The organism is Streptomyces sp. NPDC088707, assembly GCF_044752725.1.
Taxonomy (GTDB): domain Bacteria; phylum Actinomycetota; class Actinomycetes; order Streptomycetales; family Streptomycetaceae; genus Streptomyces.
On sequence record NZ_JBIVLV010000014.1, the window covers coordinates 1 to 113,913 of the forward strand.

The 113,913-nt window shown below is 71.4% G+C and carries 106 protein-coding genes and 5 tRNA genes (1 of these 111 only partly in view); 80 read left to right on the plus strand and 31 right to left on the minus strand.

From position 1 onward, the window contains the following. The first annotated feature begins 164 nt into the window (after positions 1 to 164). Entirely contained in the window at positions 165 to 401 is a 237-nt protein-coding gene (locus ACIP84_RS33105) for a hypothetical protein (protein ID WP_355969392.1), read from the plus strand. On the opposite strand, the gene ACIP84_RS33110 is transcribed toward ACIP84_RS33105, so the two are convergent. Beyond that, the gene (locus tag ACIP84_RS33110; RefSeq protein WP_401803012.1) at positions 391 to 1,284 is read right to left on the minus strand and encodes an alpha/beta fold hydrolase; all 894 of its coding nucleotides are present in this window, start codon (positions 1,282 to 1,284) and stop codon (positions 391 to 393) included. The genes ACIP84_RS33105 and ACIP84_RS33110 overlap by 11 nt on opposite strands. 111 nt (positions 1,285 to 1,395) lie before the next feature. Between ACIP84_RS33110 and ACIP84_RS33115 the strand changes: the two genes are divergently transcribed. After that, on the plus strand, positions 1,396 to 1,932 hold the full coding sequence (locus ACIP84_RS33115; RefSeq protein ID WP_401803015.1) for a GNAT family N-acetyltransferase: 537 nt from the start codon (positions 1,396 to 1,398) through the stop codon (positions 1,930 to 1,932). A gap of 7 nt (positions 1,933 to 1,939) precedes the next feature. Here the strand turns inward: ACIP84_RS33115 and ACIP84_RS33120 are convergent, their stop codons facing one another. From ACIP84_RS33120 to ACIP84_RS33130, 3 genes are read right to left on the minus strand one after another with little or no spacing between them, the layout of a single operon-like run. Continuing rightward, positions 1,940 to 2,683 carry a hypothetical protein gene (locus ACIP84_RS33120; RefSeq protein WP_401803017.1) on the minus strand — a complete coding sequence of 248 codons (744 nt, stop codon included), beginning with the start codon at positions 2,681 to 2,683 and terminating at the stop codon, positions 1,940 to 1,942. Further along, positions 2,680 to 3,021 carry a PadR family transcriptional regulator gene (locus tag ACIP84_RS33125; RefSeq protein ID WP_030320291.1) on the minus strand — a complete coding sequence of 114 codons (342 nt, stop codon included), beginning with the start codon at positions 3,019 to 3,021 and terminating at the stop codon, positions 2,680 to 2,682. The genes ACIP84_RS33120 and ACIP84_RS33125 overlap by 4 nt, the downstream gene beginning before the upstream one ends. 55 nt (positions 3,022 to 3,076) lie before the next feature. Next, positions 3,077 to 4,081 (minus strand): zinc-binding dehydrogenase, encoded by a 1,005-nt coding sequence (locus ACIP84_RS33130; RefSeq protein WP_401803019.1) that lies wholly within the window; start codon positions 4,079 to 4,081, stop codon positions 3,077 to 3,079. 101 nt (positions 4,082 to 4,182) lie between these two features. Here ACIP84_RS33130 and ACIP84_RS33135 point away from each other — a divergent pair, with 101 nt between their 5' ends. The 4 genes from ACIP84_RS33135 (at position 4,183) to ACIP84_RS33150 (ending at position 7,924) form a co-directional block, all read left to right on the plus strand. After that, a complete protein-coding gene (locus ACIP84_RS33135; RefSeq protein WP_401803020.1) occupies positions 4,183 to 5,082 on the plus strand; it encodes a LysR family transcriptional regulator in 900 nt (299 codons plus the stop codon). Between the two features lie 240 nt (positions 5,083 to 5,322). Next, a complete protein-coding gene (locus ACIP84_RS33140) occupies positions 5,323 to 5,454 on the plus strand; it encodes a hypothetical protein (protein WP_260461862.1) in 132 nt (43 codons plus the stop codon). An 80-nt stretch (positions 5,455 to 5,534) separates the two neighbouring features. Beyond that, the gene (locus ACIP84_RS33145; RefSeq protein WP_355969374.1) at positions 5,535 to 6,575 is read left to right on the plus strand and encodes a 3-isopropylmalate dehydrogenase; all 1,041 of its coding nucleotides are present in this window, start codon (positions 5,535 to 5,537) and stop codon (positions 6,573 to 6,575) included. A 260-nt stretch (positions 6,576 to 6,835) separates the two neighbouring features. Then, positions 6,836 to 7,924 carry a branched-chain amino acid aminotransferase gene (locus ACIP84_RS33150; protein ID WP_355969371.1) on the plus strand — a complete coding sequence of 363 codons (1,089 nt, stop codon included), beginning with the start codon at positions 6,836 to 6,838 and terminating at the stop codon, positions 7,922 to 7,924. A gap of 3 nt (positions 7,925 to 7,927) precedes the next feature. Here ACIP84_RS33150 and ACIP84_RS33155 read toward each other — a convergent pair whose 3' ends face one another. Next, the gene (locus ACIP84_RS33155) at positions 7,928 to 9,349 is read right to left on the minus strand and encodes a cytosine permease (protein ID WP_401803024.1); all 1,422 of its coding nucleotides are present in this window, start codon (positions 9,347 to 9,349) and stop codon (positions 7,928 to 7,930) included. A 197-nt stretch (positions 9,350 to 9,546) separates the two neighbouring features. Between ACIP84_RS33155 and ACIP84_RS33160 the strand changes: the two genes are divergently transcribed. From ACIP84_RS33160 to ACIP84_RS33190, 7 genes are all read left to right on the plus strand, one after another. Further along, complete coding sequence (locus tag ACIP84_RS33160) at positions 9,547 to 10,563, plus strand: agmatine/peptidylarginine deiminase (RefSeq protein ID WP_401803026.1); 1,017 nt, start codon at positions 9,547 to 9,549, stop codon at positions 10,561 to 10,563. A 146-nt stretch (positions 10,564 to 10,709) separates the two neighbouring features. Further along, entirely contained in the window at positions 10,710 to 11,255 is a 546-nt protein-coding gene (locus ACIP84_RS33165; protein ID WP_229312696.1) for a TetR/AcrR family transcriptional regulator, read from the plus strand. Positions 11,256 to 11,386: 131 nt separating this feature from the next. Continuing rightward, positions 11,387 to 12,736, plus strand: a complete 1,350-nt coding sequence (locus tag ACIP84_RS33170; protein WP_401803028.1) for an MFS transporter — start codon at positions 11,387 to 11,389, stop codon at positions 12,734 to 12,736. 398 nt (positions 12,737 to 13,134) lie between these two features. After that, entirely contained in the window at positions 13,135 to 14,751 is a 1,617-nt protein-coding gene (gene cimA / locus ACIP84_RS33175) for a citramalate synthase (RefSeq protein WP_401803030.1), read from the plus strand. Positions 14,752 to 14,792: 41 nt separating this feature from the next. After that, positions 14,793 to 16,148 (plus strand): hypothetical protein, encoded by a 1,356-nt coding sequence (locus ACIP84_RS33180; RefSeq protein WP_401803031.1) that lies wholly within the window; start codon positions 14,793 to 14,795, stop codon positions 16,146 to 16,148. Between the two features lie 137 nt (positions 16,149 to 16,285). Beyond that, positions 16,286 to 17,167 carry a zinc-binding dehydrogenase gene (locus ACIP84_RS33185; RefSeq protein WP_401803033.1) on the plus strand — a complete coding sequence of 294 codons (882 nt, stop codon included), beginning with the start codon at positions 16,286 to 16,288 and terminating at the stop codon, positions 17,165 to 17,167. Between the two features lie 72 nt (positions 17,168 to 17,239). Continuing rightward, on the plus strand, positions 17,240 to 18,079 hold the full coding sequence (locus tag ACIP84_RS33190) for a DUF1932 domain-containing protein (RefSeq protein WP_401803036.1): 840 nt from the start codon (positions 17,240 to 17,242) through the stop codon (positions 18,077 to 18,079). A 33-nt stretch (positions 18,080 to 18,112) separates the two neighbouring features. Here ACIP84_RS33190 and ACIP84_RS33195 read toward each other — a convergent pair whose 3' ends face one another. The 4 genes from ACIP84_RS33195 to dnaN form a co-directional block, all read right to left on the minus strand. Beyond that, entirely contained in the window at positions 18,113 to 19,639 is a 1,527-nt protein-coding gene (locus ACIP84_RS33195) for a hypothetical protein (protein WP_401803039.1), read from the minus strand. A 63-nt stretch (positions 19,640 to 19,702) separates the two neighbouring features. Continuing rightward, entirely contained in the window at positions 19,703 to 20,329 is a 627-nt protein-coding gene (locus ACIP84_RS33200; protein WP_401803041.1) for a guanylate kinase, read from the minus strand. Continuing rightward, a complete protein-coding gene (locus tag ACIP84_RS33205; protein ID WP_401803043.1) occupies positions 20,326 to 20,952 on the minus strand; it encodes an AAA family ATPase in 627 nt (208 codons plus the stop codon). The genes ACIP84_RS33200 and ACIP84_RS33205 overlap by 4 nt, the downstream gene beginning before the upstream one ends. A 115-nt stretch (positions 20,953 to 21,067) precedes the next feature. Then, positions 21,068 to 22,168 carry a DNA polymerase III subunit beta gene (gene dnaN, locus ACIP84_RS33210; RefSeq protein ID WP_401803045.1) on the minus strand — a complete coding sequence of 367 codons (1,101 nt, stop codon included), beginning with the start codon at positions 22,166 to 22,168 and terminating at the stop codon, positions 21,068 to 21,070. A 139-nt stretch (positions 22,169 to 22,307) separates the two neighbouring features. Here dnaN and ACIP84_RS33215 point away from each other — a divergent pair, with 139 nt between their 5' ends. Continuing rightward, positions 22,308 to 23,513, plus strand: a complete 1,206-nt coding sequence (locus ACIP84_RS33215; RefSeq protein ID WP_401803047.1) for a serine hydrolase domain-containing protein — start codon at positions 22,308 to 22,310, stop codon at positions 23,511 to 23,513. 354 nt (positions 23,514 to 23,867) lie between these two features. Here the strand turns inward: ACIP84_RS33215 and ACIP84_RS33220 are convergent, their stop codons facing one another. Further along, on the minus strand, positions 23,868 to 24,479 hold the full coding sequence (locus ACIP84_RS33220; protein WP_401803049.1) for a YceI family protein: 612 nt from the start codon (positions 24,477 to 24,479) through the stop codon (positions 23,868 to 23,870). Positions 24,480 to 24,730: 251 nt separating this feature from the next. On the opposite strand from ACIP84_RS33220, the gene ACIP84_RS33225 reads away from it, so the two are divergent. The 4 genes from ACIP84_RS33225 (at position 24,731) to ACIP84_RS33240 (ending at position 31,369) form a co-directional block, all read left to right on the plus strand. Further along, complete coding sequence (locus tag ACIP84_RS33225) at positions 24,731 to 25,240, plus strand: hypothetical protein (RefSeq protein ID WP_187623079.1); 510 nt, start codon at positions 24,731 to 24,733, stop codon at positions 25,238 to 25,240. 131 nt (positions 25,241 to 25,371) lie between these two features. Further along, entirely contained in the window at positions 25,372 to 29,283 is a 3,912-nt protein-coding gene (locus ACIP84_RS33230) for an endo-alpha-N-acetylgalactosaminidase family protein (RefSeq protein ID WP_401803052.1), read from the plus strand. Between the two features lie 284 nt (positions 29,284 to 29,567). Continuing rightward, entirely contained in the window at positions 29,568 to 31,151 is a 1,584-nt protein-coding gene (locus ACIP84_RS33235; protein ID WP_401803055.1) for an acyl-CoA carboxylase subunit beta, read from the plus strand. Between the two features lie 14 nt (positions 31,152 to 31,165). Then, the gene (locus tag ACIP84_RS33240; RefSeq protein ID WP_030320260.1) at positions 31,166 to 31,369 is read left to right on the plus strand and encodes an acyl-CoA carboxylase subunit epsilon; all 204 of its coding nucleotides are present in this window, start codon (positions 31,166 to 31,168) and stop codon (positions 31,367 to 31,369) included. 284 nt (positions 31,370 to 31,653) lie between these two features. Here the strand turns inward: ACIP84_RS33240 and ACIP84_RS33245 are convergent, their stop codons facing one another. The 8 genes from ACIP84_RS33245 to ACIP84_RS33280 form a co-directional block, all read right to left on the minus strand. Then, entirely contained in the window at positions 31,654 to 32,235 is a 582-nt protein-coding gene (locus tag ACIP84_RS33245) for an ATP/GTP-binding protein (RefSeq protein WP_073912790.1), read from the minus strand. Beyond that, positions 32,216 to 32,770, minus strand: coding sequence for a DUF742 domain-containing protein (locus ACIP84_RS33250; protein ID WP_355960385.1), 555 nt, complete (start codon positions 32,768 to 32,770; stop codon positions 32,216 to 32,218). Before ACIP84_RS33250 ends, ACIP84_RS33245 begins: the two co-directional genes overlap by 20 nt. A 92-nt stretch (positions 32,771 to 32,862) precedes the next feature. Then, positions 32,863 to 33,276 (minus strand): roadblock/LC7 domain-containing protein, encoded by a 414-nt coding sequence (locus tag ACIP84_RS33255; protein WP_026057603.1) that lies wholly within the window; start codon positions 33,274 to 33,276, stop codon positions 32,863 to 32,865. Between the two features lie 7 nt (positions 33,277 to 33,283). Further along, positions 33,284 to 36,565: a nitrate- and nitrite sensing domain-containing protein gene (locus ACIP84_RS33260; RefSeq protein WP_401803058.1), complete on the minus strand. Its 3,282-nt coding sequence runs from the start codon at positions 36,563 to 36,565 to the stop codon at positions 33,284 to 33,286. A gap of 339 nt (positions 36,566 to 36,904) precedes the next feature. Beyond that, a complete protein-coding gene (locus ACIP84_RS33265) occupies positions 36,905 to 37,486 on the minus strand; it encodes an ATP/GTP-binding protein (RefSeq protein WP_073912799.1) in 582 nt (193 codons plus the stop codon). After that, positions 37,467 to 37,871 carry a DUF742 domain-containing protein gene (locus ACIP84_RS33270; RefSeq protein ID WP_017235980.1) on the minus strand — a complete coding sequence of 135 codons (405 nt, stop codon included), beginning with the start codon at positions 37,869 to 37,871 and terminating at the stop codon, positions 37,467 to 37,469. Before ACIP84_RS33270 ends, ACIP84_RS33265 begins: the two co-directional genes overlap by 20 nt. Before the next feature lie 159 nt (positions 37,872 to 38,030). Then, entirely contained in the window at positions 38,031 to 38,444 is a 414-nt protein-coding gene (locus tag ACIP84_RS33275) for a roadblock/LC7 domain-containing protein (RefSeq protein WP_030325548.1), read from the minus strand. 9 nt (positions 38,445 to 38,453) lie between these two features. Then, complete coding sequence (locus ACIP84_RS33280) at positions 38,454 to 42,269, minus strand: nitrate- and nitrite sensing domain-containing protein (protein WP_401803061.1); 3,816 nt, start codon at positions 42,267 to 42,269, stop codon at positions 38,454 to 38,456. A gap of 571 nt (positions 42,270 to 42,840) precedes the next feature. Here ACIP84_RS33280 and ACIP84_RS33285 point away from each other — a divergent pair. The 9 genes from ACIP84_RS33285 (at position 42,841) to ACIP84_RS33325 (ending at position 46,858) form a co-directional block, all read left to right on the plus strand. After that, positions 42,841 to 43,044: a hypothetical protein gene (locus ACIP84_RS33285; protein WP_355960395.1), complete on the plus strand. Its 204-nt coding sequence runs from the start codon at positions 42,841 to 42,843 to the stop codon at positions 43,042 to 43,044. A gap of 128 nt (positions 43,045 to 43,172) precedes the next feature. Continuing rightward, positions 43,173 to 43,967 carry a fumarylacetoacetate hydrolase family protein gene (locus ACIP84_RS33290; protein WP_319319738.1) on the plus strand — a complete coding sequence of 265 codons (795 nt, stop codon included), beginning with the start codon at positions 43,173 to 43,175 and terminating at the stop codon, positions 43,965 to 43,967. Then, complete coding sequence (gltX, locus tag ACIP84_RS33295; protein WP_401803065.1) at positions 43,960 to 45,474, plus strand: glutamate--tRNA ligase; 1,515 nt, start codon at positions 43,960 to 43,962, stop codon at positions 45,472 to 45,474. The genes ACIP84_RS33290 and gltX overlap by 8 nt, the downstream gene beginning before the upstream one ends. A 26-nt stretch (positions 45,475 to 45,500) precedes the next feature. Beyond that, positions 45,501 to 46,223 (plus strand): HAD family hydrolase, encoded by a 723-nt coding sequence (locus ACIP84_RS33300; protein ID WP_355960403.1) that lies wholly within the window; start codon positions 45,501 to 45,503, stop codon positions 46,221 to 46,223. 93 nt (positions 46,224 to 46,316) lie between these two features. Beyond that, positions 46,317 to 46,388, plus strand: a tRNA-Gln gene (locus tag ACIP84_RS33305). Between the two features lie 42 nt (positions 46,389 to 46,430). Beyond that, positions 46,431 to 46,503, plus strand: a tRNA-Glu gene (locus ACIP84_RS33310). A gap of 84 nt (positions 46,504 to 46,587) precedes the next feature. After that, positions 46,588 to 46,660: transfer RNA gene (locus ACIP84_RS33315), tRNA-Glu, on the plus strand. A 14-nt stretch (positions 46,661 to 46,674) separates the two neighbouring features. Further along, positions 46,675 to 46,746 (plus strand) — tRNA-Gln (locus ACIP84_RS33320). A 39-nt stretch (positions 46,747 to 46,785) separates the two neighbouring features. Then, positions 46,786 to 46,858: transfer RNA gene (locus ACIP84_RS33325), tRNA-Glu, on the plus strand. Between the two features lie 130 nt (positions 46,859 to 46,988). On the opposite strand, the gene ndgR is transcribed toward ACIP84_RS33325, so the two are convergent. Beyond that, positions 46,989 to 47,705, minus strand: coding sequence for an IclR family transcriptional regulator NdgR (ndgR, locus tag ACIP84_RS33330; RefSeq protein ID WP_015036427.1), 717 nt, complete (start codon positions 47,703 to 47,705; stop codon positions 46,989 to 46,991). Between the two features lie 140 nt (positions 47,706 to 47,845). On the opposite strand from ndgR, the gene leuC reads away from it, so the two are divergent. The 4 genes from leuC to ACIP84_RS33350 all read left to right on the plus strand — a co-directional run bounded on the left by leuC (position 47,846) and on the right by ACIP84_RS33350 (position 51,047). Then, positions 47,846 to 49,270, plus strand: coding sequence for a 3-isopropylmalate dehydratase large subunit (gene leuC / locus ACIP84_RS33335; RefSeq protein WP_401803068.1), 1,425 nt, complete (start codon positions 47,846 to 47,848; stop codon positions 49,268 to 49,270). Positions 49,271 to 49,276: 6 nt separating this feature from the next. Next, positions 49,277 to 49,870, plus strand: coding sequence for a 3-isopropylmalate dehydratase small subunit (gene leuD, locus ACIP84_RS33340; RefSeq protein WP_355960410.1), 594 nt, complete (start codon positions 49,277 to 49,279; stop codon positions 49,868 to 49,870). 104 nt (positions 49,871 to 49,974) lie between these two features. Next, positions 49,975 to 50,202: a hypothetical protein gene (locus ACIP84_RS33345; protein ID WP_030325570.1), complete on the plus strand. Its 228-nt coding sequence runs from the start codon at positions 49,975 to 49,977 to the stop codon at positions 50,200 to 50,202. A gap of 143 nt (positions 50,203 to 50,345) precedes the next feature. Continuing rightward, positions 50,346 to 51,047 (plus strand): HU family DNA-binding protein, encoded by a 702-nt coding sequence (locus ACIP84_RS33350; protein ID WP_355960413.1) that lies wholly within the window; start codon positions 50,346 to 50,348, stop codon positions 51,045 to 51,047. A 90-nt stretch (positions 51,048 to 51,137) separates the two neighbouring features. Here ACIP84_RS33350 and ACIP84_RS33355 read toward each other — a convergent pair whose 3' ends face one another. Beyond that, the gene (locus tag ACIP84_RS33355; RefSeq protein ID WP_187623067.1) at positions 51,138 to 51,347 is read right to left on the minus strand and encodes a hypothetical protein; all 210 of its coding nucleotides are present in this window, start codon (positions 51,345 to 51,347) and stop codon (positions 51,138 to 51,140) included. Positions 51,348 to 51,357: 10 nt separating this feature from the next. Continuing rightward, positions 51,358 to 52,005: a 2-phospho-L-lactate guanylyltransferase gene (cofC, locus tag ACIP84_RS33360; RefSeq protein ID WP_401803072.1), complete on the minus strand. Its 648-nt coding sequence runs from the start codon at positions 52,003 to 52,005 to the stop codon at positions 51,358 to 51,360. Between the two features lie 127 nt (positions 52,006 to 52,132). Here cofC and ACIP84_RS33365 point away from each other — a divergent pair, with 127 nt between their 5' ends. From ACIP84_RS33365 to ACIP84_RS33375, 3 genes are all read left to right on the plus strand, one after another. Beyond that, on the plus strand, positions 52,133 to 52,885 hold the full coding sequence (locus ACIP84_RS33365; RefSeq protein WP_355960420.1) for a lysophospholipid acyltransferase family protein: 753 nt from the start codon (positions 52,133 to 52,135) through the stop codon (positions 52,883 to 52,885). Continuing rightward, entirely contained in the window at positions 52,882 to 53,883 is a 1,002-nt protein-coding gene (locus tag ACIP84_RS33370) for an NAD(P)H-dependent glycerol-3-phosphate dehydrogenase (RefSeq protein WP_401803075.1), read from the plus strand. Before ACIP84_RS33365 ends, ACIP84_RS33370 begins: the two co-directional genes overlap by 4 nt. A gap of 120 nt (positions 53,884 to 54,003) precedes the next feature. After that, positions 54,004 to 55,143: a D-alanine--D-alanine ligase family protein gene (locus ACIP84_RS33375; protein WP_355960425.1), complete on the plus strand. Its 1,140-nt coding sequence runs from the start codon at positions 54,004 to 54,006 to the stop codon at positions 55,141 to 55,143. Positions 55,144 to 55,188: 45 nt separating this feature from the next. Here the strand turns inward: ACIP84_RS33375 and ACIP84_RS33380 are convergent, their stop codons facing one another. Together ACIP84_RS33380 and ACIP84_RS33385 are read right to left on the minus strand one after the other, a co-directional pair. Beyond that, the gene (locus ACIP84_RS33380) at positions 55,189 to 55,671 is read right to left on the minus strand and encodes a DUF3515 domain-containing protein (RefSeq protein WP_355960428.1); all 483 of its coding nucleotides are present in this window, start codon (positions 55,669 to 55,671) and stop codon (positions 55,189 to 55,191) included. Between the two features lie 21 nt (positions 55,672 to 55,692). Further along, positions 55,693 to 55,926, minus strand: coding sequence for an Lrp/AsnC family transcriptional regulator (locus ACIP84_RS33385; protein WP_015036438.1), 234 nt, complete (start codon positions 55,924 to 55,926; stop codon positions 55,693 to 55,695). Positions 55,927 to 56,159: 233 nt separating this feature from the next. Between ACIP84_RS33385 and ACIP84_RS33390 the strand changes: the two genes are divergently transcribed. Both ACIP84_RS33390 and thiD read left to right on the plus strand, forming a co-directional pair. Further along, positions 56,160 to 57,122: a thiamine-phosphate kinase gene (locus ACIP84_RS33390; RefSeq protein ID WP_055598471.1), complete on the plus strand. Its 963-nt coding sequence runs from the start codon at positions 56,160 to 56,162 to the stop codon at positions 57,120 to 57,122. Beyond that, positions 57,119 to 57,919 (plus strand): bifunctional hydroxymethylpyrimidine kinase/phosphomethylpyrimidine kinase, encoded by an 801-nt coding sequence (thiD, locus tag ACIP84_RS33395; RefSeq protein ID WP_401803079.1) that lies wholly within the window; start codon positions 57,119 to 57,121, stop codon positions 57,917 to 57,919. Before ACIP84_RS33390 ends, thiD begins: the two co-directional genes overlap by 4 nt. Positions 57,920 to 58,097: 178 nt before the next feature. Here the strand turns inward: thiD and rpmB are convergent, their stop codons facing one another. Then, on the minus strand, positions 58,098 to 58,283 hold the full coding sequence (gene rpmB, locus ACIP84_RS33400; RefSeq protein ID WP_015036441.1) for a 50S ribosomal protein L28: 186 nt from the start codon (positions 58,281 to 58,283) through the stop codon (positions 58,098 to 58,100). A gap of 275 nt (positions 58,284 to 58,558) precedes the next feature. Between rpmB and ACIP84_RS33405 the strand changes: the two genes are divergently transcribed. The 9 genes from ACIP84_RS33405 to mutM all read left to right on the plus strand — a co-directional run bounded on the left by ACIP84_RS33405 (position 58,559) and on the right by mutM (position 68,635). Then, complete coding sequence (locus tag ACIP84_RS33405; protein WP_401803081.1) at positions 58,559 to 60,175, plus strand: DAK2 domain-containing protein; 1,617 nt, start codon at positions 58,559 to 58,561, stop codon at positions 60,173 to 60,175. A gap of 59 nt (positions 60,176 to 60,234) precedes the next feature. After that, positions 60,235 to 63,441 carry a helicase-related protein gene (locus ACIP84_RS33410; RefSeq protein WP_401803084.1) on the plus strand — a complete coding sequence of 1,069 codons (3,207 nt, stop codon included), beginning with the start codon at positions 60,235 to 60,237 and terminating at the stop codon, positions 63,439 to 63,441. 67 nt (positions 63,442 to 63,508) lie between these two features. Then, positions 63,509 to 64,093: a 16S rRNA (guanine(966)-N(2))-methyltransferase RsmD gene (gene rsmD / locus ACIP84_RS33415; RefSeq protein WP_401803086.1), complete on the plus strand. Its 585-nt coding sequence runs from the start codon at positions 63,509 to 63,511 to the stop codon at positions 64,091 to 64,093. A gap of 26 nt (positions 64,094 to 64,119) precedes the next feature. Next, on the plus strand, positions 64,120 to 64,599 hold the full coding sequence (gene coaD / locus ACIP84_RS33420; protein WP_181399519.1) for a pantetheine-phosphate adenylyltransferase: 480 nt from the start codon (positions 64,120 to 64,122) through the stop codon (positions 64,597 to 64,599). 110 nt (positions 64,600 to 64,709) lie between these two features. Beyond that, positions 64,710 to 65,768, plus strand: a complete 1,059-nt coding sequence (locus tag ACIP84_RS33425; RefSeq protein ID WP_401803088.1) for a cell division initiation protein — start codon at positions 64,710 to 64,712, stop codon at positions 65,766 to 65,768. A gap of 150 nt (positions 65,769 to 65,918) precedes the next feature. Further along, complete coding sequence (locus ACIP84_RS33430) at positions 65,919 to 66,572, plus strand: YceD family protein (protein WP_030325598.1); 654 nt, start codon at positions 65,919 to 65,921, stop codon at positions 66,570 to 66,572. Between the two features lie 2 nt (positions 66,573 to 66,574). Further along, entirely contained in the window at positions 66,575 to 66,748 is a 174-nt protein-coding gene (rpmF, locus tag ACIP84_RS33435) for a 50S ribosomal protein L32 (RefSeq protein ID WP_015036448.1), read from the plus strand. Positions 66,749 to 66,768: 20 nt separating this feature from the next. Further along, positions 66,769 to 67,581: a ribonuclease III gene (gene rnc / locus ACIP84_RS33440; protein WP_318207691.1), complete on the plus strand. Its 813-nt coding sequence runs from the start codon at positions 66,769 to 66,771 to the stop codon at positions 67,579 to 67,581. Positions 67,582 to 67,750: 169 nt separating this feature from the next. Then, on the plus strand, positions 67,751 to 68,635 hold the full coding sequence (mutM, locus tag ACIP84_RS33445) for a bifunctional DNA-formamidopyrimidine glycosylase/DNA-(apurinic or apyrimidinic site) lyase (protein ID WP_401803091.1): 885 nt from the start codon (positions 67,751 to 67,753) through the stop codon (positions 68,633 to 68,635). Between the two features lie 133 nt (positions 68,636 to 68,768). Here the strand turns inward: mutM and ACIP84_RS33450 are convergent, their stop codons facing one another. Next, positions 68,769 to 69,155 (minus strand): winged helix-turn-helix transcriptional regulator, encoded by a 387-nt coding sequence (locus ACIP84_RS33450; RefSeq protein ID WP_401803093.1) that lies wholly within the window; start codon positions 69,153 to 69,155, stop codon positions 68,769 to 68,771. A gap of 152 nt (positions 69,156 to 69,307) precedes the next feature. On the opposite strand from ACIP84_RS33450, the gene ACIP84_RS33455 reads away from it, so the two are divergent. Continuing rightward, positions 69,308 to 69,892 (plus strand): flavodoxin family protein, encoded by a 585-nt coding sequence (locus ACIP84_RS33455; protein WP_355960450.1) that lies wholly within the window; start codon positions 69,308 to 69,310, stop codon positions 69,890 to 69,892. 87 nt (positions 69,893 to 69,979) lie between these two features. On the opposite strand, the gene ACIP84_RS33460 is transcribed toward ACIP84_RS33455, so the two are convergent. Then, the gene (locus tag ACIP84_RS33460; RefSeq protein ID WP_401803095.1) at positions 69,980 to 70,936 is read right to left on the minus strand and encodes a CAP domain-containing protein; all 957 of its coding nucleotides are present in this window, start codon (positions 70,934 to 70,936) and stop codon (positions 69,980 to 69,982) included. A 203-nt stretch (positions 70,937 to 71,139) separates the two neighbouring features. Here ACIP84_RS33460 and ACIP84_RS33465 point away from each other — a divergent pair, with 203 nt between their 5' ends. The 4 genes from ACIP84_RS33465 to ACIP84_RS33480 all read left to right on the plus strand — a co-directional run bounded on the left by ACIP84_RS33465 (position 71,140) and on the right by ACIP84_RS33480 (position 77,497). Next, positions 71,140 to 71,421, plus strand: coding sequence for an acylphosphatase (locus ACIP84_RS33465; RefSeq protein ID WP_187623050.1), 282 nt, complete (start codon positions 71,140 to 71,142; stop codon positions 71,419 to 71,421). 390 nt (positions 71,422 to 71,811) lie between these two features. Continuing rightward, positions 71,812 to 72,030: a hypothetical protein gene (locus ACIP84_RS33470; RefSeq protein ID WP_015036455.1), complete on the plus strand. Its 219-nt coding sequence runs from the start codon at positions 71,812 to 71,814 to the stop codon at positions 72,028 to 72,030. 238 nt (positions 72,031 to 72,268) lie between these two features. Continuing rightward, the gene (smc, locus tag ACIP84_RS33475; protein ID WP_401803097.1) at positions 72,269 to 75,871 is read left to right on the plus strand and encodes a chromosome segregation protein SMC; all 3,603 of its coding nucleotides are present in this window, start codon (positions 72,269 to 72,271) and stop codon (positions 75,869 to 75,871) included. 192 nt (positions 75,872 to 76,063) lie between these two features. Continuing rightward, positions 76,064 to 77,497 (plus strand): sugar porter family MFS transporter, encoded by a 1,434-nt coding sequence (locus ACIP84_RS33480; protein WP_355960462.1) that lies wholly within the window; start codon positions 76,064 to 76,066, stop codon positions 77,495 to 77,497. A gap of 131 nt (positions 77,498 to 77,628) precedes the next feature. On the opposite strand, the gene ACIP84_RS33485 is transcribed toward ACIP84_RS33480, so the two are convergent. Together ACIP84_RS33485 and ACIP84_RS33490 are read right to left on the minus strand one after the other, a co-directional pair. Further along, positions 77,629 to 78,600, minus strand: coding sequence for an LLM class flavin-dependent oxidoreductase (locus ACIP84_RS33485; protein ID WP_355960465.1), 972 nt, complete (start codon positions 78,598 to 78,600; stop codon positions 77,629 to 77,631). Positions 78,601 to 78,658: 58 nt separating this feature from the next. Continuing rightward, positions 78,659 to 80,125 (minus strand): cytosine permease, encoded by a 1,467-nt coding sequence (locus ACIP84_RS33490; RefSeq protein WP_401803101.1) that lies wholly within the window; start codon positions 80,123 to 80,125, stop codon positions 78,659 to 78,661. 272 nt (positions 80,126 to 80,397) lie between these two features. Here ACIP84_RS33490 and ftsY point away from each other — a divergent pair, with 272 nt between their 5' ends. Then, positions 80,398 to 81,621 (plus strand): signal recognition particle-docking protein FtsY, encoded by a 1,224-nt coding sequence (gene ftsY, locus ACIP84_RS33495; RefSeq protein ID WP_401803104.1) that lies wholly within the window; start codon positions 80,398 to 80,400, stop codon positions 81,619 to 81,621. Between the two features lie 63 nt (positions 81,622 to 81,684). Here ftsY and ACIP84_RS33500 read toward each other — a convergent pair whose 3' ends face one another. Further along, positions 81,685 to 82,338 carry a bifunctional DNA primase/polymerase gene (locus ACIP84_RS33500; protein ID WP_401803107.1) on the minus strand — a complete coding sequence of 218 codons (654 nt, stop codon included), beginning with the start codon at positions 82,336 to 82,338 and terminating at the stop codon, positions 81,685 to 81,687. 425 nt (positions 82,339 to 82,763) lie between these two features. Here ACIP84_RS33500 and ACIP84_RS33505 point away from each other — a divergent pair, with 425 nt between their 5' ends. The 6 genes from ACIP84_RS33505 (at position 82,764) to ftsH (ending at position 92,906) form a co-directional block, all read left to right on the plus strand. Continuing rightward, positions 82,764 to 84,239 carry a hypothetical protein gene (locus ACIP84_RS33505; protein ID WP_030325624.1) on the plus strand — a complete coding sequence of 492 codons (1,476 nt, stop codon included), beginning with the start codon at positions 82,764 to 82,766 and terminating at the stop codon, positions 84,237 to 84,239. A 582-nt stretch (positions 84,240 to 84,821) separates the two neighbouring features. Beyond that, entirely contained in the window at positions 84,822 to 86,168 is a 1,347-nt protein-coding gene (locus tag ACIP84_RS33510) for an ammonium transporter (protein ID WP_355960475.1), read from the plus strand. Further along, positions 86,165 to 86,503 carry a P-II family nitrogen regulator gene (locus tag ACIP84_RS33515; RefSeq protein ID WP_015036464.1) on the plus strand — a complete coding sequence of 113 codons (339 nt, stop codon included), beginning with the start codon at positions 86,165 to 86,167 and terminating at the stop codon, positions 86,501 to 86,503. The genes ACIP84_RS33510 and ACIP84_RS33515 overlap by 4 nt, the downstream gene beginning before the upstream one ends. A gap of 41 nt (positions 86,504 to 86,544) precedes the next feature. Further along, on the plus strand, positions 86,545 to 89,013 hold the full coding sequence (locus ACIP84_RS33520) for a [protein-PII] uridylyltransferase (RefSeq protein ID WP_401803110.1): 2,469 nt from the start codon (positions 86,545 to 86,547) through the stop codon (positions 89,011 to 89,013). A gap of 224 nt (positions 89,014 to 89,237) precedes the next feature. Continuing rightward, positions 89,238 to 90,791: a signal recognition particle protein gene (ffh, locus tag ACIP84_RS33525; protein ID WP_401803112.1), complete on the plus strand. Its 1,554-nt coding sequence runs from the start codon at positions 89,238 to 89,240 to the stop codon at positions 90,789 to 90,791. Between the two features lie 189 nt (positions 90,792 to 90,980). Next, complete coding sequence (gene ftsH / locus ACIP84_RS33530; RefSeq protein WP_401803115.1) at positions 90,981 to 92,906, plus strand: ATP-dependent zinc metalloprotease FtsH; 1,926 nt, start codon at positions 90,981 to 90,983, stop codon at positions 92,904 to 92,906. A 62-nt stretch (positions 92,907 to 92,968) separates the two neighbouring features. On the opposite strand, the gene ACIP84_RS33535 is transcribed toward ftsH, so the two are convergent. Beyond that, positions 92,969 to 93,694, minus strand: a complete 726-nt coding sequence (locus ACIP84_RS33535; protein ID WP_355960488.1) for a methyltransferase domain-containing protein — start codon at positions 93,692 to 93,694, stop codon at positions 92,969 to 92,971. A 361-nt stretch (positions 93,695 to 94,055) separates the two neighbouring features. Here ACIP84_RS33535 and ACIP84_RS33540 point away from each other — a divergent pair, with 361 nt between their 5' ends. The 17 genes from ACIP84_RS33540 to ACIP84_RS33620 all read left to right on the plus strand — a co-directional run bounded on the left by ACIP84_RS33540 (position 94,056) and on the right by ACIP84_RS33620 (position 107,324). Then, positions 94,056 to 94,649, plus strand: coding sequence for a hypothetical protein (locus tag ACIP84_RS33540; RefSeq protein WP_024755886.1), 594 nt, complete (start codon positions 94,056 to 94,058; stop codon positions 94,647 to 94,649). Positions 94,650 to 94,804: 155 nt separating this feature from the next. Next, positions 94,805 to 95,248: a 30S ribosomal protein S16 gene (gene rpsP, locus ACIP84_RS33545; protein ID WP_355960493.1), complete on the plus strand. Its 444-nt coding sequence runs from the start codon at positions 94,805 to 94,807 to the stop codon at positions 95,246 to 95,248. A 2-nt stretch (positions 95,249 to 95,250) separates the two neighbouring features. After that, positions 95,251 to 95,490 (plus strand): RNA-binding protein, encoded by a 240-nt coding sequence (locus tag ACIP84_RS33550; protein ID WP_003980229.1) that lies wholly within the window; start codon positions 95,251 to 95,253, stop codon positions 95,488 to 95,490. 116 nt (positions 95,491 to 95,606) lie between these two features. Then, positions 95,607 to 96,188 (plus strand): ribosome maturation factor RimM, encoded by a 582-nt coding sequence (gene rimM, locus ACIP84_RS33555; protein WP_401803119.1) that lies wholly within the window; start codon positions 95,607 to 95,609, stop codon positions 96,186 to 96,188. Further along, a complete protein-coding gene (trmD, locus tag ACIP84_RS33560) occupies positions 96,185 to 97,006 on the plus strand; it encodes a tRNA (guanosine(37)-N1)-methyltransferase TrmD (RefSeq protein WP_401803122.1) in 822 nt (273 codons plus the stop codon). The genes rimM and trmD overlap by 4 nt, the downstream gene beginning before the upstream one ends. Positions 97,007 to 97,134: 128 nt before the next feature. Next, entirely contained in the window at positions 97,135 to 97,485 is a 351-nt protein-coding gene (gene rplS, locus ACIP84_RS33565) for a 50S ribosomal protein L19 (protein WP_015036473.1), read from the plus strand. 69 nt (positions 97,486 to 97,554) lie between these two features. Continuing rightward, positions 97,555 to 98,460, plus strand: coding sequence for a signal peptidase I (lepB, locus tag ACIP84_RS33570; protein WP_401803124.1), 906 nt, complete (start codon positions 97,555 to 97,557; stop codon positions 98,458 to 98,460). Then, a complete protein-coding gene (gene lepB, locus ACIP84_RS33575; protein WP_355960505.1) occupies positions 98,453 to 99,448 on the plus strand; it encodes a signal peptidase I in 996 nt (331 codons plus the stop codon). The genes lepB (ACIP84_RS33570) and lepB (ACIP84_RS33575) overlap by 8 nt, the downstream gene beginning before the upstream one ends. Continuing rightward, the gene (gene lepB, locus ACIP84_RS33580) at positions 99,417 to 100,364 is read left to right on the plus strand and encodes a signal peptidase I (protein ID WP_355960631.1); all 948 of its coding nucleotides are present in this window, start codon (positions 99,417 to 99,419) and stop codon (positions 100,362 to 100,364) included. Before lepB (ACIP84_RS33575) ends, lepB (ACIP84_RS33580) begins: the two co-directional genes overlap by 32 nt. Before the next feature lie 74 nt (positions 100,365 to 100,438). Beyond that, a complete protein-coding gene (gene lepB, locus ACIP84_RS33585) occupies positions 100,439 to 101,215 on the plus strand; it encodes a signal peptidase I (protein ID WP_401803127.1) in 777 nt (258 codons plus the stop codon). Positions 101,216 to 101,376: 161 nt separating this feature from the next. Next, entirely contained in the window at positions 101,377 to 101,865 is a 489-nt protein-coding gene (locus tag ACIP84_RS33590) for an NUDIX hydrolase (protein ID WP_355960509.1), read from the plus strand. A gap of 55 nt (positions 101,866 to 101,920) precedes the next feature. Next, positions 101,921 to 102,229 carry a DUF2469 domain-containing protein gene (locus ACIP84_RS33595; protein WP_005311352.1) on the plus strand — a complete coding sequence of 103 codons (309 nt, stop codon included), beginning with the start codon at positions 101,921 to 101,923 and terminating at the stop codon, positions 102,227 to 102,229. Positions 102,230 to 102,408: 179 nt separating this feature from the next. Beyond that, positions 102,409 to 102,774 carry a YraN family protein gene (locus ACIP84_RS33600; protein WP_401803129.1) on the plus strand — a complete coding sequence of 122 codons (366 nt, stop codon included), beginning with the start codon at positions 102,409 to 102,411 and terminating at the stop codon, positions 102,772 to 102,774. A 1-nt stretch (position 102,775) separates the two neighbouring features. Next, positions 102,776 to 104,398, plus strand: coding sequence for a YifB family Mg chelatase-like AAA ATPase (locus ACIP84_RS33605; RefSeq protein ID WP_355960512.1), 1,623 nt, complete (start codon positions 102,776 to 102,778; stop codon positions 104,396 to 104,398). After that, positions 104,395 to 105,627: a DNA-processing protein DprA gene (dprA, locus tag ACIP84_RS33610; RefSeq protein ID WP_401803131.1), complete on the plus strand. Its 1,233-nt coding sequence runs from the start codon at positions 104,395 to 104,397 to the stop codon at positions 105,625 to 105,627. The genes ACIP84_RS33605 and dprA overlap by 4 nt, the downstream gene beginning before the upstream one ends. A gap of 239 nt (positions 105,628 to 105,866) precedes the next feature. Next, entirely contained in the window at positions 105,867 to 106,703 is an 837-nt protein-coding gene (gene whiG, locus ACIP84_RS33615; protein ID WP_187623028.1) for an RNA polymerase sigma factor WhiG, read from the plus strand. Positions 106,704 to 106,775: 72 nt separating this feature from the next. Then, positions 106,776 to 107,324 (plus strand): helix-turn-helix domain-containing protein, encoded by a 549-nt coding sequence (locus ACIP84_RS33620; protein ID WP_355960636.1) that lies wholly within the window; start codon positions 106,776 to 106,778, stop codon positions 107,322 to 107,324. On the opposite strand, the gene ACIP84_RS33625 is transcribed toward ACIP84_RS33620, so the two are convergent. Next, positions 107,305 to 107,772, minus strand: coding sequence for a M23 family metallopeptidase (locus tag ACIP84_RS33625; protein ID WP_355960515.1), 468 nt, complete (start codon positions 107,770 to 107,772; stop codon positions 107,305 to 107,307). The genes ACIP84_RS33620 and ACIP84_RS33625 overlap by 20 nt on opposite strands. A gap of 255 nt (positions 107,773 to 108,027) precedes the next feature. Here ACIP84_RS33625 and rpsB point away from each other — a divergent pair, with 255 nt between their 5' ends. The 6 genes from rpsB to ACIP84_RS33655 form a co-directional block, all read left to right on the plus strand. Then, on the plus strand, positions 108,028 to 108,963 hold the full coding sequence (gene rpsB / locus ACIP84_RS33630; RefSeq protein WP_355960517.1) for a 30S ribosomal protein S2: 936 nt from the start codon (positions 108,028 to 108,030) through the stop codon (positions 108,961 to 108,963). Positions 108,964 to 109,065: 102 nt separating this feature from the next. After that, the gene (gene tsf, locus ACIP84_RS33635) at positions 109,066 to 109,902 is read left to right on the plus strand and encodes a translation elongation factor Ts (protein WP_148006367.1); all 837 of its coding nucleotides are present in this window, start codon (positions 109,066 to 109,068) and stop codon (positions 109,900 to 109,902) included. Between the two features lie 163 nt (positions 109,903 to 110,065). Beyond that, positions 110,066 to 110,830, plus strand: coding sequence for a UMP kinase (gene pyrH / locus ACIP84_RS33640; protein WP_355960519.1), 765 nt, complete (start codon positions 110,066 to 110,068; stop codon positions 110,828 to 110,830). 94 nt (positions 110,831 to 110,924) lie between these two features. Next, positions 110,925 to 111,482: a ribosome recycling factor gene (gene frr / locus ACIP84_RS33645; protein WP_030322321.1), complete on the plus strand. Its 558-nt coding sequence runs from the start codon at positions 110,925 to 110,927 to the stop codon at positions 111,480 to 111,482. Continuing rightward, complete coding sequence (locus ACIP84_RS33650) at positions 111,482 to 112,585, plus strand: phosphatidate cytidylyltransferase (protein WP_401803136.1); 1,104 nt, start codon at positions 111,482 to 111,484, stop codon at positions 112,583 to 112,585. Before frr ends, ACIP84_RS33650 begins: the two co-directional genes overlap by 1 nt. Before the next feature lie 155 nt (positions 112,586 to 112,740). Continuing rightward, a protein-coding gene (locus ACIP84_RS33655) for an MFS transporter (protein ID WP_401803139.1) crosses the window boundary here: on the plus strand, positions 112,741 to 113,913 show its 5' portion. Its footprint extends 444 nt past the window's final position; only the first 1,173 of its 1,617 coding nucleotides appear in the window; its start codon is at positions 112,741 to 112,743; its stop codon lies beyond the right edge, outside the window.

Below are 113,913 nucleotides of genomic sequence, written 5' to 3' on the forward strand. Positions count from 1 at the left end.
ACTGGAGCCCCGAAGACCTGCGGGCCCGCCCCGCAGACGTCGTCCCGCTCCGCTGAATGGGCCCCTCTGCCCCTTTAGGAGCACTGTCCCCCAACCGAGGACGGGGGCGGTTCTCATGCGGGGGGCTTACGCTGCTGGGAGGGGGATCGGTGAGGAGGCACGACATGCCCGGTTCGACGACACTCGGCCCCGGGCACGGGGTCGACGCGATCGAGCACCTCGACGCGCTGCGGATGATGTCCCTGATGAAGGAGCTGCACCGGCTGCTGACCGGGCCGGGACCCGACCGGCTCACGGACGCACAGGTGGCGCTCCTGCTCCAGGGTGACGGCCGCCATCGGGAGGGCTTCACCGACTGGGTGGAGCGCATGGCCCGCGATCTGGAGAAGGCTACGGCCTGACCGGAACGCGCCGCGCGAGGAAGTCGCCGATCAGGGCGGCGATCGCCGGCGCGTGGGTCTCCAGGGCGAAGTGGCCCGTGGGGAGCAGGTGGATCTCGGCGTCCGGGAGGTCGCGGCGGAAGGCCTCGGCACCCGCCGGGACGAAGACCTGGTCGCCTTCGCCCCAGACCGCGAGGAGCGGGACCCGGCTGGTGCGGAAGTACTCCTGGAAGGCCGGGTAGAGGGCGAAGTTGGAGCCGTAGTCGGCGATCAGGCCGAGCTGGATCCCGTCCTGGCCCTCGCGGGCCATCAGGGCGGCGTCGTGGTGCCAGGCGCCGGGGTCGAGAAGGTCGCGGTATTCGGCCGGTACGCCCGTCTCGTACTGCCAGCGGATGCCGTCGAGGGAGCGGATGGCGCGCACCGGCTCCTCCGTCTCGGGGGTGCGCTCCTCGATCAGGGCGAGGACCGGCGCCCAGGCCTCGGCGCCGAGGCCCTCCTCGTACGCGTTGCCGTTCTGGCTGATGATCGCGGTGATCCGCTCCGGGTGGGCGAGGGCGAGGCGCAGGCCGATGGGGGAGCCGTAGTCCTGGATGTAGAGCGCGAACCGGTCCAGGCCCAGTGCCTCCGTGAACTCGGCGGTGAGCGCGGCTAGTTCGGCGAAGGTGTAGTCGAAGTCGGCGGCGTCGGGAGCGGCGCTGCGGCCGAAGCCCAGATGGTCGGGGGCGATCAGGCGGTAGGAGTCGGCGAGCCGCGGGATCAGGTCGCGGAACATGTGCGAGCTGGTGGGGAAGCCGTGCAGCAGCAGGAGGACGGGGGCGTCGGCCGGGCCCGCCTCGCGGTAGGCGATCTCGTGGCCGCGGACCGTGACGGTGCGGTGGTGGGTCGGCAGTACGGTGCTCGTCATCTCTAACCCCTTAAGTGCGCGTCAGTGGTTACGAAACGACTCAAGCAGGCGCGGGCTAACCTGTCAATGGATGTACAAAGGTTAGAAGTGGGGGTGTGCGAGTCTGGGCGCATGACCGTGAGGACCGCGCCCACCCATGCACTCGGGGCCGACCGGCTCCGCTCCGTACGCGAGTTGCTCGACACCGCCTTCGACGGCGACTTCTCCGACGACGACTGGGACCACACGCTCGGCGGCGTCCACGCCTGGATCGAGGACGAGGGGGGCATCGCCGCCCACGGCGCCGTCGTCATGCGCCGGGCTCTCCACCGCGGGCGTTCGCACCGCGTCGGGTACGTCGAAGGCGTCGCCGTCCGCGCCGACCTCAGGCGCCGGGGGCTCGGCGGGGCCGTCATGGCCGAGCTTGAGCGGGTCATCGACGGGGCGTACGTCTTCGGGGCGCTCGGCGCCTCGGACGCCGGCGCCGCGCTCTACCGGGCGCGTGGCTGGCAGGTCTGGGAAGGCCGCCTCGAAGCCGTCGGGCCCGAAGGGATCGTCCACCTCCCGGAGGAGGAGGGGTACGTCTTCCTGCGTCCGGCGGCCGGCCGGGCGCTGCCCGATCCGGCCGCGGCGCTCGTCTTCGACTGGCGGGACGGCGACGTGATGTGAGGAAGGGTCAGGACGACGTCGCGCGGTCCCGGTCCACCTGCCCCTTGGCCGTCTCCAGCTGGGAGGTGACCAGGGCGAAGACCATGGAGGCGAGGGCGATGGTGATCGCGAGCCCGCCCGTGCCGAGCGTCCCGACGAAGGCCGCCGCCATCGCGCCGCCGACCACCACGAGCCACACCGCGAGCAGCGCCTTGCCCCGGCGGCTCAGGAACAGGTGCCGGAGCGGGGCGGCCGGCCGGGCGTCCAGGGCGCCCGCCGGGCCCGCCGTCGCCGCGCGCGGCCGCTTGAAGTAGCCGTACACCAGCCACTCGCCGCACAGCTCCCAGCCCTCGGGCTCCAGCTCGGCCAGGACCTTGGCGCGGCGCCGGGCGCCGATGATCTCGCGGCGGTACTCCCAGCGCAGCGCCGCCGTCGCGGAGCGGCGGCAGACGAACCGGCCGAGGGAGTCCAGGGACTCCACCTCCCAGCCCTGGTCACCGTGGACGGCGAGCATCCGGCGGTCGTTGAAGAGGTCCGCCGTCCAGGTCCAGCTCTCCGCCCTCCCGCCCGGCTCGCCCGGCAGCGGCGCGAGCCCGCCGAGCTGAGCGGCGAAGGCGGCGGCCGGCCCGAACTCCTCCTCCGGGCGCGTCCCGGTCCCGGAGAGGTGTCCGCGCAGGTCCTCGACGGTGGCGGCGATCTGCTCCGCCGGCACGCCCGTGGTGCGCAGCGCGTCGGCGAGCTCGGTGAAGTAGCGGTCGGATTCCGTGGTCATGCGGTGGTTCCCCCTGGGTGGAGCGTGGTCTCGACGGCGCGGTGGAAGCGCAGCCAGTCGCGGCTTTCGGTGGCGAGGTGCTCGCGCCCCCGCTCGGTGAGCCGGTAGTAGCGGCGTCCCGGGCCGCGCTCGGCGGCGCGGAACTCGGCCTCCACCAGACCGGCTTCCTCCAAGCGGTTCAGTACGGGATAGAGCGTCCCGCCCTTGATCTCGCCGAGGCCCGCCTCGGCGAGCGCCTTGGCGATCTCGTACCCGTAGCTCTCGCCGTCGGTCAGGCGGGAGAGGACGAGCAGGTCGAGGACGCCCTTGAGCCAGCTGGATCTGCGGTCTGCGGCCATGGGTGTATTGCAGCACCAGCTAGGTAGGAACGCAAACTAGATAGGGAGGTCGATCTCACCGCGCGACCAGCATCTTCCCCAGGTTCTCGCCGCGCAGCATCCCCAGGAACGCGCTCACGATGTGCTCGAAGCCCTCTACCACCGTCACGTCCAGGGGCAGCGAACCCTCGCGCAGGCGCGGGACGGCCAGGTCGTACAGCTCGTCGAGGGCGTCCGCGTGGTCGCGGACCAGGAAGCCCTCCAGCCGGATGCTCTTGCCGACCACGTCGAAGAGGTTGCGCGGGGCCGGCGGGGGAGCCGAGAGCGAGTGGTACTGGCTCACCGCGCCGACCCAGGCGATCCGCCCGAACGGGCGCAGCGCGCCGATCGCCGCCTCCAGATGGCCGCCTCCCACCCCGTCGAGCACCGCGTCGAGCCCCTCCGGCGCCGCCTTCGCGAGCAGCTCGGGAACCGGGCCACCGTGGTAGTCGAAGGCCGCGTCGAAGCCGATCTCCTCCGTCAGGTACGCCACCTTCCGCGCCGAACCCGCGCTGCCCACCAGCCGTCCCGCGCCCAGCAGCCGGGCGAGCCGGCCCGCCGCCGTGCCCACCCCGCCCGCCGCCGCCGACACGAACAGGTCCTCGCCCGGCTGGAGCCGCGCGATCCGGGTCAGGCCCACGAAGGCCGACAGGCCCGTACCGCCGAGCAGGCTCAGATGCGCGGCGAGCGGGACGCCGGGGCCGAGGTCCGGGACCTTGCGGGCCTCGGCCGGGGACACCACGGCGTGGGTCCGCCAGCCCCGGCGGTGCAGGACCAGGTCGCCCGGCCGCAGCGCGGGGTCGCGGGAGTCGAGGACCCGGCCCAGGGTGCGGCCCTCCATGGGGGAGTCCAGGGTCCAGATCTCGTCGGAGTCCATCGCCTCGCGGTGGTACGGGTCGACCGACCACAGGAGGTTCTCGACGAGGGCGGTGCCGGGCTCCGGCGCGGGGACCGGGGACTCGACGAAGGCGAACAGGTCGGGGGTGGGGAAACCGGTCGGACGGGCGGTCTGCCGGACGGTGATCATGGTGTCGTTCGTCATGCCGCAGACCGTAGGGAGGAATCCGGCGGGCGGGCAGGGGGTAGCGTCGATGGTCGCGGCTCATCCATGAAAGTCGCTCATAGACACAGGTGGGAGCCCTCATGGCCGATCTCGCGCCGCGCGAGCTGCGTGTCCTCGTCGCCGTCGCGAGCGAGGGCGGCTTCTCGGCCGCCGCCGTCGCGCTCGGGATGACGCAGTCCGCCGTCTCCCACTCGGTGCGGGGGAGCGAACGCAGGCTGGGCGCGGTCCTCTTCGACCGTGGGCGGTCCGGCGCCACCCCGACACCAGCCGGGGAGCGGGCCCTCGGGTACGCGCGGCGGGTCCTGCGGCTCCTGGACGTGATGGGCTCCGAGGTGCGTGGCGCGGCGGCGGGGGCGGGCGCCGGATGCGGCGCGGAGGCCGGGGTCCTCGCGGGGCCGCTGCGGATCGCGGCCTTCCGCAGCGCGGCGCTCCACCTGCTGCCCCGCGCCCTGGGACGCCTGACGGAACGGCATCCGGGGATCGTGCCCGAGGTGCGGATCGTACGGGAGGTGGGGCGCGGCACGGCCGGTGAGGTGCTGGACGGGCGGGCCGACCTCGGGATCGCCACGCTCGGCACGAGCTCACCTGTCCCGCCCGAGCTGGTCGGCGGCGTCCTGGTGGAGGAGGGGTACGCGCTGGTGCACCCGGCGGGGCATCCGGCGCCCCGGTCGCTCCCGCTCATCGACTGGACGGAGAACTGCACCTCGTACACGCGTGAGTGGTGGGCCGGACAGGAGTGGCTGCCGCCGGCGACGGTCCAGGCCGAGGACGACGGAGCGGTGCTCTCGATGGTGAGCACCGGTTTCGGGATGGCGGTCATGCCGGAGCTGTCCCTGGTCGGAGCACCGCCCTCGGTCGAGATCACCGATCTCGGCCCGGAGCGCCCGACCCGTTCGGTCGGCTATGTCACCACCCCGGAACTGGCCGCCTCCCTCGCCGTACGGGCCCTGATCCGGGAGCTGCGGGCCATCGCGGGCTGACGCGCTGTCCCACGCCGTCTCAGATAGTAGGAAGTCCGAGTAATTGTGGAGACAGATGAGAGGACCTGCCCTAGCTTTGTAGAAGCCGAACGTCTCGCTTCATCAGCGAATGGCGGTCGAGAGCGCGACGCCCCTGAGCAGGCAACCCCTGCGGCGGCGCTCCCCGCCCCTGCCGGCACCTTCGATCACCACTGATCTCCGCACTTCGGATCACCACTGATCTCAAGGAGTCGATCCCTCATGGCAACTCAGACCGCCCGCCGCGTCCGCCACTCGGCCAACCGTCCCAGCGACGAGGCCCGCCAGAACGCCGCCGCCGCCCTCCAGCGCGCCCTCGACCGCCGTGACAACGGCGGCTCCACCGGCCACTGACACGCCGTCACCCGGATGGCGGTTCGTCCACATGATGGACGTGACGTGTCAGACGATGGGACGGAGAGTAGGGTGCCGACATGTCTCACAGCATCAATCTCGCAGTCATTCCCGGCGACGGCATCGGCCAGGAGGTCGTGGCCCAGGGCCTCAAGATCCTCGCGGCCGTCCTTCCCCAGGACGTGAAGCTGGAGACCGAGGAGTACGACTTCGGCGCCACGCGCTACCACGCCACCGGTGAGACCCTCACCGACGCCGACCTCGACTCCCTCAAGAAGCACGACGCCATCCTGCTCGGCGCCATCGGCGACCCGTCGGTGCCCTCCGGCGTCCTGGAGCGCGGCTTCCTCCTGAAGCTCCGCTTCGCCTTCGACCACCACGTGAACCTGCGTCCCTCGAAGCTGCTCCCCGGCGTCGCCACCCCGCTCGCCGGGCAGCCCGAGATCGACTTCGTCGTGGTCCGCGAGGGCACCGAGGGCCCGTACACCGGCAACGGCGGCACCATCCGCAAGGGCACCCCGCACGAGGTCGCCACCGAGGTCTCGGTCAACACCGCCTTCGGTGTCGAGCGGGTCGTCCGTGACGCCTTCGCCCGTGCCCAGGCCCGCCCGCGCAAGAAGCTCACGCTGGTCCACAAGAACAACGTGCTGACCTTCGCCGGTCACCTCTGGACGGACACCTTCAACAAGGTCGCCGCCGAGTTCCCCGAGGTCACCACCGACTACCTGCACGTCGACGCCGCGACGATCTTCCTCGTCACCGACCCGGCCCGCTTCGACGTGATCGTCACCGACAACCTCTTCGGCGACATCATCACCGACCTCGCCGCGGCCGTCTCCGGCGGCATCGGCGTGGCCGCCTCGGGCAACATCAACCCGAGCGGCGCGTTCCCGTCCATGTTCGAGCCGGTCCACGGCTCCGCGCCGGACATCGCGGGTCAGGGCAAGGCCGACCCCACGGCCACCGTCCTCTCCGTCGCGCTCCTGCTGCGCCACCTCGGCTACGAGACCGAGGCCGCCCGGGTCGAGGAGGCCGTCGCGGCCGACCTCACCGAGCGCGGCGACAGCGTCCGCACGACGGACGAGATCGGCGACGCGCTCGCCGCGCGAGTAGCCAGCTGACCCGGCCGGACTGACATCCCTCAGCAGCCGCCGGGTCGCCACAGCGCCCGGCGGCTGACCTCTGCGCGGCCCCGGGTGCCCCCATCGAACCCAGGACCGCGTTCACCCGTTTCCCGCACCGGTCCCCGCGAGCGATAATCGGACGTGGGGCCGTGCCATGCGGGCATGCTCGGACGTCCACCTCGTCAGGGACGAAGCAGTCTCCGACAGTGGCGTGCGCGCGCGGTCCTACCCACACAACCGGTGAAGGACACGCACTCATGACGACGCCCACGATCGAGCTCAAGCCCTCCTCCAGCCCGCTGTCCGCCGCGGAGCGCGAGGCGATCCTGGCCAACCCGGGATTCGGCCGCCACTTCACCGACCACATGGTCACCATCCGGTGGACCGAGGGCCGGGGCTGGCACGACGCCCAGCTCGTGCCGTACGGTCCGCTCTCCCTGGACCCGGCGACCAACGTCCTGCACTACGCGCAGGAGATCTTCGAGGGCCTGAAGGCCTACCGCCGTCCCGACGGCTCGGTCGCCAGCTTCCGCCCCGACGCCAACGCCCGCCGCTTCCAGGCCTCCGCCCGCCGGCTCGCCATGCCCGAGCTGCCCGTCGAGACCTTCGTCGAGGCCTGTGACGTCCTCGTCCAGCAGGACAAGGCGTGGGTCCCGGCACACGGCGGCGAGGCCTCGCTCTACCTGCGCCCGTTCATGATCGCGACCGAGGTCGGCCTGGGCGTCCGCCCGGCCAACGAGTACCTCTTCGTCGTCATCGCCTCCCCGGCCGGCCCGTACTTCCCCGGCGGCGTGAAGCCCGTCTCCATCTGGCTCTCGGAGAACCGCGTCCGCGCCGTCCCCGGCGGCGTCGGCGACGCCAAGACCGGCGGCAACTACGCGGCCTCGCTGCTCGCGCAGGCCGAGGCCGCCGCGAAGGGCTGCGACCAGGTCGCCTACCTCGACGCGGTGGAGCACAAGTGGGTCGAGGAACTCGGCGGCATGAACCTGTACTTCGTGTACGGCAACAAGCTCGTCACCCCCACCCTCACCGGTTCGCTCCTCGCCGGCATCACCCGTGACTCGCTGCTCAAGCTGGCGGCGGACCTCGGTCTGGAGCCGGAGGAGGGCCGCGTCTCCATCGACCAGTGGCAGGCCGACAGCGCGAACGGCACCCTGACCGAGGTCTTCGCCTGCGGCACCGCCGCCGTGATCACCCCGGTCGGCACGGTCAAGTCCGAGCGGGGCGAGTGGCGGCAGTCCGGCGGCGAGCCCGGCGAGGTCACGATGAAGCTGCGCGACGCGCTGCTCGCCGTCCAGACCGGCAGGGCCGAGGACGTCCACGGCTGGATGCACGAGCTGGGCTAGTACCTACTCCGCCTGTGCCAGGGCTTCCGGGGCCGCCACGGTCCCGGGAGCCCTGTTCGGCGTCAGGACCGCGTACAGCGTGCCGCCCACGAGCCCCGACAGCACGAAGCTGCAGTCGATCCCGCCCGTCAGGGCCAGCAGCGGTCCCTCGTACATCGGCGTCGACACGGCGGCGAGGCCGACCGCGGCGCCGATCGCCCAGGAGGCGGTGGCGCGCGGATGCCAGCCCGCCGAGAACCAGTAGATCCCGCCGCGCGAGCGCCGGTTGTAGACCTGGAGTGCCTCCGGGTCGTACGAGCCCCGGCAGCGGACATGGCCGATCAGGGTGATCACCGCCCAGGGTGTGCCGATCGCCGTGAGGAGCAGCACGAACGAGGTCATCGCCGACTGGGCGTCCGAGGCGAAGTGGCCGAGGAAGACGAAGGCCGTCGCCACCGCCGCGACCACGAGCGTGGCGCGGGCCCGGGTGGCGCGGGGCAGGATCGCGTCCAGGTCGAGGCCCATCGAGTACAGCATCAGGCCGGCGTTGCCGACGGAGCCGGCGGTGGCCGCGACGAGCAGCGGGACCAGGTACCAGACGGGCGAGGCGGCGACCAGCGGTCCCGCGTAGTCCAGCCCGCCGCGGGCGGCGAGCGCCGTGAACGTGCCGAAGAGCTGGGGGACCAGCAGTCCGACGACCAGGCCGAGACAGGTGGCCCGCCAGACGGAGCGGGAGCTGTGCCGCTCCGGCGAGACGTACCGGGTGTAGTCGCCGAGCAGGGTGATGAAGGCGACCGGTCCGCTGAGCCCCGCCGCCACCGCCGAGAGCAGCCAGGTCGGCCAGAACGAGCCGAGCAGGTACGGGGTGTCCGGCACCGCCGCCGTCGTGAAGTCCCCGGCGTACGCGAGGAGTCCGAGGGCCAGCAGCACGGTCATGACGACGGCGAGCGCCTTGCTCAGCTTGAGCAGCAGCCGGTAGCCGTACACCGCGGCGACCGCGGTGCCGGCGGCGAGCAGCGCGTAGACGACGGCGTGTGTGGCACCGCCGGTCGGCAGTCCGACCAGCCGGGCGAGCGTCCCCACCATGACGTCGCCGCCGATCCACAGGGTCAGCGCGGTGTACCCGAGGGAGAGCAGCAGCCCGACCACCGAGCCGACCAGCCGGCCCCGTACGCCGAAGAAGGCGCCGGAGGAGGTGGAGAGGTTGGTGGCGGTACGGAGCGACACCAGGGCCAGCGGGGCGGTGACCGCGACGCCGACGAGGGTGCCGGTGACGACGGAGGTCACCGAGGCCCAGAGCCCGAGTCCGAAGGAGACCGGGAGCCAGCCGAAGACGATCACCCCCAGGCAGAGGTTGGACCCGAGGAGGATCGCGACGAGGTCCCGGGGACCGCTGGTGCGTTCGGCCTCGGGGACGGTGTCGACTCCGCGCTGTTCTATCGGCATGGGGACTCCTGGGGGACGGGAGCGGCGGGCTGCGGCGAGCACTTTTAGAGTGACGCTCAATGTGGCCTGTGCCTGTACCCCGAGTCAATGCTTGGAAGAAAGACACTCAACATTTAGAGTGTTACTCAAACAGCGGGTGTCCCGCGCCTCGACCCCTCCCGTTCCGCGAGTTCCTCCAGTTCCTAGGACCTGTCACCATGACCTACCGCATGCCCGCCGAGTGGATGCCGCACGAGCGCACCTGGATGGCCTGGCCCAGCCCCAACCCCACCTTCACCAACGCCGACGAGCTGGCCGAGGCCCGCACGGCCTGGGCGTCCGTGGCCCGCGCCGTACGCCGCTTCGAGCCGGTCACGATGGTGGTGGCGCCCGGCGACACCGAGTCCGCCCGCGCCCTCGTCGGCGAGGACGTCGATCTGGTCGAGCGGGACCTCGACGACGCGTGGATGCGGGACATCGGCCCGACCTTCGTCACCAACGGCACCGAACTGGCCGCCGTGGACTGGGTGTTCAACGGCTGGGGCGGCCAGGACTGGGCCCGCTGGGAGCACGACTCGAAGATCGCCCGCCATGTCGCGGACGCGGCGGGCGTCCCCGTCCTCTCCTCGCCCCTGGTGAACGAGGGCGGCGCGATCCACGTCGACGGCGAGGGCACGGTCCTGCTGACCGACACCGTCCAGCTCGGCTCCGGCCGCAACCCCGGCTGGACCCGCGAGCAGGTCGAGGCCGAGATCCACGCCAGGCTCGGCACGACGAAGGCGATCTGGCTCCCGCACGGCCTCAGCGGCGACTACGGCCTCTACGGCACCCAGGGCCACGTCGACATCGTCGCCGCCTTCGCCCGCCCCGGCACGGTCCTCGTCCACAGCCAGCAGGACCCGGCCCACCCCGACTACGAGCGCTCCCGGATGTACGTGAACATCCTGCGCGGCCAGACCGACGCCCAGGGCCGCCCCCTGGAGGTCGTCGAGATCCCGGCCCCGACCGTCCTCAAGGACGAGGAGGGCGACTGGGTCGACTACTCGTACATCAACCACTACCTGTGCAACGACGGCGTGGTCCTCTGCGCCTTCGACGACCCGCACGACGAACTGGCGGCCGAGATCTTCCGCCGCCTCTTCCCGGAACGCGAGGTCGTACTGGTCGACGCGCGCACGATCTTCGCAGGTGGGGGCGGCATCCACTGCATCACCCAGCAGCAGCCGAGGGTCTGAGGCGGGGAGGGATGAGGTAGAACGTACGAGTGACCCGTATGGACCCCTCCGACCCCTCCCGCCCCTCCGGCTCCCTCGCCCCGGCCCCCCCGCCCCGCCGGCGCAACCAGGCCGCTCCTCCCCGCGAGGAGCTGCTCGCCGCCGCCATGGGGACCATCGCCGAGCGGGGGCTCGACGGCCTGACCATGGCCGGCCTCGGGCGGCAGGTCGGGATGAGCAGCGGGCACCTGCTCTACTACTTCCGCACCAAGGACGAGCTGCTGCTGCAGACCCTGGAGTGGAGCGAGGGGCGCCTCGGCGCCGAGCGGAGCGCGCTGCTGTCCCGGCCCGGGACCGCGCGCGAGCGGCTCGACGGATATGTCGACGTGTACGTGCCCGACGGCCCGCGCGATCCGCACTGGATCCTGTGGCTGGAGGTCTGGAACCGGTCCCAGAACGCCGACGCCGACGCCCGGATCCGCCAGGCCGCCATCGAGGGCGCCTGGCACCGGGACCTGGTCGCGATCCTGGCCGAGGGCGTCTCGCGCGGGGAGTTCCGGGCCGTCGACCCGGACCGCTTCGCCACCCGCACGAGGGCGCTCCTGGACGGCTTCAGCGTGCACGTCGCGGTGGGTGTGCCCGGCACCGGCCGGGAGCAAGTCCTGGCACACGTACGCGAGTTCATCGAGCAGGACCTGCTGGCGCGACCGTAGCCGCACACGGGCGGTCCCGGTGCCGGACCCGCGCCCGCCCCGTGCCGTGACCGCAACGCACGTAAGTACACGGGATCGTTGTCCGCTACGCCCTTGTTGCCCCGGCGTCACCTCCGGCACGGTTCCGGTCCATGGGACGAGAGCACTGGAAGAAGATCTGGGTCGGCTCCGCCGGCAACATGGTCGAGTGGTTCGACTGGTTCGTGTACGCGAGCTTCGCCACCTACTTCGCGGGGGCCTTCTTCCCCGAGGGCAACGACACCGCCAAACTCATGAACACCGCCGGCATCTTCGCCGTCGGCTTCTTCATGCGGCCCGTCGGCGGCTGGCTCCTCGGCCGGGTCGGCGACCGCAAGGGCCGCAAGGCGGCCCTCACCCTCACCGTCACCCTGATGTCCGCCTCCGCGCTCCTCATCGCGGTCGCGCCCACCTATGCGGTCGCCGGTTACGGCGGCGCCGCCGTCCTCCTGATCGCCCGCCTCCTCCAGGGGCTCTCCGTCGGCGGCGAGTACGCCGCGAGCGCCACCTACCTCACCGAGGCCTCCGCCCCGGAGCACCGCGGCTTCGCCTCCAGCTTCCAGTACGTGTCGATGACCGCGGGCCAGATCCTCGGCCTCGGCCTGCTGCTCGTCCTCCAGCACACCCTGTCCAGCGAGGCCCTGCACAGCTGGGGCTGGCGCATCCCGTTCGTCCTCGGCGCCCTCGGCGCGGCCGTCGTCTTCTACCTGCGCCGCACGATGCTGGAGACGGAGGTGTACGAGACCACCGCCGACGACGGGGTCGCGAGCGAGCAGAAGGGCACCCTCAAGGCCCTGTGGGCGCACCGGCGCGAGGCCTTCCTCGTCGTCGCGCTCACCATGGGCGGGACCGTGGCGTACTACACGTACACCACCTACCTCACCAAGTACCTCTCCAACTCCGCCGGCCTCCCCAAGCAGACCGCGACCCTGGTCTCCTTCTGCGCCCTCATCGTCTTCGCCTGCCTCCAGCCGCTGGCCGGCCGGCTCTCCGACCGCATCGGCCGCCGCCCGCTGCTGATCACCTTCGCGGTGGGGTCCACGGTCCTCACCGTGCCGATCCTGACGATGCTGAAGCACGCGGGCTCCTTCTGGCCGGCCCTCGGGCTCTCCCTGCTGGCGCTCGTCGTCATCACCGGCTACACCTCCATCAACGCCTGTGTGAAGGCCGAGCTCTTCCCCACCGGCATCCGTGCCCTCGGCGTCGCCCTGCCGTACGCCATCGCCAACGCGCTCTTCGGCGGCACCGCCGAGTACGTGGCCCTCTGGTTCAAGGACGCGGGCGTCGAGTCGGGCTTCTACTGGTACGTGGCGGGCTGTGCGGCCGTCTCCCTGGTCGTCTACCTCACGATGCGGGAGACCAGGGACATCGACCTGGGCCGGGTCGGGACGGACGGCGCCGCAGTGCCCGGCCAGAAGCGCGGGCAGGCGGGCGGCTCTCCGGAGCGGCTGCCGGTGTACTGAGGGCGGGGCGGGTCTCCCGGGCGGCGGCGCCTGTCGGGCGGGCGGGCCGGGGCGCCGCACGGCCCGGCCGGTGCCGCGCGGCCGGCCGGGGCGCCGCACCGCTGCCCGTATCGTGAGACCCCCGTCCCGCCGGGCCGTCACCTGTGTCAGACTTCCGGCGTGCTTGCTACCACGATGATTATCGGCAGCAGCGCGCCGGTCCGCAGTGGCCACTGAATCGCGGCACGACCCCCGCGGCAGTGGACACCGTGCCTCAGACCCGCGCGCAGACCTCTCGCACCCGCGAGGGGTTTTTTCGTTTTCCGGCCCCACCCACGCCGGAAGCGGACGTCGCGTGAGAATGGGGGCAAGTGGATCCAGACCTTCCGGAGCCACATCCGACAGGAGCCATCACAGTCATGACCACGGAGAACGCCGAGAGCCAGCGCCTCGACGACAGCTTCCATGTCTTCGACACGACGCTGCGCGACGGGGCGCAGCGTGAAGGCATCAACCTCACCGTCGCGGACAAGCTGACCATCGCCCGGCACCTCGACGAGTTCGGCGTCGGCTTCATCGAGGGCGGCTGGCCCGGAGCCAACCCGCGCGACACGGAGTTCTTCGCCCGCGCCCGCCAGGAGATCGCGTTCAAGAACGCGCAGCTCGTCGCCTTCGGCGCCACCCGCAGACCGGGCGGCGACGCCGCCGCCGACCCGCAGGTCAAGGCCCTCCTCGACTCCGGCGCCCCGGTCGTCACGCTCGTCGCCAAGTCGCACGACCGGCACGTCGAGCTCGCGCTGCGCACCACCCTCGACGAGAACCTGGCGATGGTCCGCGACACCGTCTCCCACCTGGTCTCCCAGGGCCGCCGCGTCTTCGTCGACTGCGAGCACTTCTTCGACGGCTACAAGGCCAACCCCGACTACGCCAAGGCCGTCGTCCGCGCCGCGTACGAGGCCGGCGCCGACGTCGTCATCCTCTGCGACACCAACGGCGGCATGCTCCCCGCCCAGATCCAGGCCGTCGTCGCCACCGTCCTCGCCGACACCGGCGCCCGCCTCGGCATCCACGCCCAGGACGACACCGGCTGCGCCGTCGCCAACACGCTGGCCGCCGTCGACGCCGGTGCCACCCACGTCCAGTGCACCGCCAACGGCTACGGCGAGCGGGTCGGCAACGCCAACCTCTTCCCCGTCGTCGCGGCCCTGGAGCTCAAGTACGGCAAGAAGGTGCTGCCCGACGGCGCCCTCGCCGAGATGACCCGGATCTCGCACGCCATCGCCGAGGTCGTCAACCTCACCCCCTCCACCCACCAGCCGTACGTCGGCGTCTCCGCCTTCGCGCACAAGGCCGGGCTCCACGCCTCCGCGATCAAGGTCGACCCCGACCTCTACCAGCACATCGACCCCGAGCTGGTCGGCAACACCATGCGGATGCTGGTCTCCGACATGGCCGGCCGGGCCTCCATCGAGCTCAAGGGCAAGGAGCTCGGCGTCGACCTGGGCGACGACCGCGCGCTGGTGGCCCGGGTCGTCGAGCGGGTCAAGGAGCGCGAGCTCCAGGGCTACACCTACGAGGCCGCCGACGCCTCCTTCGAGCTGCTCCTCCGGGAGGAGGTCGAGGGACGGGCCCGCCGCTACTTCCGTACGGAGTCCTGGCGCGCGATCGTCGAGGACCGTCCCGACGGCACCCACGCCAACGAGGCGACCGTGAAGCTCTGGGCCAAGGGCGAGCGGATCGTCGCCACCGCCGAGGGCAACGGCCCCGTCAACGCCCTCGACCGCGCGATGCGCCTCGCTTTGGAGCGGATCTACCCGCAGCTCGCCAAGTTCGAGCTGGTCGACTACAAGGTCCGCATCCTGGAGGGCCGCCACGGCACCGAGTCCACCACCCGCGTCCTGATCACCACCAGCGACGGCAACGGCGAGTGGTCGACGGTCGGCGTCGGCGAGAACGTCATCGCCGCCTCCTGGCAGGCCCTGGAGGACGCCTTCACCTACGGAGTGCTGCGGGCCGGGATCGACCCCGCCGAATAGCCTCTATGTCTTGTTTGTCGTGCTTCGGGTAGCGTCGAACCATGAGGACCAGGCCGCTTCCCCTCCTGTCGGCCCTCGGCGGGCTGATACTGCTGCTGCTCCTGTCCCTGGCCCCCTCCGCGGGCGCCAGGGCCACGGGGATCCCCGACGCGGCCGCCGCCCTGAAACAGGGCCCGGTGTACGTCGACCCGGGCGCCGCCGACCAGCTGTCGAAGTCCGAGGCGGACGCCCTCGCCCAGAAGATCAAGGACGCGGACAAGCCGCTCTTCGTGGCGGTCCTGCCCGCGAACGCGCAGTTCCCGCCGAAGGACCTCCTCGCGAACCTGCGGACCCAGACCGGCATCACCGGCCTGTACGCGGTCCGCCTCGGCGACGGCTTCGACGCGGGCGCCGACCGCGCCGTCATGTCCGGACAGGCCGTACGGAACCTCGTCACCTCCGTACGCCAGCCGGGCGTCGACGCGGCCACCGAGCTCGACAACTTCGTCGACCAGGCCCTGCCCACCCTGCGCGGCTCCGCCCCCGCGAGCTGGGGCTCCGCCGGCACCGACGACGGCGTGCCGGTCGCCGGCCTCGTGACCCTCGGCGCCGTGGTGGCCGCCGGAGGCGCGGGCGCCTACGCCGTCGTCCGCCGCAACCGGCTCCGCAAGGAGGCAGAGGAGCGCGCCGCCCTCGACAAGCTCCGGGTCGTCGTCGACGAGGACATCACCGCCTTCGGCGAGGAACTCGAACGCCTCGACTTCCACCCCGCCGAAGCGGGCGCCGACGACGCCATGCGCGGCGACTACGAACGCTCCCTCGACTCGTACGACAAGGCGAAGTCCCTGATGGCCTCCGCCGGCCGGCCCCATGACGTCCGCGCGGTCACCGAGGCCCTGGAGGACGGCCGCTACTCGCTCGCCGTCCTGGCCGCCCGCCGCGAGTCCCGGCCCCTCCCCGAGCGCCGCGCCCCCTGCTTCTTCGACCCGCGCCACGGCCCCTCCACCGAGGACCGCACCTGGACCCCGACCGGCGGCACCGCCCGTCAGGTCCCGGTCTGCGCCGCCGACGCGTCCCGCCTCGACGACGGCCTGGACCCGATGGCCCGCACGGTCGACGCGGACGGCGTCCGCCGCCCCTACTGGGAGGCAGGCCCGGCTTACGGCCCCTGGGCCGGCGGCTACTTCGGCGGCGGCATCCTCCCCGGCCTCCTCCTGGGCACCGTCCTCGGCTCGATGCTCTCCACCCCGGCCTACGCGGCCGAGTACGGCGGCGGCGACTTCCAGGGCGGCGACTTCTCCGGCGCCGACTTCGACTCCGGCGACTTCGGCGGCAGCGGCTTCGGCGACGGAGGCGGCGGCTTCGGAGGCGGCGACTTCGGCGGGGGCGGCGGCTTCGACGGCGGGGGCGGGTTCTGATCTGACCGGACCGCGACGGCAGGCACGCCGGTAGGCTCCCTGTGACAATGCCGCTCAACGGGGGAGGGGGCCGTGTGTCCGCTTACAGAGCACATCGGCTGACGGCACCGCGGACGTTCGAGCCGGTCGTTCTTCGGGTGCCCGGAGCACAGGACATCGGAGCCGGCAACGCCCTGGTGCGGCTGGAGGCCGGGGTCGTCTGCGGCAGTGACATCCCGCGCTGGGACGGCTCGGAGTGGTCCGGCTTCCCGGCCGGTCCCGGGTTCCCACTCCACGAGGCGGTGGGGCGGGTGGTGCTGAGCCGCAGCGACCGCCTGCCGGTCGGCAGCAGGATCGTCGGCATTCCGCAGGACGACAGGGGCGTCCAGGAGATGTTCGTCGCGTCGGACGAGGCGGCTGTCGTCGTCCCGGACCGCGTACCGCCGGCCGTCGCCGCGATCGTGCAGCCACTCTCCACCGTGATCTACGCCGTCGAACGCCTCGGTGACCTATCCGGCAAGTCGGTCCTGATCATCGGCTTCGGAGCCTTGGGACACCTGACGGCCTGGCTGCTGAGGCTGCGGGGCGCCGATGTGTCCACCGTCGATCCCGTCCCCGAGACCGAGGCCGGTGCCTGGGGCTCGGAGCGCCATTTCGACATCGCATCGGCCGGGCTGGCCGCCGCCGATCTAGGCGAGGCCCCGGACATCGTGGTCGAGATCGTGGGCCACGGTCAGGACACCGTCACCGACGCGATCCGGCTCGTCCGGCCCAGGGGCACCGTTCTGGTCATGGGCGTGCCGGGGCCGGGGACGGTGCTGCCGCTGGAGGAGGCGTTCCGCCGGAACGTCGCGCTCGTGGGCTCGGTCGGACCGCCGTGGCGGGAGTACCTCACCAAGGCGAAGGCCCTCGTCGAGCTCCACACGGATTTCCTGGCCGGGCTGATCACGCACACCGTCCCGTTCGACGCTGCCCCCGACGCGTACGAGCTCTACGCCCGACGTGTTCCCGGAAGACTCAAGGTCGCTGTGGTCGTCTGACCGGCGGCAGGCCTCGGCACGGCCCGCCCCGATCCGGCCCGCGACGGCACCTTCGTACCCTGGAGAGATCTCATGGCTCCCGTCGTCACACTTCTGCACCCCGGCAGCATGGGAGCCGCCGTCGGCGCTCAACTCCGTGCGCGGGGCGTCACCGTCCTCTGGTGTCCCGAGGGACGGAGCGGCGCCACGCGCCGCCGGGCGGACGAGGCAGGCCTGGAAGGAGCACCGCTCGGGGAGGCGGTGCGCCGGTCCGACATCGTCCTGTCCCTCTGCGCACCGGGCGGTGCGGAGGAGGTCGCGGAACGCGTCATGGCCCATGGCCTCGCGGAGGGGGCTGTGTTCGTCGAGGCGAACCCCCTCGCACCCGAACGGGTGGCGGCCATCGCGGCCAGGATGAGGCCCGCGACGGTGGTGGACGGCGCCGTCGTGGGCTCCCCGCCCGTGGGCGGCAAGTCACCGCTGCTGTACCTGTCGGGTCCGAGTACGGCGGCCGGGCACGTCGCCGGACTCTTCGAGGGGACCGATGTCGAGGCCCGAGTGGTGGGTGAGGAGATCGGCCAGGCCTCCGTACTCAAGTTGATCTACTCGGCCTACCAGAAGACCTCCCGGGTGGTCGCCGCACTGGCGTACGGCGCCGCCGACGCCTACGGAGTCACGGACGAACTCCTCGACGTGGCCGGCCGGCGCACGCGCAGCTACCTCGTGGAGACCGACTACATTCCGAAGACCGCGGCCCGCGCGTGGCGATGGGCCCCCGACCTGGCGGATGCCGCCGACCTCCTGACCTCCGTGGGCCTGCCCGCCGACACCGTGCGCGCGGCGGCGGAGACCCTCGAGCGGTGGTCGCCGGAGGGCGAACGGCCGCTCGACGTCACCGAGGCACTGAGGGCTCTGAGGGACGCCGGGACCTGAGGGCGCCGATGGCGATGGCGATCGGGAGGGCGACTACCGGACCAGCTTCCGGATCACGATGCCGACCGTCAGCGTCGTGAAGACGATCCCGCCGATCGTGAAGCACACGGCCACCGCCGTCCAGTCGTACGTCTTCGCCTCCGACGGGGCTCCCACGCCGACGTTGAGCCACAGGGCACAGGCGAACACCAGCGACTTGCCCGCAGCGGACAGATCCGTCAGCCGCTGCGAGCCCAGGCCGGGCGGCGCCCCCGAAAGACGCAGGGCGACTGCGGTCGCCAGGATGCCGCACACCAGGGCGCGGGCCGGGTTCCGGGCCCGGACGCCCCAGCCGAAGACGCCCCCCAGCAGGCCGTGGCCGACCAGCCGTCGCAGCCATGGGGTCTGGGAGGCCTCACGCTGCCGGATCCGGTAGTACAGCTCGTCCGCCTCGGCCGTACGGCGCTGCCGGGCCAGCGTGGTACGAACCGCCTCCAGGGAGTTGGCCGTCACCCGGGTGAACACCCTTTCCAGGAAGCCGTTCACCTGGGAGGAGCGGCGGAACACCGCATTCCCCAGATCCACTTCCTGAACCGTCGAGTCGCCAGCGAGACGGAACCGCGCTGGTCCCGAAGGCATCGACAGCGCTTCGGTCACCACCGAATTGTCCAGGCCGACGACCAGCGGTGCGTCGTCCTCCGCCGTCACCCGGACGCGGCGCACCGTGGACGAGCGCAGGGTCAGTTCCAACGGTTCGGGAGGGGCCATGGAGCCGGCAGGAGGCGGGGGGCCGGGAGCCGTCCTTGCCGCGGCTCCCGCGGGTCGCTGCCGCGGCACCGCCGCCACGATCCGGCGCACCCCCTTGACCTCGACGACGCCCTGGACGTCGCTCTCTTCCAGACAGCCCGCCTCGCCCGGTACGACCATGCCGTTGATCCGGAGGAAGTCCCTGCAGTGCACCCCGACGCCCGTCAGCGGGGAGTCCAGGCGCACCCGCCGCAGCTCCACCGAGGTGGCGTCGATGTCCCGGAGGGTGAGCGAGGCGAGCCAGAGGTCGTCGAAGACGAGGGACTCGGTGACCCGGACGTGCTCCAGATGCACATCGGGACGCCCGCGCCGACCGGACGTGGCCTGGCTGCGCACGGCCAGCGCCGCCGTCCGCAGCCCCTTGAGCCGCACGCCCCCGCGGACGGCGGCGATCTGCATCGATTCGCCGACGCGGACGTTGGTGACCTTGAGGGGGCCGCAGGAGTGCACGTCGATCACGGACGCTGTCGATTCGGTGATCGAGATCTCGCAGTTCACCGGCGCGTTGCGGACCGTCAGCCGGCCGATCCTCGAGTTGGTGACGAGGATGGCATCCGCCGAGCAGTGGTCGAGGACCAGTTCCTCGATCACGCAGGAACGGACGGCGACGATCCCCGCCGCGTCGACGTGCACGAGTTCGAGCCGGTCGGCCGAGACCCGGTCGAGGTGCAGCGGTCCTTCGACGTCCCGCTGTCGTACGAGCAGGTCCCGGCCGTCCCCCGCGGTGGCACCCATACCCACCGCGTCCGCCAGCGCTCTGAGGTTGTTGATCACGCGATTCCCCCCCGGGACCCGTTCGCACACCATCCGCTCCGTCAATGCAGTCCGCAGCGAGGGTCAGTGGCCGTGCGACGCCTGCTCGCGGAGGAACGCGACGAGTTCCCGCCCGGACCTCGGCCGCTCTGCCCCAGCAGCGACGGCCTCCGTCACGGCCGCGGCCGTCTCTTCGGGGGACCGCAGGTCGGTGCGGAGCAGGAGGTGGAAAAGTGCCTCGTCCGGGTCGGCGGCCGCCAGGTCCTCAAGCGTCGCGTCCCAGACACCCAGGCGCTCTTCCGTGTCGCGGTCGCCGCGTCCCGCGGACCTGAGGGCGCATTCCTCGCGGGGGAGCCAGAGCAGTACCCGGAGCCATGGATCGCCCACCGAACGCAGGAAGGAGCGCAGATGCGCGAGGCTGCCCACGTGCACCACCGGGAACCCGCCCGCCGCCCTCATCTCGTCCAGATCCGCGCGGTCCACGGCGTACGTGTTGCCGTAGCGCTCCGTCTCCAGGACGATCCGTCCGGCCGCCCGCAGCGAGCCGAGTTCTTCCTCCGTGGCCATGCGGTACCCGGCGGTCCGGCCGGAGCCCACCTTCACCTTCACCAGTTGCGCGAACCGGTTGTCGAGCGCGTTCAGCGCGGCGCTGACGGTGTCCTTTCCGGCCGCGGGGGGACCGAAGAGCACCACTCCACGGGCCCCGGTCACGCCGTCACCGTTCCGAAGCGGGACACCAGATCGTGCGCGGCGCTCTCCACCTGCTCCGCCAGCGGGGTGGCGGCGGTCATGCGGTTGTCGATGAGGAGGTGATCCCGCACCGGACGCTGGTCCAGGGAGATCGTGGTCAGGTACTCGCGCCAGTTGGCCAGCTTCCAGGTGTCCCGGCGTGCGTTGCGCGCGGTGAGCCGTTCCTGCATCGACGATTCGTCACTGTCGACCCACAGGACCTCGGCGCCGGCGCCGGTCCGGTCGCAGCGACGGAGCAGCCGGGCGAGCCACTGCGCGTCCGCGACCTCCTTGAGGAACGGGGCGACCGCGATGACGGGCACCCCGTGCTCCACGTTCTCCCAGCAGGTCTTCATCAGGCAGTCGTACTCGAGCGGTCGCACCCGCTCCCCGTAAAGCGGGCTCTGCCGGTCGTCAGGGTCCCCACCGAGTGCGGTGAGAAGGGATTCCGTGAGCGGGCGCGTCAGGGTGTCCTTGTCGAGGAGTGACCAGCCGGTGGCCAGTGAGAGCAGCTTGCCCGCCTCCGACTTGCCCGATCCGGCGAATCCTGCGACCAGGACGAGCGGAACGCGCTCGGTCGTCGAGGTCGCCACATGCGTCGACAAATGATCCCCCTGGCAATGTCGGCGAGCTGCACGCACCTGTGGTGCGGCGCTCAGAATAGCCCCAACCCTCCGTCATGACACGTTTGTTGAGCGGCGTATGCGGCGCCCGGAAGCCTCAGACCAGGGGCTTCACCGACATCAGCAGGTGGTGGTGGGTCGGGTTCGGGCCGTCGGTGAGGAGGGCCCGTTGGCCCGGGCCCAGGAGGTGGAAGTGGACCTTCGGGGTGTCCAGGGCGGTCAGGGCGTCCAGGAGGTAGCCGGGGTTGAAGGCGACCGTGAGGGTGTCCGGGCCCGTGAGGGTGGCCGGGAGGCGCTGGGAGGCCACGTCGTCCTCGTAGCCCGCCTGGAGGTGGATCGACGTGGGGGTGAAGGTCAGCTGGACCGGGCTGTCGCCCTCGGCGACGACCGCGACCCGCTTCACGGCCTCGGTCAGCGGCGTCCGGTCGGTGGCGGCCAGGGCGTGGTCGCCGAGTGCGAAGAGCTTGTCGTGGCGGGGGAGACGGCCGTCCAGGAGGCGGGTGGTGGTGCGCAGGCCGTCGCTCTCGAAGCCGATCGAGCCGCTGTCCAGGGCGAGCCGGGCCGGGCCCGCGCCCGCCAGGGAGCGGGCGATCTCGGTGAGCCGCTTGGCCGGGACGACCACGTCGGCCGGTTCGCCGCCGTCCGCCTCAGGCTTCCACTCCAGGGTCCGGACCGCGTAGCGGTAGCGGTCGGTGGCCGCGAGCGTCATGGTCGTGCCGTCCAGCGCGAGCCGTATCCCGGTGAGGACCGGCAGCGAGTCGTCCCGGCCCGCCGCCACGGCCACCTGGCCGACCGCCGCGGCGAACGCGCCCCCGTCCACCAGGCCGCGGACCTCGGGCAGCGCGGGCGGGGCCGGATAGTCGTCCAGGGGCAGCAGGGAGAGGCCGAAGCGGGCGTCGCCCGAGGTGACCGAGAGGCGGGCGCCCTCCACGGAGAGCTCCGTGACGCCCCGGGGGAGCACCTTGCAGATGTCGAGCAGCCGGCGGCCCAGGACCAGGGCCCGGCCCTCGACGTCCGTGTCGGCCTCGACCTCGACCCGCGCCGAGGCCTCGTGGTCGAGTCCTGAGACCCGCAGACGGCCGTCCGCCGCCTCCAGGAGCAGACCGCCGAGGACGGGCATGGGGGAGCGGGCCGGCAGGACGCGCGCGGCCCAGGTCACGGCATCGGTCAACACGCCGCTGTCGATACGGAATTCCATGCCGCCGACGCTAGACGCCCCCACTGACAACGGCTTCGACCTGCGTGTTCGGCCGTCGTCGGTGGGGGCGGGAAGGGAATCGCTCCTCTGCTCGTTGCAGTCGGCGAACAAGTCGATGACCTTCAGGGGGAGTGGCGCGATGATCGACGGTCAGGTCCAGGTACAGGCCCAGGTCCACGGCACGGTGGAGCCCGGATTCGAGTCCGTGCGGGAGGAGTTCGCCACCGTCGTGGCGAACGAGGCGCGCGACGGCGGAGCCCAGCTCGCCGTCCATCACCACGGCCGGCTCGTCGTGGACCTCTGGGGCGGCGACGGGGTCGACGGGGACTCGCTCCTCGGCCTCTACTCCTCGTCCAAGGGCGCGATGGCCCTGGTCACCGCCCTGCTCGTCCAGGACGGCGTGCTCGATCTCGACCGGGAAGTCGCCTCCTGGTGGCCCGAGTTCGCCGCCGAGGGCAAGGAGAAGCTGACCCTGCGGGAGCTGCTCGCCCACCGGTCCGGCGTGATCGGCGCCGACGGCGGCCTCAGCCTGGAGGAACTCGCCGACGACCGGGCCGTCGCCGCACGCCTCGCGGGCCAGCGCCCCTTCTGGGAGCCCGGCACCGCCCACGGGTACCACGCCCTCGTGATCGGCGCCCTCGTCGGAGAGGTCGTCGTGCGGGCCACCGGCCGGACGGTCCAGGAGCTGTTCGAGGAGCGGATCCGCGCCCCGTACGGGCTCGACTACTACCTGGGCCTGCCCGAGGAGCTGGAACCCCGCTTCCGTACGGCCCTGCCGATGCGGCCGACACCCGCCGAGCAGGCCCTCCTCGCGGAGAACCCGATCGCCCCGGACAGCCTCATGGCCGTCGCGTTCAACTTCCACGCGGACCCGCCGTTCGACATCGTCGGATACGCCAACTCCCGGACCGTACGGGCTCAGGCGCCGATGTCCGGCGGCGGCGTCGGCTCCGCGCGCGGCCTGTCCCGGATGTACGCGGCGGTCGCAGGCGAGCTCGACGGCCGTGCCCCGCTCCTGAAGCCGGACACCCTGGCCGAGGTCTCCCGGGTCCACTCCTCGGGCCAGGACCTGGTGACCGGCTCGACGAACGCCTTCGGCCTCGGCTTCGTCCCGCTGGCCACCCGCCACCCGGTGCTCAGCCCGGTCGCCGTCGGCCACAGCGGCGCCCCCGGCTCCCAGGCCTTCGCCGACCCGGCCACCGGCCTCGCCTACAGCTACGCCCGCCGCCGCTTCGGCTTCGCCGCAGGCCCCGGCGCCGTCGAGAACGACCGCCTGATCCCGGCGGTGGTCGCGGCGGCCACGCGCCGGAACGGGATCGCCGGCACGGCCGAAGGAGCCGTTTGACGAGAAGGGCCGGCGCATCGAGAGGATGACGGTGCGCTCTCGCCGCCGCGTTCCGGGAGGTCGAGAAGGCCGGCGGCCGGGGCGGGACGCGGGTACCCCACAGGATGCTGGAACCCTACGGGCGCCCAACCCCACGGCCGCCTCACCCCGCAGGGCGCCGAACCCCGCCCGACACCGAGCGGTGCGCAACGCCGAGCGCCCGCCTTCCGCTGCTGCGGAGGGCGGGCGCGCTCGTGTGACGTCGGGTCGGGCCGGGTAGGGATCAGCGGGATCGGCTCAGGCCCAGTCCGGCTCGGACCTCAGGCCTCGGGCCTCATGCCGCGGGTCTCGGACCTCGGGCCTCATGCCGCAAGATCAGGCGGCGTTCTTGATCGCGGAGATGTCGAAGTTCAGCTTGACCTTGTCGCTGACCATCACGCCACCGGTCTCCAGGGCCGCGTTCCAGGTCAGGCCCCAGTCGGAGCGCAGGATCTCGGCGGATCCCTCGAAGCCGACGCGCTCGTTGCCGTACACGTCCGTCGCGGAGCCGTTGAACTCCAGGTCGATCGCGAGCGGCTTCGTGACGTCCTTGATGGTCAGGTCGCCGGTGATCCGGTACTTGTCGCCGCCCAGCTGCTGGGCGTGCAGGGAGCGGAACGTCATGAGCGGGAACTGCTCGGCGTCGAAGAAGTCGCCGCTGCGCAGGTGGCCGTCGCGGTCGGCGATGCCCGTGTCGATCGAGGCGATCTTGACGTCGATCGAGGCGGTGGAGGCGTCCGGGTTCGCGCCGTCCAGCTTCAGGACGCCCTCGTGCTCGGCGAAGGTGCCGCGGACGTTGGTGACCATGGCGTGACGGACGGTGAAACCGATGCTGCTGTGCGCCGGGTCGATGGCGTAGTCGCCGGTCAGAGCGGTCAGGGCCGGGTCCACGGGGAGGGTGGCGACGGCGACGGCGGACTCGGTGCTCTTGCGGTTGAAGATACCCATGACTGACAGCTCCTTGATCGGGATGTGCGATGACCGGTTCTTGTTGAACCTTCAACGAGAATGACTGTAGACGCATTCCGTTCAACTTTCAACATCTCTGGAAGATGTTCACCCGAACGGCGCCACAAGGGCACGGACGCCCTCTGGCGGACGCGCGTAGAACTGCGGCACCATCTCCCTGCGCGCAGCGCGCCAGAGCACCACCTGCACCACCGTCCCCACCGCCACGGTCACCAGCAGGAGGCAACCCCATGAAGCTCCGCTCCGTCCTCACCGCCCTCGCCCTCGTCCTCGGCGCGCTCTTCGCGCCGGGTGTCGGCGTCCTCACCGCCGCGGGCGAGGCCCACGCCGTCACGAAGATCAGCCACGCCACCGCGACCTCGATGTTCCGGTCCTCCGGGATCACCTGGTCCTCGTCCGGCGGCTGCTCCAACCGCAACGTCGCCACCTGCACGTCCTTCGACCAGCTCAACCTGGCCACCGCCCAGGGCGCCCAGACCCTGAGGAGCGCCAGCGGCTGCGCCCTCAACATCACCGGCGGCACCGAGACCGGCCACGCGAGCGGCACGTACTCCCACTGGAACGGCTACAAGCTCGACTTCGGCAAGGCCACCTGCGTCACCAACTACGTGAAGAACACGTTCACGTACATCGGCGTACGCGGTGACGGCGCCCCGCAGTGGAAGTCCGGCGCGGGCAACGTCTACGCCGACGAGGGCAACCACTGGGACGTGACCTTCTACAACTGCGGCGGCTGCTGACCGGCGGTTCCGGTCCGAAAGAGCCCTCTTCGGCGGTCACTTGGACTAACCGAAGGGGGTTCTTGGACTGGAGGGGCCCACGCGCCGCGATCTCGTTGACGGTGCCGCCGGGGCGGGGCCAACTAGAGCGCATGTCCCTCCCCCCTTCGCGAAGAATCCGTGCGGCCTGTGCGCTCGCCGTCGCTTCCTCCGCCGTGTTCGCCCTGGCCGGGCCCGCCCTGGCCGAGGGAGCCACGGCCGGGGGCGCGGCAGCCGTCCCGGCGTCCGCCGACGAGGCGGCAGCCGGCACCGCGGCCACCGACGGCCCCGTCATCGCCTCCCGCCGGCTCTCCGTGGCCGTCGCCGAGGACTTCCCCCGCGTCCTCTCGTACACCGACCGCGCGAGCGGCGCCCGGCTCCTCGGCAGTACGGCCGCGGTCACGCAGATCGTCCTCAACGGCACCGCCCGTACCGTCCGGGCCAAGGCCGCCCCCGTCCTGACCGGGTCCTCCGCCTCGTACACCCTCGCCTTCCCCGACCTGCCCGGCGTCGAGATCGACGCGCGGCTGAGCGTCGACGGGCGGGCCACCACGTTCCGGGTGACCGCCGTCCGCGACACCGAGGGCTTCCGGGTCGGCACCCTCGACATACCGGGCCACGACCTGGTCTCCGTCGGTTCCTCGGACGCCGGCGCCGCGACCGCCTTCACCCGGCTCGACCCGGACTCCACCCGTACCGCCGACGTCTTCGCCCAGGTCACCGACGCGACCGCCGCCGAGACCACCCCGGTGGGCGCGAGCTACGCGATCGTCAGCACCGGGCGGCTCGCCGCGGCCGTCGAGTCCAACTCCAGCTACGACAAGCCCACCGGGGCCTCCGCCCGCGACGGCGCCCGCTTCTGGCACCAGGCCCGCAAGCAGGCCACCGCCACCGGCACCGAGACCCGCGTCGGCGTGTGGTCCGGCCAGTGGACCTACCGCGGCGAGGGCGCCCCGCAGCCCGCGAGCGGCGACGGCCTGCCCTGGGCCAAGGTCGTCGTCACCCCCGACGCCAACGCCGACGGCACCACCGACTGGCAGGACGGCGCCGTCGCCTTCCGGACGATCGGGATCCGGGCGCCGGGCAGCGAGGACACCCCCGACCGGGTCGTCGCCCACATCCCGTTCAACTTCGCCTCGCAGGCCACCCACCCCTTCCTGCGCACCCTCGACGACGTCAAGCGGATCTCGCTCTCCACCGACGGGCTCGGCCAGTTCGCGCTGCTCAAGGGGTACGGCTCCGAGGGCCACGACTCCGCCCACCCGGACTACGGCGGCAACTACAACAAGCGGGCCGGCGGCCTCGCCGACCTCAACGTCCTCCTCAAGGAGGGCCGGAAGTGGGGCGCGGACTTCGGCGTCCACGTCAACGCCACCGAGTCGTACCCCGAGGCGAAGAACTTCAGCGAGACCCTCGTCGACAGGACGAAGCCCGGCTGGAACTGGCTCAACCAGAGCTACTACATCGACCAGCGGCGCGACATCAACAGCGGTGACCTCGCCCGCCGCTTCAAGCAGCTGCGCGACGAGACCGACCGCAACCTCTCCACCCTCTACATCGACGTCTACTACACCCACGGCTGGATCGCCGACGAGACGATGAGGGCCGTCCAGGCTCAGGGCTGGAACGTCGCCACCGAGTGGTCCGAGAAGTTCGAGCGGGCCTCCCTCTGGTCCCACTGGGCCAACGACCTCGACTACGGCGGCGCCACCAACAAGGGCCTCAACTCGCAGATCGTCCGCTTCATCCGCAACGGCGAGAAGGACGTCTGGAACAACCACCCGGTCCTCGGCCAGACCGCCCTCGTCGACTTCGAGGGCTGGACCGGCGAGACCGACTGGAACGACTTCACGGCCAACATCTGGCAGCGGAACCTCCCCGCCAAGTACCTCCAGCAGCAGCGGATCACCCGCTGGAACGGCAACGACGTCACCTTCACCGGCGGGGTCCGCGGCACCGTCGAGGACGGCCGCCGCACCTTCTACCAGGACGGCCGCAAGGTCCTCGACGGCGAGAACTACCTGCTGCCCTGGTCCGACGGGAAGGACGGCGGAACGAAGCTCTACCACTACAACAAGACCGGCGGCACGACCAGTTGGTCCGTCCCGGCCGGCACCCGCTCGTACACGGTGTACAAGCTCACCGACAACGGGCGCGTGAGGACCGCCACCGTGCGGCCCGTCGACGGGAGGATCACCCTCGACGCCGTCGCCGGACAGCCCTACGTCCTCCACCCCGACCGCGCCCCCGCGCAGCCCGACCCGAAGTGGGGCCAGGGCACCCCGGTGAAGGACCCCGGCTTCAACGACGCGAAGCTCGGCTCCTGGACCAGGACCGGCACCGTCGCCCGGGACACCGACGAGCAGGGCCGCAACAGCGCGAAGCTCTCCGGCACCGCCGCCGCCTCGGTCGGCCAGCGGATCACCGGCCTCACCCCGGGCCGGCGGTACACCGCCTCCGCCCTGATCGAGGTCCAGTCCGGCGCCACCCGGCCCACCACCCTCTCCGCGGGTGGACAGTCCGTCACCGTCGAACGGTCCTCGCTCCAGGACCGGGTCGCCGCCTCCGACTGGAACGGCACCCGCTTCCAGCGCGCCAAGGTCACCTTCACCGCCCCGCGCCACGGCAGCACCGCCCTGAGCGTCCGGGCCGCGAGCGGCAGCGCCGCCACCGTCCGGATCGACGACGTCCGGATCGTCGCCAACGACCCCGCCACCAGGGCCGGGACCGTGGTGTACGAGGACTTCGAGGCCGTCGACCAGGGCTGGGGCCCCTTCCTCAAGGGCGACGCGGGCGGGACGACCGACCCGCGCACCCACATCGCCCAGCTGCACGCCCCCTACACCCAGGCCGGCTGGAACGGGAAGCTGATCGACGACGTCATCGGCGGCGCCGAGTCCCTCAAGTCCCACGACGAGAACAGCGGACTCGTCTACCGGACCGCGCCCTGGACCGTCCCCATGAAGGACGGCCGCACCTACCGCGTCGAGTACGACTACCGGTCGAGCCACGCGGGCGCGTACGAGTGGATCACCGGCTACGACCGGACGAACGGGACCTCCGTGGAGACCCGCCGCACCCCGATCGGACAGCAGAGGGACAGCGGGCACTTCTCCGAGACGGTCACCGCCGGCTGCGGCGACACCTGGACCGGACTGCGCAAGCGCGGGGACGCCCCCGACGGCGCCGACTTCGTCCTCGACGCCTTCACCGTCACCGACCTCGGCCCGGCCGCCGAGCGCGCCGCCTGCGGCACGCTCGCCGTCACCGCGCCCGAGACCCTGGAACCCGGCCGCCCGAACCAGGTCACGGCCACCTTCGGCAACGACGAGGCCACCGAGGTCTCCGGCGCCCGGGCCGAGCTCACCCTGCCGGCGGGCTGGACGGCCGAACCGGCCGCGCCCGTCACCCTGGGCACGGTCGCGCCGGGCGGGAAGGCCACCGCCACCTGGCAGGTGACGCCCCCGGTGGACGCGGCCTACCGGCCGTACACCCTGGACGCCTCCGTCACGTACGCCCTCGGGGGAGGGGAGCGGAAGCTCACCGCCGCCACCACCGTCCGTACGCTGCCCCCGCCGCCCACCGCCGACAGCTGGGCCAGCGACCTCGACTGGACCTCGGCCACCAACGGCTGGGGCCCCGTCGAGCGCGACCTCTCCAACGGTGAGACCGGCACCGGCGACGGCTCCCCGTTGCGGATCGGGGGAGTGACGTACGCCAAGGGCCTGGGCAGCCACGCGCCCGCGAAGGTCCGCTACTACCTGGGCGGCCGCTGCACCTCCCTCACGGCCGAGGTCGGGGTGGACGACGTCCAGACCAGCCGGGGCTCCGTCCAGTTCAGCGTCCTCGCCGACGGCGCCGAGCGGGTGAAGTCCCCGGTCCTCAGGGCCGCCGACACCGCCTGGCCGCTCACCGCCGACGTGACCGGCGTCACCTGGGTCGATCTGGTGGTCTCCGACAGCGGCGACGGCAACGGGAACGACCACGCCGACTGGGGCGGCGCCCGCTTCCACTGCGGAGGCTGACCGCGGGGCGAGCCACAGGGGGCCCGCGACCCTTCCCGGGTCGCGGGCCCTTCGGCGCCATGGACTACCTTGTGGGCGACGCGGAGCCGGCACCGGTCCGACGAAGGCCCGACGGTTCCGGGCCCACCGAGGTCTATGTCGAACCCCTACAAACACGAGGGGTACCTGACTGTTGACTCGTGCTGAACAGTTCGTCGTTCTGTCCAGCCCCACCAGGAATCGACACGGGAGACTGTACGGAGTCGACGGCGGGGTTTTCTTGTCCGACTTCGTAGGGTCGGTACATGACCGTTGTGGACCAGATCCCGAGCGAGCCCGCTGACGCCCGTGGCCGAGTGGCCGAGCTGCACGTCCTGCGCGAGCAGGCCCTCCGCGGCCCGAGCGACCGCGCGACCGAGGCCCAGCACGCGAAGGGCAAGCTGACGGCGCGCGAACGCATCGAGCTGCTGCTCGATCCTGGTTCCTTCAGCGAGGTCGAGCAGCTCCGCCGGCACCGCGCCCAGGGCTTCGGCCTGGAGGCCAAGAAGCCGTACACCGACGGTGTGATCACCGGATGGGGCTCGGTCGAGGGCCGCACGGTCTTCGTCTACGCGCACGACTTCCGGATCTTCGGCGGCGCGCTGGGCGAGGCCCACGCGACGAAGATCCACAAGATCATGGACATGGCCATCGCGGCCGGCGCGCCGCTGGTCTCCCTGAACGACGGCGCGGGCGCCCGTATCCAGGAGGGCGTCTCGGCGCTCGCCGGCTACGGCGGCATCTTCCAGCGCAACACCCGCGCGAGCGGTGTCATCCCGCAGATCTCGGTGATGCTCGGCCCGTGCGCCGGCGGCGCGGCCTACAGCCCGGCGCTGACGGACTTCGTCTTCATGGTCCGCGAGACCTCGCAGATGTTCATCACCGGACCGGACGTCGTGAAGGCGGTCACCGGCGAGGAGATCACCCAGAACGGCCTCGGCGGCGCCGACGTCCACGCGGGTGTCTCCGGTGTCTCCCACTTCGCGTACGACGACGAGGAGACCTGCATCGCGGAGGTCCGCTACCTCCTGTCGATGCTCCCGCAGAACAACCGCGAGAACCCGCCGACCGTCGCCTCCGAGGACCCGGCGGACCGCCGCTCCGAGGTGCTGCTCGACCTGGTCCCGGCCGACGGCAACCGTCCGTACGACATGCACAAGGTCATCGAGGAGCTCGTCGACGACGGCGACTACCTGGAGATCCACGAGCGCTGGGCCCGCAACATCATCTGCGCGCTGGCCCGCCTCGACGGCCAGGTCGTCGGACTCGTCGCCAACCAGCCGCAGACGCTGGCCGGTGTCCTCGACATCGAGGCCTCCGAGAAGGCCGCCCGCTTCGTGCAGATGTGCGACGCCTTCAACATCCCGATCATCACCCTTCTGGACGTACCCGGCTTCCTGCCGGGCGTCGATCAGGAGCACGGTGGAATCATCCGCCACGGCGCGAAGCTGCTGTACGCGTACTGCAACGCGACCGTGCCCCGGATCAGCCTGATCCTGCGCAAGGCCTACGGCGGCGCGTACATCGTCATGGACTCCCAGTCCATCGGCGCCGACCTGACGTACGCCTGGCCCACCAACGAAATCGCGGTCATGGGCGCCGAGGGCGCCGCCAACGTGATCTTCCGCAAGCAGATCGCGGAGGCCGAGGACCCCGAGGCCATGCGAGCCCGCATGGTCAAGGAGTACAAGGCCGAGCTGATGCACCCGTACTACGCGGCGGAGCGCGGCCTGGTCGACGACGTCATCGACCCCGCCGACACCCGCCAGGTGCTCATCAGGTCCCTCGCGATGCTCCGCACCAAGCACGCCGACCTGCCGTCCCGCAAGCACGGCAACCCGCCTCAGTAAGAGGAGTCATCCACGTGACAACCCCCGCCAACCTTCTCCGTGTCGAGAAGGGCCACGCCGATCCCGAGGAGCTGGCGGCCATCACGGCCGTCCTGCTCGCCCGTGCCGCCGCCCGGTCCGACGAGGACACCGCCGCGGGCCACCGCGGCCGCACCACGGCCGGCTGGCGCCGCCTGGAGCGCGAGCACGGCTTCCGCGCACCGCACAGCTGGCGCTGAGCGACCGAAAGAGGGCCTGAACCCGGCCATACCGGGTTCAGGCCCTCTTTCGCGCTCACAGGCCCCTCACGCGCCGTTCACGGCCCCTCACACGCCGTCCCGGCCCCCTCACCCGGCGTTCCCGCGCCCTGACGCGCCGTACGGGCCCCGACGCGCCGTACCGGCCTCGCCGCGGCACGACAGGGGCCTTGGCCGGTACGCCGGAGAGGGGAAGTCCCCGGACATGCCGAAGGCCGCGTCCCCGAGGGGAACGCGGCCTTTCGGTACGGGTCGCCGGGGGACAGCTACCGCAGGCGGGCCATGAGGGCGTGCTCGACCAGGGTGATGAGCGCGCTCTTGGCGTCGGCGCGGTGCCGGGCGTCCGTGGTGATGATGGGGGTGTCCGGGCCGATCTGGAGGGCCTCGCGGACCTCCTCCGGCTGGTACGGCTGGGCGCCGTCGAAGCCGTTGAGGGCGATGACGAACGGCAGGCCGCTGTTCTCGAAGTAGTCGACGGCCGGGAAGCAGTCGGCGAGGCGGCGGGTGTCGACGAGGACGACGGCGCCGATGGCGCCGCGGACCAGGTCGTCCCACATGAACCAGAAGCGGTCCTGACCGGGCGTACCGAAGAGGTACAGGATCAGGTCCTGGTCCAGGGTGATGCGGCCGAAGTCCATGGCGACGGTCGTCGTCTTCTTGTCGCCGGTGTGCGTGAGGTCGTCGATGCCCGCGGACGCAGACGTCATGACGGCTTCGGTACGCAGCGGGTTGATCTCAGAGACGGCGCCGACGAACGTGGTCTTGCCCACGCCGAAGCCACCCGCCACCACGATCTTCGCGCTGGTGGTTGAACGGGCCGCGCCGCCGCTAGAGCTTGCGAAGTCCACTGAGCACCCTTTCGAGCAGTGTCACGTCTGGCTGACCGCCGGCGGCCTCGTCGCCGCCCGGCTGGTGGATGGCGACGAGCCCGGCCTCTGCCAGGTCGGCCACGAGGATTCGGGCGACGCCGAGGGGGATGGAGAGAAGGGCCGAGATCTCGGCGACCGACTTGATCTCGAAGCACAGCCGGCAGATCCGCTGGTGCTCGGGCAACTGCCCCTGCAGCCGGGACGGATCGGCCGTCGTGCTGACCAGCGCCTCGATGGCGAGCTGGTAGCGCGGCCGGGTCCGGCCGCCGGTCATCGCGTACGGACGCACCAGCGGGTTGTGCGAGCCGCCCGAGCTGCTGGAGCCTGCGGCGGAGTGGGCGCGTGAGGAGCCCTGCGCACCCGCGGGCTGGGCGTGAGGCTGCCGATAGGGCTGCGATACGCCCTGTCTGCTCGGGGTGGAGGGAAAGTTGAACCGGTTCTGCGCGGTGTCGCCGAGCGGCGCCTGGTGCGCGTCATAACCGTTGTAGGGGCTTGAGCCCGGTGGTGTTCCCACGTCTCCTCCTCCGACTGCCTCGCGGTCCATGTCCCTTGGAACCGCGCCACCGCACCTTACGGGGCGGTGGCGCGAAACGCACTGTCTGTCTGTTAGTTGAGAAGACTTCCCTGAAGCTCCGCCCGGAGGTCGGGAGTCAGGACGGTGCCCGCCCGGTCCACGAGCAGTGCCATCTCGTAGCCCACGAGACCGATGTCGGCCTCGGGGTGGGCGAGCACGGCCAGCGAGGAGCCGTCCGAGATCGACATGATGAAGAGGAAGCCGCGCTCCATCTCCACCACGGTCTGATTGACCGCACCACCCTCGAAGATCCGGGACGCGCCCGCGGTCAGCGAGGTCAGTCCGGAGGCGACGGCCGCCAGCTGGTCGGCGCGGTCGCGGGGGAAGCCCTCGGACATCGCCAGCAGGAGTCCGTCGGCGGAGACCACCACCGTGTGCGACACCCCGGGGGTGTTGTCCACGAAGTTGGTGATCAACCAGTTCAGATTCTGCGCCGCCTGGCTCATGCTCACACTAACGCTCCTGGTTGTAGGTACTGCCCGGGCCGAGGCCCGATCCGTTCGTGTCCGTTCCCGCGCTGCGTCCCTGCTGGACACCGCGGCGCAGGTTGCTCAACCTGCCCCGCACGTCCTCGGGTGCGCGGGAGACCTGGGGGCCGCCCTGCGGGGTCTGCTCAGCCGTGCCCTCGACCAGGTTGGCCTTCGGGACCCGGCGGGGAAGGCCGGACGAGGTGACCCCGCCCGCCTTCGGGTCCTTGAGCTTCCCGGCCCGCTGCCAGCGCTCGTCGTTGGTCGAGCGCCATTCGTCCGTGGGGTCGGCGTCGTTCTGCTGCGGCTCCTGCGCCGGCTGCGCGGGCTTCGCCTGCTGCGGTGCCTGCTGCTGCGGCGCCTGCTGGGTCGGCGAGGCGACGCTGCCGCGGCGCGGCAGTCCGGCGTCGGTCAGCGCGTGACCGGCGTCCGGGGCGGCACTCGGGGTCGGACCCGGACGGTCGAAGCCTACGCGGTCGGGGGCCTGTTCGGGAGCGCTCGGAGCAGATTCCGATTCCGCTCCGAACGGCTGCTGGTAGCCGCCCTGGTAGGCGCCCTGATCCTGCCAGTCGCCCTGGTGGGACTGGGTATCGAACGCATTGCCGTACTGCTGGTGTTCGGTTCCCGGGGTCTCGTACGAAGCTTCCGCATAGCCCTGCTGCGGGTAGGCCTCGTAGCCCTGCTGCGGGTACGCGTAGCCGTCCTGCTGCTGCGGGAACCCGGCCGCGTACTCCTGGCCGTACCCCTGCGACTGCTGAGACTGCTGCTGCCCGTACTCCTGCGCCGGGGCGTACTGCTCGGCCGGGTACTCCTGACCCTGCTGCTGCCCGTACTCCTGACCCTGGCCGTACTCCTGGCCCTGCTGCCCGTACTCGTCCGGCTGCTCCGCCTCGTCGCGGAAGAGCGGCCGGTCGCCACCCTGCGTCTGGGCCTCCAGGGCGGCACGGCGCCCTTCGCGCTTCAGCGAGCGGTCGACCGGGTCGAGCGGACGCTCCTCCTCGGCCGGCTGCTCGTAGCGGGAGTCGTCGAAGCCGAGGTCGGCGGCGGTCAGCATCGGCTGCTGCTGCGGCGGGGCGCTCTCGAAGGCGCTCGGCTGCTGCTGCTGCGGAATGATCTGCGAGACCGTGAAGTCGTCCTGGAGCGGCTGCTCGCCACCGCCACCGTGGGTGATCGCGTCCGGCAGCATGACCAGCGACGTCGTACCGGCCTGCTCGCCCGAGGGGCGCAGCTGGACCCGGATGCCGTGGCGGTCGGCGAGCCGGCCGACCACGAAGAGGCCCATGCGCTGCGAGACGGCCGCGTCCACGGTCGGCGGGTTGGCCAGCTTGTGGTTGATGTCCGCGAAGTCCTCGGCGGTGAGGCCGATGCCCTTGTCGTGGATCTCGACCATCACACGGCCGTCGGGGAGACGGGTCGCGGTGACGCGGACCTTGGTCTGCGGGGAGGAGAACGTGGTGGCGTTCTCCAGGAGCTCGGCGAGCAGGTGCACGAGGTCGGTCACGGCCTGGCCGTGGATCTCGGCCTCCGGCACGCCCGCGAGCTCGATGCGCTCGTACTGCTCCACCTCGGAGGAGGCGGCGCGCATGACGTCGACCAGCGGGACCGGCTGGTCCCAGCGGCGGCCCGGCTCCTCGCCGGCGAGGACGAGGAGGTTCTCGCCGTTGCGGCGCATGCGGGTCGCCAGGTGGTCCAGGCGGAAGAGGTTCTCCAGCTGGTCCGGGTCGGCCTCGTTGTTCTCCAGGTCGGTGATGAGGGTCAGCTGGCCCTCGATCAGCGACTGGTTGCGGCGCGAGAGGTTGGTGAAGATCGCGTTGACGTTGCCCCGGAGCATGGCCTGCTCGGCGGCGAGCCGGACGGCCTCGCGGTGGACCTGGTCGAAGGCGCGGGCGACCTCGCCGATCTCGTCCTGCGTGTCGATCGGGATCGGCTGCACGCGGGTGTCGACGCGGCCGGGCTCGGTACGGGACAGCTGGTCGACCAGCATCGGAAGGCGCTGCTCGGCGATGCTGAAGGCGGCGGTACGCAGCTGCTGCATCGCGCGGCTCATCTGGCGGGCCATCATCCCGGCGAGGACGAAGGCGGCGAGCAGGGCGATGACGACGATGCCGCCGTTGACCCAGGCGTCCGTCTTGGCCTCGTCGGAGATCTTGATCGCCTCGGCCACGGCCTTGTCGACCAGGGCCTTCTCGACCTCGGAGTAGCCCTCGAACTTGGCGGTGGCGATCGCCACCCAGGTCTCGGCCGTGATGCCCTTGGCCTTGAGCGACGCGAGGCCCTCGGGGTCCTTGGCGGTGCCGATCGCGGTGGCCGCGCCCGAGTAGACGGAGCCGTCCTTGCCCTTGGGGAGGTCGAGGCCGGCGGCCTGCATCTGCTTGGCGCCCTCGGCGGCCTTGCCCGCCATGACCTTCTTCAGCATCTCGACGTCCTCGGGCATACCACCGGAGGAGAACTCGCCGAGGGCGATCTGCTCCAGGTAGTTGTACGAGTTGAACGCCACGGACTGCTGGGCGAAGACGGCTTCGGTGCGGCTGGGCCGGACCAGGAGCTGGGTGCCTATGGAGCGCTGGAGGGACTCGGCGCCCTTGGCCAGCTGGATGGCGTAGACGCTGCGGCCGTAGGCCGTGACGTTGCCGGTGCCGAGGCCGAGCTCGTTGGAGAACTCGGTGAGGTAGTGCTGGACGCCGGTGTACTGGAGCTGGGTGTTCACCGGGTCGAGGGAGCGGGTGTACGCGGCCTTGCGCAGCGCCTCCAGCTTCGGCTCCTCCTCGCGGAAGAGGTTCAGCCGGCGTTCCAGGCCCTGGCCCGAGGGCAGGTCCTGGGCGGCCTGGTCGAACTTCACCTTGGCGGCGTCGGTCGCGGCGTACGCCTTCGTGACCTCGTCGCTCTTGCGGTCCTCGGCGGTCTTGGCCGCCAGCAGGGGGGCCGCGGTGAGGTCGCGCTCGTTGAGGAGAGCGGTGCTGTACTCGGAGGCGGCGCGCACGATGAGCGCCGTCTTCTCGGCGTCCTGCGCCTCCTGCCAGGTGTCGATCGACCCCTTGACCTGGAAGCCGCCCATGACGAGGCCGACCAGCACGGGTATGCAGAGGATCGCGTTCAGCCTGGTGGGCACCCGCCAGTTGCGGGGCGAGAGCTTGCTGGAGCTGCCCGGTGCGGGGGCCACGGCGGGCTGCGTCACGGGCACGTCCGCGGGCGACATCGCCGTGCGCGACGGCGGGGTGAAGTTGCCCCGTGTCTCCTGCTCCGCGGAGCTTTCCTTGCTGCGCCTCACTCGACCAACAACCTCTCGGCGTCGGCACCTACGTTGTGCCGGTGTTTCGTTCAGGGCCGTACTACTCGGGAGTTCATGAATTGCAGCACGTGAAGGGGGTCGGTTCCAAACAGTGGGACGCGGCCGGTTTCACGGGCTTACGCCTCGTATAAAACGGGCATAAAGAGCGAGCCCCGTCAAAAGACGGGGCTCAGGTGAGCGCAGCGACACCGATCGGATGCGTCGGGTGTCCGAGGCGCCCCAATTCTCTGTCGAAATGTTATGAACGCGCGGGCGGCCGTGTCGAACGACACAGACCGCCCCTCGCGGTGGCATATGACAACCGCCCTGGTCGTCCGACTACTTGAGCCGGGCCATGAGGGCGTGCTCGACCAGGGTGATGAGCGCGCTCTTGGCGTCGGCGCGGTGCCGGGCGTCCGTGGTGATGATGGGGGTGCCGGGGCCGATCTGGAGGGCCTCGCGGACCTCCTCCGGCTGGTACGGCTGGGCGCCGTCGAAGCCGTTGAGGGCGATGACGAACGGCAGGCCGCTGTTCTCGAAGTAGTCGACCGCGGGGAAGCAGTCGGCGAGGCGGCGGGTGTCGACGAGGACGACGGCGCCGATGGCGCCGCGGACCAGGTCGTCCCACATGAACCAGAAGCGGTCCTGACCGGGCGTACCGAAGAGGTACAGGATCAGGTCCTGGTCCAGGGTGATGCGGCCGAAGTCCATGGCGACGGTCGTCGTCGTCTTGCCACCGGTGTGCGTGAGGTCGTCGATACCCGCCGAGGCGGACGTCATGACGGCTTCGGTACGCAGCGGGTTGATCTCAGAGACGGCGCCGACGAACGTGGTCTTGCCCACGCCGAAGCCACCCGCCACCACGATCTTCGCGCTGGTGGTCGAACGGGCCGCACCGCCGCTAGAGCTTGCGAAGTCCACTGAGCACCCTTTCGAGCAGAGTCACGTCCGGCGTGCCGCCGGTCTCTCCGTTGCCCGGCTGGTGGATCGCCACCATGCCGGCCTCCGCCAGGTCGGCGACGAGGATGCGGGCGACACCGAGGGGCATCGACAGCAGTGCCGACACCTCGGCCACCGACTTGACCTCACGGCACAGGTGGCAGATCCGCTGGTGTTCCGGGAGGAGCGTGGCGAGGTGCGCCGGGTCGGCCGTGGTGCTGACCAGTGCCTCGATGGCGAGCTGGTAGCGCGGCCGGGTCCGGCCGCCGGTCATCGCGTACGGACGCACCAGCGGCTGGTCGCCCTCATGTCCGTACTCGTCGACTGAGGCGCCGTACGGATCGTGAGAGGCGGGGGGCGGGGTCATGAATCCTCCGGGCGTGACAGCAAACCTTCTGCCGTCTGATGGGGCCGGTGGGGGGCCGGGTGGGGCGGCCGGACGGATAACGGTGCCAGGGCGGTACGGAGGGGCGTACCGCCCTGTCGATCGGTCGTGCGGTGGGGTTCTGACCGGGAGTCGAACCGGCTAGTGGAGCAGGCTTCCCTGGAGCTCCGCGCGGAGATCCGGGGTGAGGACACTGCCGGCCCGGTCCACCAGCAGCGTCATCTCGTAGCCGACGAGGCCGATGTCGCACTCGGGGTGCGCGAGCACGGCCAGCGAGGAACCGTCGGAGACCGACATGAGGAAGAGGAAGCCGCGCTCCATCTCCACCACGGTCTGCGCGACGGGGCCCCCCTCGAAGATCCGGGACGCACCCGCGGTCAGCGAGGTCAGTCCGGACGCGACCGCCGCCAGCTGGTCGGCACGGTCGCGGGGGAATCCTTCGGACATGGCCAGCAGGAGTCCGTCGGCGGAGACCACCACCGTGTGGGACACCCCAGGGGTGTTGTCCACGAAGTTGGTGATCAACCAGTTCAGATTCTGCGCCGCCTGGCTCATCGCGTTCAACTAACGCTCCTGCTGATGGTTCGGACCGAGGTGGTGATTACCCGTGGTCGAGTTACCTGCCTGCCGGCCCTGCTGGATACCGCGGCGCAGATTGGTCAGCCGGCCGCGGACGTCGTCGGGTGCACGCGAGACCTGGGGGCCGGCCGTGTGGGCCTGCTCCTGTGCGGTCCCGGGTACGAGGTTGGCCTTCGGCACACGCCGGGGAAGACCAGAGGTGGTGACACCGCCGGCGGCGGGCTTGCGCACCCGCTCGGCCTGGCGCACCAACTCGTCGTTGGGCGAGGTCCGCCAGGCGGCCCCGCCGTTCTGGCGGCCGTCGGCCGGGTCACCGGCCGGACGCTGCGCCGGAGCGGACGGCTGCGGCGCGGCCGGGGCCTGCGCCTGCTGCTGTGCCTGCTGCTGGGCCTGCTCCTGGTTGAACCAGTTGGTCTCCAGCGTGTCGTACAGCGGCGTACGGCCGTCGCCCGCGCCCGCCGGCGGCAGTGCCTCCGGACGGCGCGGCTGCTGGAGCTGCGGCTGCTGGCCCTGCGGCTGACGCTGCTGCGGCTGGACCGGCTCCGGGCGCTGGGCGCCGAAGTCGCCGCCGGTGCGCTGACGCGGGGCCGGCGGCTGCGGTGCCTGCTGCTGCGCCTGCGGTACGTAGGGCTGCCGGCCGAACTGCTGCTGCTGGCCGCCCTGGTAGCCCTGCTGCTGCGGGGCCTGCTGCGGGCTGGTGAAGTCGGGCCGCGCGAACTGGCCGGTGGAGCCGGGGCCCTGCGGGGCACCGAAGTCGGGGCGCGGGAACTGCGCCGTCGACGCCGGGTCCTGGACACCGCCCTGGTACACCTGCGGTGCCTGCTGCTGCGGGGCCTGCTGCGGGCGGCCCTGGGACTGGGGCGCACCGAAGTCGGGACGCGGGAACTGGCCCGTGGAACCGGGGCCCTGGGGCGCCGGGGCCGCGAACGAGCCGGTCGTCTCCGGGTCCTCGTGACCGCGCGGCGCGTCCAGCGGGGACATCTCCTGCTGCGGGCGGCGGACCGGCTGCTGTGCCTGGTCGTTGCCCCAGCTCGCCCCCTGCGGGCGCTGCGCCTGGGGGTTGCCGCCCGGCAGCTCGGCGCGCGGGAACTCGTACCCGCCGGTCTGCTGGGCACCGGGCGCCTGGCCCTGGCCCTGGCCGCCCTGCGGGGCGTGCTGCGGAGCACCGGGTCCGGCCTGCGGGGAGCCCTGGCTGCCCCACACGTCCGTACGGGACGGGATGGCGCTCGCGGCGCCGCCGATGAGACCGCCGCCACCCGGGCCCGGGCGCAGCGGATCGCCGCTCTGCGGAGCCTGGGGGGCCTGCGGCGCCTGACCGGTCCGGTCGAGCGAGGCGTTCTGCGGCTGCGGGGTCCGGGACTGCGGGGCGCCCTGCGGGCCACCGGCGAGCGGCGCACCGTCACGGGCGGGCAGCGCGGCCCGGGGACCGCTCGTACCGACCTGGCCGCGCGGAGCGCCGCCGCCGAGCAGGCCGCCCGAGGGCGCACCGCCCTGGCCCGGGCGTCCGCCGGGGCCACCGGCCGCGCCGGGACCGGCGGGGAGCCGGCCGCCCGGGGCGGAGGCGCCGGGCGGCATCGCGCCCTGGCCACCGGCACCCGGCTTGGGCATCGGCTTCTTGTTGCCCTGGGCGACGTCGACCGGCAGCATGACGAGCGCGGTGGTGCCGCCCGAGTCGGAGGGGCGCAGCTGGATGCGGATGCCGTGTCGCAGGGACAGGCGGCCGACCACGAAGAGACCCATGCGGCGGGAGACGGAGACGTCCACGGTGGGCGGCGACGCGAGCCGCTCGTTGATCGCGGCGAGGTCCTCGGGGGAGAGGCCGATGCCGGTGTCGTGGATCTCGACGAGCACCCGGCCGTCGGGCAGCGCGTGACCGGTGACCCGGACCTTCGTCTGCGGCGAGGAGAACGAGGTGGCGTTCTCGAGCAGCTCGGCGAGGAGGTGGACGAGGTCGTTGACGACCCGGCCGGCGACCTCGGTCGCGGGGACCGAGGCGAGTTCGATGCGCTCGTACTGCTCCACCTCGGAGGCGGCGGCACGGAGCACGTCGACCAGCGGGACCGGGCGGGTCCAGCGGCGGCCGGGCTCCTCACCGGCGAGGACGAGGAGGTTCTCACCGTTACGGCGCATACGCGTCGCGAGGTGGTCGAGCTTGAAGAGCGAGGACAGCTGGTCCGGGTCGGCCTCGCGCGACTCCAGTTCGGAGATGAGCGAGAGCTGACGCTGGATGAGGCCCTGGGAACGGCGCGAGAGGTTGGTGAACATCGCGTTGACGTTGCCCCGGAGGAGGGCCTGCTCGGCGGCGAGACGGACGGCCTCGCGGTGCACGTCGTCGAAGGCCGCGGCCACCTGGCCGATCTCGTCCCGGGAGTGCACACCGACGGACTCGACGGAGGTGTCGACGTCCTGCGGGTCGGACTCGGAGAGCTGCTTGACGAGCTCGGGCAGGCGTTCCTGGGCGACCTTGGTCGCGGTGTCCTGGAGCCGGCGCAGCGAGCGGATCATGGACCGGGCCACGACGAAGGCGCCGATGAGCGAGACGCCGAGGACGAGGAGGATCAGCGCACCGTTGACGATGGCGTCCCGCTGCGACTCCTGGCGGAGCTCACGGGCCAGGCTCTCCATGTCGCCGAGCAGACCGCGCTCGATGCGGTTCATGGTGGCGATCTTGGTGCCGTACTCGTCGGTGAAGTTGAGGTGGCCGCGCGGGTCGCCCTTCTTCATCGCGCCGTCCATGTTGAGGACGCGCTCGGCGTACTTCTCGGCGGCGGTGATCGAGGGGTTGCCGGTGTTCAGGGACGCGAGCCGCTCGGTGGCGTCGCCACCGGTCGACTCGTAGATCGCCTGGAAGGACTGGAGTTCGCGGCCCTCGGAGTTGAGCGCGGCCTCGCCGTAGAGACGGTCACCCTGCTGGATGTCGCCGTTGGTCCGGTCGCTCGGCGGCAGCGCCGCGGCGATGATCGCCTGCTGGATGGAGGCGTACTCCTTGGCGGACGAGAACGCGGCGAGCGCGCGGGTCCGCTTGATCATCTCGGGGTTGCTGGTCGCCTGCGCCATGTCCTGGGACAGGCTGAGCAGCGAGCGGATGAGACGGCTGTACGCCTCGACCGTCACCGAGTGGGAGACGTCCTTCTCGTACGCGTTGCTCCGGATCGTGTGCAGACCGCTGACCTGCGAGGCGATCTGGTTGACGTTCTGCCGGATGCTGCGCAGCGCCTCGTCGCCCTCGGTGGCCGGGATGGCCTCCGTGGCCTGCAGGAAGGCCTTGTACTCGAGGTCCGTCTTCCGGCGCGGGTTGGCGACCTGGTAGTCGCTGACCGGGCGGCTGTTGGAGAGCGGACCCGCGGAGAGGTCGCGCTCGGACTGGAGGGCCTGCGCGAGGTCGGTGGCCTCTCGGGTCAGCTTGGTGAGCAGCTGCATGTGGTCGAGCTGCTCCATGTCCTGGAGCGACTCGCTGATGCGGATGCCGCCCAGGGTGGTCGCGGCGACCACGGGGAGGGTCAGGAGCGCGACCAGGCGCGTGGAGATGCGCCAGTTGCGCAGGGCTATTCGAGGACCGACCTCGTTCTCGGCCCGGACCTTGGGGGGTGCGTCGGACGGCTCGGCGGACGCGGCCGCGGCGCTCGTGCGCCTGCCGCCGTCACCGCCCTCGCCGGACGGGCCCTGACCCTGGTTCGGGGTGTGCGAGGCCGAGGGACCGCGGTCGGTCCCGGCACGCGGTTCCTGCTCCGCCGGAGCATCCGCTCGGCCCTGACGGGCCTGGGGAGACCCCGAGCCATCCCTCTTGAAACGTCCCTGCACTAGCGTCGCAACCTCTGGACCAGGCGTCCTTCCGGATGAACGGAGAGGACGGTGTCGGCGTCAATCGGGGTGCGTGGAGGGCACCCCAGGTGGTCGTCGGTGACCGGCGCAGTTCCCCCTTCCCCGCCACTAGGCCGGCGCTGCGTTGCGCCCCCTGCGCGCCGGCTTGAAACCCGCGGCGGTGCGTGGAATTCCAGCACAGTGCCGGACCTCCAACAAGGGCCGCGTGTCGCGTCGGGAGGGTCATGACAACCCGTGCCCGTAACGTCACCCCATGTAGAAGATGATCACGGAGGATTCGGACTTTTCCGGTCCAATGGCTGCGCGTACCCGTGTGTCCCAGTCGACATGATCAGGAGCGGAATAGAGCATTCAGTGGCGTAATGTCCCTTTCCGTGGCGACAGGCGACGGTCCGTAATGCCCGGAATATGGCGCCCGTGGTGAGCAAACTCACACGATGATCGATGTCTTAGCCATGCATTCGAAGGGAATCGCATGTTTAGCCTGACGCTTTACACCCCCTCGCGCCCGAACGCGGCGCCCGTTCCGGAACAAGGTCAGATCACCGCGATGAAGACGACGACGCCCGGCACCACGGCCAACCCCCGCCGTTCCACCCTCGTCCACCTCTCGGACGCCGCAGAGCTCGGCCGGGTCGCCCTGCCCGAGTACGCGATCGCGCTGCCGGCGAAGACGGCCAACCCGCGCCGCACGGTCCTCATGCAGCCCCCGGCCCCGTACCAGCCCCAGCCGTACGCCTCCGCGTCCCGCTGACACCCCCCCCGGAACCGCCCGCGTCATCCTTGTCACCACCCCGGTGACATCGCCGGTCGGCCGCCCCGCGCCGCGTTAGCCTGGAGCGTCAGACTCCAGCCAGCACCAAGTGAGGGGCGACAGCACTCGTGCGCATCGCCAGATTCTCCATCGACGGCAATGTGGCCTTCGGCGCCGTCGAGGGCGAGGGACCTGCCGAGTCCGGCGGCCTCGTCCTCGACATCATCAAGGGCATCCCGTACACCGACTTCGAGCTCAGCGGCACCAAGGTCCCGCTGAGCAAGGTACGGCTCCTGCCGCCCGTGCTCCCCAACAAGGTCGTGGCCATCGGCCGCAACTACGCGGAGCACGCCGCCGAACTCGGCAACGAGGTCCCCGACGTCCCCGTCGCCTTCTTCAAGCCCACCACCTCGGTGATCGGCCCCGGCGACGCCATCGAGTACCCCTCCTTCTCCAACGAGCTGCACCACGAGGCCGAACTGGCCGTGGTCATCGGCCGTATGTGCCGCGAGGTGCCCCGCGAGCGCGTGAAGGACGTCATCTTCGGCTACACCTGCGCCAACGACGTCACCGCCCGCGACGCCCAGCAGCGCGAGAAGCAGTGGGCCCGCGCCAAGGGCTTCGACACCTCCTGCCCGCTGGGACCCTGGGTCGAGACGGACCTGAGCATCGCTGCCGCGAGCGACCTGACCATCCAGGCCACGGTCAACGGCGAACAGCGCCAGCTGGGTCGGACGAGCGACATGATCCGCTCCATCGAGGACCTGGTCGTCCACATCACCGAGGCCATGACGCTGCTCCCCGGAGACGTCATCCTCACCGGCACCCCCGCCGGGGTCGGCCCCCTCAACGTCGGCGACGAGGTCGCCGTCACCATCGAAGGCATCGGCACTCTCACCAATAGGGTGATCAAGCGTGGCTAACCCGAACTCCCCCAAGCTCTCGGCTTCGCTCGAGCAGGGGGGACCCCCTCGCGTCCGTTTCTGTCCCTCGCCGACCGGCAACCCCCACGTGGGCCTGGTCCGCACCGCCCTCTTCAACTGGGCCTTCGCCCGGCACAACGAGGGCACCATGGTCTTCCGCATCGAGGACACCGACGCTGCGCGCGACTCCGAGGAGTCGTACAACCAGCTGCTCGACTCGCTGCGCTGGCTCGGCCTCGACTGGGACGAGGGCCCGGAGATCGGCGGCCCGCACGCGCCGTACCGCCAGTCGCAGCGGATGGACATCTACAAGGACGTCGCCGAGAAGCTGCTCGCCGGCGGCTACGCGTACCCCTGCTACTGCACCACCGAGGAGCTCGACGAGCGCCGCGAGGCCGCCCGCGCCGCCGGCCGCCCCTCCGGCTACGACGGCCACTGCCGCGACCTCACCGACGAGCAGAAGGCCGCGTACGAGGCCGAGGGCCGCGCGTCGATCGTCCGCTTCCGGATGCCCGACGAGCCGATCACCTTCACCGACCTGGTCCGCGGCGAGCTCACCTTCACCCCGGAGAACGTGCCGGACTACGGCATCCTCCGGGCCAACGGCGCCCCGCTCTACACCCTGGTCAACCCGGTCGACGACGCCCTGATGGAGATCACCCACGTCCTGCGCGGCGAGGACCTGCTCTCCTCCACCCCCCGCCAGGTCGCGCTCTACAAGGCGCTCATCGAGCTGGGCGTCGCCAAGGAGATCCCCTCCTTCGGGCACCTGCCCTACGTCATGGGCGAGGGCAACAAGAAGCTCTCCAAGCGCGACCCGCAGGCCTCCCTCAACCTCTACCGGGAGCGCGGTTTCCTCCCCGAGGGCCTGCTGAACTACCTCTCGCTCCTCGGCTGGTCCTTCTCCGCCGACCAGGACATCTTCACCATCCCCGAGATGGTGGCGAAGTTCGACATCGCCGACGTCAACGCCAACCCGGCGCGCTTCGACCTCAAGAAGGCCGAGTCGATCAACGCCGACCACATCCGCATGCTGGACGTGAAGGCGTTCGCCGAGGCCTGTGAGCCCTGGCTGCGGGCCCCCTTCGCCAACTGGGCTCCCGAGGACTTCGACCGGACCGCCTGGGAGGCCATCGCGCCGCACGCCCAGACCCGCGTCACCGTCCTCTCGGACATCACGGCCAACGTGGACTTCCTCTTCCTGCCGGAGCCGGTCTTCGACCAGCCCTCGTGGGACAAGGCGATGAAGGGCGAGCCCGCGGCCCTCCTCACCACCGCCCGCGAGAAGCTCGAAGGGGCCGACTGGAGCGACCCCGAGTCCCTCAAGAATGCCGTGCTGGCCGCCGGCGAGGCCCACGGCCTCAAGCTGGGCAAGGCGCAGGCCCCGGTCCGCGTGGCCGTCACCGGCCGGACGGTCGGCCTGCCGCTCTTCGAGTCCCTGGAGATCCTGGGCAAGGAGAAGACCCTGACCCGCATCGACGCGGCTCTGGCGAAGCTCGCCGCCTGACCCCTCCCGCGCGGTACGGTCGGTCCATGACCATCCGCGCGGTGCTGTGGGACGTCGACGACACGATCTTCGACTACGCCCGTGCCGACCACGCCGGCATGAGCGCGCACCTGACGGCCGAGGGCCTGGTGGACGGATACGCATCCGTCGACCAGGCCCTCGGTCGCTGGCGGGAGCTGACCGCGCTCCACTGGCGGCGCTTCGAGGCCGGCGGGGTCGACTTCCAGGAGCAGCGCCGGGAGCGCGTGCGGGACTTCCTGGCGCTGCCCGGTCTGACCGCCGCCGAGGCGGACGGCTGGTTCGAGCGGTACGTCTCCCACTACGAGGCGGCCTGGGAACTCTTCCCTGACACGCTCCCCGTTCTGGACCTGCTGGCCGATGACTATCGTCACGGGATCCTGTCCAACTCCAGCCTCCACAACCAGGACCGGAAGCTGCGGGTCCTCGGCGTGCGGGACCGCTTCCAAGCTGTCCTGTGCGCCGCGGAGCTCGGGGTGGCCAAGCCGGCCCCGGAGGCCTTCCACGCCGCCTGTACCGCCCTTGACCTGCGCCCGAGCGAGGTGGCGTACGTGGGGGACCAGCCGGACATCGACGCCAGGGGCGCCGTGGAGGCGGGGCTGCGGGGCATCTGGCTGGACCGGGCGGACATCGGCGGGCGCCCCGAACTGAAGCGGATCACGAGCCTCCGTGAGCTTCCGGCCCTGCTGGGAGGGCATACCCGTTTTGGAGCACCGTCCACCTTCGGGTAATGTTCTTCCTGCGCCGAGGGGAACAAGCCGAAAGGCAAGAACCCGGAAAGCGCAAGCCGAGCAAGATCCTCCCTGGTGGGGACATTGCCCCGGTGGCCTATGGTGTAATTGGCAGCACGACGGTTTCTGGTTCCGTTAGTCTTGGTTCGAGTCCAGGTAGGCCAGCTCGCAGAGCTTTATCTGCAACCTGTGGATGGCATCCACAAAGCCCCCGTTGTGTAGCGGCCTAGCACGCCGCCCTCTCAAGGCGGTAGCGCCGGTTCGAATCCGGTCGGGGGTACTGATCCATCCTGTAGATCACTTGGGTAGCTCCCGGTGGATCTACGGTGACATCACCCGGTTTCGGCCGGGTGGGATCGCTAGGGCCCCCGTTGTGTAGCGGCCTAGCACGCCGCCCTCTCAAGGCGGTAGCGCCGGTTCGAATCCGGTCGGGGGTACGGTGCAACCACCATGGCCTATGGTGTAATTGGCAACACTACGGTTTCTGGTACCGTCATTCTAGGTTCGAGTCCTGGTAGGCCAGCTCGCAGAGCTTATCTGCACCGCGGATCTGATCCGCAGGGCCCCCGTTGTGTAGCGGCCTAGCACGCCGCCCTCTCAAGGCGGTAGCGCCGGTTCGAATCCGGTCGGGGGTACAAGACGAAGAAGCCCTTCCCTTCGGGGGAGGGCTTCTTCGCTGTCCGGTGCCATACGTATGGACAACTCCGGCCCACCGCTGCGGCGTTGAAGCGGTGGGCCGGTACGAACAGAAGACGGGCCGGAGGGTCAGCCGGTGCGGCGGAGCGCCTCGGAGAGACGGGCCGCGGCGTCGATGACCGCCTGGGCGTGCATACGGCCCGGGTGGCGCGTCAGACGCTCGATCGGACCGGACACCGAGACGGCGGCCACCACGCGGTTCGACGGGCCGCGTACGGGCGCGGAGACGGACGCGACACCCGGCTCCCGCTCACCGATCGACTGGGCCCAGCCGCGGCGCCGTACGCCCGACAGGGCCGTCGCCGTGAAGCGGGCGCCCTGGAGGCCGCGGTGGAGCCGCTCGGGCTCTTCCCAGGCCATCAGGATCTGCGCCGAGGAGCCGGCCTTCATCGTCAGCGTCGAGCCGACCGGGACGGTGTCCCGCAGGCCCGAGAGCCGCTCGGCGGCCGCCACGCAGATGCGCATGTCGCCCTGCCGGCGGTAGAGCTGGGCGCTCTCGCCGGTGACATCGCGCAGATGCGTCAGAACCGGGCCCGCGGTCGCGAGCAGGCGGTCCTCGCCGGCCGCGGCGGCGAGCTCCGCGAGGCGCGGTCCGAGGATGAACCGGCCCTGCATGTCACGCGCCACCATCCGGTGGTGTTCCAGTGCCACGGCCAGTCGGTGTGCCGTGGGTCGTGCGAGTCCCGTCGCCGCGACCAGTCCTGCGAGGGTGGCCGGACCGGACTCCAGGGCGCTCAGGACAAGGGCTGCCTTGTCGAGAACGCCTACGCCGCTAGAGTTGTCCATGCAACGATATTCGCGTCTCACTCTGTGAAACGCAAGTTCAATTTCCTGCGGAACTTGTCACTCTGGTGAGGCGGCCGCACAACGGCCCGCGAAACGGGTCTCTAGTTGTGCCGGCGTAGACGTCGGCCGGAGGGAAAGCGATGGGTAGGACACTCGCGGAGAAGGTCTGGGACGACCACGTCGTCCGGCGCGCCGAGGGCGAGCCCGACCTCCTCTTCATCGATCTGCACCTGCTGCACGAGGTGACCAGCCCCCAGGCCTTCGACGGCCTGCGCCAGAACGGCCGGCAGGTGCGGCGCCTCGACCTCACCATCGCCACCGAGGACCACAACACCCCGACCCTCGACATCGACAAGCCGATCGCCGACCCGGTCTCCCGCGCGCAGCTGGAGACCCTCCGCAAGAACTGTGCCGAGTTCGGCGTCCGGCTGCATCCGCTGGGCGACATCGAGCAGGGCGTCGTCCACGTGGTGGGACCGCAGCTGGGCCTGACCCAGCCGGGTACCACCGTCGTCTGCGGCGACTCGCACACCTCCACGCACGGCGCCTTCGGCGCGCTGGCGTTCGGCATCGGCACCAGCCAGGTCGAGCACGTGCTCGCCACCCAGACGCTGCCGCTGGCCCGCCCCCGCACCATGGCGATCACGGTCGACGGCGAGCTGCCCGAGGACGTCACCGCCAAGGACCTGATCCTGGCGATCATCGCCAAGATCGGCACCGGCGGCGGCCAGGGCTACATCCTGGAGTACCGCGGCTCCGCCATCGAGAAGCTCTCGATGGAGGCCCGGATGACCATCTGCAACATGTCGATCGAGGCCGGCGCCCGCGCGGGCATGATCGCCCCCGACGAGACCACCTTCGCCTATCTGAAGGGCCGCGCCCACGCCCCCGAGGGCGAGGACTGGGACGCCGCCGTCGCGTACTGGAAGACCCTGAGGTCCGACGAGGACGCGGTCTTCGACGCCGAGGTCGTCATCGACGCCGCCTCCCTGGCGCCGTTCGTCACCTGGGGCACCAACCCGGGCCAGGGCGCGCCGCTTTCGGCGAGCGTCCCCGACCCGGCTTCGTACGAAGACGCTTCGGAGCGCCTGGCCGCCGAAAAGGCCCTGGAGTACATGGGGTTGACCGCCGGGCAGCCGCTGCGCGACATCAAGGTCGACACCGTCTTCGTAGGCTCCTGCACCAACGGCCGCATCGAGGACCTGCGCAACGCCGCCGCCCTGCTGGAGGGCCGCAAGGTCGCCGACGGCGTCCGCATGCTGGTCGTTCCCGGCTCGGTGCGCGTCGCCCTGCAGGCAGTCGAGGAGGGCCTGGACAAGGTCTTCAAGGAGTCCGGCGCCGAATGGCGGCACGCGGGCTGCTCGATGTGCCTCGGCATGAACCCCGACCAACTGGCTCCCGGTGAGCGCTCCGCGTCCACCTCGAACCGCAACTTCGAGGGCCGGCAGGGCAAGGGCGGCCGGACCCACCTGGTCTCGCCCCAGGTCGCCGCCGCCACCGCCGTCCTGGGCCATCTGGCCTCCCCGGCCGATCTGTCCGACGTCGCCACCACCGCGGGGGTCTGAGGAACCATGGAAGCTTTCACCACGCACACCGGCCGGGCCGTCCCGCTGCGCCGCAGCAACGTCGACACCGACCAGATCATCCCGGCGCACTGGCTCAAGAAGGTCACCCGCGACGGCTTCGAGGACGGCCTCTTCGAGGCCTGGCGCAAGGACGAGCAGTTCGTGCTCAACCTCCCTGAGCGGCAGGGCGCCTCGGTCCTGGTCGCCGGCCCCGACTTCGGCACCGGCTCCTCCCGCGAGCACGCCGTCTGGGCGCTCCAGAACTACGGCTTCCAGGCCGTCATCTCCGCCCGCTTCGCCGACATCTTCCGCGGCAACTCGCTGAAGAACGGCCTGCTCACCGTGGTCCTGCCGCAGGAGACGGTCGACGCGATCTGGGAGCTGACCGAGGCCGACCCGACCGCCGAGGTCACCGTCGACCTGGAGCGGCGCAAGGTCCTGGCCGCCGGGATCGACGCCGACTTCGAGCTCGACGAGAACGCCCGCTGGCGGCTCCTGAACGGTCTCGACGACATCAGCCTCACCCTTCAGAACGAAGCCGACATCGCGGCATATGAGGCGTCACGACCGGCCTTCAAGCCCCGTACAATTACCGCCTGAGCAGCGCTTTTCCAAGACTGCGCCCCCCACCGCCCGGTGGGGGGCGCAGTCGCTTGTTGAGACCCTGTCGGGCGACAACTCGCCCTAGATGGCACAATCGGTGCATGGAACGCGACAGCCAACTCGAGCTCTACGAGTCAGTCGCCGCCCGATTGAAGGAAGCGCACACAAGAGTGCGCTCACTGCAAGTCCCGGAGGGCGTAAGGATGGCGCTGTCCCGGAAGCTGCTGGTCGTGACGGCCGCGGCGAAGCACGATCTCAAGGACGCGGCGACGCGTCTGGACCGGTTGATGAAGGACCTCGACGAGGGCCGATTCCCAGAGGACGACTGACACCAAGAACTCCGCAGCGGATCTTCCGCGTTGCGGCACTAGGGTGATTAGCCCGTTTCGTGTTTGATTTGCGGTATATACATGCCTAACGTGCGAAAAAGCTTGAACACTTTCGTTCTGGCAATGTCTCCGAAGGGGAAGACGTGAACAAGGCGCAGCTCGTAGAAGCGATTGCCGACAAGATGGGCGGTCGCCAGCAGGCCGCCGAAGCCGTCGACCACGTGCTCGACGCCATCGTGCGTGCCGTGGTCGGGGGCGACCGGGTCTCGGTGACGGGTTTCGGCTCGTTCGAGAAGGTCGACCGTCCGGCCCGCTACGCCCGCAACCCGCAGACGGGTGAGCGCGTGCGGGTCAAGAAGACCTCGGTCCCGCGCTTCCGTGCAGGTCAGGGCTTCAAGGACCTGGTCAGCGGCTCCAAGAAGCTCCCCAAGGGCGGCGAGGTCTCCGTCAAGAAGGCCCCCAAGGGCAGCCTGAGCGGTGGCGCCTCCGCCACCGTGAAGAAGGCCGCCGCCAAGAGGGCGACCACAGCCAAGAAGGCCGCCGCGAAGAAGGCGACCCCGGCGAAGAAGGCCACGGCGACCGCCGTGAAGAAGGCGACCCCCGCGAAGAAGACCACCACGGCCGCCAAGAAGGCGACCCCGGCCAAGAAGGCCACCACGGCCACGGCGAAGAAGACCTCCGCCGCCGCCAAGAAGACCACCACGGCCGCCGCGAAGAAGACGACCAAGGCCACGGCCAAGAAGACCGCGCCGGCCGCGAAGAAGGCCACGGCGACGAAGGCGCCCGCCAAGAAGACGACGGCGCGCAAGACGACGACCGCCAAGAAGACCGCCGCCAAGAAGTAGGACGAGCGGTAGACACCCGCCGGGCCGGGCTCCCCCCAGGGAGCCCGGCCCGCGGCGCGTCCGGGCCCCCGCCTGCGGGGACCGGGCGCGTCAGAACGTCTGGAGCGTCACCAGGGTGATCCGCAGGCCGGCCCCCGACGTGCCCGGCTCCGCCTCGATCCGGACCCGCTGCCCCGGCCGCAGCAGCCGCAGCCCGCCCGCCTCGAAGGCCTCCGCCCCGAACTCCACGGGGGTGCCGTCGTCGAGCAGCACACTGCCGCTGCGGGTCTCGGAGTCGTACGTGAACGCGGTCGCCTGCATGGACCGCAGCCTATCCGGCCGCCGGCAGCCACCGGGCGGCCGTCCGCGGGCCGAGCCCCAGCGCCCCGGCCGCCGCCAGGTCCTCACCCGTGTCCACGTCCCGGCGCACCGAATCGACGCCCGCGAGCAGGATTTCCACCGCACCCGAAGACAAATGCCGGAGCCGCGACGCACCTCCGAATGCCGGTTCCAATTCCACCCCCGGACCCGCCGAGAGGAATGTCGTACCTATTTCGGCGGCATCCGCGAGAAAAGACCTCGGAAATCCTCCGGCCACGTCCAGGACCCGGGTCAGCTCCTCGGACCGCAGCGCCGGCAGGTCCGCGTTGAGCGCCGCCACCCGCGCGGACGGCCGCCGGGTCCGCACGGCACGGACCCCGTGCGCGAGCGCCGCGTTGAGCCCCGCCGCCGGGCTGTCCGGGACGATCCGCGCACCCAGGGCGGCGAGCGCCCGGCCGGCCGCCGGATCGTCCGTGACGACCACCACATCCCGTACCCGCGGGCAGTTCAGCACCGCCCCCACGGTGTCCTCGGCGAACGCGAGCGCCAGTCGCGGGCGCAGCCGGGACCCGGCGGCCGCGGCCAGTCTGCTCTTCGCCAGGGCAAGGGGCTTCAGGGGTACGACCAGGGACCAGCCGTCGTCCGCATGCGTGTTCATCGCGGCCCATTCTGTCCCGCCCACGCGGTCCCCAGGAGGGCCCGGGGCGTACGGTGTCACTCGACAGAGCAGGAGCATGGGGCGACACTTGACCCCCTGCCAGCCAGTCCCGGAGAAAGGTGTACGAGTGCCCCGCCGCAGAATCGGCTTCTGGTACCGCCTCGCGGCGGTCATCGCCAAACCCCCCCTGGTGGTTCTGTTCAAGCGGGACTGGCGCGGTATGGAGCACATTCCGGCCGACGGCGGTTTCATCACCGCGGTCAACCACAACTCCTACCTGGACCCGCTGTCCTACGCGCACTACCAGTACAACACCGGCCGGGTCCCGCGCCTCCTCGCCAAGGCGGGCCTCTTCAAGGCCCCCTTCGTCGGGATGATGCTGCGCGGCACCGGACAGATCCCGGTCTACCGGGAGACGACCAACGCGCTCGACGCGTTCCGCGCCGCCGTCGACGCCATCGAGCGCGGCGAGTGCGTCGCCTTCTACCCCGAGGGCACCCTCACCCGGGACCCCGACATGTGGCCCATGGCGGGCAAGACCGGGGCCGCGCGCGTCGCGCTGCTCACCCGGGCCCCCGTCATCCCGGTGGCCCAGTGGGGTGCCAACCTGGCGATGCCGCCGTACGCCAAGGAGAACAAGCTCAGCCTGTTCCCGCGCAAGACGCTGACCGTGCAGGCAGGTCCGCCCGTCGACCTCTCCCGCTTCTACGGACTCGAGCCCACGCCCGAGGTGCTCCGCGAGGCGACCGAGGTCATCATGGCCGCCATCACCGCGCTCCTGGAGCAGATCCGCGGCGAGCAGGCGCCCGCCGAACCGTACGACCACCGCAAGGCGCGCCTGGAGCAGCGGCGCAAGGCCGCTGAAGGGAACACCAAGTGACCAAGGCAGCCGTCTTCGGAAACGGATCCTGGGGTACCGCGTTCGCGATGATCCTCGCCGACGCGGGCTGCGAGGTGAGCCTCTGGGGCCGCCGCGCCGAACTCGCCAAGGAGATCAACGCCTCCCGGGTCAACCCGGACTACCTGCCGGGTGTCGAACTCCCCGCGGCGATCACGGCCACCGCCGACCCGGCCGAGGCGGCCCACGACGCCGACTTCACCGTCCTCGTCGTCCCCTCCCAGACCCTCCGCGGCAACCTCGCCACCTGGGCGCCGGTGCTGGCGCCCGACACCGTCCTCGTCTCCCTCATGAAGGGCGTCGAACTCGGCACCGCCAAGCGGATGAGCGAGGTCATCACCGAGGTCGCCGACGTGCCCGCCGAGCGCGTGGCCGTCCTCACCGGCCCCAACCTGGCCAAGGAGATCGCCGCCCGGCAGCCCGCCGCCGCCGTCGTCGCCTGCGTCGACGAGACGGTCGCCCAGCGCCTCCAGTCCGCCTGCATCACCCCGTACTTCCGCCCGTACACCAACACCGACGTGGTGGGCTGCGAGCTCGGCGGGGCCGTGAAGAACGTCATCGGCCTCGCCGTCGGCATCGCCAACGGCATGGGCCTCGGCGACAACTCCAAGGCCACGCTCATCACCCGCGGCCTCGCCGAGACCACCCGCCTCGGTCTCGCCATGGGCGCCGACCCGCTCACCTTCTCCGGCCTCGCGGGCCTCGGCGACCTCGTCGCCACCTGCTCCTCGCCGCTCTCCCGGAACAACACCTTCGGCACCAACCTCGGCCGCGGGATGACCCTCCAGGAGACCATCGCGGCCACCAAGCAGACCGCCGAGGGCGTCAAGTCCTGCGAGTCGGTGCTCGATCTGGGCCGCCGCCACGGCGTCGACATGCCCATCACCGAGACGGTCGTGTCGATCGTCCACGACGGCAAGCCGCCGGTCGTCGCCCTCAAGGAACTGATGTCGCGCAGCGCGAAGGCCGAGCGCCGGTAGCCGCCACCGCGCGGTGCCGTCCCCGGCCCCCACGGGCGCCGGGGCGGAGCTGAGCCGGACGCGCGCGAGCGGCCGGGGTCGCAAGGTCGTTCGGGACGCGCAGGGTACGCTCATCGCGATATGAGCGAGAACACCCAGAGCCCCCGCAAGCCGCGCGTGGCCGTCGTCTTCGGCGGACGCAGCTCCGAGCACGCCATCTCCGTCGTCACGGCGGGCGCCGTCCTGAGCGCCATCGACCGGGACAAGTACGACGTGCTGCCCATCGGCATCACGACGGACGGGCGCTGGGCGCTCACCGCCGACGCCCCCGAGCGCATGGCCATCGCCGACCGCGCCCTGCCGAACGTCGCCGACCTTGCCGAGTCCACCGAGGGCGGCGTCGTCCTCTCCGTCGACCCCGCCAACCGCGAGGTCGTCCTCACCGAACCCGGCGCCGTGCCGAGGGCCCTCGGCGAGGTCGACGTGGTCTTCCCGATGCTCCACGGCCCTTACGGCGAGGACGGCACCCTCCAGGGCCTCCTGGAGCTCTCCGGCGTCCCCTACGTCGGCGCGGGCGTCCTCGCCTCCGCCGTCGGCCAGGACAAGGAGTACATGAAGCGGGTCTTCGTCTCCTTCGGCCTCCCGGTCGGCCCGTACGAGGTCATCCGGCCACGCGAGTGGGACCAGAACCCCGCCGCCGCCCGCAAGAAGATCGTCGAGTTCGCCGCCGAGCACGGCTGGCCGCTCTTCGTGAAGCCGGCCCGTGGCGGCTCGTCCATGGGCATCACCAAGGTCGACGACCTCTCCGGCCTGGACGAGGCCATCGAGGAGGCCCGGCGCCACGACCCCAAGATCCTCGTCGAGTCGCTGCTGCGCGGCCGTGAGATCGAGTGCGGCGTCCTGGAGTTCGAGGACGGGCCGCGCGCCAGCGTGCCGGCCGAGATCCCGCCGGTCACGGACCACGACTTCTACGACTTCGAGGCCAAGTACATCGACTCGGCCTCCGGCATCGTGCCCGCCCCCATCGGGGACGAGGCCACCGCCGAGATCCAGCGTCTCGCCGTCGCCGCCTACGAGGCGGTCTCCTGCGAGGGCCTGGTCCGCGCCGACTTCTTCCTCACCGAGGACGGCGAGTTCGTCATCAACGAGATCAACACCATGCCGGGCTTCACGCCGATCTCCATGTACCCGCGCATGTGGCAGGAGAGCGGCGTGAGCTACCCCGAGCTCGTCGACCGGCTCATCCAGGCCGCGCTGACCCGCTCCACGGGCCTGCGCTGACCCCTGGGGCCCGGCCCAGCACCCCGGACGACCGTGCCGCCGACCTCAGAGGCCGGACGGCACGGTCTTCCGTACGGGATCGGCGAGATCCGCGAGCGGCGTCATGTCGTGCGTGTACTGCTCGCCGAGCGTGACCTCGACGTACGTCTTCCGGTACGTCGTGGTGAAACGGGGCCCGCTGCCCTCAGGACGTTCCAGCATCCAGCCGACGCCGTTCGCCTCGACGCCCTGCGCCTTGGGATCGCTCATCTTTTCGGGCCGGGGCACCCCGCAGCGCAGTACGATCGCACCGTCACCCCAGCCGGCGGTCAACTCGGAGCCGGGCTCCGGGTCACTCCGTTCCAGCCCCGCCACGGCGCCGGGAAGCTCCTTCGCCAGGTCCTGGCAGAGGGCGGCCTCCGCCGCCGGGGGGCTGGGAACCTCGACGGACGCCGCGGCGTCCGGCGAGGAACAGCCGGCGGCGGCCAGCAGCAGTACGGCTGCCGTGACGGCGGCGGGCAGGCCGAAGGGCCGGTGGGAAGACTTCACCGGCCAAGCGTAGACGGGGGGCTACAGATGAACGACCGGGCAGGTGAGGGTGCGCGTGATGCCGTCCACTTGCTGGACCTTCGCGACCACCATGCGGCCCAGCTCGTCGACCGTGTCCGCCTGCGCACGCACGATGACGTCGTACGGACCGGTCACGTCTTCCGCCTGGAGCACCCCCGGGATCTTGGAGATGGTGTCGGCGACGGTCGACGCCTTGCCCACCTCGGTCTGGATGAGGATGTACGCCTGAACCACGGAACCTCCAGGGCGACCACGAGGATCTTGTGGGAGAAAGGGACGCCACGGTACCGCGTCGCCGCGGGCCGCGGGGAGACCCGCGCCTCCCGAGGCGCTCGCGGGGTGGCCTACGCAGGACAGAAGTTGACGGTCTACTTGACGGTACCCAGCACGGTGACGGCCCGCGACCCGCGGCGCGAACAGACGCGCCTCCGCCCGCCGGCCGGCACGAAGACACGAGGTGAGGCGCGGTGAAGGGCACAGTCGGAGAGCTGGGCGAGTTCGGGCTCATCAAGGAGCTCACGTCCCGGCTCACCTCCACCCCGGCGGTACGGATCGGGCCGGGCGACGACGCCGCGGTCGTCTCCGCGCCCGACCGGCGCGTGGTGGCCAGCACGGACATCCTCCTCGAAGGACGTCACTTCCGCCGCGACTGGTCGACGGCGTACGACGTCGGCCGCAAGGCCGCCGCACAGAACCTCGCCGACATCGCCGCCATGGGCGCGGTCCCCACCGCGCTCCTCCTCGGCCTGGTCGTCCCCGCCGAACTCCCCGTCACCTGGCCCACCGAACTCATGGACGGCCTGCGCGACGAATGTCAGGTCGCGGGCGCCGCGGTCGTCGGCGGCGACGTCGTCCGGGGCGACACGATCATGGTCTCCATCACCGCGCTCGGCGATCTGCGCAACCACGACCCGGTCACCCGGGGCGGCGCCCAGCCCGGCGACGTGGTCGCCTACACGGGCTGGCTCGGCTGGTCGGCCGCCGGCTACGCGGTGCTCTCCCGCGGCTTCCGCTCGCCGCGCGCCTTCGTCGAGGCCCACCGCAGGCCCGAACCGCCGTACCACGCCGGTCCCGCGGCCGCCGGTCTCGGCGCCACCGCCATGTGCGACGTGAGCGACGGCCTCATCGCCGACCTCGGCCACATCGCCGAGGCCAGCAAGGTCCGCATCGACCTGCGCTCCGGGCTCATCGACATCCCGACCCAGATGAACGACATCGGCCAGGCCGTCGGCGTCGACCCCATGCAGTGGGTGCTCACCGGGGGAGAGGACCACGCGATCGTGGCCACCTTCCCGCCCGACGTGAAGCTGCCCGCCCGCTGGAAGGTCATCGGCGAGGTCCTCAACCCCTCCGCGCTGCCGCAGGTCACCGTGGACGGCGCCCCTTGGCACAGCGTGGGCGGCTGGGACCACTTCGGGGAGACCGAGTGACCTCCCCGCCCCCGCTGGTGCTGACCGTCGCCGGATCCGACTCCGGCGGCGGCGCCGGAATCCAGGCCGACCTGAAGGCGATGCTCGCGCTCGGCGTCCACGGCATGAGCGTGCTCACCGCCGTCACCGCCCAGAACTCGCGGGGTGTCCAGGGCGTCTGGGAGCTGCCCGTGGAGGCCGTACGCGCCCAGTACCGGGCCGTCGTCGACGACATCGGGGTCCAGGCCGTGAAGACCGGCATGCTCGCCTCGGCGGCCCTCGTGGAGACCGTCGCCGAACTGCTCGGCGACACCGGCGCCCCGGTCGTCGTCGACCCGGTCGGCGTCTCCAAGCACGGGGACTCCCTGCTCGCCGAGAGCGCGCTCGACTCCGTCCGCACGAAGCTGCTGCCCCGGGCCACCGTCGCCACCCCGAACCTGGACGAGGTGACACAGCTCACGGGCGTCCACGTCGTGCACGAGCTCGACATGAGGGTCGCGGCCGAGGCGATCCTGTCCTACGGGCCGGAGTGGGTCCTGATCAAGGGCGGGCACCTGCCCACCGGCCGGGAGGCCGTGGACCTGCTCACGGACGGCTCCGAGGAGCACTGGCTGCGCGCCCCGCGCCACGACAACCGGCACACCCACGGGACGGGCTGCACGCTCGCCTCCGCGGTGGCGTCCGGGCTCGCCAAGGGACTCCCGGTGCCGGAGGCGGTGCGGGAGGCCAAGGAGTACGTCACGGGGGCCATCGGCGCCGGGTTCGCGCTGGGCGCGGGCATCGGGCCGGTCGATCACGGCTGGCGGTTCAGGGCCTGAGAGCCCCGCCGGCGGTCACACCGGCGGGCCGTCCGGCTCCGGCTTCCGCCTCGGGCTTCCGGCTTCCGGCCTCCCCCACCGGCTTCCGTTTCCGGGCAAGGCAAAAGGCCGGTCCACCTAGGTGAACCGGCCTTTCAAGGCAACCGCAGGGGCTGCGCTACGACGGAACACGCCGCGATTAGCGCGAGACCTTGCCGGCCTTGATGCACGAGGTGCAGACGTTGAGCCGCTTCGGCGTCCGACCGACCACGGCACGCACGCGCTGGATGTTCGGGTTCCAGCGACGGGGCGTACGGCGGTGCGAGTGCGAAATGTTGTTGCCGAAGCCCGGCCCCTTGCCGCAGACGTCGCAGTTGGCAGCCACGGGTCACTCCAAAGACTTCAGATTTACAGTGAAATCCGGCGCACCGGAATCAGGAGTCTGAAGTGGCTTGCCGGGGGATGGCCCGGTGTGAACCAGGCAACCGAAACAGCATACAACGGCTGGCTCGGTGGAACGAAACTACCACGGTCTCGGCGGACCACGCCCCAGGCCCAGGTCACCGGGGGTCCCCCCTGCCCGAGCGAAGCCGAGAGCTTGGGGGAGGGACACCTCGGGTCTACCCTGCGGTGAGCTCACCGCCGAAGGAGGACCCCCCGTTGTCGCGAGCCCTTCACCCCTTCGAGGAGCTCGTCGAGCTCGACGCCGAAGCGGTCAGGTCCTGGTGCGCGCGGTCCCTGGACGCGCTCGGCCGGGAGCGCGAGGAGATCGACGCGATCAACGTCTACCCCGTGGCGGACGGGGACACCGGCACCAATCTGTACCTGACGGCGGAGGCCGCCCACCAGGCCGTCGAGGCCGTCTTCGCCGCCTCCGCGCCCACCCCCGACACCGCCGAGACCGTACGGGCCATGGCGCACGGCGCGCTCCTCGGGGCCCGCGGGAACTCCGGCACCATCCTGTCCCAGCTCCTCCGCGGCATGGCGGGCGTCCTCGCCGACGGCTGTGACGGTGATCACCTCGCCCGCGCCCTCGACGAGGCCGCGCGCGCGGCCCGCCGGGCCGTCGCCCACCCCGTCGAGGGCACCATCCTCACCGTGGCGAGCGCCGCGGCCGCAGCCTGCGCGGCCGGCGGCGGCCTCGTCGACGTGGCCAGGAACGCCCACGACGGGGCCAGGACCGCCCTCGCCGCCACCTCGGGGCAGCTCGACGTCCTCGAACGCGCCGGAGTCGTCGACGCGGGCGGCAGGGGCCTCGTGACGGTCCTCGGCGCACTCCTGGAGACCGTGACAGGACAGGCACCGCCGCCGGCGGCCGAGACGCGGACCACGCCCGCGCCCCCGGAGGACTGCCCGGCCGAGGACGGGCCCGCCTACGAGGTGATCTACCTCCTGGAGGCCGGCGACGAGGCCGTGGAACTGCTCAGGTCCCGGCTGGACGCCCTGGGGGAGTCCCTCGTCGTCGTCGGCGGGGACGGGCTGTGGAACGTCCACGTGCACGTCGACGACGCGGGCGCCGCCGTGGAGGCCGGCGTCGAGGCCGGACGCCCGCACCGCATCCGGATCACCCACTTCGCCGCCGACTCGGCCGCCGCCTCCGCGCGCGGGGAGCGCGCCCAGCGCGCGGTCGTCGCCGTCGTCCCCGGCGAGGGCCTCGCCGGGCTCTGCGCCGAGGCGGGCGCCACGACCGTACGGACCCTGCCCGGCGAACAGCCCGCCGGCGACGAACTCCTCGACGCGATCCGGCGGGCCCACGCGCGCGAGGTGGTCCTCCTGCCCAACGACAGCGACCTGCGGCAGACCGCTGTGGCCGCCGCCGAGCGCGCCAGGGCCGAGGGCATCCGCGTCGCCCTCATCCCGACCCGGGCCGCCGTCCAGGGCATCGCCGCCCTCGCCGTCCACGAACCCGGCCGGCGCTTCGACGAGGACGTCGTCGCCATGACGGCCGCCGCCGGAGCCACCCGCTACGCCGAACTCGCCGTCGCCGAACGGCAGTCCTTCACCTCGGCGGGCGTCTGCCAGGCCGGCGACATCCTCGGCCTCATCGAGGGCGACGTCGCCGTCATCGGCGACGACCTCACCGAGACCGCCCGCACCGTCCTGGACCGGATGCTCTCGGCCGGCGGCGAACTCGTCACCCTCGTCGTGGCCGACGACACCCCGCCCGGGCTCGCCCCCGACCTGGAGGCCCACGTCCGGCGCGGCTACCTGGCCGTCGACACCACCACGTACCACGCGGGCGCGGGCGCTCCACCGCTGCTCATCGGGGTGGAATAGCGGCTTTTCCCGGTCGTCGTCCACAGCCTCCGGGACGACTGTCGGTCGCGTGGTGTGCAATGGAACGCGTGCCCGCGCTCGACGAACCACTCAAGAAGTCCCTCGGCCCCGCCACCGCCAAGGTCATGGCCGAGGCGCTCGACCTGCACACGGTCGGTGACCTCCTCCACCACTACCCTCGCCGGTACGCCGAGCGGGGGGAGCTGACGACCCTCGCCGACCTGCCGCTCGACGAACACGTCACGGTGGTCGCGCAGGTCGCGGACGCCCGTGTGCACACCTTCAACGGCTCCAAGGGGCGCGGCCAGCGCCTCGAAGTGACCATCACCGACGGCAGCGGCCGCCTCCAGCTGGTCTTCTTCGGCAAGGGCGTGCACAAGCCGCACCACGACCTGCTGCCCGGCACCCGCGCGATGTTCGCCGGCAAGGTCTCGCTCTTCAACCGGCGCCTCCAGCTCGCCCATCCGTCGTACGAACTCCTCCGCGGCGACAGCGAGGAGGCCGTGGACGTCTGGGCCGGGGCCCTCATCCCGATCTACCCGGCCACCACCAAGCTGGAGTCCTGGAAGATCGCCAAGGCCGTGGACGCCGTGCTGCCCAGCGCCGTCGACGCCGTCGACCCGCTCCCCGACGCCCTGCGCGAGGGCCGCGGGCTCGCCGAGCTCCCCGACGCCCTCCGGCTCATCCACCGGCCGCGCACCAAGGACGACATCGCCCTCGCGCGCGAGCGCCTCAAGTGGGACGAGGCCTTCGTCCTCCAGGTCGCCCTCGCCCGCCGCCGGCATGCCGACACCCAACTCCCCGCCGTCGCCCGCAGGCCCGTACCCGAGGGCATCCTCGACGCCTTCGATGCCAAGCTCCCCTTCACCCTCACCGACGGCCAGCGGAAGGTCTCCAGGGAGATCTTCGACGACCTCGCCACCGACCACCCCATGCACCGCCTCCTCCAGGGCGAGGTCGGATCGGGCAAGGCGCAGCCCCTGGACTCCCTCGTGTTGACCTCTGTGGGATTCCGACGGATGGGCGACATGCGGGTCGGGGACGAGGTGATCGTGCCCACGGGGGAGACCGCGGTCGTCGACGGAGTCTTTCCGCAAGGGGAGCGCGAGGTGTGGCGGATCCTCCTCTCGGACGGAACCGCCGTGGAGTGCGACGACGAGCATGTGTGGATCGTGGGAACGAGCTGTGCATGGGACCGCGGCCAGGCCCCCAAGGTGCTGACCACAAGGGAGATCCGGCATGACCTCTTGGAGGCGAACGGCTCTTCGAAGTGGTACATCCCCGCCGCCGCCCCGGTCGACCTGGGAGACGGGTCCACACTGCCGCTCGATCCGTATCTGCTCGGTGTGCTCCTGGGCGACGGCTCGTTCCGGCACACCTTGCGGCTCTCCACGACCGACGCCGAGATCCATGACGCCGTCGCGATGTCCGTGGAGCCGGACTGCAGGCTCACCCCCGTGGTCGGCTCGCGTTGCGACTACACGATCCAGCTCGTCCGGCGTGCGGGCGGCGCGCGGCATCCCGTCATCCAAGCGCTGCGCGACCTGGAGCTGTGGGGTGCCACATCGCATGACAAGTTCATCCCCGAGCAGTTCAAGAACGCCACGATCAAGGACCGTCTCGCGGTCCTCCAAGGGCTCCTGGACACGGACGGCACCGTGCACCAGGACGGCATGAGCGTGTCGCTCTGCTCCGCTTCGCGCTTGCTCGCGGAGGACGTGGCGTGGCTCGTGCGCTCGCTCGGCGGGCGAGCGCGGGTTCTGCCGAAGAAGACCGCCTTCAACGTCTCGGTGGCTCTGCCCGACGGGTACCCCCCGTTCCGGCTCACCCGCAAGGCCGAGCGGATGCGTCCGAGGCCCACGGACAACACCTTCCGGCGTGGCATCCGTGCCGTGGAGTACGTCGGCCGGAAGGCCGTGCAGTGCATCAGCGTCGCGCATGCCGACCACGCTTATGTGACCGATCACTTCACCGTGACGCACAACACGATGGTGGCCCTTCGCGCCATGCTCGCCGTCGTCGACTCCGGGGGGCAGGCCGCCATGCTCGCCCCCACCGAGGTCCTCGCCCAGCAGCACCACCGCTCCGTCACCGAGATGATGGGCGAGCTCGCCGAGGGAGGGATGCTCGGAGGCGCCGACCGGGCCACCAAGGTCGTGCTGCTCACCGGCTCCATGGGCACCGCGGCCCGCCGGCAGGCCCTCCTCGACCTGGTCACCGGCGAGGCCGGCGTCGTCATCGGCACCCACGCGCTGATCGAGGACAAGGTCCAGTTCCACGACCTGGGCCTGGTCGTCGTCGACGAGCAGCACCGCTTCGGCGTCGAGCAGCGCGACGCACTCCGCGGCAAGGGGAAGCAGCCCCCGCACCTCCTGGTGATGACCGCCACCCCCATCCCGCGCACGGTCGCCATGACCGTCTTCGGCGACCTGGAGACCTCCGTCCTCGACCAGCTGCCCGCCGGACGTTCCCCGATCGCCACCCACGTCGTGCCCGCCGCCGACAAGCCGCACTTCCTCACGCGCGCCTGGGAACGGGTCCGCGAGGAGGTGGAGAAGGGCCATCAGGCCTACGTGGTCTGCCCCCGCATCGGCGACGAGGAGGACCAGAAGAAGAAGGCGAAGGCGTCCGCCGAGGACGAGGCCGAGAAGCGCCCGCCGCTCGCCGTCCTCGACGTCGCGGAGAAGCTCCGCACCGGACCCCTCACCGGACTCCGGATCGCCGTCCTGCACGGCCGCATGCACCCCGACGACAAGGACGACGTCATGCGCCGCTTCGCCGCGGGCGAGCTCGACGTCCTCGTCGCCACCACCGTCATCGAGGTCGGCGTCAACGTCCCCAACGCCACCGCCATGGTGATCATGGACGCCGACCGCTTCGGCGTCTCCCAGCTCCACCAGCTCCGCGGCCGCGTCGGCCGGGGCTCGGCCCCCGGCCTCTGCCTCCTGGTCAGCGAGATGCCCGAGGCCACCCCCGCCCGCCAGCGTCTCGCCGCCGTCGCCGCCACCCTCGACGGCTTCGAGCTCTCCCGTATCGACCTGGAACAGCGACGCGAGGGCGACGTCCTCGGCCAGGCCCAGTCCGGCGTCCGATCCTCCCTGCGGGTCCTCACCGTCATCGACGACGAGGAGGTCATCGCCGCCGCCCGAGAGGAGGCCACCGCCCTCGTCCTCGCCGACCCGGACCTCACCGCCCACCCGGGCCTGCGCACCGCGCTCGACGCCCTGCTCGACAAGGACAGGGAGGAGTACCTGGAGAAGGGCTGACCGCGCGGTGCGGACCGCGGTCATATCCTGAGACGTACGCACTGGACGACGCAGGACGAGGACACCGATGACTCGCGTGATCGCCGGAACCGCCGGCGGGCGCCGCCTGGCCGTGCCGCCCGGCAACGGCACCCGCCCCACCTCCGACCGGGCGCGCGAAGGCCTGTTCTCCACCTGGGGCGCGTTCCTCGGCACCCTCGACGGGGCCAGGGTCGCCGACCTGTACGCCGGCTCCGGCGCCGTCGGCCTCGAAGCGCTCTCCCGGGGGGCCGCGCACGCCCTCCTCGTCGAGGCCGAACCGCGCGCCGCCCGCACCATCCGCGAGAACATCTCCTCGCTCGGGCTGCCCGGCGCCGAACTCCGCACCGGCAAAGCGGAGCAGATCGTGACGGGGCCGGCGCCGGCCGACCCGTACGACCTGGTCTTCCTCGACCCGCCGTACGCCGTCACCGACGAGGATCTTCGCGAGATACTCCTCACACTCCGCTCGGGGGGCTGGCTCGCGGACGACGCCCTCGTCACCGTGGAGCGCAGCACCAGAGGCGGAGAGTTCGGCTGGCCGGACGGTTTCGAACCACTGCGGGCCCGTCGTTACGGCGAGGGAACGTTTTGGTACGGTCGCGCCGCCTCTACGTGCGAAGACGCACGATGACCGGACCGGAGAGCGAGGGACCCACGTTGCGCCGCGCCGTCTGTCCGGGGTCATTCGACCCCATCACCAACGGACACCTCGACATCATCGCCCGCGCCTCCAAGCTGTACGACGTCGTACATGTCGCGGTGATGATCAACCAGTCGAAGAAGGGCCTGTTCACGGTCGACGAGCGGATCGAGCTGATCCGCGAGGTCACCGCCGACTTCGGCAACGTCGAGGTGGAGTCCTTCCACGGACTGCTCGTCGACTTCTGCAAGCAGCGCGACATCCCCGCGATCGTCAAGGGGCTGCGCGCGGTCAGCGACTTCGACTACGAGCTGCAGATGGCCCAGATGAACAACGGCCTCACGGGCGTGGAGACCCTCTTCGTCCCCACCAACCCGACCTACAGCTTCCTGTCGTCCTCGCTGGTCAAGGAGGTCGCCGCCTGGGGCGGCGACGTCTCCCACCTGGTTCCGCCGACGGTCCTGCCCCGGCTGACCGAGCGCCTGGCGCGGAAGTGACGCGCGGCCACCGCCGCTGACGCTCCGTCACCCGGTGTCGGACGGGCGCCGACTGCCCTTACAGTCGTCCCGTCCGTCTCCATCCAGCTGTAGAGAGTGGCGAGCACCCGGTGGACGTACAGAAGAAGCTCGACGAGATCGTCGCGACCGTGCAGGGCGCCCGCTCCATGCCCATGTCGGCATCCTGCGTGGTCAATCGCGCCGAGCTGCTCGCCCTGCTCGAAGAGGTACGGGAGGCCCTGCCCGGCTCCCTCGCGCAGGCCCAGGAGCTGATCGGCGGCCGCGAGCACATGGTCGAGCAGGCCCGCCAGGAGGCGGAGCGGATCATCGAGGCCGCCCACGCCGAGCGCGGCTCGATCGTCTCCGACACCCAGGTCGCCCGGCTGTCGCAGGAGGAGGCCGACCGGATCCTCTCCGAGGCCCGCCGCGAGGCCGAGGAGGTCCGCGCCGAGGCCGACGACTACGTCGACTCCAAGCTGGCGAACTTCGAGGTCGTCCTCAACAAGACGATCGGCTCCGTCGACCGGGGCCGCGAGAAGCTCCTCGGCCGGGGCCCCGGCCTGGACCAGAACGGCTACGCGGACGAGGACGCCCCCGAGTACAGCGCCGACCCGCAGACCCTGATCCACCGGGCCGACGAGTACGTCGACGCCAAGCTCGGCGCCTTCGAGGCGGTGCTCAGCAAGACCCTGGAGGCCGTCGGACGCGGGCGGCAGAAGCTGCACGGCCGGATCGCCACCGACGCGCTGGGCGAGCACATGGCCGCCCAGGAGGGTCTCGGCGCCTCCGTGCACACCAGCGACTCCGACTACCTGGCCGGACTGGCGGAGCTCTCGGACCCGGAACCGGTCCAGATCCCCGCCCAGCAGCAGGCCCAGCCCCAGCCCGACCCGTACGCGGCGTACCAGCAGGTGCAGCAGCCCGACCCGTACGCCGGCTACCAGCAGGTCCAGCAGCAGCCCGACCCGTACGCGTACCAGCAGCAGGCGCAGCACGCCGACCCGTACGGCTACCAGCAGCAGGACCCGTACGCGTACCAGCAGCCCGTCCAGCAGCAGGGGCACCAGCAGGAGCACCAGCAGCAGGGCGCTGCGCTCGACGAGACGAGCTTCTTCGACACGAGCATGATCGACCTGGAGCAGCTGCGCCGCTACGAACAGGGGCAGTAGAGCGGGGTCGGTAAGGCCCCCAAGGCCCGGATTGGGCCCTGAGCGAAGCGTCCAGTATCCTGGCTCTTCGGTCGCGCGTATCTCCGCGATCCATGCTGCCCACGTCTGGCAGCCACCTCGACGCAGCACGATTCGAAAGCAGGAAGAGCCCTGAGCACGCGCCTCGACCACCGCAACCCCCTCGTGTTCGACACACACGAGCTGGGGCGGCGTCCTGGTGCCCTCCAGCGGCTCTCGCGTTCGATCGAGGCCCCCAGGGACCTGGGCGTCGAAGGAGTGATCGGAGTGCCCGAGGGCGCTCCGGTGGAAATCGATCTCCGTCTTGAGTCGGTCATGGAAGGGGTGCTTGTCACAGGCACCGCCCGTGCATCGGCCGAGGGGGAGTGCGTAAGGTGTCTGGAGCCCGTCGAGCTGGAGCTCGATGTGGACTTCCAGGAGATGTTCTCGTACCCCGACTCCGACGACCGGGGCCGCTCGAAGGCGGCCGCGGACGACGAAGCCGAGGCAGACGAGGACATGATCCCCCTCGAGGACGGCATGTTCGACCTCGAACCCGTGCTGCGTGATGCGGTGGTGCTCGCACTGCCGATGCAGCCGGTGTGCCGGGAGGACTGTGCAGGCCTGTGTTCCGAGTGTGGAACCAACCTGAACGAGAACCCGGACCACCACCATGACGCCGTCGACGTTCGTTGGGCGGCACTGCAGGGACTCGCCGGTTCGCTGGGAACCGATGAGAAGGACAACATGAGCGGCAAAGCCTCTGACGGGGACGTCCGAAGCGCCGCCGAGAAGCAGGAGAAGTAGCCGTGGCTGTTCCGAAGCGGAAGATGTCGCGCAGCAACACGCGCCACCGCCGGTCGCAGTGGAAGGCTGCGGTCCCCACCCTGGTTTCGTGTGAGCGTTGCCAGGAGCCGAAGCTGCAGCACATCGCGTGCCCGAGCTGCGGCACCTACAACAAGCGCCAGGTCCTCTCGGTCTGATTGGGCTGGTGAGAGGCGCAATGTCTGAGTCCCGCAAGACGGACGACAAGACGGACCATGCCTCGTCCCACACGCTTCTGGAAGGGCGGCTCGGCTATCGGCTCGAGTCCGCCCTTCTGGTGCGTGCGCTGACCCACCGTTCGTACGCGTACGAGAACGGCGGTCTGCCCACCAACGAGCGGCTGGAGTTCCTCGGGGACTCCGTGCTCGGCCTGGTGGTCACGGACACGCTGTACCGGACCCACCCCGACCTGCCGGAAGGCCAGCTGGCCAAACTGCGGGCCGCGGTGGTCAACTCGCGTGCGCTGGCGGACGTGGGACGCGAACTCGAACTCGGCTCCTTCATCCGGCTCGGCCGGGGCGAAGAGGGCACGGGTGGCCGGGACAAGGCGTCCATCCTCGCCGACACCCTTGAAGCGGTGATCGGCGCGGTCTATCTCGACCAGGGCCTCGACGCGGCGTCCGAGCTGGTGCACCGGCTCTTCGACCCGCTGATCGAGAAGTCCTCCAACCTCGGTGCCGGCCTGGACTGGAAGACCAGTCTCCAGGAGCTCACCGCGGCCGAGGGTCTGGGTGTTCCGGAGTACCTCGTCTCCGAAGAGGGCCCGGACCACGAGAAGACCTTTACTGCTGCCGCCCGCGTCGGTGGTGTCTCGTACGGCACCGGCACCGGCCGCAGCAAGAAGGAAGCGGAACAGCAGGCTGCTGAGTCCGCGTGGCGCGCGATTCGCGCGGCCGCGGACGAACGCGCGGCGGCGGCGAAGGCCGCGGCCGAGGCGGGAACGGGAGAGGTCGCCGACCCCTCTCCGACCGCCCACCGGGCGTCGGCCTGACGGCCGCACCCTCGCTTCCCGAGAACCCCGCCCCAGGGCGGGGTTCTCGTCTTTCCCGCCCTTTCCCTCCCTTTCCCTCCTCGTTCTCTTCCTTCTTTCCCGTCCTGCTCGCGGGCCGGCCCCCGGTAGGGTTGAACCGCTGTCGAACACGTACGTCCGGAGGAGTCCCGTGCCCGAGCTGCCCGAGGTCGAGGTCGTACGGCGGGGTCTGGAACGCTGGGTCGCCGGACGGACCGTGACCGAGGTCGACGTGCTGCACCCCAGGGCCGTACGGCGTCATCCGGCGGGCGGCGAGGACTTCGCGGCCCGGCTGAAGGGGCAGCGGTTCGGGGTGGCGCGCCGCCGCGGCAAGTACCTCTGGCTGCCGCTCGCCGAGACCGGCATCTCCGTCCTCGGGCACCTCGGCATGAGCGGGCAGCTGCTCGTCCAGCCGGAGGACGCCGCGGACGAGAAGCACCTCCGCATCCGCATCCGCTTCGCGGCATCCGACAGCGACTCCGTCGCGGGCACGGCCGGTACCGAGCTCCGCTTCGTCGACCAGCGCACCTTCGGCGGACTGTCGCTCCACGACCAGACCCCCGAAGGACTGCCGGACGTCATCGGGCACATCGCCCGCGATCCGCTGGACCCCGAGTTCGACGACGCCGCCTTCCAGAGCGCGCTGCGGCTGCGCCGTACGACGGTCAAGCGGGCGCTGCTCGACCAGTCACTGATCAGCGGCGTCGGCAACATCTACGCCGACGAGGCGCTCTGGCGGTCCCGGCTGCACTACGACCGGCCGACCGCCACCCTCACGCGCCCGCGCTCGGCCGAACTCCTCGGGCACGTCCGGGACGTGATGAACGAGGCCCTCGCGGTCGGCGGCACCAGCTTCGACAGCCTGTACGTGAACGTCAACGGCGAATCCGGCTACTTCGACCGCTCGCTCGACGCCTACGGGCGCGAGGACGAGCCCTGCCACCGCTGCGGTACGCCGATGCGGCGCCGCGCGTGGATGAACCGCTCCAGTTACTTCTGCCCGCGCTGCCAGCGACCGCCGCGCGCGAGCGCCTGACGACCCGAGCGCCTGACGCCCCGCACGCCCGACCCGAGCGCCTGACGACCCGAGCGCCTGACGACGGGATCGGCCGCGACCGGCCGCTGACCGCCGCGACGCGTGCGCCTGACGCCGCGCGCCTGTCCGAGGATCAGGCGCCGACCGGGGCCGCGCGCCCCGCGTCGTAACTCTCCCGGGCCGCCTCCACCTGCGGCATCCGTCCCTCCACCAGCTCGATCAGGCCGATCAGCCGCTCCGCGATCTCGCGGCCGAGCGGGGTGAGCCGGTAGTCGACCCGCGGTGGATTCGTCGGCTGCGCCTCGCGATGGACGAGTCCGTCGCGCTCCAGTGCGTGCAGGGTCTGCGACAGCATCTTCTCGCTCACGCCGTCGACCCGGCGCCGCAGTTCGTTGAACCGGAACGTCCCGTCGTACAGGGCGCCGAGAGTCAGGCTGCCCCAGCGGCCCGTCACGTGCTCCAGCGTGCCGCGCGAGGGGCAGGCGCGCGCGAACACGTCGTAGGCGAGGTCGTCAGTCATGCCCTCCACCGTACTCCCGCGCAGCGCTCACTGCCAGACGTGCGCTAACCCATGGGTTGCGCTATCGAAAAGTTAGTGCTCTACTTCTGGGCGTCCCCCCAGACCTGTTCTCAGACCTGTCCTCAGGTCTGTTCTCGTTCGAGGAGCCCCTTGTGACCACCCCCGTCGTCTCCATCGCCTACCACTCCGGCTACGGCCACACCGCGGTCCTGGCCGAGGCCGTCCGCGACGGTGCCGCCGACGCGGGCGCCACCGTGCACCTGATCAAGGTCGACGGGATCACCGAGGGCGAGTGGGAGCTGCTCGACGCCTCCGACGCGATCGTCTTCGGCTCCCCGACCTACATGGGCACGGCCTCCGGCGCCTTCCACCAGTTCGCCGAGGACTCCTCGAAGCGCTGGTTCGCCGACGCCTGGCTGGACAAGCTCGCCGCCGGCTTCACCAACTCCGGCTCCAAGAGCGGCGACAAGCTGCACACCCTGCAGTACTTCCAGATCCTCGCCGGCCAGCACGGCATGCACTGGATCAACCTCGGCCTCAAGCCCGGCTGGAACACCAGCGAGGCCTCCGAGAACGACATCAACCGCCTCGGCTTCTTCTCCGGCGCCGCCGGCCAGACCCCCGCCGACCTGGGTCCCGAGGGCGTCCACAAGGCCGACGTCGCCACCGCCGAACACCTCGGCCGCCGCGTCGCCCTGACGGCCCGCACCTTCGCGGCGGGCAAGGCCGCCGCCTGAGGTTCCCTGCCGTGACGTACGCGAAAGGGCCCGCCACCGGGAAGGTGACGGGCCCTTTCACATCAGGGAGATGCGGGGACTGCCGGGTCAGTAGCCGAAGTCCTGGGTCCACCAGGGGCCGCCGGCGGCGAAGTGGACGCCCACGCCCAGGGTGGTGAAGTCGCAGTTCAGGATGTTGGCGCGGTGGCCGTCGCTGTTCATCCAGGACTCCATCACGGCTGCCGCGTCGGCCTGGCCGCGGGCTATGTTCTCGCCGCCGAGGCCCGACACGCCCGCCTTCTCGGCGCGCGCCCACGGGGTGGCCCCGTCCGGGTCCGTGTGGTCGAAGAAGCCGCGGGCCGCCATGTCCGCGCTGAACGCCCCGGCCAGTGCCGCGAGCCGGGCGTCCGCCGTCACCGGGGAGCAGCCCACCTTGGCGCGCTCGGCGTTGACCAGGCGGACGACCTCCGCCTCGGCGGCCTCGCTGCGGTCGGCGGTGGAGGGGGCCGCGGTCGTCTCGACCGGGGCCTCCGTCGTCGGGTCGGGCTTCGGTTCGGGCTTCGGCGCGGGGGCCTTCGTGGTCGGCGCGGCCGTGGTCTTCCGCGGCGCCGGCGGCTTGGTCGGAGCCTTCGTCGGGGCCTTGGTCGGCGCCTTCGTCGGGGTCGGCTTGGCCTTCGCCGGGGTCGGCTTCGTGGACGGGGTCGCCGACGGTGAGGCCGCCTTGCCCTTGTCCGTGCCCGCGCTCGCCTTCGTGCTCGTGCGCGCGCCGCCCGAGTCGGCGGTCGGGGTCTGCGTGGACCCGCCCTGCGTCGTCAGCTCCGGCGCCTGCCGGGCCTGGCTCGGGCGCTCGCTCGTGCCCACGCTGCCGACCGTGAACGTGTCCCCGCCGGGCAGCAGGCCCGAGGCGACGGCGATGGCGCCCACCGCGACGGCGGCGGAGGCTCCGAGCAGGCCGGTGCGCACGGGGGTGCGCCGCTTGCGGCGGGTACCCCGGTGACGGTGGTCCGAACCGTCCGCGTAGTCTTCTGCGGCGGGTGCGGCTCCGGCGCGACGGTGGCGTCCCATCTGGTCTGCCTTCCTCTTGCTGGTCCTGCTGTGGTCCTGTGCCGGCCCTGTGAGCCTTTGCTGATCTTTGCTGTCGGTACCGTTTCGGACCGGCGGTCGAACAGGGCGGGTCCGATCGGGTGAGGCGTGTTCGGTCGGGACTGTAGTCCATGCGGGCCGGGGGCGATGTGCTCATCTGGCAATCCGCCCGTTAGCGTGCAGGCATGAGTGACGACGTTCGGATGACCGCCTGGGTACGCGGCCGGGTACAGGGAGTGGGCTTCCGCTGGTTCACCAGGGCAAACGCTTTGGAGATCGGCGGCCTGGTGGGCTTCGCCCTGAACCTCGACGACGGCCGGGTACAGGTGGTGGCCGAAGGGGCGCGTGAGAATTGCCACCGTCTGCTCGCCTGGCTCCACTCCTCCGACACACCCGGGCGAGTGGACGGCGTCACTGAGATCTGGGCCACCCCGCGCGGTGGCTACGACGGCTTCGCCATCCGCTGACGATCACTCTCCGACACCGTTCCCGGTGACCGAGAGGGGCCTCGAAAGGACGCGCGGTAACAGCCGGGTGACGGGGAAACCCCCTGGTGGTTGCCAAGGAGCGCCCATCATGGAAGGCTGCCGGGTAAGGATGATCGCGACGCCCTGAGGCACCGAGTTCATGAGGCCCCGCCGCCCGCTGAGCGGCCCGGGACTCCTCGGTCGGCCCTTCAAACGGGGCGTGATCGTGTTGACCGTCAAACTTTTTGGTGAGACTCTGGAAGCCCCGCGCACCTTAGCTGTTTGGCAGTGGAACCGGCACGACAAGCAGTACTGCCGAGCACCGCGGGTGCGAAATCCCTCACGACCCAACCGCTTCGGTCGGTCACTCATTGTGGAGGACCATCCATCATGGCAAAGGCGCTTCTCGGTTACGTCGGCGGCTCCGACCCGCGACTCCTCGCCGAGATGCGACGGCTTCAGCAGCGCGTCCAGGACCTGGAATCCGAGCTGGTACGGATCCAGTCCGAGAACGACTCGCTTGCCGCTGCCGCCGCTCAGCACCAGGGAGAGTCACTGCTGAACAGCATCGACCTCGACGTACCCCAGGCGGAGCCTGCGCTCACCTGACAACCCAGCCCCGAGGGGCCAGGTGGGAACCACTCACGCCGGACTCACGTCGGCACAGCCGCATGGACACTCATGCCGGTCGAGCCAACTGAACTCACGCCGGCAGAGCAGACATGCAAGGGGCGCTCCGGCGTCCCTTCTTTCTTTACCCGCCGTTCCCCTCCCGTCCCCCTCCTCACCCGAGGATCTGCCCTACACCTTCGCGGGTGAAACGCACGAGCCCCGGTAGAGTCCGGGCGTGCACCTCAAGGCCCTGACACTCCGCGGATTCAAGTCGTTCGCCTCGGCCACCACGCTGCGGTTCGAACCGGGAATCACCTGTGTCGTGGGCCCCAACGGATCGGGCAAGTCCAACGTCGTGGACGCCCTGTCCTGGGTCATGGGCGAGCAGGGCGCCAAGTCGCTGCGCGGCGGCAAGATGGAGGACGTCATCTTCGCCGGCACGACCGGGCGCCCCCCGCTCGGCCGTGCCGAGGTGTCCCTCACCATCGACAACTCCGACGGCGCGCTGCCCATCGACTACGCCGAGGTCACGCTCACCCGCATCATGTTCCGCGGCGGCAGCAGCGAGTACCAGATCAACGGCGACACCTGCCGGCTGCTCGACTTCCAGGACCTGCTCTCCGACTCCGGCATCGGACGCGAGATGCACGTCATCGTCGGCCAGGGGCAGCTCGACTCCGTGCTGCACGCCGACCCGATGGGCCGCCGCGCCTTCATCGAGGAGGCCGCCGGAGTCCTCAAGCACCGCAAGCGCAAGGAGAAGGCGCTGCGGAAGCTCGACGCGATGCAGGCCAACCTCGCGCGCGTGCAGGACCTCACCGACGAACTGCGCCGCCAGCTCAAGCCCCTCGGCCGGCAGGCCGCCGTCGCCCGCCGTGCCGTCGTCATCCAGGCCGATCTGCGCGACGCCCGGCTCCGCCTCCTCGCCGACGACCTCGTCCACCTCCAGCGGGCCCTCACCGCCGAGGTCGCCGACGAAGCGGCCCTGCTCGCCCGCAAGGAAGCCACCGAGGCCGACCTGCGGACCGCGCTCGCCCGCGAGGCCGCCCTCGAGGCCGAGGCACGCGCGCTCGTGCCCCGTCTCGAACGCGCCCAGCAGAACTGGTACGCCCTCTCCCAGCTCGCCGAACGCGTCCGCGGCACGGTCTCCCTGGCCGACGCGCGCGTGAAGAGCGCCACCGCCGCGCCCGCCGAGGAACGCCGCGGCCGTGACCCGGAGGACCTGGAGCGCGAGGCGGCCCGCGTCCGCGAGCAGGAGGCGGAGCTGGAAGCCGCCCTGGAGGCGGCCGAGCGCGCCCTGGAGGACACCGTCGCCCACCGCGCCGAGCTCGAACAGGCCCTCGCGTCCGAGGAACGCCGCCTCAAGGACCTGGCCCGCGCCCTCGCCGACCGGCGCGAGGGCCTCGCCCGCCTCCACGGCCAGGTCAACGCGGCCCGCTCGCGCGCCGCCTCCGCCCAGGCCGAGATCGACCGGCTCGCCGCCGCCCGCGACGAGGCGGGGGAGCGGGCGGTCACCGCCCAGGCGGAGTACGAGCAGCTCAAGGCCGAGGTCGACGGCCTCGACGCCGCGGACACCGAGCACGGCGAGCGGTACGAGGCCGCCCGCCGCGAACTGGCCGACGCGGAGGCCGCGCTCGGCGCCGCCCGCGAGGCCGCCGCCACCGCCGAACGCCGCCGCGCCGCGACCCGGGCCCGGCACGAGACCCTCGCCCTCGGACTGCGCCGCAAGGACGGCACGGGCGCCCTGCTGTCCGCCGGACTCAGCGGACTCCTCGGCCCGGCCGCGGAACTCCTCACCGTCACTCCCGGATACGAGATCCCCGTCGCCGCCGCCCTCGGCGCCGCGGCCGACGCGGTCGCCGCCGCCGGCCCCTCCGCCGCCGCGGAAGCCCTCCGCCTGCTGCGCAAGCAGGACGCCGGCCGCGTGTCCCTGCTCCTGACCGGAGTACCCGAACCGGACCGCTCGGGAGAGACCGGGGCCCCCGCGGCCGAGGGCCGCCCGTACGCCGCCGACCTCGTCCGGGGACCCGACGAACTCATGGGAGCCGTCCGCCGGTTGCTCGCCGGAGTCGTCGTCGTCGACGACCTGGACCAGGCCGCCGAACTCGTCAGGAGCCGCCCCGCGTCGACCGCCGTCACCCTGGAGGGCGACCTGCTCGGGGCGCACTTCGCCCAGGGCGGCTCCGCGGGCGCGCCCAGCCTCCTCGAAGTCCAGGCCTCGGTCGACGAGGCCGCCGCCGAGCTCGACGAACTCGCCGTACGCTGCGAGGAGTCGGCGGCCGCCAAGAGTCAGGCCGACGAGCGGCGCCGTACCGCCGCCGCGCTCGTCGAGGAACTCGACACCCTCCGCCGTACCGCCGAACGCGAGAAGTCCGCCGTCGCCCAGCAGCTCGGCCGGCTCGCCGGCCAGGCCAGGGGAGCGGCCGGCGAGGCCGAGCGGACCGCGGCCGCCGCCGCCCGAGCCCAGGAGGCCCTGGAGAAGGCGACCGCGGAGGCGGAGGAACTCGCCGAACGGCTGCTCGTGGCCCAGGAGGCCGCGGCGTTCGGGGAGGGCGGGGACGAGGAACCCGACACCGCCACCCGCGACCGGCTCGCCATCGACGGATCCAACGCGCGCCAGACCGAGATGGAGGCCCGGCTCCAGGTCCGTACCCACGAGGAGCGGGTCAAGGGGCTCGCCGGGCGGGCCGAGTCGCTCGACCGGGCCGCCCGCGCCGAACGGGAGGCACGCGCGCGTGCCGAGCAGCGCCGCGCCCGGCTGCGCCACGAGGAGCGGGTCGCGGGCGCGGTCGCCGCCGGCGCCCGGAGCCTCCTGGCGCACATCGAGGTGTCGCTCGTCCGCGCCGAGCGCGAGCGGGTGGTGGCGCAGGCGGCGCGGGCCGACCGGGAGGAGGGCCTGGCGGCCGCCCGGAACCGGGGCCGCGACCTCAAGGCGGAGCTCGACAAGCTGACCGACTCCGTGCACCGGGGCGAGGTCCTCGGCGCGGAGAAGCGACTGCGGATCGAGCAGCTGGAGACGAAGGCCCTGGAGGAGTTCGGTGTGGAGGCGACCGCGCTGGTCGCCGAGTACGGCCCGGACCAGCCCGTGCCGCCGTCGCCGGCGGTCGGGGGAGCGGAGTCCGCGGACTCCCCGGAGTCCGCGGACTCGAACGCCACGGACGCCCCGGAGGCCGACGCGGCGCGCCCCTTCATCCGTTCGGAGCAGGAGAAGCGCCTCAAGGCCGCCGAACGGGCGTACCACCAGCTCGGCAAGGTCAACCCGCTGGCCCTGGAGGAGTTCGCGGCCCTGGAGGAGCGGCACCGCTTCCTCTCCGAGCAGCTGGAGGACCTGAGGAAGACCCGGACGGATCTGCTTCAGGTCGTGAAGGAGGTCGACCTGCGGGTCGAGCAGGTCTTCACCGAGGCCTACCGGGACACGGCCCGTGAGTTCGAGGGCGTCTTCTCGCGGCTCTTCCCCGGCGGCGAGGGCCGGCTCGTCCTCACGGACCCCGACAACATGCTGACCACCGGCGTCGAGGTGGAGGCCCGCCCGCCCGGCAAGAAGGTCAAGCGGCTCTCGCTGCTCTCCGGCGGCGAACGCTCGCTGACGGCCGTGGCGCTGCTGGTGTCGATCTTCAAGGCCCGGCCCAGCCCGTTCTACGTGATGGACGAGGTCGAGGCGGCGCTCGACGACACCAATCTCCAGCGGCTGATCCGGATCATGCAGGAGCTCCAGGAGTCCTCGCAGCTGATCGTGATCACCCACCAGAAGCGGACCATGGAGGTCGCGGACGCGCTGTACGGCGTGTCCATGCAGGGTGACGGCGTCTCGAAGGTGATCAGTCAGCGGCTGCGCTGAGGGCGAGCCAAGGGCCGTCTCTTCAAGTGTTGAACTCAAGCCATCTCGTAGTGCTTATTAAGTCACATGACATCGACTATTGACTTAGAAACTTGAAGGCATAGTCTCTGCAACGTTGCTTTTACCTTCACGTGGTGGGCGGCGTGAAGTTGTGCGCCACTGGAAGGGCTTGCCCCCCACCGAGGAGTCCATGTGCCCCACACCGCGCAGGCGCCCACGCCGCCGCCTTCCGAAGGCCGAGCCGCCCACCCGGACCACCTCGGCCACGTCATCTTCATCACGGCCTCCGCCGCGATGGGCGGATTCCTCTTCGGATACGACAGCTCCGTCATCAACGGCGCCGTCGAGGCGATCCGCGACCGCTACGACATCGGCTCCGGAACCCTCGCCCAGGTCATCGCCATCGCCCTGATCGGCTGCGCCATCGGCGCCGCCACCGCGGGCCGGATCGCCGACCGCATCGGCCGTATCCGATGCATGCAGATCTCCGCGGTGCTCTTCGCCGTCAGCGCCGTCGGCTCCGCGCTGCCCTTCGCCCTCTGGGACCTGGCGTTCTGGCGGGTCATCGGCGGCTTCGCCATCGGCATGGCCTCCGTCATCGGCCCCGCGTACATCGCCGAGGTCGCCCCCGCCGCCTACCGCGGCCGCCTCGGCTCCTTCCAGCAGGCCGCGATCGTCATCGGCATCGCCATCTCCCAGCTGGTCAACTACGGCATCCTGCAGCTCGCCGACGGCGACCAGCGCGGCGAGATCGGCGGCCTGGAAGCCTGGCAGTGGATGCTCGGCGTCATGGTCGTGCCCGCCGTGCTCTACGGCATGCTCTCCTTCGCCATCCCCGAGTCCCCCCGCTTCCTCATCTCCGTCGGCAGGACCGACCGGGCCAAGGAGGTCCTCGCCGAGGTCGAGGGCGGCGACGTCGATCTCGACCACCGCGTCGCCGAGATCGACAAGGCCATGCGCAGCGAGCACAAGTCCACCTTCAAGGACCTGCTCGTCGCCGGCTCCCGCTTCAAGCTGCTGCCCATCGTCTGGGTCGGCATCGGACTCTCGGTCTTCCAGCAGCTCGTCGGCATCAACGTCGCGTTCTACTACTCCGCGACCCTCTGGCAGTCCGTCGGCATCGACCCGTCGAGCTCGTTCTTCTACTCGTTCACCACGTCGATCATCAACATCATCGGCACCGTGATCGCGATGGTCCTGGTCGACCGCGTCGGCCGCAAGCCGCTCGCCCTTGTCGGCTCCATCGGCATGGCGATCGCCCTCGCCGTCGAGGCCTGGGCCTTCTCCGCCGACCTCGTCGACGGCAAACTGCCCGAGACCCAGGGCGTCGTGGCGCTCGTCGCCGCCCATGTCTTCGTGCTCTTCTTCGCCCTCTCGTGGGGCGTGGTGGTCTGGGTGTTCCTCGGCGAGATGTTCCCCAACCGGATCCGGGCCGCGGCCCTCGGCGTCGCCGCCTCCGCCCAGTGGATCGCCAACTGGGCCATCACCGCCAGCTTCCCGTCCCTCGCGGACTGGAACCTCTCCGGCACCTACATCATCTACACGGTCTTCGCCGTGCTCTCGATCCCCTTCGTGCTCAGGTACGTCAAGGAGACCAAGGGCAAGGCGTTGGAGGAGATGGGCTAACCCCCCGCTGCCCCGCTCCTCACCCACGGAACTGCCCCGGTCCGAGGCCTCACGCCCCGGACCGGGGCAGTACGCCGTGGCCCCCCGCCTCCGCCGTCAGGCCGTGAGCCGGGCTCGTCAGCCCCCCACCCTCAGGCCGTGAGCCGGGGCAGGACGGCGTCGCAGAACAGCCGCACGCTCCGCCACCCCTCCTCCACCGGCATCCCGCCGCACAGCGGATGCAGCACCAGGCTCTCCAGGTCGAGCGCCAGGCACTCCTCCGGGGTGACGACCCGGTAGACCCCCTCCGCGCGCAGCTCCGCCACCGTCGTGGCCGCCGACCGCACCGCCGAGCGGATGTCCTTCGACTGCCAGGAGGCGTACGTCCGCGCCTCGTGCAGGAAGTGCTCCCCGTACTCCGCCCAGGTCCGGTCCGGGTCCTCCGACAGATGCAGCAGCGGCGTCACCTCGGCCGGCATCATCGTCCAGCCCTCCGTGCCGTACTCGGCGCACCGCTCCCGGTAGTACGCCTCCAGCTCCGGCAGGTGCGCGCTCGGGAAGAACGGCAGCCCGAGCCGGGCCGCCCGCCGCGCCGCCGCCCGCGACGACCCCCCGACCAGCAGCATCGGATGCGGTCGGGTGAAGGGCCGCGGGGTGACCCGTACCGTACGGCCCTGATACGTGAACGGCTCCCCGCTCCACGCGGTGAGCAGGGTCTCCAGGAGCAGGTCCTGGAGCTTCCCGCGCCGCCCCCAGTCGACCCCGCGCTCCTCGTACTCCTCCGGGCGGTAGCCGATCCCCGCCACCGTCACCAGACGTCCGCCGCTCAGCAGGTCGAGGACGGCGATGTCCTCGGCGAGCCGCAGCGGGTCGTGCAGCGGCCCGATGATCGCGGAGACCGTGACCGCGATCCGCTTCGTCGCGCCGAAGACCGCCCCGGCGAAGGCGAAGGGGGACGGCAGCCAGTTGTTGTCGACCCCGTGGTGCTCCTCGGTCTGCACGGTGTCGACCCCGTGCGCGTCGGCGTACGCGGCCATCTCGACGGCGGCCCGGTAGCGGGCGGAGAGGGACTCGGGGGTCGCGCGGGGATCGACGAGGTTGAACCGTACGACGCTGAACGGCATGGGAAGTCCCCCTCCGCTGGTGGGATACCGGCGAAGGGGGACGCTATCTGACGTTGCGTCAGATGGAAACGGTCTCGCGGGCCCCGGCGGACTCCGCGGGCCCGACCGGCTCCTGGGCCGGAGTGCGCGGCAGTACCGCGTACAGCGCCCCCGCCACCACGATGGTCGCCGCCCAGCCGAGGCCGTTCTCGCCGATCCAGGAGGAGGCGAGCGGACCGGAGAACCAGTCGACCTTGGTGAAGAGGAGCCCCACGAGGAGGGCGACCGCCCAGGCCGTCATCGCCTGCCAGGCGAAACCGCCCCGGTACCAGTACGCGCTGGTCCGGGTCGTGTCCATGAGCGCCGCCGCGTCGTACGACCCGCGGCGCAGCATGTCCACGCCGAAGACGCCGATCCAGGCCGAGAACGCCACCGCGAGCAGGGTCAGGAAGGAGATGAACGAGCCGATGAAGCTGGTCGCCACCACCATGAGCAGGAAGCCGAAGACCAGGCTGATCAGCGCGTTGACGCTGACCGCCGCGGCGCGCGAGACCTTGATGCCCAGGGTCTGCGCGGTGAACCCGGCCGAGTACATCGACATCGAGTTGATCAGCAGCATCCCGAGCAGGGCGATCACCAGGTACGGCACCGAGATCCACATCGGCAGCAGCTCACCGATGAAGGAGACCGGGTCCTGCGCCGAGGCCAGGTCCGGCGTCGACACCGCCATGACCGCGCCCATCAGGACCATCGGCAGCACGACGATCCCGGCGCCGCCGACCGTGGAGCCGACCATCGCCTTCGACGAGGCCGTACGGGGCAGGTAGCGGGTGAAGTCGGGACCCGAGGGGACCCAGCTGATGCCGCCGGCCGCGATCGTGCCGATGCCCGCGATCATCATCGCCGTCGAACCGGCCGGCTTGTCGAAGACCGCGGACCAGTCGGTGTTCGCCACCAGATAGACCAGGACGAGCACCGAGAAGGCGCCGAAGAGGTACGTGGACCACTTGCTGCACACCCGCAGCGCGTTGATCCCCAGCCCCGACACCAGGAAGGTGCAGGTGACGAAGAGCAGCAGCGTCACGACGATGAGGAACGTGTTCGACTGCACGCCGAAGAGCAGGTCCAGCACGGTCAGCACCGCGTAGGCGCCGGTGACGGCGTTGATGGTCTCCCAGCCCCACCGGGCCACCCAGATCAGCGCACCGGGAAAGAGGTTTCCGCGCTGACCGAACACCGCGCGCGACAGCGCCATCCCGGGTGCGCCGCCCCGCTTGCCCGCGATCGAGATCAGGCCGACGATCCCGTACGAGAGGACCGGCGCGGCGACCGCCACGGCCAGGACCTGCCAGAAGTTCAGGCCGTTGAAGACGATCAGACCGGCGCCCATCGTGAGCAGCAGCACACTGATGTTGGCCGCGACCCAGGTGGGGAAGAGCTCGCGGACCCGGCCGGTCCGCTCGGCGTCGGGGACGGGGTCGAGACCGCGGGTCTCCATCGCGCCGTCGTGCGTCGCGCCTGCGGCTTCGGAGGCGTCGTGGGGCATGGGGGTACTCCGTACGAAGGTGTGGGGGTCCGAACATCGTACATTCGCGCCCTCACGGGCAAAGGGCGCGTCAGACCGCAGAAGGGGCCGCCGCCCCCTCCCGGAGCGCCTAGCGCCCCCACCCCCGCCCGAGCCCGGGCGGGTGGCGGGCCCCGCCGCCGAGGGGCTTCCCGCCGGCGTGCGGCCGAACGGCGGACCGGCCCGGCCCGGAGGGGCACGCCCTCGCCGCGAGAACGAGGGGACGCGGGCGGTCACGCCATACTGGTCGGGTTATGGAACTCATCCTTGCTGTAGTCATCGCTCTGGTCGTCGCGGTCGCCGTGACGAGCGGACTCGTGATCAGCGGTCGCAAGAAGAAGCAGCTGCCGCCGGCCGAGCCGCCGTCCACCACGCCGACCATCACCGCTCCGCCCGCCGAACCGCATGTCGGCGAGGAGGCGGAGACGCCGCGGGAGGAACCACGCCGCACGGTCGAGGAGGTCGAACTCCCCGCCGGGGAGGCCGTCGAGACGCCGGCCGCCGTCGAGGACCCCGTCGTCGCCCAGCCCGCGGCGCCCGAGATCGAGATCCCGGAGCCCACCGCCGGCCGTCTCGTACGGCTCCGGGCCCGGCTCGCCCGCTCGCAGAACTCGCTCGGCAAGGGGCTGCTCACGCTGCTGTCCCGCGAGCACCTCGACGAGGACACCTGGGAGGAGATCGAGGAGACCCTTCTCACGGCCGACGTCGGCGTCGCTCCCACCCAGGAGCTCGTCGAGCGGCTGCGCGAGCGGGTCCGGGTGCTCGGCACCCGCACCCCGGAGGAGCTGCGCGCGCTCCTGCGCGAGGAGCTCGTCACCCTGCTCGGCCCCGACCTGGACCGCACGGTGCACACCGAGAGCCCCTCGGACGTGCCCGGCGTGGTCATGGTCGTCGGCGTCAACGGCACCGGCAAGACCACGACCACCGGCAAGCTGGCCCGAGTCCTCGTCGCCGACGGCAAGTCCGTCGTCCTCGGCGCGGCCGACACCTTCCGTGCCGCCGCCGCCGACCAGCTCCAGACCTGGGGCGAGCGCGTCGGCGCCCGGACCGTCCGCGGCCCGGAGGGCGGCGACCCGGCGTCGATCGCCTTCGACGCGGTCAAGGAGGGCATCGCGGAGGGCGCCGACGTCGTCCTCATCGACACCGCGGGCCGCCTCCACACCAAGACCGGCCTCATGGACGAGCTCGGCAAGGTCAAGCGCGTCGTCGAGAAGCACGGCCCGCTCGACGAGATCCTGCTCGTCCTCGACGCCACCACCGGACAGAACGGTCTGATCCAGGCCCGTGTCTTCGCCGAGGTGGTCGACATCACCGGCATCGTGCTCACCAAGCTCGACGGCACCGCCAAGGGCGGCATCGTCGTGGCCGTCCAGCGCGAGCTGGGCGTCCCGGTCAAGCTGATCGGACTGGGCGAGGGCCCGGACGACCTGGCGCCCTTCGAGCCGGGAGCCTTCGTCGACGCCCTGATCGACGACTGACGCCCCGTACGACACGCGGAAGGGCCCTCGCCGGGTGGCGAGGGCCCTTCCGCGTACCCGGGCTCAGAAGTGGGTGCGGTGGCAGATGTACGCCAGCGTGCCCAGCAGCAGCCGCGCCTGCGGCGGCGCGCCCGCCGTGTCCAGCGTCGGGGGCCGCAGCCAGCGCACCGGACCGAGCCCGCCCAGGTCCGACGGGGGAGCGGTCACATGGGTCCCGGGTCCCAGGCAGTGCAGATCCAGATCGGCGTCGTCCCAGCCCATCCGGTAGAGCAGCTGCGGGAGCTCCGCCGCCGCGCCGGGGGCCACGAAGAACCGCGCCCGGCCGGTTGGTGTCGCGCACACGGGGCCCAGCGGCAGCCCCATGCGCTCCAGCCGGACGAGCGCCCGGCGGCCCGCGGCCTCGGCGACCTCGATCACGTCGAAGGCCCGGCCCACCGGCAGCAGCAGCGCGGCGCCGGGGTACTCCGACCACGCCTTGGTCGCGTCGTCGAGGCCGGCGCCGGCCGGTACCGGTTCCGCGAAGGAGAGGGGGTGCGCGCCCGGGGCTGGACAGGCCGGATCCCCGCAGGAGCACTGGCCGGAGACGGCCCGCGCTCCGGGCACCACGTCCCAGCCCCACAGCCCTGTGTACTCGGCCACCGCTGTGCACTCCGTGGTGCGAACGCGGCGGCGTGCGCCGGACCGCATCTCACGAATGCCGCCGATCGTGAAACCCATGTCCCCTCCAACGGGTCGAGCGCGCCGGTGGTTACGACCCGGAGCACCGTCGTCACCCTTCGTCACGTTCCGTCCCCGAGGGTGGCGCGCGGTCGTGTGCGGGGTGGTGCGGGCCGGTGCGCGCGCCTCTCCGCGCATCCGTCCGCCGACTCCGGTTCGTCGCATGTCAAGTGAATCGCGTTCCACGGGCGGCGAGTTCATTCGAAGGGGTGGCGAATGGTGGCGTTTCTTGAATCGCCCTCGTAGAGGGGTGATCGTAGGATTACTTTCGGTACTCGAAGCCCGGGGTCGCTTGCGCACGCGGGTATGCCGGAGGCAACCCGGTTTCCAGTTCGAAGGAGTGCGAACGCCGGACGGGTGCCGCGGGACGCGGCATTCTGGTAGGGGTTCGGATGACAGACAATCAGGTGGATGGGGGCGTTCCTGTGGGCGGCAACGGCGCAGACGGTACGACTGCCGGCAAGCGCCCGAACGAGCAGCTGGGTTCGTGGTTCGTGCGCAGCGGCTGGTCGAAGGGCGAACTCGCGCGCCAGGTGAACCGCCGGGCGCGCCAGATGGGCGCGCACCACATCTCCACCGACACCTCGCGCGTCCGGCGCTGGCTCGACGGCGAGCAGCCGCGCGAGCCCATCCCGCGGATCCTCTCCGAGCTGTTCTCCGAGCGCTTCGGCTCCGTCGTCGCCATCGAGGACCTCGGTCTGCGCACCGCCCACCAGTCGCCCTCCGTCTCCGGCGTCGACCTGCCCTGGGCCGGACCGCAGACGGTCGCCCTGCTCGGCGAGTTCTCCCGCAGCGACCTCATGCTCGCCCGCCGCGGCTTCCTCGGCTCCTCCCTGTCGCTCGCCGCAGGACCCGCCCTCATCGAACCGATGCAGCGCTGGCTCGTCCCCACCCCCGCGGGCGACCTGGAGCGCCCCGACCCGCTCGCCGACGCCCGCCGCCCCAACCGGCTCTCCGAGATCGAACTCGACCTCCTCGAATCCACCACCGCCATGTTCCGCAAGTGGGACGCCCAGTGCGGCGGGGGACTGCGCCGCAAGGCCGTCGTCGGCCAGCTCCACGAGGTCACCGACCTCCTCCAGGAGCCCCAGCCTGCCGCCACCGCCAAGCGCCTCTTCACCTGCGCCGCCGAACTCGCCGAACTCGCCGGCTGGATGAGCTACGACGTGGGCCTCCAGCCCACCGCCCAGAAGTACTTCGTGCTCGCCCTGCACGCCGCCAAGGAAGCCGGCGACAAGCCCCTCGGCTCGTACATCCTGTCCTCGATGAGCCGCCAGATGATCCACCTGGGCCGGCCCGACGACGCCCTCGAACTCATCCATCTCGCCCAGTACGGCAGTCGGGACTGCGCCACCGCGCGCACCCAGGCCATGCTGTATGCGATGGAGGCCCGCGCCTACGCCAACATGGGGCAGCCCTCCAAGTGCAAGCGGGCCGTCCGGATGGCCGAGGACACCTTCGCCGACGTCGGCCTCGACGGCGAGCCCGAGCCCGACTGGATCGGTTTCTTCTCCGAGGCCGAACTCAACGGCGAGAACTCCCACTCCTACCGCGACCTCGCCTACGTCGCCGGACGCTCCCCGACGTACGCCTCGCTCGCCGAGCCCGTCATGGAGCGGGCCGTCGAACTCTTCGAGAAGGACCCCGACCACCAGCGGTCGTACGCGCTGAACCTCATCGGCATGGCCACCGTCCACCTCCTCAAGCGCGAGCCCGAGCAGTCCGTCGTCCTCGCCGAGAAGGCCCTCGGAGTCGCCCGCAGCATCCGTTCCGAGCGGGTCAACACCCGACTCCGCAAGACTGTCGACCACGCCGCCCGCAACTACAGCGACGTCGCCGAGGTCGTCCACCTCACCGACCGGCTCACCCAGCTGCTCCCCGAGGCCGCCGAAGCGGTCTGACCCACCCGGCGCCCCCGGCGCCACCCGTACTCCGGCCGCGCCGGACGTCCCGTACTGCCCGACTCGGCTCCCCCGCCGCAAGGTCACACGGACGCCAGGCGCGGCCGGTCCGCGTGTGCCGCCGGCGCCTCCCCGGACCGGGTTCGTGTGTGCCGCGGGCGGCTCCCCGGGCCGGGTCGGTGTGTGCCGGCGACGGCCCCTCGCGGCCCGTGTCCGGGCCCGCCTCCCGGTGTGCCGGCGACGGCCCCTCGCGGCCCGTGTCCAGGCCCGCCTCCCGGCCGTGGACAGGCCCGCCTCCCGTGTCCCCTGGGCGCTGGTCCCGGCCGGTTCCCGTGTGCGACGCGACGCCCCTTCCGGCCCGATTCCCCCGTGCGGAGGATACGGGCGTTACCTCCCTGTGATGCGGCCGTTCACGGTCGCGTAACACGCCCCACCCCTTCGTCACCGCTCCGAAACATCGAGCGGCATCGGCGGAAACCGCCCTGCGCGAATCTCTGGCCCATAACCGGCCACCCCTCACGGCCGCAGCCGCCCGACGGCCCCGCCCCCGCACAGGCCGCATTCGACGACGAGGAGACGCCGATGGCACCAGCCATCACGACCCTGGCAGCAGACGCCCCCGAGCTGTCCGCCGCCAACACCGGGTTCATGCTCATCTGCTCCGCCCTGGTCATGCTGATGACCCCGGCACTCGCCTTCTTCTACGGAGGCATGGTCCGCGTCAAGTCCACCCTCAACATGCTGATGATGAGCTTCATCAGCCTCGGGATCGTCACGATCCTGTGGGTGCTCTTCGGCTTCAGCCTCGCCTTCGGCACCGACTCGGGCTCGATCATCGGCTGGTCCTCCGACTACGTCGGCCTCAGCGGCATCGGCGTCACCGAGCTCTGGGACGGCTACACCATCCCGGTGTACGTCTTCGCCGTCTTCCAGCTGATGTTCGCCATCCTCACCCCGGCCCTGATCAGCGGCGCCCTCGCCGACCGCGTCAAGTTCACCGCCTGGGCCCTCTTCATCACCCTCTGGGTCACCGTCGTCTACTTCCCCGTCGCCCACTGGGTCTGGGGCGCCGGCGGCTGGCTCTTCGAGATGGGCGTCATCGACTTCGCCGGCGGAACGGCGGTCCACATCAACGCCGGCGCCGCGGCCCTCGGCGTGATCCTCGTCATCGGCAAGCGCGTCGGCTTCAAGAAGGACCCGATGCGCCCGCACAGCCTCCCGCTGGTGATGCTGGGCGCCGGTCTCCTCTGGTTCGGCTGGTTCGGCTTCAACGCCGGCTCCTGGCTCGGCAACGACGACGGCGTCGGCGCGGTGATGTTCGTCAACACCCAGGTCGCCACCGCCGCCGCCATGCTCGCCTGGCTCGCGTACGAGAAGATCCGCCACGGCTCCTTCACCACCCTGGGAGCCGCCTCCGGCGCGGTCGCCGGTCTCGTCGCCATCACCCCGTCCGGCGGCGCCGTCAGCCCGCTCGGCGCGATCGCCATCGGCGTCGTCGCCGGTCTCCTCTGCGCCATGGCCGTCGGCCTCAAGTACAAGTTCGGCTACGACGACTCCCTCGACGTCATCGGCGTCCACCTCGTCGGCGGTGTCCTCGGCTCCCTCCTCGTCGGCCTCTTCGCCACCGGCGGCGTCCAGTCCGACGCCAAGGGCCTCTTCTACGGCGGCGGCCTGGAGCAGCTCGGCAAGCAGGCCGTCGGCGTCGTCGCCGTCCTCGCCTACTCTCTGATCGCCTCCGCGATCCTCGCGCTCCTCATCGACAAGACGATGGGCATGCGGGTCAGCGAGGACGACGAGGTCTCCGGCATCGACCAGGTCGAGCACGCCGAGACCGCGTACGACTTCAGCGGAGCCGGTGGCGGCGCGTCCTCGCGCTCCACCGCCGCCCCCGCCCCGGCCGTCACGGAGAACAAGAAGGTGGACGCATGAAGCTCATCACCGCGGTCGTGAAGCCGCACCGGCTCGACGAGATCAAGGAGGCCCTCCAGGCGTTCGGCGTCCACGGCCTCACCGTCACCGAAGCCAGCGGCTACGGCCGCCAGCGCGGCCACACCGAGGTCTACCGGGGCGCCGAGTACACGGTCGACCTGGTCCCCAAGATCCGCATCGAGGTCCTCGTCGAGGACGAGGACGCCGAACAGCTCATCGACGTCGTCGTGAAGGCCGCCCGAACCGGCAAGATCGGAGACGGCAAGGTGTGGAGCGTGCCGGTCGAGACCGCCGTACGCGTCCGCACGGGCGAGCGCGGCCCGGACGCCCTGTAGACAGCGGCCGGACGCACCGTAAGCAACGAAGGAGCCGCCGGGTGACGAGCCTCGAAGTCAGCGAAGAGACCGAAGATTCGGGACCCGGCGGTTACGCGGCGGCCCGGCTGCTCCTCCTCCACGAGAAGGAGCGGTCCGGGCCGCCGCGCCGTGCCGCCCTCGCCCGGCTCACCGACGACTGGCTGGCCGCGCTCTTCGCGGCCGCCGCACCGCCCCGCGGGGTCGCCCTCGTCGCCGTCGGCGGCTACGGCCGCGCCGAGCTCTCCCCGCGCAGCGACCTCGACCTCCTGCTGCTCCACGACGGCACCGCCGACAAGGCCGCCATCGCCGCCCTCGCCGACCGCATCTGGTACCCCGTCTGGGACCTCGGGCTCGCCCTCGACCACTCCGTCCGCACCGCCGCCGAGGCCCGTGCCACCGCCGCCGACGACCTCAAGGTCCACCTCGGCCTCCTCGACGCCCGGCCGCTCGCCGGCGACCACGGACTCGTCGCCGCCCTGCGCACCACCGTCCTCGCCGACTGGCGCAACCAGGCCCCCCGACGCCTCCCCGAACTCGACGCGCTCTGCCGCGAACGCGCCGAACGCATGGGCGAGCTGCAGTTCCTCCTCGAACCCGACCTCAAGGAGGCCAGGGGCGGCCTCCGCGACGCCCAGGCCCTCCGCGCCGTCGCCGCCTCCTGGCTCGCCGACGCCCCCCGCGAAGGCCTCGACGCCGCCCGCCGCCGCCTCCTCGACGCCCGCGACGCCCTCCACCTCACCACCGGCCGCGCCACCGACCGGCTCGCCCTCCAGGAACAGGACGCCGTCGCCGCCGAACTCGGTCTCCTCGACGCCGACACCCTGCTCCGCGAGGTGTACGAGGCCGCCCGGACCATCTCGTACGCCACCGACGTCACATGGCGCGAGGTCAACCGCGTCCTCAAGGCCCGCTCCGCCCGGCCCCGCCTCCGCGCCCTCCTCGGCGGCCGGGGCGGCGCCGGCCGGACCGCCACCGGGAAACCGCCCGTCGAGCGCACCCCGCTCGCCGAAGGCGTCGTCGAGATGGACGGCGAGGTCGTCCTCGCCCGCACCGCCCGGCCCGAACGCGACCCCGTGCTGCCCCTGCGGGCCGCCGCGGCGGCCGCCCAGTCCGCCCTGCCGATCTCCCTGCACGCGGTACGCCGCCTCGCCGCCACCGCCACCCCGCTGCCCGTGCCCTGGCCCGCCGAGGCCCGCGAGGAACTCGTCACCTTGCTCGGCGCCGGCGAGGCCACCGTCCCCGTCTGGGAAGCCCTCGAAGCCGAGGGGATCATCACCCGGCTCCTTCCCGACTGGGAACGCGTCCGCTGCCGCCCCCAGCGCAACCCCGTCCACACCTGGACCGTCGACCGCCACCTCGTCGAGACCGCCGTCCGCGCCTCCTCGCTCACCCGCCGCGTCGGCCGCCCCGACCTCCTCCTCGTCGCCGCGCTCCTCCACGACATCGGCAAGGGCTGGCCCGGCGACCACTCCGTCGCCGGCGAGACCATCGCCCGCGACCTCGCCACCCGTATCGGCTTCGACCGCGCCGACGTCGTCACCCTCGCCACCGCCGTCCGCCACCACCTGCTCCTCGTCGAGACCGCCACCCGCCGCGACCTCGACGACCCCGCCACCGTCCGCGCCGTCGCCACCGCCGTCGGCACCGTCGGCACCCTGGAGCTCCTGCACGCCCTCACCGAGGCCGACGCCCTCGCCACCGGACCCGCCGCCTGGTCCGCCTGGCGCGCCTCGCTCGTCGCCGACCTGGTCAAACGGGTCGCCGGGGTCCTGGCGGGGGAGACTCCGCCGGACCCCGAGGCCGCCGCCCCCAGCGCCGAACAGGAACGGCTCGCCATCGAGGCCCTGCGCACCGGCGAACCCGTCCTCGCCCTCCACACCGAACCGGTCGTCGCGGAACCGGAGGAACCCGAACCGGTCGGCGTCGAACTCGTCATCGCCCTGCCCGACCAGCCCGGCGTCCTGCCCGCCGTCGCCGGCGTCCTCGCCCTGCACCGGCTCACCGTCCGCGCCGCCGACCTCCGCGCCGTCGAGCTCCCGCTCGACCTCGGCGCCGGTTCGGGACCCGTCCTGGTCCTCGACTGGCGGGTCGCCGCCGAATACGGCTCCCTGCCCGAGGCCGCCCGGCTCCGCGCCGACCTCGTCCGCGCCCTCGACGGCTCCCTCGACATCCCCGCCCGCCTCGCCGAGCGCGAGGCCGCCTACCCCCGCAGGCGCGGCCTCACCGCGCCGCCGCCCCGCGTCACCGTCGCCGCCGCGGACTCCCGCCTCGCCACCGTCATCGAGGTCCGCGCCCAGGACGCGCCCGGCCTCCTCCACCGCATCGGCCGGGCCCTGGAGGGCGCGGCGGTACGCGTGCGGAGCGCGCATGTGTCGACGCTCGGCGCCAACGCCGTCGACACCCTGTACGTGACCCGGCCCGACGGCTCCCTGCTGTCCGACGAGGAGGCGATCGACCTGACGCGGACGCTGGAGGAGGCGTTGCGGTGAGGGCGTGACCTCGGCGCATGCCGGTCGTCGAGCACGGAGTGCTCCCCGCGCGAGCGGGGGCGGTCCACTCCGTGGCCATGGCTGCATGTCCGAGGCCGTGTGCTCCCCGCATCAGCGGGGGTCCCGCCCTTGCCGGTGCAATTCGACCGGCAAGGGCGGTCGTGTCCTGGGGCCGGATACCCTGGGTGGCGACCATCCGCCCCGACCCGAGGATCGCGACCACTGTGTTCGATACGCTTTCCGACCGCCTCAGCGCGACTTTCAAGTCCCTCCGGGGCAAAGGCCGCCTCTCCGAGCAGGACATCGACAGTGCGGCCCGGGAAATCCGTATCGCACTCCTTGAGGCCGATGTCGCCCTGCCGGTAGTCCGCGCGTTCATCAAGAACGTCAAGGAGAGGGCCGTCGGCGCCGAGGTCTCGAAGGCGCTGAACCCCTCCCAGCAGGTCATCAAGATCGTCAACGAGGAGCTCGTCGGCATCCTCGGCGGCGAGACCCGGCGCCTGCGGTTCGCCAAGACCGCGCCCACCGTGATCATGCTCGCCGGTCTCCAGGGTGCCGGTAAGACCACCCTCGCCGGAAAGCTCGGCCTCTGGCTCAAGGGCCAGGGCCACTCCCCGCTGCTCGTCGCCTGCGACCTCCAGCGCCCCAACGCCGTCACCCAGCTCGGCGTCGTCGCCGAGCGCGCGGGCGTGGCCTTCTACGGCCCGCAGCCGGGCAACGGCGTCGGTGACCCGGTCCAGGTCGCGAAGGACTCGATCGAGTTCGCGCGGACCAAGATGTACGACGTCGTCATCGTCGACACCGCCGGCCGCCTCGGCATCGACCAGGAGCTGATGCAGCAGGCCGCGGACATCCGCGACGCCGTCAGCCCCGACGAGGTCCTCTTCGTCGTCGACGCCATGATCGGTCAGGACGCGGTCAACACCGCCGAGGCCTTCCGCGACGGCGTCGGCTTCGACGGCGTCGTGCTCTCCAAGCTCGACGGCGACGCCCGCGGTGGTGCCGCGCTCTCCATCGCGCACGTCACGGGCAAGCAGATCATGTTCGCCTCCAACGGCGAGAAGCTGGACGAGTTCGACGCGTTCCACCCGGACCGCATGGCGTCCCGCATCCTCGGCATGGGCGACGTGCTCTCCCTCATCGAGAAGGCGCAGCAGACCTTCGACGAGGAAGAGGCCGCCAAGATGGCCTCGAAGCTCGCGTCGAAGAAGGGCCAGGAGTTCACGCTCGACGACTTCCTGGCGCAGATGGAGCAGGTCCGCAAGATGGGCTCCATCTCCAAGCTCCTCGGCATGCTCCCGGGCATGGGCCAGATGAAGGAGCAGATCGCCAACATCGACGAGAAGGATGTCGACCGCACGGCCGCCATCATCAAGTCGATGACCCCGGGCGAGCGCCACGACCCGACCATCATCAACGGCTCGCGCCGCGCCCGTATCGCCAAGGGTTCCGGCGTCGAGGTCAGCGCGGTCAAGGGCCTCGTCGAGCGGTTCTTCGAGGCCCGCAAGATGATGTCCCGCATGGCCCAGGGCGGCGGCCTCCCCGGCATGCCGGGCATGCCCGGCATGGGCGGCGGTCCGGGCCGGCAGAAGAAGCAGGTCAAGCAGGCCAAGGGCAAGCGCAAGAGCGGCAACCCGATGAAGCGGAAGGCCGAGGAGCAGGCCGCCGCCGAGCGCCGCGACCAGGCGCAGCAGGGCGGGGCCTTCGGGCTGCCGGCGCCGGGGCAGACGCCGAAGGACTTCGAGCTGCCGGACGAGTTCAAGAAGTTCATGGGCTGACGAGCCGACCGGGCCGCGTGCCCGGTGAGCTCTGTCGAGCCGACCGGGCCGCGTGCCCGAGGCCGGCGTGAGGGGCCCGGGGCGGTGTGAAACCGCCCCGGGCCCCTTCTCATCCCTCCGGACCGCCCGCGATGCCGCGTTCGGCCCGCTCTTCGATACTGGGCCCACAGCCGCCCCGAGGAGAGCCACGTGGCCAACCCCGTCCCCCCGCGCGACCGGACCGACCAGCCCTGGCGCTCGGAAGGGGCCCCGCCGCCACCGCCGGCGAAGAGGAAGATGCCCGGCGGCTGGGGAGGCCTCATCCTCACCGCCCTGGTCGTCTATCTGATCGCCAACCTCGTGCTGTCGTTCTTCAACCGGGGCGACGAGCCGACGATCTCGTACACCGAGTTCAGCAAGCAGGTGACCGCCGGCAACGTCACCAAGATCTACTCCAAGGGCGACGCCATCCAGGGGGAGCTGAAGAACAAGCAGCCCCTGCCCAACGGCGACGAGGGCGACTACAGCAAGTTCGTCACCCAGCGGCCCGCGTTCGCCGACGACAACCTCTGGGGCGAGCTGACCTCGAAGGGCGTCACCGTCACCGCGGAGCCGGTCGTCCAGGAGCGCAGCTTCCTCGCCAACCTCCTCATCTCGCTCGCGCCGATGCTGCTGCTCGTCGTGCTGTGGATCTTCATCGCCCGCCGGATGAGCTCCGGCATGGGTGGCGCGGGCGGCATGCTGGGCCGCAAGGCCCCGCCCAGACCCGTCGAGCTGGAGGCCGGGGACAAGCGCACCACCTTCGCCGACGTCGCCGGCATCGACGAGGTCGAGGGCGAACTCAACGACGTCGTCGACTTCCTCAAGAACCCGCAGGCCTACCGCGAGATGGGCGCCAGGATGCCGCGCGGCGTGCTCCTCGCGGGCCCGCCCGGCACCGGGAAGACCCTCCTCGCCCGCGCCGTGGCGGGCGAGGCCGGGGTGCCGTTCTTCTCCGCCTCCGCGTCCGAGTTCATCGAGATGATCGTGGGCGTCGGCGCCTCCCGGGTCCGCGAGCTGTTCGCCGAGGCCCGCAAGGTCGCCCCCGCGATCATCTTCATCGACGAGATCGACACCATCGGCCGGGCCCGCGGCGGCGGCTCCGGGATGGGCGGCCACGACGAGCGCGAGCAGACCCTCAACCAGATCCTCACCGAGATGGACGGCTTCACCGGCTCCGAGGGCGTCATCGTCCTCGCCGCCACCAACCGCGCCGACGTCCTCGACCCCGCCCTCACCCGGCCCGGCCGCTTCGACCGCATCGTCCACGTCAACCCGCCCGACCGGGGCGGCCGCGAGGCGATCCTCAGGATCCACACCCGGGAGATCCCGCTCGCCAAGGACGTCGACCTGGAGCACGTCGCCCGCACCACCCCCGGCATGACCGGCGCCGAGCTCGCCAACCTCGCCAACGAGGCGGCCCTCTTCGCCGTGAAGCGGCACCAGAGGGCCGTCACCCAGTCAGACCTCTCCGACGCCCTGGAGAAGGTCCAGCTCGGCGCGGAGCGGCCGCTCGTGATGCCCGCGGAGGAGCGTCGCCGCACCGCGTACCACGAGAGCGGCCACGCCCTCCTCGGCATGCTCCAGCCCGGCGCCGACCCGGTCCGCAAGATCACCATCGTCCCCCGGGGCCGTGCGCTCGGCGTCACGCTCTCCACCCCCGACGCCGACCGGTACGCCTACACCGAGGAGTATCTGCGCGGCCGGATCATCGGCGCCCTCGGCGGCATGGCCGCCGAGCAGGTCGTCTTCGGCGTCGTCACCACCGGCGCGGAGAGCGACCTGGAGCAGGTCACCGGCATCGCCCGGGGCATGGCGGGACGCTGGGGCATGAGCGAGCTCGTCGGCCGCCTCACCGCCATCCCCGGCGACGCCCAGCAGGCGTACGGCCTCTCGGCGGCCCCCGCCACCCTCGACACCGTCGACGCGGAGATGCGCCGCATCGTCGACGAGTGCTACGAGAGCGCCGTACGGCAGCTCCACGAGCACCGCGACAAGCTGGACGCGCTGGCCGCCGCGCTCCTGGAGAACGAGACCCTGGAAGAGGCCGACGCCTACCGCGCGGCGGGCATCACGCGGGCCCCGCGGGAGGACTGAGCCGACGGCCGGACCACCGGGCTCACACCACCAGGCGCACGAGCGTCGGGAGGCCGCGGGCGCTACGGCACCCGGGCGACGACGTACCGGAAGACGTTCGGCATCCACACCGTGCCGTCCGCGCGCACGTGCGGGGCGAGCGCCTCCTCGATCTCCTTCTCGACCTGGGCGAGCTCCGTCGCCCGCACGGCCTCGTCGAACGCCCCCGTCGACAGCAGCCCGCGCACCGCGCTGCCCTCGTCGGCGTACCCGAAGGGACAGGCCACCCGCCCCGAACCGGCCGGTCGCAGCCCCGCCCCCGCCACCAGCCCCTCCAGGTCCGTCCTGAGGCGCGGCCTGCGGTCCGCGAGCCGGGCCGCGACCCGCAGCACCGCCTCCGTGGAGCACCGCTCCGGAGGCCCCCAGCCGGCGAGCACGACCGTCGCGCCCGGTTGGGCCGTACGGGTGAGCGCCGCCAGCTCCGGAAGCAGCGCGTCCGTCGTGTGGAAGGCCGTGATCACGTCGTACGTGTCTCCCTCGGGGGGCTCCTCCGTGACCGTCACGTCCTCGGGGAGCCGCTCCCTCGCCAGCTCCACGCGCGCGTGGTCCCGGTCCACGCCGGCCACCCGGGCGCCCCGCGCCGCCGCCATGAGAAGCGCCAGTCCGGAGCCGCAGCGGAGGCCCAGGACCCGGGTCCCGGCGCCCACGCCGAGGCGGTCGTACACCGCCTCGTAGAGCGGGACGAGCATCCGTTCCTGGATCTCGGCCCAGTCACGCGCGGGGTGGTACGGGACGAGCGTAGGTGTCATGGAAAACTGCCCCAATCCGTGCTCGGACGACGACCCCCCGTAGCCAGGGAACTGCGCATCCCGTGCCGCGTCCAGTGCTCGCACCGCACCGATTCGTCCGGAAGAGAGACGACCCGGTAATGTCCCTGCCACGCTTCCCGGTCCGCCCGGGCGGCCGTTTCCCAAGGGGCGCGCGCACCACGGCCACACGCCGGGGCGTATGCGCCGCTACGCACCAGCTTGACGCCCCCTGCGTGACTCCTCCGCAGATCTGCGCACTGGCCCTCGTCGCGACACATCAACGGCAACTGACGGGTACGTGCAAAATATTTGGGATGCCCCGGAATGGAACCCGGGGGCACTTCGGCTCGTTGTACGCGACGTGAGCACGACACCACCTGTTCTCGCCGCAGAGCTGGCACAGGCGTGGGCCGACATTCAGCGGCACCACCCCGAGCTGCCCGACCTTGCCGCGCCCGAGTCCCTGATCGGAGAGTCCTCGTCCGCCTGCGGCGCCGAGCTCTCCTTCGAACGACTGCTCCACGAGGCAGTCCACGGCATCGCCGCCGCCCGGGGTGTCCGCGACACCTCCCGCGCCGGCCGCTACCACAACCGCAGATTCCTCGCGATCGCCGAGGAGATGGGCCTCGACCACCCCGAGGAGCCACACGCCAGCAGCGGCTTCTCCCTGGTCACGCTCAACCCCGAGGCGAGGCGGCGCTACCGCCCCACCATCGAGCGGCTGCAGCGCGCCCTGAAGGCCCACACGGTCGCCACGGCGGCCGACACCAAGCGCTCCTTCCGCGGACCGGCCGCCCGGCACGGCTCCTCGGGCGGCGGCGTCCGCGTCAAGGCCGTCTGCGACTGCGGACGCAACGTGCGCGTGGTGCCCTCGGTGCTCGCCCAGGCCCCGATCGTCTGCGGCGGCTGCGGCAAGCCCTTCCGCATCCCGGAGACCGTGGGCGCCGCGAGCTGACCTCGCGGTGTGTGGCACAATGGCTAGCTGTACTCGACAGTCGCACAGGACCCCTCTCTCCTCCGGCTGACGCGTCCATCGGGCATCCGAGTACCGCAACCCCACGTGGCATCTCAAAGTGCCCAACCACGTCAAGACCAGGAGACACCACTTCAGTGGCAGTCAAGATCAAGCTCAAGCGCCTCGGTAAGATCCGCCAGCCGCACTACCGCATCGTCGTCGCCGACTCGCGCACCCGCCGCGACGGTCGCGCGATCGAGGAGATCGGCCTCTACCACCCGACGTACAACCCGTCGCGTATCGAGGTCGACTCCGAGCGTGCGCAGTACTGGCTGTCCGTCGGCGCCCAGCCGACCGAGCCGGTTCTCGCCATCCTGAAGCTCACGGGCGACTGGCAGAAGCACAAGGGCCTCCCGGCCCCCGAGAAGGCTCTGCTCGTCCCCGCGACGAAGGAGGCCAAGCGCGCTTCGTTCGACGAGTTCGCGAAGGCCCTCGAGAGCGGCGACGACAAGGGTGAGGCCATCACCCCGAAGGCCAAGAAGGCCGACAAGAAGGCGGACGAGGCCGAGGCCGCGTCCACCGAGTCGACCGAGGCCTGATCATGCTCGAGGAGGCTCTCGAGCACCTCGTGAAGGGCATCGTCGACAACCCCGACGACGTGCAGGTCGCCTCGCGCACCCTGCGCCGCGGCCGCGTGCTGGAGGTCCGGGTCCACCCGGACGACCTCGGCAAGGTGATCGGCCGCAACGGCCGCACCGCACGCGCGCTGCGTACCGTCGTGGGCGCCATCGGCGGCCGTGGCATCCGGGTCGACCTCGTCGACGTGGACCAGGTCCGCTGAGCAGGCCGGCAGCATCACCTTAGTTGTGCCGGCACGGGCCGGGGAGGGCTTTCGAGCCCACCCCGGCCCGTTGTCGTTCGCGTCGTACGAGCTGTGTGACAGGAGAGTGTGGAGCAGTGCAGTTGGTAGTCGCGCGGATCGGCCGCGCCCACGGGATCAAGGGCGAGGTCACCGTCGAGGTACGCACGGACGAGCCCGAACTCAGGCTCGGCCCCGGTGCCGTACTGCTCACCGACCCGGCCGCCGCCGGGCCGCTGACCATCGAGACCGGCCGGGTGCACAGCGGCCGGCTGTTGCTGCGCTTCGAGGGCGTCCGCGACCGCAACGCCGCCGAGGCCCTGCGCAACATCCTCCTCATCGCCGAGATCGACCCCACGGAGATGCCCGAGGAGGAGGACGAGTACTACGACCACCAGCTCATGGACCTGGACGTGGTACTCGCCGACGGCACCGAGATCGGCCGCATCACCGAGATCTCGCACCTGCCGTCCCAGGACCTCTTCATCGTCGAGCGTCCCGACGGCACCGAGCTGATGATCCCGTTCGTGGAGTCGATCGTCACCGAGATCGACCTGGAGGAGCAGCGGGCCGTCATCGACCCGCCGCCCGGTCTGATCGACGACCGCGCCGAGATCGTCTCCTCCCGCGACGACTCCGACACCGCGCCCGGTGACGAGTCCGGCGAGGCCAAGGCATGAGGCTCGACGTCGTCACGATCTTCCCCGAGTACCTCGAACCGCTGAACGTCTCCCTGGTCGGCAAGGCCCGCGCGCGCGGACAGCTCGACGTCCACGTCCACGACCTTCGGGACTGGACGTACGACCGCCACAACACCGTCGACGACACCCCGTACGGCGGCGGCCCCGGCATGGTCATGAAGACCGATCCCTGGGGCGACGCGCTCGACCAGACGCTCGCCGACGGCTACGAGAGCGGCGCCCACGGCCCCGTCCTCGTCGTCCCGACCCCCAGCGGCCGCCCCTTCACCCAGGAGCTCGCCGTCGAGCTCTCCGCGCGGCCCTGGCTGATCTTCACCCCGGCCCGCTACGAGGGCATCGACCGCCGCGTCATGGACGAGTACGCGACCCGGATGCCCGTCTACGAGGTCTCCATCGGCGACTACGTCCTGGCCGGCGGCGAGGCGGCCGTCCTCGTCGTCACCGAGGCCGTCGCCCGCCTCCTGCCCGGCGTCCTCGGCAACGCCGAGTCCCACCGGGACGACTCCTTCGCCCCCGGCGCCATGGCCAACCTCCTCGAGGGACCCGTCTACACCAAGCCCCCCGAGTGGCGCGGCCGTGGCATCCCCGACGTCCTCCTCAGCGGGCACCACGGCAAGATCGCCCGCTGGCGGCGCGACGAGGCCTTCCGCCGCACCGCGGCCCACCGGCCCGATCTCATCGAGCGCTGCGACCCGGCGGCCTTCGACAAGAAGGACCGCGAGATCCTCTCGATGATGGGCTGGGCGCCCGAGCCCGGCGGCCGATTTTGGCGCAAGCTCGACGGCGTGGAAGAATAGGCCGCTGTCGTCCGTCCGGCGCGCGCCCCTGCCACAGGGGGAACGACGCCGCCAGGAACGGACGATCTTCCGAATCACTTCGAACGTACCGCTGATGACCTGTGGCATCAGCGAGGAAAGAGACCTCCATGGCCTCCCTGCTCGACCAGGTCAACGCGGGTTCGCTCCGCTCCGACCTCCCCGCCTTCCGTCCCGGCGACACCGTGAACGTCCACGTGCGCGTCATCGAAGGCAACCGCTCGCGTATCCAGCAGTTCAAGGGCGTCGTCATCCGTCGCCAGGGTTCGGGCGTCAGCGAGACCTTCACGGTCCGCAAGGTCTCGTTCTCCGTCGGCGTCGAGCGCACCTTCCCGGTGAACAGCCCGATCTTCGAGAAGATCGAGCTCGTCACCCGCGGTGACGTCCGTCGCGCCAAGCTCTACTACCTCCGTGAGCTGCGCGGCAAGGCCGCCAAGATCAAGGAGAAGCGCGACCGCTGAGCTCAGGCTCCCGGCACGCTCGACGCTTCCGAGCCCTCGCACAGGCAGTCCCGATAGGCTCTGCCCCCGATGGACACCGAAGCACAGCACACGGAGCGCGACCCCTCTTCCGACACGGAGGACGGGTCGCGCTCCGCGCGCGTTTCCGAGCAGACGAACGACGCGCAGGAAACGAACGACGCGCAGGAAACGAACGACGCGCAGGAAACGAACGACGCGCAGGACACGGGGGACACGGGGGACACGGGGGACGCGGCGGACACCGCGGCGGACGCCAAGACCGCGAGGAGTGCCTCCTCCTGGCGGCGCACGGCCTTCGTGGGCGCCGCCTGCGTGGCCTTCCTGCTGCTCCTGAGCCACTTCGTGATGCAGCCCTTCCTGATCCCCAGCCGCTCCATGGAACCGACCCTCCAGGTCGGCGACCGGATCCTGGTCAACAAGCTGGCGTACCGTTTCGGCAATGGGCCCGGCCGGGGCGACGTCGTCGTCTTCGACGGCACCGGATCCTTCGTACGGGAACAGCCCCGGGGCAATCCCGTCACCGGTCTGCTGCACGACGGGGCGGCCGCCCTCGGGCTCGCCGAGCCCGACGAGACCGACTTCGTGAAGCGGGTCGTCGGCATCGGCGGCGACCGGGTCGTCTGCTGCGACAGGAACGGCCGGCTCACCGTCAACGGCGTCGCCGTCGAGGAGCGCTACGTGATGCTCGGCGACCAGCCGTCCAGCGTGCCCTTCGACATCGTCGTCCCGCAGGACAGGCTCTGGGTCATGGGCGACCACCGCAGCCAGTCCAGCGACTCCCGCGACCACCTCGGGAACCCCGGCGGCGGCATGGTCCCCGTCGACAAGGTCGTCGGCCGCGCCGACTGGATCGCCTGGCCCTTCGACCGCTGGTCCACGGTCCAGGAGACCGACGTCTTCGACGCCGTACCCGCGGCTCCGGCCGGCGGACACGGGACGGCGCCCCATGGGTAGCCGGGGCCGGCCTCCGGGCGGCGCCGGGCGCGCCGCCGACCAGGGACCCGAGCAGGCCCCTGCCCTGCCGGGCCGGGCCGAGCGGCGCAGGCTCGCCCGCAAGGTCAAGCGGCGCCGGCAGCGCTCCGCGATCCGCGAGATCCCCATCCTGATCACGGTGGCCGTCCTCATCGCGCTCGTCCTGAAGACCTTCCTGGTCCAGGCGTTCGTCATTCCCTCCGGCTCCATGGAACAGACGATCCGCATCTCCGACCGGGTCCTCGTCGACAAGCTCACGCCCTGGTTCGGCTCCCGCCCGCAGCGCGGCGACGTCGTCGTCTTCAAGGACCCCGGCAACTGGCTCCAGCAGGAGGCCGCGCCGCCCGCCGACGACCCGATCGGCGTCAAGCAGGCCAAGCAGGCCCTCACCTTCATCGGGCTGCTGCCCTCCGCCGACGACCGCGACCTCATCAAGCGGGTCGTCGCCGTCGGGGGCGACACCGTCCGCTGCTGCGGCAAGGACGGGCGGATCACCGTCAACGGCGTACCGCTCGACGAGCCGTACCTGCACCCGGGCAACGAGCCGTCGACCATCCCCTTCGAGGTGAAGGTCCCGCAGGGCCGGATCTTCGTCCTCGGGGACCACCGCTCCGACTCGGCCGACTCCCGCTTCCACCTTGAGGAGAAGGACCACGGCACCGTCTCCGAGGAGCAGGTCGTGGGCCGTGCCGTGGTGATCGCCTGGCCCGTCGCGCACTGGCGGGGCCTGGAGGAACGCGGCACCTTCGCCGCGGTACCGGACGCCCGTGCGGGTTCCGGTACCGCGCTCGGTCCGTCGCATAGTGTGTCCCAGCGGAATCTGAACGGATTCCCCGGGCTCCCGACCCCTGCGGAACTTCTGCTCGTTATGGGAGTGGTGGGCCTGTCCCTGTTCCGGGGCAGGCGATCGCACGGACTGAGGAGTGGATGTGGGGGATTTGGCCGTCGGCGCACGATCCGGACACGATGAGCCCGACAAGAGGGCCGGCGGGGCCTTCGGCGATGACACGACGGGTGACGACGTGACGGATGAAGGGCAGGCGCAGCCGCCGAGCGGCGGGGCACCGGACGGCGGGACGCCGGACGACGGTGACGAGACGGCGGGCGGCTCCGGCCGAGGCCCCAAGAAGCCGCGTTCCTTCTGGAAGGAACTGCCCCTGCTGGTCGGCATCGCGCTCGTACTCGCCCTGCTGATCAAGACCTTCCTGGTGCAGGCGTTCTCGATCCCCTCGGAATCGATGATGAACACCCTCCAGCGGGGCGACCGGGTCCTCGTCGACAAGCTGACCCCGTGGTTCGGCTCCGAGCCCGAGCGCGGCGAGGTCGTCGTCTTCCACGATCCGGGCGGCTGGCTCGAGGGCCAGGAGACGCCCACGCCCAACGTGGTGCAGAAGTTCCTCAGCTTCATCGGCCTCATGCCGTCCGCCGAGGAGAAGGACCTCATCAAGCGGGTCATCGCCGTCGGCGGCGACACCGTGTCCTGCAAGGAGGGCGGCAAGGTCGTCCTCAACGGCGTGCCGCTGGACGAGACCTCGTACCTCTACCCCGGCTCCGTCCCCTGCCAGGACTCCTTCGGGCCGATCAAGGTGCCCGAGAACCGCATCTGGGTGATGGGCGACAACCGCCAGAACTCCCTCGACTCCCGCTTCCACCAGCAGCTCCCCGGCGGCGGCACCGTCTCCGACGACGAGGTCGTGGGCCGTGCGGTCGTGATCGCCTGGCCCGTCACCCGCTGGGCCACCCTCCCGGTGCCGGACATCTTCGACAACCCGGCGCTCGACAAGGCCCTGAGCGCCGCGCCCCTCGGCGCGGCCGGCCTCGCCGGAGCGCTCCCGCTGGTCCTGTGGCGCCGGAAGAAGGTCGCCGCACGGCATACCGCCGAGTAGTGACCCGCGGGTAGGGTGCCGTCCCGGACCGTCGACAGACCAACGGTCCGCCGACAGACCTACGGGGTGCGCGCATGAGCGGAAACATACGGACCAAGGGCGGCCACGGCAGCCTCGGCAGCAGGCTGTCGGGGCTGGCCGTGGCCGTCGGCTGTGTGCTCTTCCTCGGCGGCCTCGTCTGGGGAGCCCTGCTCTACCAGCCGTACTCCGTCCCCACCGACTCCATGACCCCCACCCTCGACGTCGGATCCAAGATCCTCGCCCAGCGCGTCGACGGCGAGGAGGTACGGCGCGGGGACGTCGTCGTCTTCACCGACCCCCTCTGGGGCAACACCCCCATGGTCAAGCGGGTCTCCGCGGTCGGCGGCGACACCGTCGCCTGCTGCGACGGGGACGGCCGCCTCACCGTCAACGGCAAGCCCGTCGACGAGCCCTATCTGCGGACCGGACCGGGCGGCCGGACCGTCGCCTCCGGGACCGCGTTCTCCGTCACCGTCCCGGCGGACAGCCTCTTCCTCCTCGGCGACGACCGGCACACCTCGCTCGACTCCCGCACGCACATGGAGGAGGCCGGACAGGGCTCCGTGCCCCGCTCCTCGGTGGTCGCCAGGGTCGACGCCGTGGTCTGGCCCGCCAAGGGCCTCCTGGACCGCCCCACGGGCTTCGCCGGCCTGCCCGGCGGGATCTCGGAGCCCGGGCCCGTCATGCCCCTCCTGGGCGCGATCGCGGCCGGAGCCGTACTGGTGCTTGGCGGGGGAGCGTACGGCCCGGTGGTACAGCGGGTGGGCCGGCTGACGAAGCGCCGACCGGCGGGCACGGCGCCCGGGGCGCGGGAGAAGGTGGGTACATGACGGACTCCGCGGCACGGCAGACGCAGGGCCCGGGTGCCGGGCCGGGTAGCGGCCCGGGTGCCTGGCCGGGTGCCGAGTCAGGTGGCGGTTCGGGTACGGCGCCGGGAGGCGGTTCGGGTACGGCGCCGGGTGCGGGCGCAGGTCCGGGTGCCGGTCCGCAGGTGGAGGTGCGGCGGGTCGCGCGGGTCGTCCTGCTCGACGCCGACGACCGCATCCTCCTCCTGCACGGGTACGAGCCCGACCACCCCGACCAGACCTGGTGGTTCACGCCCGGCGGCGGCCTGGAGGGCGACGAGACCCGGCAGGAGGCGGCCGTGCGCGAGCTCGCCGAGGAGACCGGCATCACCGACATCGACCTCGGGCCCGTGCTCTGGACGCGGTACTGCTCGTTCCCCTTCGACGGGCGCCGCTGGGACCAGGACGAGTGGTACTACCTCGCCCGCACCCGGGGGACCGAGGCCGCGCCCAGGCCCCAGGCCCTCACCGAGCTGGAGAACCGCAGCCTCGCGGGCCTCAGATGGTGGACCTCCGCCGAACTGTCGGCGGCCCGTGAGACGGTGTACCCGACCAGACTCGCCGAGCTGCTGCGCACGCTGCTCGACGAGGGACCTCCGCGTGCACCGGTGGTTCTCGCCCCGGAAATCGTTTAGGGGCGCGTCCGCCTGGCGCACAATAGGGGGACGCACGGCTGAAGGGGAACATGCCATGAGTGCCGAGGACCTCGAGAAGTACGAGACCGAGATGGAGCTGAAGCTCTACCGGGAGTACCGCGACGTCGTCGGGCTGTTCAAATACGTGATCGAGACCGAGCGGCGCTTCTACCTCACCAACGACTACGAGATGCAGGTGCACTCGGTCCAGGGCGAGGTCTTCTTCGAGGTCAGCATGGCCGATGCCTGGGTCTGGGACATGTACAGGCCGGCCAGGTTCGTCAAGCAGGTCCGCGTTCTCACCTTCAAGGACGTGAACATCGAGGAGCTCAACAAGAGCGACCTCGAACTCCCCGGCAGCTGATCCGGCTCTCACTCGACGGCGCCCGAGCCCCCGAACTGCCCCGAGCCCCCCCCGACTGCCCCGAGCTCACCCGGCCTCACCCGCGAGGGTGAGCGAGTTGTCCACAGGCCCTCGGCCGTCCACAGCGCCGCACGCGATCCCGCCCGCTCCGTCACATTCGGTGACGGAGGTGGTACCGCATGAACAGGACCCAAGCACTCGGACGGTACGGAGAAGAGCTGGCCGCCCGCCTGCTCACCGCGACCGGCATGCACATCCTCGCCCGCAACTGGCGTTGTGGCCGGACCGGCGAGATCGACATCGTCGCGCGCCACGGCGACACCCTCGTGATCTGCGAGGTCAAGACCCGGCGCGACGGCGCGTACGAACACCCGATGGCCGCCGTCACGCCCCGCAAGGCGGACCGGCTCCGACGGCTCGCCGCCTGCTGGCTCGACCGCAACGGCATCCCGGCTCCCTTCGGCGGCGTCCGCATCGACCTGATCGGCATCGTCCTGCCCCGCCGCGGCGCCCCGCTCCTCACCCACGCCGAGGGGGTGGCCTGAGATGGGATTCGCCCGCACCTGCTCCGTCGCCCTCGTGGGTGTCGAAGGCGTCGTCGTCGAGGTCCAGGCCGACCTCGAACCCGGCGTGGCCGCCTTCACCCTCGTGGGCCTCCCCGACAAGAGCCTCACCGAGAGCCGTGACCGGGTCCGCGCCGCCGTCGTCAACTCCGGCGCCGAATGGCCCCAGAAGAAACTCACCGTCGGACTCAGCCCCGCGTCCGTACCCAAGGGCGGATCAGGATTCGATCTCGCCGTGGCGGCGGCCGTACTGGGCGCCGCCGAGCGCATCGACCCGCGGGCCATCGCCGACCTCGTCCTCATCGGCGAACTCGGCCTCGACGGACGCGTCCGGCCCGTCCGCGGCATCCTCCCCGCCGTCCTCGCCGCCGCCGACGCCGGATACCGCCAGGTCGTCGTCCCCGAACAGACCGCCGGCGAGGCCTCCCTCGTCCCCGGAGTGTCCGTCCTCGGCGTCCGCAGCCTCCGCCAGCTCATCGCCGTCCTCACCGACGAACCCGTCCCCGAGGAGGAACCCACCGAGGCGGGCCGGCCCGACGCCATGCTCGCCGGACTCCTCGTCCCCGGCGCCGGCCTCGGCACCGGGCTCGCCGCCGACCCCACCGACCCCTCGGAAGGCCCCGACCTCGCCGACGTCGCAGGCCAGCACCGGGCCCGCCGCGCCCTCGAAGTCGCCGCCGCGGGCAGCCACCACCTCCTGCTGTCCGGGCCGCCCGGGGCCGGGAAGACCATGCTGGCCGAGCGCCTCCCCGGCATCCTCCCGCCCCTCACCCGGCAGGAATCCCTCGAGGTCACCGCCGTCCACTCCGTCGCCGGCATCCTCCCGCCCGGCGAACCCCTCGTCCGGCGCGCCCCCTACTGCGCGCCCCACCACTCCGCCACCATGCAGTCCCTCGTCGGCGGCGGGAACGGACTCCCCAGGCCCGGCGCCGTCTCCCTCGCCCACCGGGGCATCCTCTTTCTGGACGAGGCCCCGGAGTTCTCGGGGAAGGCCCTGGACGCCCTCCGCCAACCCCTCGAATCCGGGCACGTCGTGATCGCCCGCGCCGCCGGAGTCGTCCGTCTGCCCGCCCGCTTCCTCCTCGCCCTCGCCGCCAACCCCTGTCCCTGCGGACGCCACACCCTGCACGGCGCCGGCTGCGAGTGCCCCGCCTCGCTCGTCCGCCGCTACCAGGCACGTCTCTCCGGGCCCCTCCTCGACCGAGTCGACCTCCGCGTCGAGGTCGAACCGGTGACCCGCTCCGACCTGCTCGGCCAAGGAGGGCGCGGCGAGACCACCGAGGCGGTCGCCGAACGCGTCCGCGAAGCCCGCGACCGCGCCGCCGCCCGCCTCGCCGACACGCCCTGGAGCGTCAACAGCGAGATTCCCGGGCACGAACTCCGCACCCGCTACCTCGCCGCCCCCGGAGCCCTCGCCACCGCCGAACGCGACATCGAACGCGGACTCCTCACCGCCCGCGGTCTCGACCGGGTCCTCCGCGTCGCCTGGACCGTCGCCGACCTCGCCGGACACGACCGCCCCGACAGCGAGGACATCGCCCTCGCCCTCGAACTGCGCACCGGCATCGCCCGCGGTGTGCCCGTCGGAGCGGGGGACCGGGCATGACCACCCCCGGCCCCACCCCCGACCCCCGCCCGGGCACCTCCGGTTCGGCCTCCATGGACGAGCGGCTGGCACGGGCCACGCTCAGCCGCGCCGTCGAACCCGGCGACGAGCACGCCGGCCGCTGGCTGCGCCGCTACGGAGCCATCGGCTTCCTCAGCCGGCTCCTCGAAGCCAAGCCCGCGGTCCACGCTCCCGGGGGAGGCGGTGACGCCGACGCCTTCCCCGGCACCGGAGCGAAACGCGTCGCCTCCTGGCGACTCCGCGCCGCCGACGCCGACCCCGCCCGCGACCTCGCCACCATCCACGACCTCGGCGGACGCCTCGTCGTCCCCGGCGACACCGAATGGCCCCGCCAACTCGACGACCTCGCGGACGCCCGCCCCCTCGGCCTCTGGGTGCGGGGCCCCGCCGACCTGCGCACCTGGGCCCTCCGCTCCGTCGCCCTCGTCGGCGCCCGCGCCTGCACCCCGTACGGCGCCCATACCGCCGCCGACCTCGCCACCGGCCTCGCCCGCCAGGGCTGGGTCGTCGTCTCCGGAGGCGCCTACGGCATCGACGGCGCCGCCCACCGCGGCGCCCTCGCCGCGGGCGGAGCCACCGTCGCCGTCCTCGCCTGCGGCGTCGACACCCCCTACCCCCGCGGCCACGCCCAACTCATCGGCCGCATCGCCGAACAAGGCCTCGTCGTAGGAGAGTTGCCACCCGAGAGCCACCCCACCCCGAGCCGCTTCATCCTCCGCAACCGGGTCATCGCCGCCCTCACCCGGGGCACCGTCGTCATCGAGGCCCAGCATCGCAGCGGCTCGCTCGTCACCGCCCGCGCCGCCGCCCGCCTCGGGCGCCACACCATGGGTGTCCCCGGCCCCGTGACCAGCGCACTCTCCGCCGGCATCCATGAACTCCTCCGCGGCGACGCCGCCCTCGTCACCGACGCCGACGAGATCGTCGAACTCGTCGGCGACATGGGCCAGCTCGCCCCGGCGCGCCGAGGACCCGTCCTCCCGCGCGACCTTCTCGCCCCGGCCACGGCGCACATCCTCGAAGCGATCCCGGCCCGCGGCCCCACCCCCGCCACCGTCGTCGCCCGTCGCGCCGGAACCACCCCCGACGACACCCTCGCCAAGCTGTACGAACTCCACTCCCTCGGCTTCGTCGAACGACACGGAGAGGGCTGGCAGTTGACGAACACGACAACTCCCGCGTCGAACGCGCGGCGAGGCGGTACTTGACCTGGAGCATTCGGGTGAAAGGGTGAAGGCGATGAACAATCGAGTTCTCTCGGCCGCACCCGAGGGGCCGACACGCGCCACGGCCCGGTTTCGAAGATGTGGCCGACGGCGTCCACCCGGAGCGGCGCGATCCGCCGATGTTCGCGCACCGCGACCGCGCACTCACGCTACGCTCACCAGAATTCCGTCCAGGACACCCGCACCGACCTACCCGACAGCAGAACGGCTCAAGGCAACGCATGCCCCAGCACACCTCCGGGTCTGACCGCGCTGCGGTGCCCCCAGCAGCCCGGGGCGCCGTGCGACCACCCGCACCGACCTCCCTCGACGAACTGTGGCGGTCGTACAAGGACACGGGAGACGAGCGGCTGCGGGAACAGCTGATCCTGCACTACTCGCCCCTCGTCAAGTACGTCGCGGGACGCGTCAGCGTCGGGCTGCCGTCCAACGTGGAACAGGCCGACTTCGTCTCCTCCGGCGTCTTCGGCCTCATCGACGCCATCGAGAAGTTCGACGTCGAGCGCGCCATCAAGTTCGAGACGTACGCCATCACCCGTATCCGCGGCGCCATGATCGACGAACTCCGCGCCCTCGACTGGATCCCGCGCTCCGTCCGCCAGAAGGCCCGCAACGTCGAGCGCGCGTACGCCACCCTCGAAGCCCAGCTCCGGCGCACCCCCTCCGAGACCGAGGTCGCCGCGGAGATGGACGTCACGCTGGAGGAACTGCACGCGGTTTTCAGCCAGTTGTCCCTGGCGAACGTGGTCGCCCTCGAAGAGCTGCTGCACGTCGGCGGCGAGGGCGGCGACCGGCTCTCCCTGATGGACACCCTCGAGGACACCGCCGCCGACAACCCCGTCGAGGTCGCCGAGGACCGTGAGCTGCGCCGGCTGCTCGCCCGCGCCATCAACACGCTCCCCGAGCGGGAGAAGACCGTCGTCACGCTCTACTACTACGAGGGCCTCACGCTCGCCGAGATCGGCCACGTCCTCGGCGTCACCGAGAGCCGCGTCAGCCAGATCCACACCAAGTCCGTCCTCCAGCTCCGGGCCAAGCTGGCCGACGTCGGACGCTGACCCGGCGCGAGCCGGTCGTACAGTGGAGCCGTGCCCAGGATTCGAGCGGCCTCGGTGGCCGAGCACCGGACGATGCAGCGTGGCGCCCTCCTGGACGCCGCGCGTGCCCTGCTGTCCGAGGGCGGTACGGAGGCGCTGACCTTCCCCGCACTCGCCGAGCGCACGGGCCTCGCCCGTTCCTCGGTGTACGAGTACTTCCGATCGCGCGCGGCCGTCGTCGAAGAGCTGTGCGCCGTCGACTTCCCCGTCTGGGCGGCGGAGGTCGAGGTCGCCATGGACGGCGCGGACACCCCGCAGGGCAAGGTCGAGGCCTATGTCCGCAAGCAGCTGGAGCTCGTCGGCGACCGCCGGCACCGCGCGGTCGTCGCCATCTCGGCGAGCGAGCTCGACGACGGCGCCCGCGAGAAGATCCGCGCGGCCCATGGCGGACTCGTCGCCATGATCGTCGAAGCCCTCGCAGCCCTGGGGCAGCCCCAGCCCCGCCTGGGCGCCATGCTCCTCCAGGGTGTCGTCGACGCCGCGGTCCGCCGCATCGAGCTCGGCGCGGCCGAGAACCCCGAAGAGGTCGCCGAGGCGGCGGTCACGATGGCCCTCCACGGGGTCAACGGCACCCAGGCCTGACCGGCAGCAGGCGGGACGGGGAGCGCGGGGTCAGCAGCAGCGGGTTCAGGTACCGGTCGCCTCTGAGGAGGCCCCAGTGCAGACAGGCCTCCGGACAGTGCGTGCCGGGGGCGACCCGGGCGATCGGGGTGCCGGCCGCGACCCGCGTGCCGGTCCTCACCAGCGGAGTCACCGGGGTGAAGGTCGTCCGCAGCGGGGGAGTGCCCGAGTGCGGCAGGGTCAGCGTGAGGACCCCGCGCCCGCCGACCGGCCCCGCGAAGGTGACCGTGCCGGCGACCGGGGCCACGACCGCGGTGCCCGGCGGGGCGGCCAGGTCGACGCCGCGATGGCCGGCCGCGTACGGCCCCGGTGGAGGCTGCCAGCCGCGGAGGATCTCCGGGAGCGGCGGTCCCACCGGCCATAGGAGGCCGAGGGTCAGGGTGAGTGCCGTGAGTGCCGTGAGGTGCATGGGAGAACGCTCCCCCGCCCGTCCGGTTCGCAGGGGTGGCGGGCGGTTTCTGTGGACTGCCCGCCGGTTGTGGACAGCGCCGTCACCCGCTGCTCCCGGGGTCCCGTACACTTCCTATGGCGACCCGGGTCACCGGGTCGACTTCGCACGCCCCGCCACTACCCTCACCGGCCGTGGCAGCGCCTTTCGGTCCCTCGCGGGCATGGCGCGTCGGGGCGTCAGGAACATAACCGAGAAACTCAAGGAGATACGGCCATGGCCGTCGTCACGATGCGGGAGCTGCTGGAGAGCGGCGTCCACTTCGGTCACCAGACCCGTCGCTGGAACCCGAAGATGAAGCGCTTCATCTTCACCGAGCGCAACGGCATCTACATCATCGACCTGCTCCAGTCGCTGTCGTACATCGACCGCGCCTACGAGTTCGTCAAGGAGACCGTCGCCCACGGCGGCTCCATCATGTTCGTCGGTACGAAGAAGCAGGCCCAGGAGGCCATCGCCGAGCAGGCGACGCGTGTCGGCATGCCGTACGTCAACCAGCGTTGGCTCGGTGGCATGCTCACCAACTTCTCCACCGTCTACAAGCGTCTGCAGCGCCTCAAGGAGCTCGAGCAGATCGACTTCGAGGACGTGGCCGCCTCCGGCCTCACCAAGAAGGAGCTCCTGGTCCTCTCCCGCGAGAAGGCCAAGCTGGAGAAGACCCTCGGTGGTATCCGTGAGATGTCCAAGGTTCCCAGCGCCGTCTGGATCGTGGACACCAAGAAGGAGCACATCGCCGTCGGCGAGGCTCGCAAGCTGAAGATCCCGGTCGTCGCGATCCTCGACACCAACTGCGACCCCGACGAGGTCGACTACAAGATCCCGGGCAACGACGACGCGATCCGCTCCGTCACCCTGCTCACCCGCGTGATCGCCGACGCCGTCGCCGAGGGCCTCATCGCCCGCTCCGGCGCCGCGACCGGCGACTCGAAGCCGGGCGAGAAGGCCGCCGGCGAGCCCCTCGCCGAGTGGGAGCGCGACCTGCTCGAGGGCGAGAAGAAGGCGGACTCCGACGAGGCTGCCGAGGTCCAGACCTCCGCCGAGACCGAGAAGGCCGCCGACGCCGAGGCCGCCGACGCCCCGGCCGAGGTTGCCGCCGAGGCCCCGGCCGCGGACGCCGCCGAGGCTCCGGCCGCGGACGCCGAGCAGGCCTGACCCTTCAGGACCTTCGGGTGACGACGGCGGGGGCCCACGAAGCCCCCGCCGTCCACCCGTGGACCCGCCCGATCTTTCAGACTTCGAGAGAGAAACAGACTCATGGCGAACTACACCGCCGCTGACGTCAAGAAGCTCCGCGAGCTCACCGGCGCCGGCATGATGGACTGCAAGAAGGCCCTCGACGAGGCCGACGGCAACGTCGACAAGGCCGTCGAGGCCCTGCGCATCAAGGGCCAGAAGGGTGTCGCCAAGCGCGAGGGCCGCTCCGCCGAGAACGGCGCCGTGGTCTCCCTCATCGCCGACGACAACACCTCCGGCGTCCTCGTCGAGCTGAAGTGCGAGACGGACTTCGTCGCCAAGGGTGACAAGTTCCAGGCCGTCGCCAACCAGCTGGCCGCGCACGTCGCCGCCACGGCCCCGGCCGACCTGGAGGCGCTGCTCGCCTCCGAGATCGAGGCTGGCAAGACCGTGCAGGCGTTCGTCGACGAGGCCAACGCCAACCTCGGCGAGAAGATCGTCCTGGACCGCTTCGCGCAGTACGCCGACGGCTTCGTCTTCGCGTACATGCACCGCACGATGCCGGACCTCCCGCCGCAGATCGGTGTCCTCGTCGAGTTCGACAAGGCCGACGCCGCCGTCGCCAAGGGTGTCGCGCAGCACATCGCCGCCTTCGCGCCGAAGTACCTCACCCGTGAGGACGTTCCGGCCGAGGTCGTCGAGACCGAGCGTCGCGTCGCCGAGGAGACCACCCGCGCCGAGGGCAAGCCCGAGGCCGCGCTCCCGAAGATCGTCGAGGGTCGCGTGAACGGCTTCTTCAAGGACGCGACGCTGCTCGGTCAGCCGTACGCCCTTGACAACAAGAAGTCCGTCCAGCAGATCCTGGACGAAGCCGGTGTCACCCTGAAGCGCTTCACCCGCATCAAGGTCGGCATCTGAGTCCGTACGCGAACGCGACGGACACCGGACCCCGGTAGGGTCTGAGGCAGTCGTCCGCGCACGCGCAGGACGACCGCAGATCTGACGAGGAGGCCATTGCCGTACGGGAAACCGCGAGGACCCAAGGCAATGGCCTCCTTCGTATGTGCACGAGGAGATCTCCATGAACCAGGGCGCCGTACAGGGCGACGACAACAACGGCAACAAGGCCGGCCGCTACATGCTGAAGCTGTCCGGAGAAGCCTTCTCCGGCGGTACGGGCCTGGGCGTCGACCCCAACGTCGTGCACGCCATCGCACGTGAGATCGCGGCCGTCGTCCGCGACGGCGCGGAGATCGCGGTGGTGATCGGCGGCGGCAACTTCTTCCGCGGCGCCGAGCTCCAGCAGCGCGGCATGGACCGGGCCCGCTCCGACTACATGGGCATGCTCGGCACCGTGATGAACTGCCTCGCCCTCCAGGACTTCCTGGAGAAGGAGGGCATCGACTCCCGCGTCCAGACCGCCATCACGATGGGCCAGGTCGCCGAGCCGTACATCCCGCTGCGCGCCGTGCGCCACCTGGAGAAGGGCCGTGTGGTCATCTTCGGTGCGGGCATGGGCATGCCGTACTTCTCCACGGACACCACCGCGGCCCAGCGCGCCCTGGAGATCGACGCCGAGGCGCTCCTCATGGGCAAGAACGGCGTGGACGGCGTCTACGACTCCGACCCGAAGGCCAATCCCGACGCGGTCAAGTTCGACGCACTGGAGTACGGCGAGGTGCTCTCCCGCGACCTCAAGGTCGCCGACGCCACCGCCATCACCCTGTGCCGGGACAACAACCTCCCGATCCTCGTCTTCGAACTGCTCACCGAGGGCAATATCGCTCGCGCGGTGAAGGGTGAGAAGATCGGCACGCTCGTGAGCGACCAGGGCACCCGGGCCTGACCCGAACCGGGGAACCGCCCCGCAAGGGGATGGACAGAGCCCTGCCGGTCGTACACCGTGCAGGACACAACGCGACGACACGCAGGAGCATGTGGTGATCGAAGAGACCCTCCTCGAGGCCGAGGAGAAGATGGAGAAGGCCGTCGTGGTCGCCAAGGAGGACTTCGCCGCGATCCGCACCGGCCGTGCGCACCCGGCGATGTTCAACAAGATCGTGGCGGACTACTACGGTGCCATCACCCCCATCAACCAGCTGGCGTCCTTCTCCGTCCCGGAGCCGCGGATGGCCGTGGTGACCCCGTTCGACAAGAGCGCGCTGCGCAACATCGAGCAGGCGATCCGGGACTCGGACCTCGGCGTCAACCCGAGCAACGACGGCAACATCATCCGGGTGGTGTTCCCCGAGCTGACGGAGGAGCGCCGCCGGGAGTACATCAAGGTCGCCAAGGGCAAGGCCGAGGACTCGAAGATCTCGATCCGCTCGGTCCGCCGCAAGGCCAAGGAGACCATCGACAAGCTCGTCAAGGACGGCGAGGTCGGCGAGGACGAGGGCCGCCGCGCCGAGAAGGAGCTCGACGACACCACCGCGAAGTACGTCTCGCAGGTGGACGAGCTGCTCAAGCACAAGGAAGCCGAGCTGCTCGAGGTCTGATGAACGACTCTTCCTGGGGGGCCCCGGCCGGTTCCGGCCGTGGGGGACCCGACCAGGGGCCCGTCCCGGCGGGTCCCGCATACGATCGGCAGCAGGCGGCGCAGACTCGGCCCATGCCCATCGTGCCCGACGTTCCCGCCGGCGGATTCCAGGACGGTCACGGCCGGGGGGCCGCTCACCCGAGCGGTCCCCTGTTCCGTGACGAGACGCCGCACGAGCACCCGCAGGAGCCCATGCCCAGCCCCACCCCGCCTCCGCCGCCCGCGCCGCCGGCGCCACGGCAGAAGAAGAGCGCGGGGCGCAATCTGGGCGCGGCCATAGGGGTCGGGGTCGGTCTCGGGGCCGTCATCATCGCCTCGCTGTACGTCTGGGCTCCGGCGTTCGTCGGCGTGATAGCGGTCGCCGTGGTGGTCGGGCTCTGGGAGCTGACCTCCCGCCTCCAGGAGCGCAAGGGGATCAAGGCTCCGCTGGTGCCGCTCGCGGTCGGCGGTGCGGCGATGGTCGTCGCCGGGTACGTCCGGGGGCCCGAGGGCGCCTGGGTGGCGATGGCGCTCACGGCGCTCGCGGTACTCATCTGGCGGATGACGGAGCCTCCCGAGGGCTATCTGAAGGACGTCACGGCGGGTGTGTTCGCGGCGTTCTACGTGCCGTTCCTGGCGACGTTCGTGGCGTTGATGCTCACCGCCGACGACGGTCCGGAGCGGGTGCTGACGTTCCTGGTGCTGACGGTGGTCAGCGACACGGGTGCGTACGCGATCGGCTGGCGCTTCGGCAGGCACAAGCTGGCACCGAGGATCAGTCCCGGAAAGACCCGCGAGGGTCTGCTCGGGGCGGTGACCTTCGCGATGGCGGCGGGTGCGCTGTGCATGCAGTTCATGATCGACGACGGCATCTGGTGGCAGGGTCTGCTGCTGGGTCTCGCGGTGGCGACGAGCGCGACGCTCGGCGACCTCGGCGAGTCGATGATCAAGCGCGACCTGGGCATCAAGGACATGGGCACCTTGCTTCCCGGGCATGGCGGGATCATGGACCGGCTGGACTCGCTGCTGCCGACGGCTCCGGTCGTGTGGTTGCTGTTCGTGATCTTCGTCGGCTCGACCTGACCCGTCTGATCCGCGCGTGTGTGCCGTCAGGGCCCGTCCCCCTCCGGGGGGACGGGCCCTGACGCATGGGGCGGCGCGTGGAGGCGGCCACGGAGGGCACGGCAGGTGGCCGCGGCCACCGAGCCGAAACCGTCGCCTATGGGGAGAATGCGGTCATGGCATCCCAGGCACGCGCCGGCGGCGCACCCGCGGGGGCGCGGCTCGTCCTGCTGACGCTCGCGGCGGGCCAGTTCCTGATGGCCCTCGACAGCTCCGTCATGAACGTGGCGATCGCGACCGTGGCCGACGACGTGGGCACGACCGTGACCGGCATCCAGGGCGCCATCACCGCGTACACGCTGGTGATGGCGATGTTCATGATCCCCGGAGGCAAGGTCGGGGTGCTGATCGGACGCCGGCGCGCGTTCATGATCGGCTGCGTGATCTACGGCTGCGGCTCGCTGACCACGGCGCTCGCGCCGAACCTTCCCGTGCTGCTGTTCGGCTGGTCGTTCCTCGAAGGCATCGGGGCGGCGCTCATCCTGCCGTCGATCGTGGCACTCGTGGCCGGCAACTTCCCCACCGAGGGCCGGGCCGCGGCGTACGGCATCGTGGCAGCGGCGGGTGCCGTGGCCATCGGGCTCGGACCGCTCATCGGCGGCATCGCCACGACCTACTTCTCCTGGCGCTGGGTGTTCGCCGGCGAGGTCCTGGTCGTGCTCGTCATCCTGGTGTTCGCCCGCCGCATCGCCGACGCCGGCGACGAGTCACACCCGCGCATCGACCTCGTCGGCGCCGTCCTGTCCGCCGCCGGGCTGGGGATCTTCGTCTACGGCGTCCTGCGTTCGGACGAATGGGGCTGGGTCCAGCCGAAGGCGGACGCACCCGCATGGCTCGGGGTGTCGCTGACCGTGTGGCTGATGCTGGCGGGTCTCCTCCTGGTGTACCTGTTCCTCCGCTGGGAGGCCCGGCTCGTCGAGCGCGGCCGGGAACCGCTCGTCGACCCGGCCATGCTGCGGAACAAGCAGCTCACCGGCGGTCTGACGATGTTCTTCTTCCAGTACCTCGTGCAGATGGGCGTCTTCTTCGTCGTCCCGCTCTACCTGTCCGTGGCCCTCGGTCTGTCCGCGCTGCAGACCGGCGCCCGGATCCTGCCGCTCTCGCTGACGCTGCTCGCCGCCGCGGTCCTCATCCCGCGCTTCCTCCCGGACGTCTCGCCCCGGCGGGTGGTGCGGATCGGGGTGCTGGCGCTCCTCGCCGGTGCGGTCGCCCTGATGGCCGCACTGGACGCGGACGCCGGAGCGGAGATCGTCACCGTCCCGCTGCTGCTCATCGGGTTCGGGATGGGG

Coding starts and splice junctions, on each gene's coding strand:
- ACIP84_RS33170 (WP_401803028.1), top strand. CDS start 11,387: ATGGGACGAGAGCACTGGAAGAAGATCTGGGTCGGCTCCGCCGGCAAC.
- ACIP84_RS33510 (WP_355960475.1), top strand. CDS start 84,822: ATGGCACCAGCCATCACGACCCTGGCAGCAGACGCCCCCGAGCTGTCC.
- cofC (WP_401803072.1), bottom strand. CDS start 52,005: ATGAACACGCATGCGGACGACGGCTGGTCCCTGGTCGTACCCCTGAAG.
- ACIP84_RS33235 (WP_401803055.1), top strand. CDS start 29,568: ATGACCGTTGTGGACCAGATCCCGAGCGAGCCCGCTGACGCCCGTGGC.
- ACIP84_RS33485 (WP_355960465.1), bottom strand. CDS start 78,600: ATGCCGTTCAGCGTCGTACGGTTCAACCTCGTCGATCCCCGCGCGACC.
- ACIP84_RS33275 (WP_030325548.1), bottom strand. CDS start 38,444: ATGAGCCAGGCGGCGCAGAATCTGAACTGGTTGATCACCAACTTCGTG.
- ACIP84_RS33155 (WP_401803024.1), bottom strand. CDS start 9,349: ATGCCGATAGAACAGCGCGGAGTCGACACCGTCCCCGAGGCCGAACGC.
- rplS (WP_015036473.1), top strand. CDS start 97,135: ATGGCCTCCCTGCTCGACCAGGTCAACGCGGGTTCGCTCCGCTCCGAC.
- ACIP84_RS33285 (WP_355960395.1), top strand. CDS start 42,841: ATGAAGACGACGACGCCCGGCACCACGGCCAACCCCCGCCGTTCCACC.
- ACIP84_RS33165 (WP_229312696.1), top strand. CDS start 10,710: ATGGGGACCATCGCCGAGCGGGGGCTCGACGGCCTGACCATGGCCGGC.
- ACIP84_RS33140 (WP_260461862.1), top strand. CDS start 5,323: ATGGCAACTCAGACCGCCCGCCGCGTCCGCCACTCGGCCAACCGTCCC.
- trmD (WP_401803122.1), top strand. CDS start 96,185: ATGAGGCTCGACGTCGTCACGATCTTCCCCGAGTACCTCGAACCGCTG.
- ACIP84_RS33130 (WP_401803019.1), bottom strand. CDS start 4,081: ATGACGAACGACACCATGATCACCGTCCGGCAGACCGCCCGTCCGACC.
- ACIP84_RS33355 (WP_187623067.1), bottom strand. CDS start 51,347: ATGCAGGCGACCGCGTTCACGTACGACTCCGAGACCCGCAGCGGCAGT.
- ACIP84_RS33190 (WP_401803036.1), top strand. CDS start 17,240: ATGGCTCCCGTCGTCACACTTCTGCACCCCGGCAGCATGGGAGCCGCC.
- ACIP84_RS33115 (WP_401803015.1), top strand. CDS start 1,396: ATGACCGTGAGGACCGCGCCCACCCATGCACTCGGGGCCGACCGGCTC.
- leuC (WP_401803068.1), top strand. CDS start 47,846: ATGGGTAGGACACTCGCGGAGAAGGTCTGGGACGACCACGTCGTCCGG.
- lepB (WP_401803127.1), top strand. CDS start 100,439: ATGAGCGGAAACATACGGACCAAGGGCGGCCACGGCAGCCTCGGCAGC.
- ACIP84_RS33300 (WP_355960403.1), top strand. CDS start 45,501: ATGACCATCCGCGCGGTGCTGTGGGACGTCGACGACACGATCTTCGAC.
- ACIP84_RS33605 (WP_355960512.1), top strand. CDS start 102,776: ATGGGATTCGCCCGCACCTGCTCCGTCGCCCTCGTGGGTGTCGAAGGC.
- ACIP84_RS33215 (WP_401803047.1), top strand. CDS start 22,308: ATGATCGACGGTCAGGTCCAGGTACAGGCCCAGGTCCACGGCACGGTG.
- rnc (WP_318207691.1), top strand. CDS start 66,769: ATGTCTGAGTCCCGCAAGACGGACGACAAGACGGACCATGCCTCGTCC.
- ACIP84_RS33180 (WP_401803031.1), top strand. CDS start 14,793: ATGAGGACCAGGCCGCTTCCCCTCCTGTCGGCCCTCGGCGGGCTGATA.
- dprA (WP_401803131.1), top strand. CDS start 104,395: ATGACCACCCCCGGCCCCACCCCCGACCCCCGCCCGGGCACCTCCGGT.
- ACIP84_RS33460 (WP_401803095.1), bottom strand. CDS start 70,936: ATGGGACGCCACCGTCGCGCCGGAGCCGCACCCGCCGCAGAAGACTAC.
- lepB (WP_401803124.1), top strand. CDS start 97,555: ATGGACACCGAAGCACAGCACACGGAGCGCGACCCCTCTTCCGACACG.
- ACIP84_RS33470 (WP_015036455.1), top strand. CDS start 71,812: ATGGCAAAGGCGCTTCTCGGTTACGTCGGCGGCTCCGACCCGCGACTC.
- ACIP84_RS33550 (WP_003980229.1), top strand. CDS start 95,251: ATGCTCGAGGAGGCTCTCGAGCACCTCGTGAAGGGCATCGTCGACAAC.
- ACIP84_RS33230 (WP_401803052.1), top strand. CDS start 25,372: ATGTCCCTCCCCCCTTCGCGAAGAATCCGTGCGGCCTGTGCGCTCGCC.
- ACIP84_RS33150 (WP_355969371.1), top strand. CDS start 6,836: ATGACGACGCCCACGATCGAGCTCAAGCCCTCCTCCAGCCCGCTGTCC.
- ACIP84_RS33410 (WP_401803084.1), top strand. CDS start 60,235: ATGGAACGCGTGCCCGCGCTCGACGAACCACTCAAGAAGTCCCTCGGC.
- ACIP84_RS33255 (WP_026057603.1), bottom strand. CDS start 33,276: ATGAGCCAGGCGGCGCAGAATCTGAACTGGTTGATCACCAACTTCGTG.
- ACIP84_RS33125 (WP_030320291.1), bottom strand. CDS start 3,021: ATGGCCGCAGACCGCAGATCCAGCTGGCTCAAGGGCGTCCTCGACCTG.
- pyrH (WP_355960519.1), top strand. CDS start 110,066: ATGAACCAGGGCGCCGTACAGGGCGACGACAACAACGGCAACAAGGCC.
- ACIP84_RS33375 (WP_355960425.1), top strand. CDS start 54,004: ATGAGCGAGAACACCCAGAGCCCCCGCAAGCCGCGCGTGGCCGTCGTC.
- ACIP84_RS33515 (WP_015036464.1), top strand. CDS start 86,165: ATGAAGCTCATCACCGCGGTCGTGAAGCCGCACCGGCTCGACGAGATC.
- ACIP84_RS33490 (WP_401803101.1), bottom strand. CDS start 80,125: ATGCCCCACGACGCCTCCGAAGCCGCAGGCGCGACGCACGACGGCGCG.
- ACIP84_RS33620 (WP_355960636.1), top strand. CDS start 106,776: ATGCAGCGTGGCGCCCTCCTGGACGCCGCGCGTGCCCTGCTGTCCGAG.
- tsf (WP_148006367.1), top strand. CDS start 109,066: ATGGCGAACTACACCGCCGCTGACGTCAAGAAGCTCCGCGAGCTCACC.
- rpsB (WP_355960517.1), top strand. CDS start 108,028: ATGGCCGTCGTCACGATGCGGGAGCTGCTGGAGAGCGGCGTCCACTTC.
- ACIP84_RS33625 (WP_355960515.1), bottom strand. CDS start 107,772: ATGCACCTCACGGCACTCACGGCACTCACCCTGACCCTCGGCCTCCTA.
- ACIP84_RS33270 (WP_017235980.1), bottom strand. CDS start 37,871: ATGACCCCGCCCCCCGCCTCTCACGATCCGTACGGCGCCTCAGTCGAC.
- rsmD (WP_401803086.1), top strand. CDS start 63,509: ATGACTCGCGTGATCGCCGGAACCGCCGGCGGGCGCCGCCTGGCCGTG.
- ACIP84_RS33450 (WP_401803093.1), bottom strand. CDS start 69,155: ATGACTGACGACCTCGCCTACGACGTGTTCGCGCGCGCCTGCCCCTCG.
- ACIP84_RS33500 (WP_401803107.1), bottom strand. CDS start 82,338: ATGGGTTTCACGATCGGCGGCATTCGTGAGATGCGGTCCGGCGCACGC.
- leuD (WP_355960410.1), top strand. CDS start 49,277: ATGGAAGCTTTCACCACGCACACCGGCCGGGCCGTCCCGCTGCGCCGC.
- ACIP84_RS33225 (WP_187623079.1), top strand. CDS start 24,731: ATGAAGCTCCGCTCCGTCCTCACCGCCCTCGCCCTCGTCCTCGGCGCG.
- ACIP84_RS33650 (WP_401803136.1), top strand. CDS start 111,482: ATGAACGACTCTTCCTGGGGGGCCCCGGCCGGTTCCGGCCGTGGGGGA.
- ACIP84_RS33595 (WP_005311352.1), top strand. CDS start 101,921: ATGAGTGCCGAGGACCTCGAGAAGTACGAGACCGAGATGGAGCTGAAG.
- ACIP84_RS33120 (WP_401803017.1), bottom strand. CDS start 2,683: ATGACCACGGAATCCGACCGCTACTTCACCGAGCTCGCCGACGCGCTG.
- ACIP84_RS33135 (WP_401803020.1), top strand. CDS start 4,183: ATGGCCGATCTCGCGCCGCGCGAGCTGCGTGTCCTCGTCGCCGTCGCG.
- ndgR (WP_015036427.1), bottom strand. CDS start 47,705: ATGGACAACTCTAGCGGCGTAGGCGTTCTCGACAAGGCAGCCCTTGTC.
- lepB (WP_355960505.1), top strand. CDS start 98,453: ATGGGTAGCCGGGGCCGGCCTCCGGGCGGCGCCGGGCGCGCCGCCGAC.
- ACIP84_RS33600 (WP_401803129.1), top strand. CDS start 102,409: ATGAACAGGACCCAAGCACTCGGACGGTACGGAGAAGAGCTGGCCGCC.
- ACIP84_RS33345 (WP_030325570.1), top strand. CDS start 49,975: ATGGAACGCGACAGCCAACTCGAGCTCTACGAGTCAGTCGCCGCCCGA.
- ACIP84_RS33110 (WP_401803012.1), bottom strand. CDS start 1,284: ATGACGAGCACCGTACTGCCGACCCACCACCGCACCGTCACGGTCCGC.
- ACIP84_RS33145 (WP_355969374.1), top strand. CDS start 5,535: ATGTCTCACAGCATCAATCTCGCAGTCATTCCCGGCGACGGCATCGGC.
- ACIP84_RS33465 (WP_187623050.1), top strand. CDS start 71,140: ATGAGTGACGACGTTCGGATGACCGCCTGGGTACGCGGCCGGGTACAG.
- ACIP84_RS33160 (WP_401803026.1), top strand. CDS start 9,547: ATGACCTACCGCATGCCCGCCGAGTGGATGCCGCACGAGCGCACCTGG.
- dnaN (WP_401803045.1), bottom strand. CDS start 22,168: ATGGAATTCCGTATCGACAGCGGCGTGTTGACCGATGCCGTGACCTGG.
- whiG (WP_187623028.1), top strand. CDS start 105,867: ATGCCCCAGCACACCTCCGGGTCTGACCGCGCTGCGGTGCCCCCAGCA.
- ftsY (WP_401803104.1), top strand. CDS start 80,398: ATGGAACTCATCCTTGCTGTAGTCATCGCTCTGGTCGTCGCGGTCGCC.
- ACIP84_RS33220 (WP_401803049.1), bottom strand. CDS start 24,479: ATGGGTATCTTCAACCGCAAGAGCACCGAGTCCGCCGTCGCCGTCGCC.
- ACIP84_RS33105 (WP_355969392.1), top strand. CDS start 165: ATGCCCGGTTCGACGACACTCGGCCCCGGGCACGGGGTCGACGCGATC.
- cimA (WP_401803030.1), top strand. CDS start 13,135: ATGACCACGGAGAACGCCGAGAGCCAGCGCCTCGACGACAGCTTCCAT.
- ACIP84_RS33535 (WP_355960488.1), bottom strand. CDS start 93,694: ATGACACCTACGCTCGTCCCGTACCACCCCGCGCGTGACTGGGCCGAG.